The sequence below is a fragment of the Enterovibrio calviensis DSM 14347 genome (assembly GCF_000621165.1).
GTDB lineage: Bacteria > Pseudomonadota > Gammaproteobacteria > Enterobacterales > Vibrionaceae > Enterovibrio > Enterovibrio calviensis.
This window is the reverse complement of the sequence record NZ_JHZA01000007.1, coordinates 115344-230686: the sequence shown is the minus strand read 5'-3', so window position 1 is coordinate 230686 and position 115343 is coordinate 115344. Positions and strand designations below refer to the sequence as shown.

Genomic DNA, 115343 nt, shown 5'->3' with positions numbered 1-115343 from the left:
GCTCAGTGGGCGGGATGAGACCCGTTAACGGCAAGTTTTGTGAAAGCTCAACCAACGAAGGTTCAATGGGAAATTAGCATCTCAGTCTGTGAATAACCTGATTGCTGCTGCCCCGCCAAGGTAGTGATGGATCAGCAAGATCTTTTTCAAACTTGCCGTCCACGAGAACATCGATAAGCGACACAATCTCATGCTGTTCGGCGGTCAGATTGGCTAACTCGTAGCCTGTCCATAACCAAATGTCTTTGCCTTCACATTCGAGGCGAACACGCTTCACCAATGCCAACACAGCTTGAACATTCGCGGGGTGCAATGGATCACCCCCGCTTAATGACAAACCACGGCGCTTGATACGCGTATCATTGAGATCGGCAATCACACGATCTTCCATCTGCTTATCGAAAACCTGACCCGAGGTTAATGACCAGGTGCTTTGGTTGTAGCAGCCACGGCATTGATGCTCACACCCAGCAACAAACAAGGTGCAGCGTGTGCCTTCGCCATTAACAACGTCAACCGGATAATACTGATGGAAATTCATGTTCAAACCTTACATGTGCTTAACGCGGCGCTGCACTTCTTCCTGTTTGCCATCATTGAATGGGCGCGCATCCGGGCTGCCTAAATAACCGCAAACGCGACGAGTGACAGACACCTTGGTTGAATCGTGATTACCGCAACTTGGACATACAAAGCCTTTGCTGGAACAATCAAATTCACCGGTAAAGCCGCATTCATAGCATTCGTCGATCGGCGTATTGGTGCCGTAGTAAGGCACGCGTTCGTAGCTGTAGTCCCAGACATTTTCTAACGCTTCAACGTTATGCTGAATGTTCGGGTATTCGCCGTAACAAATGAATCCGCCATTCGCGACTTCTGGGTATGGCATTTCAAAGTCGATTTTGTCGTACGGATTCACCGCTTTTTCCACATCTAGGTGGAAACTGTTGGTGTAGTAACCTTTGTCAGTCACGCCATCCACAACACCAAACTCTTTCGCGTCAATTTTACAGAAGCGACTGCACAAGTTTTCACTCGGGGTGCTGTAAAGGCTGAAACCGTAACCCGTTTCTTCTTTCCAGCTGTCAGTTTTCGCTTTCAGGTACTTAACCACATCCAAGGCTTTTTCGCGCAATACTTCAGAGTCATAAACATGCTCTTCGGTACCGTACAATGCGTTGATGGTTTCGTGAATGCCGATATAACCCAGTGAAATCGAAGCGCGACCATTTTTGAAGATCTCACTTACATCATCGTCTGGGTTCAAACGCACACCACACGCCCCTTCCATATAAAGGATGGGTGCAACACGGGCTTTCACACCGCGAAGGCGATCGATGCGAGAATCCAACCCTTCGCGTGCAACGTCCAGCACCTCATCAAGCATGGAGTAGAACGTTTCTTCGTTCCCATTGGCACGGAGTGCGATGCGCGGCAGGTTAATACTCACCACACCAATGTTGTTGCGACCTTCGTGGATCAGCTTGCCGTTCTCTTCATAGTCCGACAAGAAGCTACGACAGCCCATTGGCGTTTTGAATGATCCCGTCACTTCAACCACGCGATCATAGTTAAGAATGTCTGGATACATGCGCTTCGACGCGCACTCTAGTGCTAGCTGTTTAATGTCGTAGTTAGGCTCGCCATTCTTGAGGTTTAAGCCAGCTTTGACGCTAAACACCAACTTAGGGAATACCGCGGTTTTACGGTTTTTACCCAAGCCTTCAATACGATTGCGCAGAATGGATTTTTGGATCAAACGTGCTGACCACGAATCACCTAGACCAAATCCAAACGTGACAAACGGGGTTTGTCCATTCGCTGTGTGCAGTGTATTGACTTCGTATTCCAGCGACTGAAATGCGTCATAACATTCTTTTTCTGTACGGGCAGCGGCATAGCTTTCTGCATCTGCGATGTTCCACTCGCGAGCAACCATCAAATGCTTTTCGTAACTGATCTCAACGTAAGGCGCTAGCACTTCATCAATACGGTTTATTGTTGTGCCACCGTAAATGTGTGACGCAACTTGTGCGATGATCTGTGCCGTTACAGCGGTTGCCGTCTGGATAGATTTCGGCGTATCGATTTCCGCATTGCCCATTTTGAAGCCATGGGTGAGCATGTTTTCCAAATCAACCAACATACAGTTGAACATCGGGAAGAATGGCGCATAGTCCAAATCGTGGTAATGAATATCACCGTCATCGTGGGCGCGCACAACGTGCTTCGGCAACATGTACTGCTTGGCGTAGTGTTTGGCGACAATCCCTGCTAGCAAATCTCGCTGAGTCGGGATCACCTTGCTGTCTTTGTTTGCATTCTCGTTGAGAATGTCAGAATTCGTCTGCTCAACTAAGCCGCGAATTTCATGGCTTAAACGGCTTTTCTTTTCGCGCGCACTGTCACGGTCATGACGGTATTCGATATAAGCACGTGCGACTGCCTTGTAAGGGCCTGCCATCAAGTGGTTTTCTACTGCGTCTTGGATTTGATGGATATCCACTTCATCGTTACGCATCACTTGTGCAAGAACACCATCTGCTACTGCTGCTGCATAAGCTTGATCCATGTCTTCTACTGCTTGCGCGGCTCGAATCACTGCATCTTCGATACGTTGGCGCTGAAAAGGTACGCGGGCTCCATCGCGTTTGATGACAACAGGTTTCACAAATAGCTCCTCAAGGAATCACCCTTCAATTCAAGGGGAAATGGTTGCGCCAACTTGATTTCAAGGTGGGCACCACATCGGAAAAACGGCGCTAGGCTGACCATGTTCAAAACACGTCATTCACAGTATTGGTGCTGTATCGAACAAAGCTTAATCGCTAAAACAATCGACTTACACACAATTGTGAAGAACGTCAAGAAATACCAAATATGGGCAGAAAACTAACGAACACTACAATATGTGGTGCATTAGACCGTCGAGCCACGATCGATACATTGATTTAGATCATGGCACGAGGGGATGCGATTTTTATCTATTCGATTAATGGGGCTAAACGTCAAGAAATGAAAAAAGGCTGTAAAAAAGTGCAACAGGTAACGCAAAAATGTCACGTATAAAAAATATCACATACTGTATGCTCTACTATCCAACAGATAGCCAACTTCTTAAGCAGATTCGGTCAGGACGATCGCGAGGTTATCTGAAATATGTTGATTGGAATAACAAGAGAATATTAGCTCTGGATATGTCTTCGCTTCACGCACTGTCGCTTAACCGCATCGTTCAAACAAAACAGAGGTTTCAACAACTGAGTTTGTTGTTCTGCTTTTGTGTGAGTGTTATCTCGCTCCCTGTTCAAGCCAGCCTAACCCTTGCTACCTGGAACATGGAGTGGTTGACGGACAAAGGGGATCGGGTTCAAGGCAAGAGAGAAGCCGGAGATTACCTGATGATGCAAACTGTTGCTTCTGTCATTGATGCTGACCTTATTGCATTTCAAGAAGTGGACGGCCCAGAGTCCTTATCCAAAGTTCTCGACCCGCAGAAGTATGATTTTTATTTTTCCGACAGAGCGAAGCGCTATAAACGAAGCCGAGGCAGTCATCAATTTACCGGATGGGCGGTAAAAAAGGGTGTCGAAGTTATCGACCATAAAGACTATCAACCACTAGGGTTACCGACTTTTCTCTCGGCTGGCAATCTTCGCTATGGCGCCTATATAGAAGTGATCAGAGACAATGAGCCTTCTCTACACTTGCTGTCGATTCATCTCAAATCTGGCTGCTTCGAGAAGGCGGTGCGCCGAAATAATAGCTGTAAAAAACTCGAACGACAGATTGAAGCACTTGCTATCTGGATCAATGCTAAACAGAAACTTGGCCAGGAATTCATTATTGCGGGCGACTTTAACCATTATTTGAATGAACGCAATGAATGGGCGTGGAAGTCACTGCTCGATCAAACAGAACCAAATTCCGTCATTAATCTCTCCGCCTCAACACCCGCAAAGTGCAAAGCGAGAAAGTTCAACTATCGCACCAAGCGATGGGAACACGTCGTATACAATAAGCTAATCGATCACATTGTTGCTAGCCCCGGCGCGATCGATCATGAAAACGTCCCCAAAGCCTCCCAATATAAGTATTCTTACCACGCAGTGGCGACTTACCGGCTTTCTGATCACTGCCCTATCATTGTTGATTTATAACGCTACTGCTCTTAATTCGCCTCAATCAGATAAAAATCAGTTTTTTGCATCAAACTAATGCGCCTTTGACGCTTTACTGACAAAGCTGACAGACCAATGTGCCATCCTGCAAAAAAATAACCAAGATGGATTTTCGATATGCGCTTCCTTGCCCTCCCTTTTCTGGCTTCTGCCCTTTTCTTTTCTAGTCATGCTTTTGCAAAACCAGAGCTAGCACCGGCTTCTCTGCTCGATTTTGGTACTTACGAGAAAGTCGAAGAACTTGTCATTTATGGTGATATCCAGCAAAACATCCTTGTATTAGCAGAAACGAACACTTCTGAGTCAGACGCGGATTTGTTTGTGATTGATGAAATCAGCGAAGATATCGATCTCAACATGGTTATTGTGACAGTGTCACTCTATAACGACCTGAATGACGGATTGGTGATGCGTTAACGTTTATACCCAAGCAACCTGAACTTTCAGGATTGAGCGACTTTAGAGACGGAGTTCTGGTAAACTTCACACACGAAAAGGACAACGTTAAAGAAGCAATGATTACTGGTACTTTGAGCAAAATGAAAAGCTCGCTTGAAAGCGACCTGCAATACTCTCTGCCTGTCGGTGAAAACGATGTTGCGTTAAACGCATTGATCGGTAAATCACTGACCCTGACATACACTGGCAATATTTATTGCGATGCCTGCGGTAACAAAACCAACAAGAGTTTTAGTCAAGGGCACTGTTTTCCCTGCACGCGTAAACTCGCGCGTTGCGATATGTGTATTTTGAAGCCTGAAACCTGTCACTTTGCCGAAGGAACTTGCCGAGAACCCGAGTGGGGCGAGCAGTTCTGTATGACAGACCACGTGGTTTACCTGTCTAACACTTCTGGCCTTAAAGTCGGCATTACACGAGCAAGCCAAATCCCTACCCGATGGATTGATCAAGGTGCGACGCAAGCCTTGCCGATTTTGAAGGTAAAGACGCGCCAACTTTCTGGTTTGGTTGAGATCGCCATTGCTGAATTCCTTGCCGATAAAACCAATTGGCGAGCGATGCTAAAAGGTGACAATGACGACATCGACCTAAAAGAAGAAGCGCGTCGATTGCTGCCAAAAATCGATGCAAAGATTTTTAGCTTGCGTCTGCAGTATGGTTTTGACGCGGTTGAACCCGTTCAGCATGACATCGTCGATATTCGTTACCCTGTCGATGAACACCCAACGAAAATCACCTCACTCAATTTTGACAAAGAGCCGGTGGTTTCTGGTGTGTTGAAAGGGATTAAAGGGCAATACCTGATTTTTGATACTGGCGTGATCAACGTGCGTAAGTTTACGGGTTACGAGATAACTGCGGCTTACTAACGCTTGACGACTTCAGTCTGAATACAAAAGCGCCGCAACAGCAATGTTGCGGCGCTTTTTATTGTTTATCCAACGAAATCTTTTTGAATACCGTCAAATACAAACCTGAACAACGTATTATTCTAGGACGATCTTAAACGTCTTACCGCCCCAGCCATGAACGCTGTCGCGCGCTTCAACAATCACTTCAGTCACGCCTTCAGGTACTGAAACACCGGATAAACTTCTCGTGAAAGGCTGTTCGTTTTCATGAGGGTGAAGAAGTTCTCTAACACCCAACACATCACCATTGGCTGTTACCACGCGCCAAGCATTCGCATAATGGTCCCACCCTTCATCAGCATGCAGTACCGTCGCGGAAATACGATACACATCACCAGATTTGGTTGCGGTAGCGTTCACCACATCTGCTTCGCCTGCGACCGAATACGATGACATGAGCGTCAACGTCAGTGCCAATTTCATTGTCCAGATCGTTGATTTCATCACCGCACTCTCCTATCCATGATTACCATTGTATATTGTGAAAACAACGCCTAGCGCTTCAATGCAATGCCTGTTGCGTGACTCACTGCTTCCATATTTTCTTCACTGCCCAATGAAATGCTCCAATTGATTGAACCACCATTGGCGATCAGCATACACGGCGCAGCCAATAAGCTAATGTCATCCGTCTGAGCCTGCAGTGTTATTCTATTTTGTTCCAGCTTCACCATCACTTCGTGCATTGTGGCGACAACGCGGCCACCTGGAATCGTAATGACCATGATCTATTTTCCTTTGTGCTGTAAAACAGCCATGGTTAAACGGCTGGTGCAAACGAGGCGGCCTCTGTCGTCAACGATTTCAATCTGCCAAACTTGGGTTGTCGCTCCTAAGTGAATAGGCGTTGCCGTCCCTATCACCTGCCCCGAACGCATCGCTCGAATATGGTTGGCATTAATATCAAGACCGACACAGTACTTGTTTTCTTCCACGCACATATTTGCCGCTAACGATCCTAGCGTTTCAGCCAATACCACTGACGCGCCGCCATGCAACATCCCCAGAGGTTGATGTGTGCGAGAATCCACAGGCATGGTGCCCGTTAGGCTGCTATCGTCAAATGCCGTGTATTGAATGCCCAAATGTTCAACCAAGGTATTGGCAGAGGTCTTATTGAGACCTTCAAGGGAAATGCTTTTCTTCCAAATAGACACGGAGGCTCCTTTATGTGCTTAACCGGACTTTGCTTTGCGCTTATCTCACATTATCGTCAGTTAACCCGTCGAGAGCTACGCTTTACTGTATAAATCTGAGAGACCAATTCGTGACTTTTTCCTGTAAAGGTTGAGTCCGATCGGTAAATACGTTTAGCAGATTCATTCAACACCTTGCCTCGGTTGATTGTCATATTACAATATCGCTAAATTGGCCTAACAAGATGAATAATCAAGCGCTGGAATAAGCGTGTTCAACTTGGATTCGCTTAGATTAGGATATGGGCAGTTAGTTTGCTTGGCTTGAAGGAATTGGCTTCGCGATAAGGACATAGCAGTGAAATTGAACACAGTAAAAACCACGATCGCCACCGCACTACTGAGTATTGTGATGGGTTGCAGCACCTCACCGACGGGACGTAGCCAGTTCATATTGGTTTCTGGTGCCGAAATGGCGACTTTGGGCAGCCAATCATTCTCTGAGCTTAAAGGCACAGAGAAGATAAGCACCGACAAACAGACAAACCAGTATGTTCAGTGTGTGACGGACGCTATTTTAGAAGTGACTCCGCCTCAGCCAGACTTTGAGCAGTGGGAAGTCGTGGTTTTCGATAGCGATCAGATTAATGCATTCGCCCTGCCGGGTGGGAAAATTGGTGTTTATACCGGCTTGCTCAAGGTTGCGGAAAACCAAGACCAACTCGCGTCTGTTATTGGGCATGAGATTGGTCACGTGATGGCTAATCACGGCAGCGAACGTGTTTCGAATTCTGTGGCGACGAATGGCGCGCTACAGATTACCAGTATCGCCCTTGGTGCAACGGGTACACCAAATTCCAATCTGATTATGGCTGGCTTAGGGCTTGGGGTGAATGTGGGCGTTTTACTGCCCTTTAGCCGTGTCCATGAATCCGAATCAGATCTTATCGGCGTTCAGCTCATGAACGAAGCAGGTTTTGACCCTCAAGGTAGCGTAGAGCTTTGGAAGAACATGGCAGCAGCGTCAGAAGGTTCACCTCCAGAGCTACTTTCCACTCACCCAGGGCATGACACTCGAATTGATGATTTGAACGCGGCGATACGTCAACTTCCAGCGCAAACTCGCCGCGCGCCAGACTGCGGAAAACCCAACGTCTAAACGTAACAAGATCGCCCGCCAGACGGTGCGTTTTGTGAGGTCTTCGATGAGGCTTTTGGTGAGGCCAAAAATAGCAATAAGCCAGTGCAATAAGACACTGGCTTTTTCTTTTGTATCAGGGTAAATGCGCCTGTCTAGTCCCAAAAACCAGCCTAGAACCTGTTTCAATCAGCGATTAAAGATTGGCTAGCGCTTCACCTGTTACGTCTGCCACTGAAATAAACATGTGTTGCACTTCACCGCGTAGGTTCACCATCGGATTCAGGGTGACATTCTGATACATGAAATTTGCTTGCCCTGTGATTGGGCGAACGTTGCGGCAATGAAAAAGGTACGGACGCTGTTTCCACACCACAAAGCTTCGGCACTTCAGTTCAAAGACTGGGCGACATTTTGCTCGAAACCAGTTTTCAGATATTTCAGGGAATACATCAAACAATGACTTACCCTGTACCTTGTTGGGATGCTTGCCCGTGTGGTGAACCATGAACCCATTCCACATGTGAATGGTGTAGTCACGGTCAACAACAATCAGCCCCATGTCGATATTCTGAACCATATCGACCATCCAGTTGAACTGTTCAAATTCTGGTGAGTCAATCATGGTTAGTCCTCATCATCCATCAGGTAAGCAAGTTTAGCGTCCAACAATGGCAAAGAATCATCAACCAACAGCAACAACAAGTCGCACTTAATATTGGTGCCGTCAATCGCATAACTCACTTCGATCGTCACGGTTCGCTTCCACGTACCATGCATGCCTTCCACCAGCTTATCGACAGCGAGGTGTTGGCCAATAATCGCTGGGTAACTTTGCGCAAACACCAAACCGGCTTGTTCGCCAATGCCAGATAGAAACGCACTGATCAGCACGTTACTCACATCCACCAGCAGCTCTAATTCGTTATCGACGCTTCCATCATCGGGGTAATTCAATGTGGTTAGCAGATCTTTCATCGAAGAATCGGAGATTAGCATCAGTGCTTCACCTGCGATCCCTTCGCCACTGAAGCCTTGGCATATCCCAGATATATTGTCGTTGGCGGCAAGGTGCTTGATCGTCATGACCAGTTCACTGACCTCAAACACATTGACGTGTGGAAGTGGCATGTGAACAAATACATCGAAATAGCGCGCAAGCGAATCAGCAGCCCTACCCATCGCGACATTCACCACTTCCATGTACATTTCGCGGCGACCAATCTTTAGATCTTGCAACGGCTTGGCGGCCGCAGCGGCTTCTGCCGCCGTGTCGGATTTGAACGGCGCGAGAATGTCATTAAGCACAGTAGGGCTGGTCGGTTTTTGAACGAATGCGCGCGCACCTAACGCCATCACTTTTTCTTGTGCTTTCGGTTGTATGTCTCCCGATACAACAAAAACAGGCACAGTGATGTTGGCCTCTCGCATGGCTTCTAACGTCTCATAGCCGTCCAATACTGGCATGGTGAGATCGAGAAACATCACATCAAAAGTGTTTGTATTTAGCTGGTCGATGGCAATTTGCCCATTTTCGGCAAATGTCACCTCAGCATTGATAAACGAGGGCAGTGAACGCGCCAATTGTTTTCGCGCTAACGCGGAGTCATCAGTGATCAATACTCGGGTTGTCAATGTATCTACCCCTACGGTCCGATTATTGGTGATGCTGAACACATCTAAGAAAACAAGGTTGCAGAATATAACGCAATTTTAAAGCCCTTGTCTTAGGTTTGTTACGATACATTGATAAGCATAGTGCCAGTTGAATGTTTTATCGCCTTTGGAAGGCGACTCAGTGACATGGCCGGAAATTTACGGCGTGGTATCTCGTTCTTCTGACGGAAGTTTTATGTCATTTAGCGGAGCCGGATAAGGCAAATTTCCAAACGCTGATAGCTCACGTTTTACTTTATCTAACTCGGCGCTCGTATCATCAAATTCGTTCATCAACTTGTTTGATTGCTGCCTGTATTCGTTAAAGTCACTGCAATCTTTTTCTGACACCCAGTTCCATGAATTGCCTTTTTTGAATTCATCACAGGCCTTTTGGCTCGTTTCGGATTTATGGCTGACTTTCAAGATTTGCTCGTTGAGATCACTCACCGCACGCGCCAAACGATAGCGCTCAGCATACAAGACATCTGTATTCTTGAGTCTGGAGGTTAATTTGGCAATGGCATCTCGCTGCAAATCACCCTGCTCTTCCAGCGCTAGATTGCGCTCGGTCATCTGTGTTGATTGGGCAGTGATCTCAGCGATGGTCGATTGCAATGTCTCAATCTGCTTCTCATTTTTCTGGCGCAGAGCCAAACCCGTAGCAGCCTGACTGTCTTGCTCTGACAGCACGGTTTCTAATGCAACCATTTTTTCCTGAGCGTTCACCCACTGTTCTTGTGATAGCGCTAATTTTTCTTTAATACCACTCAGTTCCTGCTCTGCGATATTACCTGCCGACGACCAATGGTTGTTTGTGACTAGGCCACCCAACACCAAGCCGCCAATAAACAATAGTGCGCCTTTTTTGTTTGCGCTTGTCATATCCATTCCCCATAAAAAAGCTGCCGCCATGATACATCATGGGGCAGCTACTAATGTTAGCTCAAAGAAAAAAAGCGTTACTATTCGGTTGTTTGACTAGAGTTTGCTCAACACAACATCACCCTTAGGCACACAGCAACACGCTAACACTAAGCCTTCTTCTTTTTCTCCTGGGAACAACGCTGGCATATCAGGTTGATTCACTTCGCCTTCCACTAAACGCATTTTACAGCAACCACAAACACCCGCGCGGCAACTGTAGTCAACTTGCACGCCCATTTCTTCAGCTTGCACCAAAATCGGACGCTGATTGTCGCCACGAATGTATTCACCTTCGATGGTAATAGCCACTTCGGCTGCGGGAGCATCGTCACCGAGAGTTGGCGGCGAGAAGAACTCTTGATGACGCTGTGAATCAGGCACACCTAAGGTACTAAGCAGAGACATGGCGGCATCCATGAAACCTTCAGGGCCACAAACAAACACTTCACGTTGCGTCAACCAAGACACCAAGGCCAAATGCTCTTGGCTCAATCTGCCTGATAGCCCACTCCACGTATCTGATGGACGGCTTAACAGTGTCATCACCTGCAAGCCCTTGTGCTTTTCAGCCAGTGCAGTAAGTTCTTCTGCGAAAGGAATATCCGCTTCTGAACGACACTGATGAAAAAAGATCACATCGTCCACTTCGTCTTGGTCAGACAAAGAGCGCAGCATCGACATCATTGGCGTCACGCCACTTCCGCCGGACAACAATAATATCTGACGACGTTTATCAGCATCATCGCTCAAGTGAAATTGGCCATCAGGGTGTTGAGCTTTAATTTCTTTCCCTTCACGCATTTCATCATGAAGCCAATTCGACACTTCCCCACCTTCGACTCGCTTCACTGAAATAGCGAGACGCTCTGGTCGTGTCGGAGATGAAGACAATGTATAGCGGCGTTGAACACGCTTTCCGTTGATATCGAGTTCTAAAGGAAGGTGTTGACCCGCTTTGTAACTTGGTAGGTCACCCTGCGCGTTTTCAAACCAAAACGTTTTGAAATCCTGCGCCACGTGTTCAATCTCTTGGCAGGTTAAATTTAGTTTTGGCGTGGTGTTGTCTTCATAGACTTCAGCGTCGCGGTACTCAAGTACTTCGATTTTATCGCCAGCACGAATTTCACCTTCGTTCATTGCGATCAAGTTCATGCCGAAGTTCACATTGCCATCTTTGGCAGAGCGGAACTGGCTGAGTGTTGTAATGGGTTCGCCATTGACACGAAAACGTCCTGTGTCCAAATCAAGCGTGGTGAACACACAGCGACTGCATGGGCAGTCTGCGCGAAATACCACGGAGCCAATCCGCACTTTCGCCCATGTATCTTCTTCAAACGCTTCACAACCTGTTGCCACCAAGTTGGTACGAAACTGATCCATGGTGTGAACGTCGGGGGTTTTGTCGTTCAGCGCTTTCAAAGACGCTTCAGAGATAATGAGCAATGGGAAACCATCGGCAAAGCTGACTTTGGTCTGTGCTTTTGAAGCATAGCGGGGAGAAGACTCTTCGCCCGTAAACAACAGCTGCTTGTGCCCACCGAGTAAATGGCTAAACCAAGCATTGGCGGTCGATGTCGTGGAATACGCACTGAACTCATCTTTCCAGACATTGGTATGCACATCTTGAAGCGAGAACTGGGAATACTTAAGCACGAGTGGCGACATGGACGGATGGTTTAAGGTGATGCCGTTAGCTTGCAACGTTACGCTCACCTCGGTCATTTTCGGGTCAGTACGACCAGTCACAAATTTACCCGTACTGTCTGCCACCATAAAGCGACGATCAAAACTCAGGCCGATACTTTCTACCCAAGCATTTGAAAGAGAAATTCCGCCGGCTGATTTAACGGGATAAACATTGATCTGACTGATTTTCGTGTCCACGTGAGCTCCTGCTTTTTATCAACGATTTCAAGCCGACATTAAAACACAGCCACGATAAAATCCGAGTGTAAACGGTTCAAAATGTGTCATGTGTTGCTTGTAGAACGCTTAACTAGCAGGCGATAGACTTGCCGTTTGCAGCAATAATCCGCTTCAGTCGTTCAGGGTCGCTCACAATCGTCGGATATTTTAGATAGAGATGATGTAAGCAGGTTAAACACAAAGAAATGCACGCCAAGGTTTTCTCGCGGATTTCTTCGTTATCCCACCACGCTTCACCGCTGAGGATCTGGTTCCAGTCATCGCTCAGATTTTCTGCTAGTTCAATCGCTTCACTCGCATGACCACTGATCAACTCTCCGACCGCGACAGGAACATCATCCGCATTTTTCCCTGCACCAAAAATATTGCGAAGTGCGAGGATAGCGTCCAATAAACCATCAAGGCGATCAGGCTGCCTTGCTGCACTAAACAAGCGAGTAAAGGCCAAACGGATCCCAGTCGAATCTGTGTCTTCGAGCAGCAAGCTCCAGTTTTCCAGTTCGTCCAACACATTATTGGTAATACAGATGGGCTCTTCAGCCTCAGTGACAGTATCGACCGCCGTTTTCGCGCCTTCCAGCGAGAAAGGATCGATATGCCAAGCCCATTCTGGTGCCACGAAAGGCGGAGCATCATTAAGAAAGCACATGGACATACAAAGGGTGATATTCAGCTCCGTCGAGACTTTCTCACTTTCCGCTTCTAGCACTTCACTCGGCCAATCGTCATCGTCCAACAAATCACCACTGTTGATGGCATAGGCGTAACCAGATTCCAGCATGAATCCACTGTCTTTTCGCTTCGCCATTTGGCTAGGCAGTTGCAGCACATATTCAGCAATGGAAGGAGTGTAACGACGAAGCGTTCCCCACTTGGTCTCAAGCTCATCAAAATCGACCAAAGCAGCATTACGAAATCCAACGAAGAGTGGAATTTGTGCCACCTCTCCATCAGCAACACTGCGGGCAATTTCCAGCATTTCCAATACGGTACTAACAAACACATCCGCAGAAATCGGTCCGCGCACGCGCATCAAATCATAACTATTGATCAGCAACGCTGCAGGCAGCGACGACAGGGAAATCACCCCCCGCTTGCCTTTCGAATCCACATAATGGCCATAGGTTTCGCTCGGCTCATTGCCGATCACTTCGAAAACCCGCTCAAAGGAACGATCTTCAATAAAGTGACGATAGAGGGTTTTATTACCCGGCAGATGGGAGATCGCGGCACTCAAATATCCTGAGGCACGATAAAACAAGTGAGGACGCGCCCCCGCTTTCACCAAAAAGAGCGGATAAAGTTCAGCAGCCACGCCAGCCAAACTTCTGGCAAGGGGATCGCTGGCGCTAACCATTGGTGTCTCTCCGCCATTTTGTCGGCGCCACACCGAAAAGATGTGCTGCCCGTTTTGGAGCACATGCGGAAGTCGATGGAAAAACGATTGTTCAATATCACCTTGTGACACGGCGACAGCGCGCATTTGTCGACAAAGCTGCACATAAGACGTGAGTGTTTCGACCTGCTTTGCAGAGAGTTTGCCTTGGTGTTGTAAGACGTGTCTTGCTTCAGCTTCAGAGATATTCAAGATATAGCTGACAACGCGATGCCCCATAGCTTTGACGAAATTCGGGATCGGCTCTTTAAACGACATGACACCCCCAGCGTCAACAAACATTCATGGTCACTTCCTCACCGACGCGATGGGTGGGAAGCATTACTCTTTTTATCGGCAGCGCGTTCAAGAAATATAGCATTCTGGTGCGAAATATACTCTGATTCACTCAGCTTCAATCGATTTCTTGTCTGAGTTTAACGAGTTATCCGCCGCAATTTTTTTCAGGGCAGTCCATATTCTTTCGCCCGAAGGGTGAAGTCGGGATTGATAGCGATACGCATAGTAGGAAACTTGCCTGATCAGCGTGTTGTTTTCCATCACCACTAAATGCCCTTTTGACAACTCTGAACGAATAGCAAAGTCAGGCAACCATGCCACCCCTAATCCATTCACCGCTTGCAGTTTCAACATGTCTACCATGGAAGAAAGAAAGACTGGCTTGAGGCTCACTTCATGGCGCACCGTTTCGGTTTGGCGTCCCATGTAAGAGGTTGGTGTAAATGCGAGCCAAGGTACTTCGGATTGTTCAAAGCTAAACAACGGACAACCGCTTTCATCCGATGCACACACAGGCAGCAAGTCGGCGTTTCCTACTTTGATGTTTTCATAAGGTGCTAATTTAAGGTGTTCATTGTCGAAAGCCAGCAACACGTCACACTCCCCTTCTTGCAACGCATCGACAGCTTCATCCACGTTCATGGCATCGACACTCAACATAGGTCGCGTTTCATCAGAAAACTGAGCTTGAAGCCGTTGTGTCAGATCGAGCGCGAGGGAGTGTGCCGAGGCAATACGCACAACGCTTCCATCGGTATAGTTCAACGCCGAAACATGGCTTATTCCTTCTACCATTTGATTCACGAGCGTCCTGGCAGTCACCCTGAATATCCGCCCACTGGCAGTAAGAGCAACGGGGGTTTGACTGCGATCAACCAACTCCGCGCCCACGGCTTGCTCCAACGATCGGATCCGACGACTGAATGCGGGTTGAGTAATGTTTCTCAACGTCGCTGCTCCCGAAAAGTTCCTGACCTCTGCCAGCGCGAGAAAATCTTCCAGCCATTTACTTTCAATGTTCATACAAGTGACTGCTTCCTTGCCAATGCGCGCTTGTCGATGCGCGCGTGAGAATACCAATAAAAATATCAGCGACATTATCAGCGCACACCAACCTCTTTGAGTTATCAATGCTTTGATCACGTTTTCATTCATTATTGATACCGAATCAGCATGAGCGAATCGTAAATGGCATTTTTCAGCTGATGTATCGCGTTCTATAGTGATCTCAAGGTGAACATCGCCACCAGATAGTCAAAATATGACAAGGAGAGACATGAACATTCCAGCCCCCTACTTACTCATGCTTGGAGAAAGCAAGGATCCGCTCGCCATCAAAACCGCCCGTGGCATTCACTACTGGCGTCCTGAAAAGTGTATGGGCCAACTGCGTTTGAACGATGAAATGCCGTCTCTTAACCTACCCGATATCGACATTCAAACTGCGGCAAAAGAAGGCGCAAAAACGCTGGTTCTTGGCATGGCAAATGCGGGCGGTGTATTGGCACCACAATTCGTGCCTTATATCGTTGAAGCGCTGAACGCGGGTATGAACGTAGCCTCTGGCCTTCACCAAAGGTTAGATGCCATTCCCGCCATCGCAGAAGCCGCCAAAGCCTCTGGCGCGAATTTGTTCGATCTTCGACATGCTCACGGCACTTTGCCAGTTGGCACGGGCGAGAAACGCTCAGGCAAACGCCTTTTAACCGTGGGGACGGACTGCTCGGTGGGTAAAATGTTCACGACCTTGGCATTAGAAAAAGAAATGAAAGCACGGGGGCTCTCTGCTTCCTTCTGTGCAACGGGTCAAACGGGTATTTTGATTGAAGGAACGGGTATTGCTGTAGATGCAGTGGTGTCCGATTTTATCGCTGGCGCAACCGAAACCCTGTCCCCAGCATGTGATGCCAATCAATGGCAATTGGTTGAAGGACAAGGATCGCTATTGAACCCTGCCTTTTCGGGCGTGACCTTAGGTCTATTGCACGGCGCACAGCCGGACGCACTGGTTCTCTGCCATGAAGCCAATCGTGAATTCATTCGCCATATGTCAGATATGCCAATTCCGGACGTCGCCGACATCATGGAACTAGCCGTTAGACTAGCAAAATTGACCAATCCCAACCCACGATTTGTTGGTATGGCGATCAATACTTCCGCGCTCTCGGAAGAAGATGCAAAACGTTACTTGGCGGATCTGTCTAGCCAATATGATTTGCCCGCCACTGACCCTGTGAGATTTGGGGTAGATAATATTGTCGATCATCTCATCCACGTGTTCGAGGAGTAAACAGGATGAAAGTCAGCGCCAAAATAGCCACCTACACCTTGAAGCGTCCGTTTACTATCTCTCGAGGCAGTCGCAACACCGCCGAGGTGATACAAGTCAGCGTAGAAAAAGATGGCAAATTCGGTGTCGGCGAATGCTCGCCTACTGGTCGCTATGGGGAGAGCTTTGACAGTGTGCTCGCTGAAATTGAATCCGTGAACGATACCCAATTTGATCGAACATCGTTGAAATCCATGCTCCCGCCTGGCGCGGCGAGAAACGCTATCGATTGTGCGTTATGGATGCTTGAAGCTGACAATTTCCCTGACAACTTCTCTTTGCCAAACCAAATACAAACCGCCATGACGGTATCTATTGCGTCACCTGAAGCGATGGCGGAAGAGGCCAAACGCTACGTTGAACAGGGCGCAACCTTAATCAAGGTCAAACTCAATGCAGATGAGGTATACGAACGCCTCGCCGCCGTGCGCGCAGTCGCGCCCGATACCACGTTGATTGTGGACGCCAACGAAGCGTGGGGAACGCTTGATATTGCTACCACCCTTCAACAAATCGCGCCGCTTAATATCGCCATGGTAGAACAACCACTGCCAGCCAACGAAGATGACGCCTTAAAAGGCATTTCCAGTGCGATCCCCCTTTGTGCCGACGAAAGCTGTCATACGGCAGATGATGTTGATGTATTAATTGGCAAATACCAAATGGTAAACATCAAGCTCGACAAAACTGGCGGACTCACTGCCGCGTTTGAATTGGAGCAAGCAGCGCGTGCTGCGGGGCTTCAAATCATGGTGGGATGTATGCTTGGTAGTTCTATCGCGATGCGAGCAGCACTGCCCGTCGCGGCAACTGCCGTCATGGTTGACTTGGATGGCGCATTTTTGATCAGCGACGATATCGAAAATGGACTCCACTACGAGCACGGAAATATCGTGCTAGGCTGAATACTTAAAACATAAGTTATGGCAATAATCAGAGTGAAATGTATTCAATACGTTTCACTCTTTTTTTAACTGAAAAGAGATAATGTCGCTTAAACCGTCAAAATTGCGACAAATTGTTAATAGGTATCTTGACCCACTTAAAAGGTCACTCTAATCTAGCGTACATGTGTACGCTGGAATTTTGCGGTATTTAAAATGGAATCTACTCAAGCGGAAAAACCTCCTGTCATCTGGCTGAATGTGATCGTCTTTGCGGTTACCTTCTCCGTAGCGTTAATCGGCACACCCATTTGGGCCTACTATCATGGGTTTGATTGGGCGCAAATCGGCATGTTCGTTGCCATGTTCACCTTTGCTGGTATGTCTATCACAGCGGGCTATCACAGACTTTGGTCTCATAAGACTTATGAAGCTCATCCGCTACTGAAAGGCATTTTTGCCATTGGTGGTGCACTCGCACTGCAAAACAGTATTCTTCACTGGTCGTCTGATCACCGTGTTCACCATCGCCATGTCGATGACAACGACACTGACCCTTACTCAGCCAAACGCGGCTTCTGGTACTCACACATCGGTTGGATGCTTCGTGAATATCAAAAACACCGTTATTCGGATTACAGCAACTGCCGCGATCTTCAGAAAGATAAGGTTGTGATGTGGCAGCACAAGTATTACTTACCGCTAGTACTTGCCACTAACTTCGGTATCCCGATCGCGTTTGGACTACTTCATGGCGATATTTGGGGTGCCATCATCCTGATTGGTTTTGTACGTGTTGTTGCCAGCCACCATACGACGTTTTTCATTAACTCCCTCGCGCACATCTGGGGTTCACAGCCATACACGGCCAAGAACACAGCTCGAGACAACGGTATCTTGGCATTTTTCACCTTTGGTGAGGGTTACCATAACTTCCACCATATCTTTGAAAATGACTACCGTAATGGCATTTACTGGTGGCAGTTCGATCCAACAAAATGGCTCATCAAATCGGGCAGCTGGCTAGGGCTAACCAAGAAGCTTCGAATCACGCCTCAAGATCGCATTGAAAAAGCAAAAGCCACAATGCTTTTGAAGAACATTCAAGCGCGTTTAAGCATGACACCTAACGCTTCGCAACGCCTTCAAGCGATTGAACAAGAATACGATGCATTGGTTGTTCGTATGAGTGAATACTACGAAGCCAAGAAACGCCTTATCGACATGGGTAAGCAGAACTTGTTGAAGAAGTACGAAGAAGCGATATTGGTACAGCAATTGAAGATCCTTAAAGGGGACTTCATTCAGCAAAAACGTAATTGGCAGATGCTAACCGCAAATTACGCATAAGAACGCCTTTATCGGTATTTCAGGGCAGCTTCGGCTGCCCTTTTTGATCAATACTATAATGAACGTATTGCCATATCCCTGTTACTCAGCTTCACTTATACCCAAGAAGTCTGATACCCAAGCAACCTGAAGATGCAGGATTTAGCGAGCATTTTCAGGTTACTAGGGTCGATTCAAAACCAAACGAAGAGTTAGTAAAAAACATGATTACCATTCGTAAAATGCGACCGGGAGAAGAAATGGCTCTTTGGTCACTCTTTTACCAAACCGTGCGAACGGTAAACATACAAGATTACACCCCAGAACAGGTGGCTATTTGGGCACCTGACAACTGCAATGAAATTGCTTGGAAAAACCGCATGCAGCATATCTACCCTTATGTGGCCGTGCGTAAAAACGCCATTGTTGGCTATGCGGATGTTCAAACCAATGGTTACATCGACCACTTTTTCGTCGACGCGAAAACCCAAGGGAAAGGTGTAGGAAAGGCGTTAATGAATGTGCTGTTTCGCGAAGGTGGCAACATGTCTGTTGCTCGTTTTTACTCTAACGTCAGCATTACTGCAAAACCGTTTTTTCAACGTATGGGCTTCCAAGTCGTCAAAGTACAACAAGTCGAAAAGGCGGGCGCCGTCTTCACCAATTACATTATGGAAAAACGAGTAGAGGCTCAATCGGCTTATACCCAAGTAACCTGAAGATGCAGGATTCAGCGAGCTTTACTGACGTTATGATCAAGGCGTCCCTTTGCCGATGTAGTGAGCTCCAACAAAAAAGGTGAGCTCCATCAAAAAGGGACAACACCGAGCATGGCGTCAGTAAACTCGCCCGAAGGGAGGCCCTCAGAGCGTCCACTTCATCGTTAAATTCCTGTGAAATAGAATGCTATTCCTACAAAAATTTGCCTCGAATTGAACACTCTGATGGCCTCTGAAATCGAGCATCTTCAGATTACTTGGGTATAGGTGACGAGATGTCTTAAACCTAATGCTCGACAAGCCAAATACAGAGGAATAGAATCCGCTTCCCACCGTCAATGACTAAGTGAGCGGGTCAAAATGCTTAACAAAAAACCGACTCGCATGGACGCAATGAAAAACATCATCGAACAAGTGAAAACGGAGTTGCCACTGTACGAACCAGAAACCTTTGTCTGCGGCCCAGATAATAGCTGTATTGGTTGTCCAAAGAAGTTACTGGAATTGGTCGACTCTGAACTCTCGTATTGGGAGTCCGAAATGTCTCGCGGTATTTCACCACAGTTTGATGACATTCGACGTTTTGGAAAGCTGTGTACCAATGTAAGACGCGGATTAGTCAGAAACAATATTCTGCCTGCCTAAGTAAAAGCTCCGCTCGAGCTCTGGCTACATGCCCAGCAGCGGCAGCGATTTCCGCTGTTGGTAGGTAAAGGCGACACCAATGCAGGTGCGCAATGCCTCATGCGGAAACGGTTGGTTGATATCAAACTGCAACTGACGGTTTCCGTGGTAATCAAAGGCATCAGGCAGTACTTCACGAAAGGTGTCGACCAATCGCGTTTGGCAATGAACATAAACAGAAATTGAGTTAGGCGATTGCGACGCCCAGCCTAGTCGCACCGCTGTTCCCCCTTTCACAACAAAGCTTAGCTCGCCCCATTTCAAGCTTTCATCAACGCTTTTATCTAAGCCGCTTGCCACATCAAAAATGAGGTCACGCAACGCTAGGAGTTGTGTTCTGATGTGCGGGGGATAACCCTCAAATTTGGCCGTGATCTCTGGTGACATAGTGCTCCGCCTTAAAAAAAGCCCAACTCAAGGTCGGGCATCTCAAACTATTCCATCACGAAAGACAGCAAGATCTCTTCTAGTTCGTCCCACGGTAATGGTGTTTTATCTATGATTTCAACCCGTGATTCAACACCGGTTAGGCTGATTGGGTTAACCGTCACCATTTGATTGACCACGTTGAAAGCAAACATACCATCGTCCGTGTTCATGACAGCTTTCACCCGCTCGGCATTCACGTTGGCAAACAGACCGTACAGCGAATCAAAAGGAAATACCGTGTTCGGCTCAAAAACCCAGCCACAGCTTACGTAGCCCTGCCCTTTGTTTTCCTTACGACGGAAACTCTCTCCGGGCGCAAGTTCAAAGGCTGGCATCTCATCATCGTCATGAGAATGGTGATGAGCAAACTGGGCATCGCGATCAATTCGCGGCAAACTCAGCCATTCTGGGTTGATCTGGCCTTGTTCAACATATCCCGAGGCTTGTTTAGGAATGTCAGAGTTGGCCACATACGCGTCAAACGCGGCAATGTCTTCAGGGCTTGAAAGATCAATTTTGTTTGCAACGACCACGTCGCCTAATGCCAGCTGATCTTGGAAGTTTTGGTTTTCGGTATAACGAACATCCGCGAAGTTTCGCGCATCAACCAAAGTAACAGTGGCGTTCAAATTGATGTAGTTGATGTAATGCTCAGAGAGCAACTTGCCAATAATGTCTTTCGGATGCCCTAATCCGGTTGGCTCAATCAACAAACGGTCAGGATTCTGTGCCAATAGCGCATTGATGCCAATCGCCATAGGAAGCCCCGCCACGCAGCACATGCAACCGCCTGGCACTTCTTTCACCAATGCGCCCTGCTCGCTCAGGAATGCGCCATCGACGCCCACTTCACCAAACTCGTTAACTAACACTGCCCAATTTTCGTTTTCAGGCTTTTGTTTAAGTAACGAAAGGATCGCAGTGGTTTTACCAACGCCAAGGAAGCCAGTAATGATGTTTGTTGGAACGACTTTTGTTAGTTTTTCTGCCATTTTTCAATCCATGCACGCAAAGCATAATCGCGAATGCAGGCAGTGTATCAAGACAACTCATTGAGCAAAGCGATTTTTCTTCGCTTTCTCAATGGAATTCCATTGAGTTAGCATTCATGCTTGTGATTACTGGTTGATATTTATACAAACGTGGACCCATTGGTCATTCCTATATCACTAAAAGGGAAAGATGATTGGTGGCTTTGTGCCTAACTGATACTCTAAAAGTAAGAATGCCAATCGGATTAAGTAGGTAGTCGTCACTTTGCGTTGGAAAATCGTCTAGAGCAAGAATGACGGAAGATTTAATCTGATGGGTATAAGAAGCTCACTCTTTTTTCAGGAGGAAGGGATGCTAAATACAAACACTGCCAAAGCGGTGATTGATCATGCCCTATTTTTAGGCGCTGATTTTGCGGAATTGTTCATTGAGCGACACCATTCTGGAAGCGTAGAAGTCCTTTCGGGTGATGTTGATAAAGTTAACTCCGGTATTGATTTCGGGATAGGCATTCGCCTGTTTTTTGGCCATAAAGTTCTTTACGGCTATACCAACAGCCAAGATGAAGAAAAGCTCAAACAAGTGACGTCTCTTTTGTGTGCCAAAGACAAGCGCGATCAAATCGTGAATGCTGGCGCACTCAATTTCACGGTCAATAATGACCGCCACCCTGTCACCATGCCGTTTTCAACCAACAACCATGTTGAAGAGAAAATCGCATTTCTCAAACGTGTTGATGCTAAAGCACGCTCAGAGAGTGACAAAATCTCTCAAGTGATCAGCCGCATCATGCAGCGTGAACAGCAGATTGAGATTTTCAACTCCACCGGTTTACACATTCAAGATACCCGCCACTACACGCGCATTGCGTCTTCTGTGGTTGCCACGCATGACAATGAGCAGTCTACCGGTTATGAAGCGCCGGGCATGCTTTCTGGTTGGGAATTCAATGGCCAAGTCAACCCAGAAGCGCTTGGTGAAATGGCCGCCAAGCAAGCTCTAATTAAACTCGGTGCTGCAGCATGCCCTTCTGGGGAAATGCCTGTTGTGATCGGTAACGGTTTTGGTGGTGTAATTTTCCACGAAGCCTGTGGTCACTTACTTGAAACCACGTCGGTTGCCAAGAAAGCGTCAGTTTTCCACGACAAAATGGGCGAAATGATTGCTAACCCTGTCGTCAATGCCGTGGATGACGGGTTAATGAAAAATGAGTGGGGCTCCATCAATATCGATGACGAAGGGATGGAGACGCAACATACTCAGCTGATCAAAGATGGCAAATTGACGAGCTTCATGGTCGACCATATGGGCAGCCTAAAAACCGGCTTCGCTCGCACAGGTTCAGGTCGCCGCGAATCTTACAAATATGCGCCAACCTCACGCATGCGTAATACCTACATTGAAGCGGGCGATGCAGAGCTCGACGACATGATTGGTGGTATCGAGCGTGGTATTTATGCCAAGAAGATGGGTGGCGGCTCTGTCCAGCCGGGAACAGGCGAGTTTAACTTCGCCGTTCAAGAAGCCTATTTGATCGAGAATGGCAAAATCACTACCCCATTGAAATCAGCCACCTTGATCAGCACAGGACCTAAAGTGTTGAAAGAAATCAGTATGGTTGGCAAGGACTTTGAGCTGGCAGCGGGTATGTGTGGCTCTGTTAGTGGCTCAGTGCCAACAACAGTCGGTCAACCTGCGTTGAAAGTTGATAATATTCTGGTGGGAGGCGGTAGCTAATGAGTGACAACAAAACGTTAGAACAAGCCGTCGAGCAAGTCCTTGAACTGGCTCAGAAGCAAGGCGCTCAAGCCGACGTGATTGCATCAAGTAGCGAAAGCTTTAGCTTGAAAGCAGACCAAGGTGAATTGTCGGAATACAAAGTGACTGCGAGCCAAGTAATTGGTGTTCGAGTGATCAAAGATGAGCACGTTGCCATCAGTTATTCCGAATCTCTTGAACCTGAAAATCTATCGCAAATGGTGAATCAAGCGCTAACCAACGCAAGTTTCACTAAGAAAGACAGCTTCCAAAAGATTCGTTCTGAAGGGCTTTCACTTCATACTGCTCAACCGGAGATCTTCCAGCAAGATACCGCCACGCCAGAGCAAAAAATTGAACTCGCACTGGCGCTAGAAAGTCGTATCCGTGAAAAGCCGCTGGCGAAATCAGCGCCGTACAATGGCTACAGCGAAAACAGTGCCTTTGTCATGCTCGGCAACACGCTTGGCACTCGCTGTACTCACCAAGAACGTACCCTGAGCTGTTACACCGCCGCACTGATTGATCACAACGACAAGCAAGCTATGCATGTCGCGGCGTCAATCGCACGAACGTTTGACGGACTCACGCCAGAGAAAATCATTAACGATGCCTATGAAATGGCCGAAGCCTTATTGGAAGGCGAGCCTATTGCTACCGGACAGTATTCCGTCATCTTTGAGCAAGATTGTCTGAACGATGTGTTGGGGGCATTTGGTAGTTGCTTCTCTGGTGAATCCGCCAAACGCGGCACTAACCCTTGGCGTGACAAGATTGGCGAGCAAGTGATGAGCCCGCTACTCACTTTCAAAGACATGGCATACATGCCCGGTGGTTTTTCCATCAAAGCATTTGATGGTGAAGGGTTCGCCACTTCTGATACGCCATTGATTGAAGAAGGTAAGCTCGTTGGCTTGCTACACAACTCCGCCACAGCGGCGCATTTTGGCGCTGCACATACCGCCAATGCGGGTCGTTCTGCCAAAGGAACGCTGAGCGTGTCATCACGCCACGATGTGATTTCGGCAGGCACAAGCAGTGAAGCAGAAGTCACGGCAGGCGAATATCTTGAGTTGGTCGAACTACAAGGTGTTCACTCTGGCGCAGATGCCATCAGCGGAGAGTTCTCTTTCGGTGCGAGTGGCTTCTTGTGCAGGGACGGGAAACGCTTGAAGCCCGTTCGAGGCATCACAGTGGCAGGCAACTTCTACACCATGATCAAGGAAGTGGAAGCGGTTGGGAACACTGTCATTCCAAACTATGATGGATGTTTCTTTGCTCCTTTGATCCGCTTTGCGCGATTGAATATCGCCGGAAAGTAGCCGATTTAAACGCCCCGTGATTGGGGCGTTTTTTATCCCCGCAATTTCTCATTACGACAATCAGCTTTATTCTCAAAGTGGTAAACCCTCTCCGCCAAGCATCTTCCCAAACATCAAACCTCACTCAAGACACTGTTTATATTGATTTTTAATTTCGGCATCGTTTTTGCTTTGTCTGAAAAGGATTATCATTGGAGGTTTGGTATGTCGTGGAAGAAAACACTCATTGCGAGTAGCTACATTGTCAGCAGTTGCACCTACGCATTAACAGCGGAGGACTTGAGTTTCGAATCAGGCTCTGACACGTCTAATTATTCAGCACTGGGCAAACCCAACGAAGTTTACTCAATTTCAGGTCAACTTCCGCAAGATACATTAGACAACGTCTATTCCATGCTCCCTGAAGGCAGCGTCGTTAACAGCGATTTTATCGACTCAGGAAAATACTCCAGTATTGATATTGACGATGAATTAGGTGGCGCACCCTTCGCGTCTGCTCGCGTTACCTTCTTAAACGAAGGTGCGGGCTATCGAAACGTATTGGGTTACTTCGTCTACGACACCGATAATCCTCCCGCATCGATAGACGACGTACCAACACACATGATTATCTTTCCAAATGCTTCCAAGCCAGGCCAAGGCGAGCTTGCGGAAGGTGACACCATTGACCTCAGCGTTGAACTTACAGCGGGCCAAACCCTCGGTTTCTTTATTATTTCAAATGGTTGGGGGTGGGGATGGGGTTACAACAGCGTTCCTTATCTCGGGAAATTTGGCACTCCCTTCTATAGCTACCCTTCCTTGAATCCAGAAAGTACCTCTGAGTGGCGCAGACACAACGTGGCATTTATTGATACCCAAAACGACTTTTTGGTTCTTGCATTTGAAGACATCAAACGCCCTCAAGGTGACAACGATTTTAACGACTTGATATTTACCGTTGAGATCACGCCTTTTCAGGCGATTGATGGTGTAAACCCTGACGGTTCAACCGACTCAAAATATGAAGTGCTCACTCAGCAGAATAATCCCGATATCACCGTCACCTCTGTCTACCCAAGTGCGGATGGGTACGCGACGTTAGCCTATGAGGATAATTGGCCGTTCAAAGGTGACTACGACTTCAATGATGTCGTGTGGCGCTATCGAATCACCGAACAGATGAATGGTCAGCGTGAGCTAAAAAGCATTACAGCCGATTACTCATTGCAGGCGATGGGCGCGGGTTATTCGAATGGCTTTGCCTTGCACTTACCAAACGTTGACCCGACCAATATCGCTTCAGTATCGCTGACTCGTAATGGTGTCGACGTGGCGCACACCATTCAGCAAGCTAACTCTGGCGAAACCGTGCTGATCGTGTCTGAAAACCTGCGTGATGATTTAGAAACGCTTGGCGTTCTTACTGAGGGCTGCCCGTTCTATCGAACACAAACAGCCTGTGTCGATTCGCAATTAAGTCGTCTCGACTTCCAACTCAATGTTGAGCTGACAACCCCTGTCGCGCGTGCTCTGGTTGGCTACCCGCCTTACGACCCCTTCATTTTTGCGTCAGACGGCATTTATCACGGTGACTTCGCCGCGTCCCCCCCTGGTATCAGTTGGCAGTTACACCTGAAACAATTCGACGGCACCAGCGACATGAACAATGCGTTCTTCAATGTCCATGATGACAACTCCGGCGGTTCAGAATACTTCCTGACAGAAAACAACATGCCGTGGTCAATCAACATTCGTGATGAATGGAGCCACCCTTTGGAAAACACCGACATCAGCCATGCCTTCACCACGTTTGCTGATTGGGTAACAAGCAGTGGCGAAACCAACACGGCATGGTATGAAGCGGCAACATCCAACAAAGTCATTGCCCCACTGGCAGACGAGGAATAATACAATGAACATGATATTGAAAAGGTTGAATTTGATTGCCCTGCCGCTGATTCTAACTGCATGTGGAGGAGGCGGTGGTGGTGACGCATCAGGTGGAACCACTGGCAGTGCTGCAGATACCGGCAATACCGGTGGAAGCGACGTAACATCTTCGTCGCCATCTGCAGAAGCAACGACACTAACCAATACCGATGATATTGTGGCCGCGCGTGCGTTTAAATTCTGTATAGGGCAAACCATTCAATTGAGCGTCAATTACAGCGGTTCGACGTCCGGTGCGCTGCACATTTTCTCGCAAGCAGATTACATTCACGCCAACGGCGATGTTGATGTTGACCCACTGTCGCGAATCACAACCATTTACCCAGACTTAACCACAGACGTCGATATCGAAGTAAATGGCAATTGGGAGCAGTTATACGCCAGATGGGTGCCAATGAGCAGTAGTGAATCTGAGCAAACCTTGGTCATCAACCTTGATGAATCCAGCCACTCCTATCTTGTTTCGTTTTAAAAGTTGCGAGTAATCAATTACCTTGCCTTTATACCCAAGTAACCTGAAGATGCAGGATTCAGCGAGCTTGACTGACGTTATGATCAAGGCGTCCCTTTGCCGATGTAGTGAGCTCCATCAAAAAAGGGACAACACCGAGCCTGGCGTCAGTAAACTCGCCCGAAGGGAGGCCCTCAGAGCGTCCACTTCATCGTCAAATTCCTGTGAAATAGAATGACTATTCCTACAAGAATTTGCCTCGAATTGAACACTCTGATGGCCTCTGAAATCGAGCATCTTAAGGCTGCTTGGGTATATACAGCTATAATTATAAACGCCCGCATTGATGGGCGTTTTTTCGTCAAGGAAGATCGATGCCTGATACCCGATTAGAGACGCCACGTTTACATCTCAGGTGCTTCAATGAAAATGACACGGCGTTTATCAATCGCTTATATAACACCGAAGGATTTTTGCGCTTTGTCGGCGATAAGAACATCCGAAGTGATATTGATGCTGCGGTTTATCTTCGAGCCACGCTGATCCCTATGTATGCACAGCCTTACATGGGATTATTTGCGGTTGAAGAAAAACAGAGTCAGTTGCCTATCGGTATCTGCGGGTTGATCAAAAGAGACACTCTAGATGACATCGACCTGGGGTTTGGGTTTTTCCCAGAATACGAGGGGAAAGGCTACGCCTATGAGTCTGCAGAAGCAGTAATAGAATTGGCTGAAAATGCACTGGGGCTTCACCAGATTGTTGCGATTACCCTCCCTGAGAATATACGCAGTTTAGCGCTTCTTTTCCGGCTGGGGTTTACGCTTCAATCTGGCGTGGAAACGGAACCAGACCTACTGCTTCTAAAACGCCACTTGGTCGCAAAAAACCTCGATGTAGGTTAAATCTCATGCTCTTAGTGGCGCTTACCAGTGTCTGTTAGAGCAGCATATCGTCTTCAATTGGAATGAAACGATCAACGCTGTTAACCAAAGCATTTGCCGTTAATGAAGGCACACCAAACACAACAGCTTCTTTGCCGTAGCCTTCACGAACGCGATCCATCAACAATGCAAAATCGCCATCACCGGACAACAGCACAACCATATCAACGTTCGGTGCCGTTTCAATCACATCAATCGCGATCCCAACATCCCAGTCGCCTTTACTGCTGCCATCACTGCGTTGAATAAACGGCTTTAATTTCACATCAAATCCGATGTGACGGAGTGCGTCTTGGAATTTAATTTGCTGATCATCATCTCGTCGAATCGCGTAAGCCGTCGCTGATACGACCTCGCCCATATGTGCAAGGTTCTTCCACAACAAGCGATAGTTAAACTGACGACCATAGGCTTGTCGAGTTGTGTAGTACACGTTTTGCACATCAACAAAAACAGCAATTTTTTTCAACGGATAACCTTAGCGAATGAGTCAAATTCATGCCAAATCATAACACATTCATCAACAGTAAAAGGGAATTAAGATTGCCTAATAATTTGCGCAAACGCTTGTTTCAACGGATCACTTTTTAGCACCCGCCCATGCCCTAACCCTTCGGTTGCCACCAAAGAAACATGAGCAAATTCTGTTGCCAGTTCAGACACAGAAAATGGCGCGAACTTGTCTCCTTTATCATGAACAATCGTGACGGGTGATTGACGTTTACCGAGCTTTTCAAACGGATCAATGCTCTCAATGGTCGTGTTATATCGCTTGCCGACGTCTGCCACCACTGCATGAAACAGCTTCATCGAATAACCAGAAGCTTCTACCGTACCAAACAAGTTTTCCCAATATTTTAAAACTGGCGCAACCAAAATGACGGGCTTTCCTTTTAATGCTTGATGTTCACTTTCGAGCAACGTCGCCCCACCCATTGAGTGTGCTATAACCCCTTCCACTTGTTTTTGTTGATTTAAGATTCCATCCAGCGCGCTCAAAAATGCGGGAATGCTCCCTTCTTTTCCTTCGCTTCTTCCATGACCTGGATGGTCATAAGCTAAAGCGGTATAGCCTGCCTCAGCGATATATTCCATCAACGGGAAGAACTGGTTCGCCGACCCTGACCAGCCATGAGTCAGCACCCATGTAGGTCCGCTGCCGAGCTTATACGTCATCATTTTCCCTTCAGCGGTATCCAATGCCTCGATCAGCATGTCATTTGGCGTTGGATTGTTCTCTTTCCCTTTGGCCGGAGTGAGGAAAATACGACGCGCCGTTTTGAGCGCATGGTTTGGCGCAATACGATGGTGAAGTCGAGACCCAACACTCAGCGCGCTGCGTCGAAAGCTGAATCGTTTGTTTTTCCCAAAGTATATTTTGCTACTCATGTTGCTATCCCTTTTTTATTAAACCAAGCCCCAAAAAACTGGGCTCAGTACGATAAAATGACTCATTAAATAGTACGGTCGTGCTTTTTAAAGGCAAAATAACGAACACAACGAATGTTCTAATTGCATCAACAATCAGTAGTGTTTTTTCAAATTGCGTCGTCACAAACAGAGTGATTACTTTTTTGCCCGCACTCTCGTAAACAGCTCGTCAATGCCGGTCCAAAACTTTTGACCGCCATCAGCTTCAAGTCCCAATGTTCTGAACAAATGGCTACTCAAATACAGGCCATACAATTCGTAAACGGTTTGCCAACAATCAAGGCTTTGCTCAAACTCTTCCAGTTCAATGCCTCTTTCGAATTGAATATGGAGGTAGTTCAGCCACTTTTTAATCGTTGCTTCCAGAGCGTGCTGCATCGGGTCGTCTTCAGTATGGCTTTCACGCCATGCATCCAGAAACATACAACTGCCTTGAAAAGAGCCATTCCAAGTCAGCCAGTTATCCAACATATGACGAATTTTGGCCTCGATGGAAGAATGTGATGCATCACGGCACGGTGCAATGACTCGTTCCGCAAATCGTTCGCCTGCATATTCCACCACTGCAGCTTGAAGATTGCTTCTCGCATTAAAATGAGCAAACAACCCACTTTTTGACATACCAACACGCTTTGCAAGCTCACCAATGGTTAAACTCTCAAGCCCTTCCCGACTCGCCATTTCAAATGCGATCGACAATATCTGTTCTCTGGTCTGCTTTCTCTTGCTCATAACTCTCTTCTGTATTGCGCTTATTCATTAATAGCACGAACGTTCGATTTTTCAATGAAAGTTCTTCTGGTCAGAGTAGTCGACCGTTGGCCTGTGGGGATTTGGCTTCTGTAATATGCTGGGATAAATGGCCATCAGGTCTTCTTTTTGGGGCACTCTCGCTATCCCTATCAAAGGATTACTGATCTTGCGATGTCAGAGTGGCAATTGCTTCGCGTAATCTTCAACAAAGTGACGTTGGCTAAGATTTATTCGCGAAATTTTCCACAGAGTACGTTAGCGTTGGCATAAATGAACAGGGAGTAAAATATGGAACTACAAGCCAACCTGAGAATGATGGCGCGATACAATCAGCGTATTAACAGTAACCTTCTCGACATATGTGGACACCTTAGCGAAGATCAGCTGAACCAAAATACACACGCGTTTTTCCCTAGTGCGCTTGATCACTGGAATCACATTATGTTTGGTGATCTGATCATGCTTCAGCGACTTGCCGCGAATAATGTCGGTGGGCTCGATGACACATCCCTCGCAGGGTTTCCGGTTTCACGCAAAGTTGATGACACATTTGCAACCACGCTATCGGGCTTCATCCCGCTCCGACATCAATTGGATGCCATTATCTGCGAGATGGTTGAACACTTGACTGACGAAGTCACCTCTGAGCCGTTTCATTACACCAATACTGAAGGCCAACGACTGACCAAGCTGGTTGGGGAATATTGTCAGCACCTCTTCAACCACCAAACCCATCATCGTGGTCAACTCACCTGCCTGTTGAGCCAATTTGGATTGGACTATGGCTGTATGGATTTACCCATTGTGGTCCCTGAAGGCGGGGCTATCTAACGACCCCCGCATCGAGACATCCAACTCATAATTTCACTCAATCTCTTCGACGTTTATGTTCGGTTTTGCGTAACTTAACCGAGCTAAACGGCGTGTGTCGTGATAACTGTCCAGCCCTGAAATCGCAACCGTCTCTAGCGCTTCAATATCAATGTAGCCATCACCAGCAATTGCCTTTTCATCCACCAGCACCTGAACAATTTCTCCGATGATCAACTCAGTGCCATTGATTGCCAAGGTCTGTACCTCACGCACTTCCAATGCAAATTTAACGCGACTCTCTGCCACATAGGGAGCTGCCACCCCATCTACATATTCCGGTGTCAGCCCTGCCTCAGTAAACTCAGAGACTTCGGCAGGATAACGCGCTGACGTCTGATGCGCTTGCTTCCAGATATCAGCAGAAACTTGATTAATGGTGTACATACCTGTTGCTTGAATATTTTCCAAGGTGTCACGCGTCACCGTGTGCGGGCGGCTAATCATTCCCACTAGCGGTGGGTTTGCGCCGATATGAAAGACCGAACTCACGATGGCAAGGTTATGATTGCCTTTGCCATCCGTTGTACCAACAAGGTTTGCGCTTTTAAAACCAGAAAGACTGTTGATGAATTTGGCACGGTAGCGATCGTCCATTGCGTTGATGTCTGCTTTATTCAATTCCATGGTTCGTTCTTTTTGAGTATGTGTGAAATGTAATACCGCATTCTGTCTTTTTTCGATCAACGCAATCATAGGAAATACACAACAAATAAAGTGAGTTAGGATGAGGCATTGGCTCCATACCCAAGCAATTTGCTCTCACCTCTCAAGCAATAACAAGGACAGTATGAACGGCGTAACGGGATTTCTAACACAGACATTTAAAGACAGCGTCAAAGTCGCTACAACGCTTTATAAAATAATGATCCCCACCATCATCGTAGTGAAGATATTTGAGGAATTTGGAGGTGTTATTTGGTTTTCGAACCTGATTGCCCCACTCATGCAATTTGTCGGCTTACCAAGCGAAATGGGATTGGTTTGGGCGACTGCAATGTTCATTAATATATACTCGGCATTGGTCGTACTCATCAACTTCGATGTACCAATGACGGTGGCGCAAGCTTCCATTCTAAGCAGCATGATCTTACTTGCCCATTCCATGCCAATCGAAGTGGGATTGGCAAAGAAATCCGGCGTATCGATTTGGTGGACAGTGTTTTGTCGCGTAGGCGGCGCATTGCTTTTAGCGTGGATTTTAAAACTCATCTATCAAGCAACGGGGTCATTACAAGATCCTGCACACATGATCTGGCAAGCCGCAAGTTCCGGCAAAGTTTCACTTACCGACTGGGCGATCAATCAGGTGCAAAACCTTGCGATAGTTTTCGTGATTATTTTTGCGCTTATTTTCGTACTCAACCTCCTTAAAGTATTGGGTATTGAGCGCTTAATTGGAAAGGCATTGAGTCCGTTTTTGCGGTTGCTTGGGATTAGTCGAGAAGCCACCAACCTGACATTGATAGGCATCACTCTTGGGCTTTCTTACGGGGGAGGATTGCTGATCAATGAAGCCAAAAAAGGCCATATTCCTCCGCGAGACATTTTCACGTCCATCACTCTGCTTGGTCTTTTACATAGCCTGATTGAAGACACGTTATTGATGCTTGTGATTGGCGCTGATTTCAACACCATTTTCTGGGGAAGGCTCATCTTCGCATTGGTGTTTGTCGCTGTGGTTTCACGCATGGCAAGACTCATTGATGGAAAGCCGTATGAGCGACTGTTTTACCGTTCAGTTTCTAACTAGCCATCGCTAACTAACCGTCGCCAACTAGCCATCGCTAACTAGATATAAATGACACGACGGCAGCATGATTGCGCCTTATAAAAAGGCGCAATACCACGTCACGCATTACGGCCGTCCAATGTTAGGAAGATTGCGCCTATATCTCCAATCCATCACGTCCAATTGTCACCCAACTAGGCACACCGTTTTCCATCAGCCATCGGTCAAGGTCATGGTTAAGGTGAGTAATGATAAATTCTTTGGGTTTTAGCTTTTCATTCAATTGACGCGCCGTTTCTAGATTACTGTGATTTTCATTGTCACTATCCGGAGGAAAGGAACAATCCATTACAATGGCATCAAGACGAGGTCGCTCCATAAGCCAATCTAACGTCTGTGCCGGTAACCCATCGGTATCGGTTAAATAGGCCACACTCATAATCCCGTATTCGAACACAAACCCCATAGTTGGGCGTGAATGCTTCATCGCAAGTGGGGTGATCGTTAGTCGATTAATTTGGAATGACTCGCCATGCTGAAATAGCGGTTTAAAGTCCAAACATCCCGAATGCTTCAGCAAATCGGCACAACCTTGCGGATCATCTGGGCACCAAACGGGGATGGGCGACGTATTGCCCCACCGCAAGTGAAACAAGCCTTGGACATGATCAACATGAAAATGAGTTAGCAGGAAACCATGGTAGGTTCCTGCAGCAAAACGAGAGTGAAGATCCATTATCCCTGCATCAATTAACAGACGCTCTTTTACACCACCTCGCCCCCATTCGAGCATGGCCGAACAAGGTTTTCTTTCGAACGCTGCTTGTTCCCTCGCCCTTTTGCATGCGCTACATTCACATCCGTACAACGGAACGCCTCCTGCAGCTCCCGTTCCCAACAACGTTAATCTGAGCATCTATCTTCCCAAAAATAAATTAAAGAGCGTCCGTTCACCAAATCATGCTCTGGTCTTATATACCCAAGCAACCTGAAAATAGCGAATTCAGGTTACTTGGGTATATCAGTGTCAGCTCAATATAGTTGGGATTGGCATGAAGGGGCTGCGCTTTGAGCGCAAGTCGCCGAGTTCAGCCCAACGCTCTAGCCACGAGCCAAAAAACGCAACAACGCGACAAATTAACTCTCGTACATGTTAACTGAGATCTATACCCAAGTAATCTGAAGATGTTCGATTTCAGAGGCCATCAGAGTGTTCAATTCAAGGCAAATTCTTGTAGGAATAGTCATTCTATTTCACAGGAATTTAACGATGAAGTGGACGCTCTGAGGGCCTCCCTTCGGGCGAGTTTACTGACGCCATGCTCGGTGTTGTCCCTTTTTGTTGGAGCTCACTACATCGGCAAAGTGACGCCTTGATCATAACGTCAGTACAGCTCGCTGAATCCTGCATCTTCAGGTTACTTGGGTATATATCATTTTGTTTTAAACGCGCTTTTAAAACTCTTGACGAGCAAGGAGGAATTCACATCAAGTCCGATATAGGAGAGTCAGTTTTACGGTGTTGGAAGAACCTAAAAACGAAGCGGCATCGATGGCATGGCGTGATTGTGAGGTCTTGAGTGGTGGCGCAGTATACTAACAGCAGCTTGCTGACCCAAAGTCATGTACTTAATAAGTCAAATCATGCACCTTAACCACGCAACCATCTATCACGATGCCGCTAAGGTGCAAGACTGGAGCCCAAAGGCTTTGTGTTAGTAACTCACACGAATTTCAACTTCATAAGGGGTTTTTAGCTGCACAGCTTCACCACTGCTTTCAATCATTTCGGTTGCCAGCACCTCGCCCGAAAACTCTGTTTTTCTGTTCTCAAACATATCCTGCCAGATATGGTCGAGGCTCAAGACTCGTGCATCACTGAAGCCTTCGAGGTTGAGTTTCACACAGTGTTGCCAATCATTGCCCTTGCCTGATTTCTCATACTCAGCACCAACACCAGCAATAGACCGTTTCGAAATCACTGCGACAGCAAATTCAGCAACTTCCTGTTCCTTCCATGTTTTCATCGAGCGCGCCTCTATTATTTGCAAGGTGAATATTATTTTTGGTAAATATTCGCTTTGACGAAATTATAGACACTTATTTGCATATTGTTTTTAGCTGAATGCTATCCATTGACGTGTTAGTCAACTGACGCGGAACGCATCCGAGGCTTTGAAAGGAATCGAAAACAAAAAGGCGGGAAGAGAAACAGCTGACAACGTCTTAGCGACGCCACCAAGTGGCCAAATGCAGCAGAGCAAAAATGCCATGCCCGTAGACATAGACTTCAATCGCGCCCACCGCGGTTTTATGAAACGATAGAAAATCAGGAGCAAGCGCACTGCCTTTAGCAAACAAAACAAACCACCATGCGCCAGTGAAAATCGCCAGAAACAGTGCTAACAATCCAAGACCTTCTACTGTCGCGGCTAACCCTCCGTGTTGCGGTTCGGGCAAATGCCATCTAAGCAAAGCTCTGACATCTTGCTGAATTGCGCCAAATTTTCCAAATGCCCACGGGTAAAGATCGGTCAAACGACGACGATGGATAACCACAATGAAAAATATTAGGCCGACAAACATCAGGCCAAGTCCACCATACATGTGTAATTCATCAACTGAGGTAATCTGAGTGTGGGAGGTGTCGCCTTGAACATGCATGCCAAATGCCGTGACAATTTGATATATCACCCATGTCATGGTTATCACATGCAACCACTTCTCAGACTTTGGCAGTTGAGAAAAGAGGTAAGAAAGCCCTCTGAATGTTTTGTTTCCCACAACGTGATTCATCACTTTATGTATCTCTGGTGACCTAACGCAGAGTATATGAAGGATAAACCGACGCTAACGTCATGGTTACGAGACAAAGCGGTATGTTGAAAAAAGAAAAAGTCGGCAACCTAGGGTTACCGACTTTTGTCATCACTTTACACGGTTACGCGTAAAGTAGGTTGAATGTCATCTGAGTGTTACTGACCTGTATTCATCGCTTTTAGCTTGTCACCAACAGGGCCAGAGAAGTTATAACCATCATGCTGATCCCAGTTAATTGACCATGTCATCACACCACCAAAATTCGGATAGTTAAATGCAGGAACAACCGTGCCACAGCCCGTGCCTTTGGTTAAACAATCTAACGCATCAAGAATGTTACGTGTTGGTGCTTGGCCGGAGTTTGCAGAACTAGGCCCAGACGGTAAACCAATTGCCACTTGGTCATCGCGAAGCGGCATAAACTGCGTACCGTTTGCCAATTCAAACCCTTCTACCAACATCTTAGATTGCGCTACCATCATGTCCACAGACCCTTCTGGTGCAGCACCTGAAAGATACGGGTTAGGCAAACCACCATTGTTGTACAGTTGAACATGCAGCAAATCGAGCGTATCGCGCAGCGCATCAATCAATGGAATGTAAGCGCCCCAAATACCGGTATACGCCACCATACCACCTTGAACATATGGATGTTCAGGAGCCATTGTCAGGTACATATCTCCGCCCATGTTGGCTTCGATTTGTTTCAATGCACGTGGCAGTCTTGCCTGAATTTGAGAGCCATGAACCAGGTTAGATCCACTTTCTAAGTCAATATCCAGCCCATCAAATCCCCACTCTTTAATGATGTCAGTCAAGCTCGAAACAAACGCCGCTTCGTCAGCATCAGTGTTAAGTGTGATGGTGCCTTCTGCACCGCCCAAAGAAAGAACAAACACTTTGCCTTTCGCCTGCAACGCGGCCATTTCTTGCTTAAAGACTTGCGGATCTAACGGTGCACAGGTGCTGCGAATATCACCGTTATAAAGGTTGAAATGCACAGTACCGTTGCTGTTGCGATCGTTCTCTGCAAATGCGATATCAATGATATCCCACGCTTCTGACATCTCGCTGAGTTTCAACGGACAGCCTGCTCCATTCACAAAGTTATGCCAGTAGCCAATCAACTTATGTTTCACTGCTGATTGCTCAAACACTTTCACTGTCGCACCCTGAGTTGCTGCTGTTAAGCCGCTGCTGTCTGTTGCTAACGCAGACACAGTAAAGCTGCCCACACCACCAGGTGTCCAGTTTGCGCTGTATGGCGCACTGGAATCCGTTGCAACAACCAAACCATCAACAAGGAAGTCGACTTTCGTGACGCTGCCGCTAAGTGCACTGGCTTCTGCCGAGAGTGAAACCACTTTACCCAAGCCATAAGAACTGCCTGCTGAAGGAGAAGTTAGGCTCGCTACCAAAGGTTGATCGCTGACATTGATCAACACACCTGCTGTACCAGTGTTACCTTCGTTGTCGGTGGCTACTGCACTTAAGCTAACTTCATCCATACCTTGAGCTGACCAATTCACGCTGTAAGGCGAAGTCGTATCTACACCAATGCTTTGCCCTGCAGCAAAGAACTCAACGCCTTCAACGCTTCCGTCAGCATCAGTTGCATCAGCCGACACTACCAGCGATTCACCGGCAAGCACCGTGGCGTTGTTGGATGGCGCAGTAAATGTGACGGTAGGAACGATGGCGCAAATGCCCAACTCCGTCCATGCATCCGTCCAGTACTGACCATTTTTCGGCTCGTAAGCCCATGCGGCATCAGATGAACACCAACCTGACACATCGCACTGATATTTGTAGTTACCATTTTGTACGATAGCGCCAGCAGCGTAAGAGGTACCCGCTTTGTACGTTGGCACACCAGCACAGCCGCCACCGACTGCCTCACCAGCAACACTCACTGTCACTTCACCCGCCCAAGCAGAAAGACCATCTTGATCTGTCGCTCTGGCGTTAAACGTATGGCTGCCTTCTACCGCAGGCCAGTTCAATTCGTAAGGTTCAGTGTCGTCGGTACCCACTATTTTGTTGTCGACATAAAAATCCACACTCGCGATCGGGCCATCAGCATCTGTTGCAGTCGCTTGCAGCAATACGTTGTCACCGACTTTGAGCTGTGACGAGCTAGTAGGATTGGTCAATTGCGCCGTTGGAGGGAAACCAAAGTCAGCAGGGACAACGCTGACTTGCACGCTCTGCTCACTGCTTGCGCCTTCATTGTCTGTTACGACAGCTTTAATGGTGTACTGCCCTTCTGTGGCTAGCCACTCCAAGGTGTACGGTGCAACATTTGCCACACCAACGCTTGATCCGTTTGCGAAAAATTCAACGTCAGCCACTGCGCCATCAGTATCTGATGCGGTAGCTGATAGAGAAATGGTGTCACCGTCTGTAAATTGGGCATTATTAAGTGGGGAGGTAACAGAAACGACAGGGATAGCGTTACCCGTGGTGGTACATTGACCTAATGCTTCCCACTCTTCCCACGGGCCAGAGTTTTCGGCTGGATTCTTTCCAGTTGTCCACCACTTGGCCTTATACGCATCCCCTTGATGAGTCACCTGCGTGCCACCGTTGTATACGTCATTCGTATCCCACGTTGGGAGAACATTACAATCGACTGCCCACGCAGGCAGTGCGATCGCGACACTCAGAGCTACCGCTGAGTAAACCATGGTTTTTTTCATGATGGTTTTGTGCATGATGAATTTCCTTATTCGATAATAAGATACAGAGGATTTCCACTTTATTCTTGCCGTGAAATATCCCAAACCCATCATGGTTAACTTTCACTCCTCGCTCCAAGCGCTGTGCGCGTTTTTTGTTCACATTTGCTACATCATTTCAAAGGTATGACGCAATTAATCACCTCATAACATTCAAAATTCAGACATCAACACGCTTTTATTCCCTCAATGTCTCATTGACTACACTGATGACAACATGCGTTTTGGGTTATCACATTAAGTAGGGAAGATTTATTCATCGGCATACGCCAACGCGAAGGACACGCAAACATGACGACGAGAAATTGGTATCTGAAAACACTCTCCATGTCGGTACTTTTGGCATCGCTATCAATTTGCTCTGCCTTTGCCGCGGAAAGCTCAACCAAAGTGTGGCGCTTTGGTCTCGAGGAAATAGAAGGCTCCGTTCAGGATATCTACGCACAAGCCTTTAAGCGAAAAGTTGAAGACAAATCTAAAGGCGAAGTTCTAGTCGATATCTATTCGTATGGCATGCTGGGAGAATCAGAAGATTTAACGAACCTCACCGCCAACGGCACGCTTCAACTGACCCATGCATCTGTAGGCATTCTCGGTGCGTATATTCCCGAGATGCAGGTGTTTACCATCCCTTATCTGTATTCCAATAACGACGCGCACACCAAAGACGTGCTGGCCACTAACCCTACGATTTATGAAATCGTGGGAAATGCATTGATTGATAAAGATCTCCGCTTGATGACACTCTACCTTGAAGGTGACATGGTATGGTCCACGAATAAGCCCATTCGCAAGCCGACTGACTTTAACGAGTTTTCGATGCGAGTGATGAACTCATCGCTAGTGATAAAAACCTTTGAGCTATTAGGCGCAACGCCCGTCCCTATGCCCTATTCACAAGTGTATGGCGCTCTACAAGCTCGCATCGTCAGTGGGCAAACTAACCCAGTATTCTCCATTGAAGAGATGAAGTTCTATGAAGTGACTGAATATCTGATATGGGCGGGACAACAGAAGTTCACCACGTCCGTACTGGCGAACCAGGCTTGGTATTTATCATTATCACCCGCTCACAAACGCATGCTGAATGAAACGATTGAAGAGCTCACCCCTTATATCTTTGAACAGCAAACGGCACTCAACAGCGCGCAGTTAGCAGCCATCAAAAAATCCAAGCCCAGTATGGGGATCATTAAACTGACGAAACGTGAGCAGGCCGCATTCAAGGCAGCATCAGCCCCCGTGCGATTGCAATATATTGAAAATACTGGCCCTACCGGACAACGGTTACTCGATGCATTGGAAGTGGCGCTGGCTCCGTCCAAGTAGTTAACTGCATTCCAATAGAGTGAGCGTTATTGCTTCTGTACGACGCGACGATCGTCACTGATACCCAAGTAACCTGAATCGAGGCGTCATTCAGGTATACAATACAAAGAGTTCGTCATGACACCTTTACAACATATTTGCACTAGAGGACGCCTGCATTGAAAGTGATCAGCTATTTCCTTTTTGTCTTCGTTATCGCTTTCGCGCCAAGCACGGCAATAGCCAATAAGAAAAATCTTGGGTTTGTTGATACGATAAAACTGCATGGCTATATTGATGGTTACGGCAACTTACGTCTGAAAAATGCCAAGTTTACGGAGCTTCCCGAGCCACTAGACGTAAAAGGTTTTCTTGATATTCAAGGCAGTGAGATCACCCGCCTACCTAAAGAACTGACCGTTTCTGGCTACTTGAACGCCTCACATTCAAAAATTACCCGCGTACCTAAAGTAGACGTGGGCGGTTATATGAATTTCACCAGTTCAAAAGTCGCAGTACTGCCTGCAGGATTAAAAGTAAAAGGGGATTTGAGTTTGGTGGACACGCCCATCACTGCACTCCCAAGAAGGCTAAATGTGCAAGGGAACCTCTATTTGTCGAACACTGGCATTACTAGCCTGCCACCTGATCTTCGCGTGGATGGAAATCTCTATTTAAGGGGATCAAAGGTCAAAACCATTCCTGAATCTGTGCGTATTGGCGGTAGGATCTATCGATAGGTTTGGCAGCTACGCGGCCTTTCTCGCGTCACGAAACTGCGCAACTTGCACCGAGTGGAGTTTGCGACGCAATGCGATACCGTAACGATACATCTTGCGCCCTTTTACCTTTGCCTCACCTTTATGTTTAATCACCACGAAGAAAATAGGCATTGAATTGACCCGCAATTCACAGGGTCCTTCATCGAGTTTCCACTCGGACACAAAGCCGATGCCTTTCTCCGAAACATCAGTGATCACAATATTCACGCGAGGCAAAAACTTGTGGGCCCAAAGCAGTTGGCCTTTCACTCGCGGATTACAGACAAATCGCCGCCAACGGCGTACTTCTTTCATTACCTAACCAATCATTGCATATCAACTAGTCACATATTACCAAGCTTGCACTCACCCGCCCGAACCATAAGTGAGACAAAGATCACTTAGTATTTTACACTTCATCAACAGTAACTTCGTAGAGCTCTAAAGGCAGCCCATCGGGGTCGTTAAAAAATGTAAAACGACGTGACGTGTACGGGTCGATGCGAATAGGCTCACAAGCGACGCCCTGCTGTTCTAATTGCTTCACCCCTTGTTCAACATCCACACATTGAAACGCCAAATGTCGCAGCCCTTGCGCTTCAGGATAAGAAGGTCGTTTCGGGCTACCCGGAAATGAAAACAGCTCAAGCTGCCTGCCATCAGGCAAAGCGACATCCACCTTCCACGAGTCCCTTTCGGCGCGATAGTGCTCGTCCAGAAGGCTTAATCCCAGCACATTGATGTAAAACCCTTTAGCACGTTCGATATCGCTGACGATCAGCGCGACATGATGAACACCTGAAATCAAACTCATGATTATCTCACTCAAAAATTTTGCCAAATGGTGGTGAATTTTACCAACCACCATTCTGACATGGCGACATTAAAAATGGCCACTCACACTAAATCACTTAATATTCAATTAATTAAATCTAATACATTGTTGGCATCGTATTTGCTGAAAGAACGGTTATACCCACAGGGAGTCTTAGAATGTCAGCGCCTAATCGAAAACACCAGTACATGCTTGGCTTTAGCATCTTTACCATTGGCTTGGTGGTCGGTGTCACCGTGCTAACACAGGCTTTCAACTAGCCCATAAATTGTTTATACCCAAGTAACCTGAAGATGCAGGATTCAGCGAGCATCTTCAGGTTACTTGGGTATATGTCCGGACACTTATGTATACATTCGGCCTTTCCACGGCTAAGGTGATGAAATAACGTTTCTTAGTGTCAGGAAGCCTTGATGTCCGCGATCGATTTCAGCAAGAAAGTCAGTTCCGCTCGACCACATCCATTTGGAAGTCATCTTCAACGAGCCTTAGAAAGTGATCGGGGACGCATCATCAATTCTGCGCCAATACGGCGCTTGCAGCAAAAGACCCAAGTCTTCCCCTTGGAACGAAATTCCGCCGTGCGCAGTCGTCTTACACACTCATTAGAAGTGCAACAAGTCGGTCGTTTTATCGTCCACACTATTTACGATAAGTTAAGTGACGATCAAAAACAGCAATATGGTCTAAACGGCCTCGATCGTGCCATCGAATCATTGGTCGAAATGGCCTGTTTAATGCACGATATGGGCAACCCTCCATTCGGGCACTGTGGTGAAGATGCTATCAACCGCTGGTTTGAACAGCACCTCACTCAGCTCAAGCCAATGGTGAATTTAACCGATTCCCTGCCAACCGAGTCAATTAGGCCTCTCACGCATGAACTTTGTCACTTTGACGGCAACGCACAAGCCATTCGATTGGTTCACTCCCTGCACCGTTTCAACCTCACATACAGCCAAGCCGCTGCCGTACTGAAGTACACGCGCCCAGCGACAGAAAACAAACACGATGTTCCGAGCGACAAAAGCTACCTCACCAAAAAGGTCGGTTACTACGCAACAGAAGCCAGCTATGTTGAGGACATGATGACAACGCTAGATATGGCGAAATACTGTCGTCATCCTCTTAGCTACATCATGGAAGCAGCAGATGATATTTCTTATTGCTTAGCGGATTTAGAAGATGCGGTCGAAAAGCGGATTTTGTCGCTAGAAGCACTGACTGAGCACCTTAAACGCACCTATGAAGGCATCGAACCCGACAATCGCCCGATAAAAAGCAATCAAACATTCAATGACTTATTGAATCGCGTTTACGACGAAGCGCAAGTTGACGAAATCAGTAAAACCCACAAATTTTTCATCAAGTTACGTGTCGTTATGGTGCATCCGCTGGTTAACCATGCCGCAAATCAGTTTATCGACCATATCGAAACCGTATTCACGGGAGAGTTCAACCGTGCGCTGATTGAAGATGACAGCCAATTTCATGCTATCGCCAAAACGTTCAAGCAAGTGGCCATTAACCACGTCTTTAACGACCAAGAAGTCGAAACGTTGGAATTGCAGGGGTATAAGATCATTGGCGGATTGCTCGATCAATATCGTCCCTTGCTTGACCTGCCACTGGAAGATTTTCAAAAAATTGTAGAAGGTGAAGGACGCTATTACCCCGTCGAACGTCGATTGTTTAACAAACTATCGCGTAAGCATGTTGCTGCTTACACATTGGCGCGCAAAGAGGCTGTCGCCCCAATCGATCCCGACCTTTGGGAGTTTTATCTTCGCTGCCGATTACTGCAAGATTATATCAGTGGGATGACCGATCAGTTTGCGTTTGATGAGTACAAATCGTTGATGGTGAGCGGGTAATCCCTCAGGCGCTATTTCTCTGGTGATACATACCCATAGCCACGAAGAAAAACGTCCACGCTTTTACGGACATAAGTACGACGAGTGTCCTCGTCCTCGCCAGCATCGAAGCCAAAAAATCCCCAATAGACAGAGCGACCATGTAACATCAGTAGAAGTTGCATGGCTGCAGCTTCTGTATCTTCACAATGAGGAAGATGCCCATTGGCAACCAATTTACCGAAATAGTCACTCAGCAAAATGATATTTCGCTTCGGCCCTTGCTCTAGAAAGATTTTGGCAATTTCAGGATGTGTATCTGATTGACGAATCGTATTCTGAAACGTGTTACGTGCTTCATCACCCAGCAACATGTTTTGAAAAAGCCATCCATATTCATTCAACACATCACTTGCTGAACGCTCATCGCTCATCAAATCCCAGTTCAAACCTGATTTCATGCATTTCTCGATAATGCAGGTTTCAAAAAGCTGATCTTTGCTAGAAAAATGCGCATATACCGTTTGCTTGCTCACTTGAGCATGCTCAGCGATCGCATCCATAGAAATGCCATACCCTTGCTTAGAAAAGAGCTCAATCGCGGCACTTAGGATCTGCTTTCTCTTTCGCTCTTTTCGCTGAGTCAAATGCGTTGTCATTGATGTTCCTTGAATGAAACTTCTTAAAATTATTGCCTAATCAAACTAGACAGTCCAGTTTGATTGCTCTATTTTTAATCAAAGTGGACTGGACAGTCTAGTCTAATATTAAACGGACATTGAGTATTTCGCCATGCATAGGTTTGCCCCCACGTTTGCTTTGGTCTCTTCGCTCTCGTTATTGTCAGCTTGTGGCAGTGAAAGCAACGCTGAGCCCGAGACAAACGCAACGAATATTCCGATGGTTACAGCGCTTGTTGTCGAAATGTCTCCCGGCTATTCCTTGAATCGCGAATTTGTCGGCACAGTGCAGGCAGGGCAAAACGCCAAACTCGGGTTTGAACTTGGCGGAAAAGTGAATGCACTGATGGTCGATGTGGGTGATGCAGTCAAAAAAGGCGACCCATTAATCGCGTTAGATACCCAATTATTGGATACCGAAACACAGCAGTTATCTGCGCAGTTAGAACAACTCGATGCCCAACTTGACCTCATTCAAAACAACCTTCAGCGCCAACGCCAACTAAAGAAGAAAGGCTTTAGTGCCGACGCAGAAATTGATTCGTTGACCAGCCAACGTGACGCACTTCGGGCGAATGTCCGTCAGCTTGATGCCTCATTGGCTTCGACGGAACTGCGCAAAGAAAAATCCACCATATATGCTCCTTATAATGGAAAAATCAGCCAACGATTCGTTTCTCATGGCGATGTTGTTAATGTTGGTGCTCCAACGCTGACGCTATTGGCTGATTCACAAAAAGAAGCACAAATCGGTGTTCCTGTTACTGCGTTAGCTGACATCAATCGAATGACTAATCCCATCATTCGCGTTCGCGACGACCAATACCCAGCTCAGTTAATGAACCCAGGCGCAGACATCGACATGCGCTCGCGCACCGTCACCCTCAGGTTCCTGCTGCCTGAACAAACGTCCGCATTAAATGGCGAACTGGCTTATCTTCAATACGATCACCACACGCCTAACGAAGGCTTTTGGATGCCCATCACTGGGATAACCGACGGATTACGTGGTATGTGGAACATTTATGCTGCCGAGGTAGATGATAACGGCGAGCACCACATTTCACGCCGTTCGGTGCAAGTGCTTTATGCTGACGACAGCAATGCCTATGTGTCAGGCGCCATTGGTGACGGTGAATTAGTGGTTACCGAAGGCGTCCATCGCATTGTTTCCGGCCAACAGGTTAACGTTGCAGCGGAGCAATGATGATGGAAAAGCTGCTTACAAATACGCGTTTGATCGTTCTAATGACGGTTCTGCTTTTGGTTTCAGGACTCTCTGCGCTATCAACCTTGCCCCGCGCCGAAGATCCAGCACTCATCAATCGATGGGCAACCATCAGCACCCCTTATCTTGGCGCTAGTGCAGAACGAGTCGAAGCACTCGTCACTGAAGAAATTGAAAAATCTCTGCGTGGCCTAGATGAAATCAACCTGATCGAGTCTCAATCTAAACCGGGGATTTCTGTTATCACGGTAGAGCTTAATGACGATATCATTGATACCGAACCTGTTTGGTCAAAGATCCGTGACAAACTCGGCGATGCCTCGCCACAGCTACCTCAAGGTGCGCTGGAACCACAGTTTGACAACGATCATTCCAATGCCTTTACCTATATCGTGTCTCTGCAATGGCAAGGTGACAGCAATCCTGATCCATTAATCCTCGGCCGCTATGCCAGCGAGCTCGCTAAACGATGGCGAAACCTATCCGACACCGACTTTGTTGATGTACATGGCCTGCCTGATGAAGAAATTCTGGTTACGCTTGATGTCGCTGCCTCTAGTGCATTGGGGCAATCAGCACTGAGCCTATCGAACGCTATCTCTGGCGCTGATGCAAAGAACGCCGCCGGTGAGCTCCACAGCAAGGACAATCGTTTTCAACTAGAAGTAGCAGGGGCGCTTGATTCTGTTGACCGAGTTAAGCGAGTGCCCGTTGCGATTGATGACAGTGGCTTTCTTGTGCGGCTTGAAGATATCGCATCGGTCGAAAGAGCTGCCGCTTCTCCGCCGTCTCAAATAGCCGTAATAGATGGTACACCCGCTGTTCTTGTCTCTGCTCGCATGCAGAGCGATATTCGTGTCGATCGCTGGACACAAGCGGCAGACAATATGCTCAATCGCTTTCGATCCGAATTGCCGAATAACATCTCGCTAGAACCTATATTCAAACAAGCTCGATACACCGAAACCCGTCTTTCCGATTTGGTCCAAAGCTTGCTGATAGGCTTTGGATTAGTGCTCATTGTACTGTTCATTACGCTAGGGTTTCGCTCTGCACTGCTCGTTGCATTGTCACTGCCGATTGCGTCAGCCTTTACGCTAGCGATGATGAGTTTTACTGGTCTTCCCATCAACCAAATGTCAGTCACGGGTCTGATTGTGTCACTCGGGATCATGGTAGATAACGCCATTGTGATGGTCGACACCATTCAGCACTACAGACAACAAGGAGTGAAAAGGCTCGAATCAGCACTGCGAGCGATTAGACACCTTTGGCTGCCGCTGCTCGGGTCAACCTTAACCACAATTTTAGCGTTTGCACCGATCTTCTTGATGCCAGGCCCAGCTGGCGAATTTGTTGGCGCGATTGCCATTACGGTGAGTTTCTCACTCGTCGGCTCATACATGGTATCGCAATTGATTGTTTCCGCTTTTGCAGCGCGATGGCTTCCATCCGGAGATACCAGCACACGTTGGTACCACGCGGGCATTTCATTGCCGAGAGTTAGCGCGATGTTTCGTGCGTCAGTACGTGGTGCCGTACGCTTCCCTTTGATTGCCATTCCACTGGTATTCGTTGTACCGGCCTCGGGTTTTTGGGCGGCAGGCCAACTCACAGAACAGTTTTTTCCGCCGTCAGACCGAGATATGTTCGAGATCCAAGTCTATCTTGCGCCCCAAGCCAGCATGACAGCAACGCTTGAAACAACACAAGAAATTGACCGAATCATGGCGAAGAATGAAAACGTTGAAAGCGTCGGTTGGGTGGTCGGCACAAACTTCCCCTCGTTCTATTACAACATGATGGGCAGACAACGTGGTGCGCCAAATTTCGCTCAGGCCATGGTGAAAGCCAAGGATTTTGCAGCCGCCAATGTCATGATTCCTGAGTTACAAGATCAGTTATCTCGCGCTCTGCCTCATGCTCAAATATTAGTCAGGAAGCTTGAACAAGGCCCCCCGTTTAACGCGCCGCTAGAGGTACGCGTATACGGACCCAACCTTGATAAACTCCGTGAGATCAGTGAAGAAATCCGTTTGCTGATGGCACAAACACCTGATGTCATCAACACTCGTGAAACCATGCAGCCGGGTGTACCAAAAGTTTCAATCAATGTGAATGAAGAGGCTAGCCAGCTTACAGGCATGTCATTGAACGATATCGCAAACTTACTCAATGCCTCCATGTCTGGCATTGTTCAAGGCAGTGTAATTGAGGAAACAGAATCTATTCCCGTGAGAGTCAGAGTGGATGATGAGTCGCGAACCAGTTTGTCTGAACTTAGCCAGATTCGATTTCCACTGGCACAAGCAAGCGGCCAAATGGACTTGCCCCTGACCGCCATTGCAGAGCTAAGCGTCGAACCAAGTCGTGGCGCTATTCCACGTCGAGATGGTGAGCGGGTCAATGTCATTGAAGGATACTTGATGGCGGGCGTATTGCCTCAAACTGCACTTAATGCATTTAACTTAAAACTTGAGCAGGCAAATATTCAACTGCCACCGAGCTACCGTATTGAATTTGGTGGCGAATCCGCTGAGCGTAATGAATCGGTCAACCAGCTCATGGCGAACCTAACCATCGTTATCACCTTGTTGGTAGCGGTCGTCGTCGTATCGTTTAACTCATTCAGGCTCAGTGGCATTATTTTTCTGGTAGGAGCACAAGCCGCTGGCTTGGGCCTACTTTCTGTCTGGTTTTTTGGCTACCCGTTCGGCTTCACCGTGATCATTGGTTTACTGGGTCTTGTTGGACTGGCCATCAATGCAGCGATTGTCATATTGGCCGAACTGAAAGCGAGCCCAGCAGCTAAACAAGGTGAGAAAGACGCGATTGTTGATGCAGTGAGTAGCTGTGGTCGCCATATTACCTCAACCACAATCACCACGATTGGGGGCTTTTTACCACTGATATTGGCAGGTGGCGGATTCTGGCCTCCCTTTGCTATTGCCATCGCAGGCGGTACTTTACTGACCACGTTACTTTCATTCTATTTCGTCCCTGCAGCCTTTAAAATTGCGGTATCCGTCTATCCGTTGGACAACGTAAATTCCCTCGAAAGCCAGTCTTAACACAAACGGAAGGCAAAAAAACAGCCACCTAAAAGGTGGCTGTTTTTCTATTTGATGAATCCACAGCAACTACAACGCTGAAATAACAGGACTGGCCATCAAGCCCATTAGCAGCAAAATTGGAAGTAAAAGTTTTATAAAAAACGGAACCCGCATGTTGGCTTTCCTTGTAATCGTCTCTCTGTGAAGTAGTTACGCATCGATATGCAAACTAGCTCACCTCTAACTCAACTGAATATTGCCGAAGCACAATAATTATAGGCACAGATTTATAATCTCACATACGGAATTGCATACGTTTTTGGACATTAATTTTGATCGACCTCTTTTTCCTTTGTAAGAAAGGGAGTTAGCTATGCAAAAAATTTCGTATTTAATCACGTATGGTGTACGTCAAACGTGCAAGACAAGGCTAATCGGGCCAATACCAATTGGGGCCATCAAGCATACCTTGTCCTTGAACTTCGGTTTGACCGAGCACTTTCTCCAATTGAATGGAGTGACAATCAGGATGTTCATTAAGCGCATTGATCAAACGATTAGCGTGGGAAATCACCCAAACTTGAGAGTGCGTTGAGGCATGGCCGATTAGCCGCGCCAGCGCAGGCAATAGATCGGGATGCAAACTGGTTTCAGGCTCGTTAAGCACCATCAAAGAGGGAGGCCTTGGGGTAAGTAACGCGGCAATCCAGAGCACAAAGCGCAGCGTTCCATCAGAAAGTTCAGCGCCCGTTAATGGACGCAACAACCCTCTTTGAAAGAACTCGAGAGAAAATCGCCCATCTTCTTTCGTCACAACACGCAATTTACAGCCAGGAAATGCATCTTCAATAGCGCGATCAAGTGCTTCTTTATCACCGATTTCAATAATGGTTTGAAGTGCAGCCGCAAGATCGCGACCATCATGATGAAGCACTGGTGTTCGCGTGCCTAACTGTGGCTTTCTGGCGGGTGCTTCGCTGTCAGTACGAAAATGATCGTAAAATCTCCAGCTTCTAATCATCTCACGCACATGGAACACTTCTGGCGCGGAGGCAGGGTCTGAATGCGAATCAAACATGCTGTCGTAATTGGGAATATGCTGAGAGATCACTTCCCATTGGCGACCCTGACGGGTTTTCACCACACTACCCTTGCGTTCAACTAAAGAACTTGCAGGTCTAAAATAATCACCGTTAAAAATACACTCATGTTTGATTTCAGGATCAAACATAAATGCTGATTGTTGAGGCGCAGGTAGCCCCAACGAAATGGCATAACCAAACGTCTCGCTCGCAAAGCCCAACTTCAAACGCACGACGTTCTTTCGTTGCGTTCCTTCAACCTCAACATCACCTCGCTTCATTGCCTCAGAAATCTCTTCTGGCCCAGCCCAAAACGTGGAATGCAACCCCCCTTCTTCTGCCAGTGAATTAACAACGCCACCCGACGCCGTTTTCGCCAACAAACGCAGCGCTTTATAGAGATTCGATTTACCACTACCATTCGATCCCGTGATCAAGTTCAACGGCCCAAGCGGAATAGTAAGCGACATAATGGAGCGGTAGTTAGCAATGGATAGCGACGTCAGCATAGGAGGCACCTAGCGATAACTGTTTTTATATACAGTATCAGTAAATCGAGAAATTGGAATAGCCAAAAAAGCAAAACTCGTAGCAGTGACAATCCACATATAAGTACTCGAATCGGTTCTAGGTCGTCCTCGATCCGGTTGTGAGGCGCACGGCACAGGTATTCCGACGAATATACCTATTATCGAAATGCCGACAAGGAACGCCAACAATGAAGCCTCTTATCTCACTGCTGCTGACTCTATTTTCGCTGAATGCCCTCGCCAACAGCGTTGGATTTACGCAATTTGAACTCGGCGATGAACCAAATCGCCCACTCCATGTGACGCTGTGGTATCCAACGACCGACAATGCTCCCGCGACGTTAGTGGCTGACAATATTGCCTTTGAAGGAACACGCGTTGTGAAAGAGGCAAAAGTGATGTCAGCCAAACATCCTCTGGTTTTATTGTCACATGGTTATCGTGGAAGTTGGCGAAACCTCAATTGGCTGGCCCACAAATTAGTCCAAGAAGGTTACATTGTCGCCGCGCCTGATCATCCGGGAACCACAACATTTGATCACTCTCCCTCTCAATCTTCACAGTGGTGGCAACGCCCAAGAGATCTCATTCGTGTGCTGAATTATTTGGAAGGTAATGCGGTATGGAAAGAGAGCATCGCATCGGATGACGTCACTGCGATTGGTCATTCGCTTGGAGGCTGGAGTGTCGCTCAGTTAGGGGGTGCGCAGTTTGATAGAAGTGCCTTCAATACACAATGCAAAATCCACCCAAATCCTCGCACATGTGGCTTGGCAAAAGAGCTAGGGTTAGATGCAGAACAAGACGGTGAACCCGAATCAAATGACCTTGCAGATCACAGAATCAAACGAGTGGTGATCCTAGACCTTGGCCTAGCACGAAGTTTCTCCACCACCAGCTTAAATGAGATCCAACAGCCATCGTTAATCCTCGCGGCGGGCATTGATATTGGAGACTTACCTCAAGCGATGGAATCCGGCTATCTAGCCGAGCACATTCCCCTAGAGAATCGTCGCTATAAGGTGTTTGAAAAGGCGACACATTTTAGCTTCATGCAGTTATGTAAGTCCAATGCGATAGCCATTCTTGAAGAAGAAGTCCCTGGTGATGGGGTGATTTGTAAAGATGGTATTGGCAGTGACAGACGCGCATTACATGAGGCGATATACGAAGATATTGCACGGTTCATCCGCGACTAAGGTAATAATATCTACCACGGTCAAATCTATTGGAGGGATTGGCGATATGCGCTGGGCGTTTGCCCCGTAATACGCAAAAACTCTCGGTTAAAATTGGATTTGGTTTGAAACCCTGACGCCAAGTAGATTTCAGTAATACTGTCTTTTGTTGTTTCTAACAGAGTTTTAGCATGTTCAATACGATACGCATTGATCACCTTGGAGATATTCTCCCCTTTGCACTTATTGACCGCACTAGAGAGTTGTTTAGCCGGGATACCCAATTTGCGTGATAATCGGCTCAACGTAATGTCTGGGTCACGATAAGTCTGCTTGATGTGCATTAATCCGTCGAATTTAGCCATGATATCGGCGGATTCTTCCTCTGACACTTGAGCATGGTTTTCAGGCGAGGGGTTTGTGGCAGTGACATCAACGATCTCTGAACCATCGGCGTCTAAAGACGACGGAAAAGGCATTGGTGTTGAGCGCGGCATTGCGGCGTTATTATCCCTGTCACGCGTCGACGTACTGAAACCGACAATAGCAACTGCGCCGACAACCATGGGGATCAAAATCAAATAGGACAAAGAAATGATGGCGGGTCCATGCTCGCCACGGTAGAAGGCGAAATCAAACGACAACATGCTATCAATCGACGCGGAAAACAACAGCATCGATCCCGCAACACGTTCTGCCACAACAACACGTTGCACGTTCGACAGTCGCACTTCTTCGGGCACTGTCAACGAGGAAGCAATCAACGCGCCACCGTAACCAAGATACAACGCAATTAGAGCCATATCGGTAGCAAAAGGCCATTGCGCGTAATTGAATGAACAAACGGCGATAAGTATTGGCCAACCTATATGCCAAAAAGCAGGCCGCTTATTGTGATGCGCTTTGGCAAAGCAATACCAAGCCGCAATGGGCAACATAGACGCCAAAATAGGCTGAACAAAACGCACCCATTGAAGATCAAGCGTCCAACGCATTCCCACTACGAAGGTACATGTCGCACACAGTATCGTGAACCACACCGATTTTTGACCTGATTTCCCCAACGTCAAAAACAAAAGTGCCGCAGCAATAATCAGTAACAGGGAAACAACGAAAGGAACGGGAATTGATAGCATCGACGAAAGATTCAAATTCGTGAGAGAAAAGAATGAGTGTATAGAAAATCGCCATTGTCTTAAACAGAGCCATGGCCTTAAACAAACATAGGGTCGGTTTTGTTACAGAACGGTGAGTTAGCCATGCAACAAAACCTGATTTCTTCGTGACGTTATTCGATAGAGCCTACAACCAACGACGCACCCTTCTCGTGTATTCAGGATATTCGTCAGGGAACTGTTCGGTTAGATACACTTCTTCAGGCTCTATTTGGAACATATTCATATAGAAAATGAACAACACACAACCAAGTAGCGTGTAAAAATTTGCGAAGTAACATGCAGCAGCAATGAGTAAGCACGCCAACCCTACATACATGGGGTTACGCGTCACACGATACACACCAGACTGAACAAGAGATGTCGAAGCCGTTTTTAATGTTGGATTCACTGTGGTTTGGTGACGACGAAATGCCACAACCCCAGAAACGCCGAACACCACACCAACGACCAAAAACACAACGCTTAATACACTGGAATATGACGCCAATAGCGGGCTGACTGGTGATATGCTCGCAATGCCTCTCATCAGCAGTAATATTAAAATAACCTGCAAAACAGGGGGCACTTTCAATTTCAAACTATCCATCATTCCTCCATGAATGAACGAAAAACTATATAACTTCAACAAAAATAATATCTTAGCGTCAACATGTTACGCAACAGTCTTGTAGAACAACCCTTGTATCCCTCTCTCGCAATTGTGAATTGCCTTCACTATCAGGTGAAGCGCCATTATGAATCCTGCATCATGAGAACTCGCTCGTATTGCAGTTGCGGTGAATACCTTACACGCCCCACACTTTTTCAGTATGGCATAAGGATTATGCAACTCCCCCTCACAGGATGGACTAACGTTTTACCATTCAATCACCAACACACAGGGAAGCTGACATGGATGCCGTCATATTTGAAGCACTTGAGAGCATTGTTGGCAGTGAGTTCATCATTGTCGATAAAGAAACCCTTCACCCTTATGAGTGCGACGGGCTATCGGTCTATTGTTCTCTTCCAACCTGTGTGGTGTTACCTGCGAATACAGAAGAAGTGATGGCAGTCATGGCATTGTGCCATCAGCATAGCGTGACCGTGGTTGCTCGTGGAGCGGGGACAGGGCTCTCCGCTGGTGCGCTGCCCATTGAGGGAGGGATTGTTCTTTCTTTAGCGAGACTTAATCAAATCCTTGATATCAAAAATGAAAGCGGCCTCGCTCTTGTACAACCCGGAGTTCGCAACCTCGCCATTTCAGAATCGGCCTCAAAATATGGTCTGTATTATGCGCCTGATCCTTCTTCACAAATAGCCTGTTCGATTGGCGGTAACGTAGCAGAAAACGCAGGCGGCGTTCACTGCCTAAAATATGGCCTCACGGTTCATAACATCGTCTCATTGATATTCGTGACCGCAGAGGGAGAACGCATAGAAGTGGGCGACAAAAGTGCCGATATCGCGGGTTTTGATTTTCTCGCCTTGTTAACTGGCTCTGAAGGCATGCTAGGCTTAGTGACGGAAATCACTGTTCGGCTGCTTCCCATTCCAGAACTTGCAAGGGTAATACTCGCAGGTTTTGACACGGTAGAAAATGCGGCAAACGCCGTCAATGCAATCATCTCAGACGGTATTATCCCTGCTGGCCTTGAAATGATGGATCGGTACGCCATTCAAGCGGCTGAAGATTTTGCTCACGCAGGTTACCCCAAAGACGCGGAAGCACTCTTGCTTTGCGAACTCGATGGCACTGCAGATGACGTGAATCACCAATTACAACTTGCCAAAACTCTGCTGGAATCCGCAGGCGCTACGTCACTGCGTGTTTCCAACAACGAGGAAGAACGGGCATTGATGTGGAAGGGACGCAAATCCGCATTTCCCGCCGTCGGTCGGTTATCACCAGACTACTACTGCATGGATGGCACCATTCCGCGTCGGCAGTTAGCCCCTGTTTTAGCAGAAATCCATCGGCTTTCCGAACAATATGGTTTGCGCGTTGCGAATGTATTCCATGCTGGTGATGGCAACTTACACCCACTCATCTTGTTCGATGCAAACGTTCCGGGCGAACTTGAACAAACGGAAGCGTTTGGGGCGGATATCCTGCGAGTTTGCGTTGAAGCCGGTGGCTGTATTACCGGTGAACACGGCGTTGGGCTAGAAAAAATCGAGCAGATGCACTATCAATTCAATGATGCAGAGCTAGCGCAGTTTCTTCGAGTCAAAGCCGCCTTCGACCCCGACAACCTACTTAATCCAGGGAAAGGCATCCCAACCCCCAAACACTGCCAAGAACACACAGTCATGAAACATTCATTGTCGCAAAGAGGGTCGACCAATGGCTGATATGTCGGCTTCGCTTTGCGAACAAGTGCGGGACGCCAAAGCTGATAACACGCCACTCAACATTATTGGAGGAAACACCAAAGCCTTTATCGGTCGAGAAGCCATAGGAAGCCCTGTTTCTCTCAGTGGCCACAGCGGTGTGACCGCCTATCACCCCAGTGAGCTAGTGATCACGGCTCGGGCAGGAACTCGCATTACCGAATTACAATCAATATTGGCTGAAAACAACCAAATGCTCGTTGGCGAGCCACCTGCATTCGAGGGAAAAGCGACGTTAGGAGGCACCGTTGCATGCAATGTTAGCGGCGCTTCTCGCCCATTTTATGGCTCACTACGAGACGCCATTCTAGGCGTAACCCTGATAAACGGCTTTGGTGAACACCTAAGGTTTGGCGGGCAGGTCATGAAAAACGTTGCTGGCTATGATTTATCTCGACTGCAAGCCGGTGCGATGGGCGCGTTTGGCATACTCACCGACATCAGCCTGAGAGTGATGCCAAAACCCGAAGCCACAGAAACCTTGATGCTTGAAATGGATACACAGCAAGCCATCACGGTCATGCGCAAATGGGTCATCAGCGGTTATCCCTTGTCTGGCGCGGCGTGGGTCGACGGGAATTTGTACATCCGACTCGCGGGGTCAGCGCCAAACGTGGCTGTTTATTCAAACAACATTGGCGGCGAAAAGCTGAGTCATCAATCCCTGTTCTGGCGATCTATTCGCAATTTCCGCCATCCATTTTTCAGTCACGATGGACATCTATATCGCTTATCTATTGATGCATCAGCCCCTCATATAACGCAATTCGAACACACATTGGTCGATTGGGCGGGAAACGTCCGTTGGGTGTTCACTGACGAACCCCATGAATCGTTAACCCAAATTGCCAAGCAACACGGCGGGCATGTGGCTCGATATCGTTCAAAGGCAGAATTGAGTGGCTCTAGACGCAACGATAACAGCGAGTGTTTTAACGCACTATCACCGCCCATTCAGCATCTGCATCAATCGCTTAAAGCAGCATTTGACCCACAACATCTGTTTAATCCAGGTCGGCTTTATTCTTGGTTAGGTGTCGAACGGTTAGCAGGTGAACGGTTAGGCGTTGATAGGCAAGGAGGCGAATCGCAATGAAGACAAACCTCGACAGTGCGTTTCTCAAATCAAAAGATGGCCAAAAAGCGCAGGATATTTTGCGACGCTGTGTGCACTGCGGGTTTTGTAACGCCACCTGCCCTACCTACCAAGAGCTAAGCGATGAAAGAGACGGCCCGCGAGGTCGTATTTATTTGATAAAACAAATGCTGGAAGGCAATGAAGTCACAGAGAAAACACAGCGACACCTTGATCGCTGCCTCACTTGCCGAAGCTGTGAAACCACCTGCCCTTCGGGTGTGAAATACGCAGAATTGCTCGATATCGGACGAAAACACATTGAATCAAAGGTGCCCCGTTCCGCCAAAGAAAAACTAATACGTTTTACCCTCACTCGCATTTTCCCCCATTCGGGCTGGGTTCGTTTCGGCGTGGTATTGGGGCGAACATTTTCGTTTTTGTTGCCAATAGCGCTTCGCAAGAAATTACCTCAGCAACAAGTCATTCGAGGTGGGCAAAACAATCGTATCAACCTCAAGCCAATCAATGCCAAGAGAATCTCCACCAATTCCCCAACGCCTGAAGTGAAGGCAATCAGGACCATGATTGGTTTTAAGGGTTGTGTTCAGCAAGCCGTCACACCGAACACCTTAATTGCGGCACGCGAAGTCATGTGTCATCTTGGCATTGAACTGATCACCATCAAAAACGAAACCTGCTGCGGCGCAATGAATGCGCATCTATCCGAACATCAGCGCGCTATTGAACAAGCCAAGCAAAATATCAATGCATGGTGGCCGCATATAGAAAATGGGGCTGAAGCCATTGTCATATCTGCATCAGGCTGTGGGTTATCCATCAAAGAATACCCAGAATTATTGAGACACGAACCCGATTACATGGATAAAGCCAATCGCATTGCTGCACTTGCGAAAGATCTTAGTGATGTACTGGCAGAAGAAGACTTGAGTCAATTACGGATTAAACAAAGTGGTGAACGTGCAGCGGTGCACTGCCCTTGCTCACTGCAACACGGTATCGACCGCAAAGGCAATCTATACAAAACACTCAGCCAACTAGGTGTAGTTCAAACCACAACCCACGAAAACCACCTCTGTTGCGGCTCTGCAGGGGCCTATTCCCTGCTACAACCAGAACTGAGTCAAAAGCTATTGAAGCGAAAACTTGAAGCACTGCAAGGTGACAATCCGGATGTGATTGTCACGGCCAACATTGGTTGCCAACTGCACCTAGCCTCGGAAAGTACTGTACCCGTCAAACACTGGATCGAACTACTGGCAGAGCGGCTATCATCGACTGAGGAGTCGTCAGTTTAGTGCGTGACATCGTTGATATAGACGTATAAAGCAATAACGAATGAAATCATCAGTGTCACTTGCCACAAGCCGTTTCCCCAAAAAGTCAGCGGCTCATCAGACCAAACTCGTAAGGCGACGTTAAACAGTTCCCCTTTTATCGTCATCACTATGACGGCCAGACAGTAATAGTTGAAGAACAAAGCGAGATGACGACGAGCCGTCGACAAGCTGCTCTTTAGCACGGTTTTGGTTGAAACAGTCACAACGCAACCTGCTGAAAATAGGTGCTAAACAATAGGAAGATATACATCCGTCACCATTTCATGTTCAGTCACGTCAGGGAATAAAGTCACGCGCTCAAACAGCACTGGTGCGTCACGCAGCGTCTCACTGGATTGCGGTAACCACTGCGAATATAAATACCTCACCGCACATCCAATCACATCGTCACTACCAACAAAGCGTATCTTGGCACAGCGCCCGCCTTGCAGTGTTTTTAGCGAAATGTTCGAGTCGGACGTATCGGTGCCCTTATCTATCTGACAGCAGAGATCAAACCGAAACGAGGTATCGACCACTTCTTCTGGGTCGTCATAAATCAAATTGAAAGTTCGATAGCGGCTCGGCGGAACCTTATTGCTCTTTCGCCATTCAATGAATTTACCCACCGAATACTGCAAATTCTCTGGCGAATCACGGTGTTCAAACACAGCCACATCTAGTGTCGGCAGTTCTGCATATTCCACATTGAAGTTAGAATATTTGAGGAATGCTTCATTTCGAAGCTTAAAAATGCCATCAAAATGCAGTTGCCATGCGGCCCAATTGGGCTCAGTTCGAAATGCAGATGGGCTTTGTTCAAACACTTTGCGAAAGGCACGAGAAAACGCCTCACTGCTTTCGTAGTGACAATCCAATGCAATGGTAGTAATCGAAAGATCATCACGGTAGGCGATTTGATAAGCCGCTTTTTTCAGCCGTAAAAGGCGAACATAAGTAGCCACTGTGATGCCGTATTCAACAGAAAATAGACGATGAAAATGGTGCTTAGAGAGATGAGCAACTTTGCTCAACGTATCGAGATTAATCTGTTCATCCAAATTCAGTTCAATGTATTCGCGAACCTTCTCCAAGCGGGCCTTACAATTCGACATGTACTGCGCTCCCTCCGTTAGTACGTTATCGCCAACAACAACATAACGTACTAACGACCTTGAAACTTGACCAAACTTGCTGATATCAGATGAACTTAACGGATAAAAAAATGGCAGCTCAATGAGCTGCCATTTCTTGAATTAAGATGTTAGTTACGTGACTTTCAAGCCAAGAGGCGTTGCCCAGACACGGCGTTGTCTTCTTGGTAGATGTTCCACAAACGTTTGGTTGAATCACCCACCATCTTTACAGGTACCGTCGCAAAGTAAACCGATGCCAGAATCACCATGATTGGGTCTGCGTAAACCGCGTAGTCTGAGTAACCGCTCGCCATCATCGCTGCAGCGATAATAAAACCGACTAATACAGCGGCACTAATCACGGTATCCATCAACCATTGGCTGGTTTCGGCTTTCAAAATTGTCGAGGCTTGTTTACCCGAGCGTGACTTCACGAAAAAGTAACAGGCAAAACAACCAATCAAGTTAACCACGCCAAAAATTAGGGCAGAACCCGCGTTGACTTCACGTCCGCCGTTAAACATGGCTTCAAATGCTGATGCAAATGACACTACGCATACAACCGATACGGCGAGACCTTTAATCAACACCACCAATGACTCAATAACTTCGGCTTTTTGCGCAGAAACGTGCTTACCTGATTTTCGATTTTTGCCTGTGCCATTGCTAATGTAGACCGTCGCGCCGAGTGCCATCAGAGAGAGAAAAAGGCTAACCAAAGAGTAAGCACCATCAAACACTATCGCCATTGATCCAGCCCAGAGACCGATCCCAACACCTAACGCAGCAAAGCAAAAACAAGCAAAACTAGAAAATTTCAGTAAGTTACGTTCTTTCGCATATTCACACGACATAAATCCCCACAAGTGACAAAAAAATTGACTGCAACATCATTCAATGGCGCAGTAATAACGACAATACAGCCTATTTGGGGATTCAAGGAGTTACTGAGCGACAACTTTTTGGTCGCTGGGGTTTTATTCTATTTATTTAGGGTTAAAATGAATCTGGTCAATACCCGTACAAACATGGACATACAATGCGAAGTAGCCAAATAGAAATGTTCCTCACCGCGGTCGAAACTGGCTCAATTGCTGGTGCGGCGCGTGAACTCGAAAAAAGCCGTACCACAGTCAGTGCCGCGATCAGTGCGCTAGAGGATAGTTTGGGCGTGGAATTGCTAGCCCGCTCAGGAAATAGCGTTAACCTGACCAACGTTGGCCGAATGATTCACGATGACTGCGAACGCTTACTGCAAGCCGCACATGACATTGACGCTAAGTGTCGCCAGTTCGAAAGTGGCGTGGAATCAGCACTTCGTATTGGCCGTGATGACGCTATTCCTGAGTCATTTTGGCGTGCCACCATGCGCGAAATCCACCAGCTGTTTCCCAATTCAAGCGTATCGCTTTACGTTGCGCCACCACCAGAACTCTACGAAATGGTGGATGAGAACATGGTTGACGTCGCCTTTGGTTTGCTGCCAGAAACACGCGCATTCGGCCGTATCAGTTCGAAAAAGCTAGGACAGGTACGAATGATGTCCGTTGTTCACAAGGACCACCCTCTCGCAAGGCTCAAACGCGTTCAGCGCGCCGACCTTGAACGCTATACAGAAGTCACTCTCGCTTATGTGGATGACGAAGGTTTGAAAGCGCTCGATCCGATTTCCCCACACTATATTGCTCTGCCATTTTATGAGCATTTGCGCGATGCCGTGTTAGATGGCTCTGGTTGGTCAAATGTCCCTTCTGTTCTTTTGAGGAAATACCTAAGAAGCGGCACACTGCAGGTATTACGCCATTCCAGTGCCATGCAGCTACAACCGTACGGACAAATTACATCAATGGATGGTCACACAGGCGCACTCACAGTATGGCTGTCTGATCGATTGGAAGCGTACTTGGCCGAAAATAGTTGAGCACACAATCACTAACTCAATTCATGGATTTTCATATTCCTATTCAAGATGTTAGCTTGGATACACAGTAATCATGAAGCACGCTAGATAGTCACAGAAAGGAAACAAGGAAGTAAAATGGACATCGTGGAAGCCACATTGGCAGACTTACCCCAGTTCTTCGAGTACTTAGAAAGACAACTCGAAGAAAATGCAGACGAGAATACGCCGCTGTTCCAGCCTGTTGCCAAAGCGCACAGTCCACTCACTGATCAGCTTAAGGCCAAATTCCGCAACGGTTTTCACGTACCGTTTGGTGAAAGTGGATGGCGTAAGCTTTGGCTAGTAAAAGACTCGAACAACACTATTCGCGGGCATATCGATTTGCGCCACCACAGTGATGACTATACCTTTCACCGCGTTTTGATAGGCATGGGTGTGGATCGTCGTATGAGAAAGCAAGGTATCGGTAAACAGTTGCTCGATTGTGTCGTTCAATTTTGCAACGCACATAGTCACATTGACTGGCTAGATTTGCAGGTGCTCTCTGACAATATCCCAGCAAAATACCTGTATTTAACTCGAGGTTTCAACACTATTGGAGAAATAACTGATTTATATCGTATTGACGGAAAGTCAGTATCAGAAATAACCATGACAGTCAGTACGATAAAAGAGTAATAAAACCCACGCTCTCTGAATTTTATTATCCCTCCCCAGCGAAATCACCAAAAAAGAAATTAACCGGCGACCGTTTTGTTTGTGTCAAAAAATAGACCAAAGCACAGAACCAAGCATATGAAACACTTCACCTCCACACATTTCTCGCTTTAAGTCATCTCGATTATCAAAAAAACCAAAATTTAAATAAAATAAAAACAACAACTTAGAAATATATTCAATATTTTCTCAATTTTCATGAAATCAACTCAGATACCTATAGGTCTATTTATGTGGCTTTTGAATGTACTTAAACCAACCAGTCATCGCACTTTACGTTGAAATATTCACCGCGTGCACGATTGGCAATTTACTTATTAGCAAGATGCTTGTTTTACGTGAAAACATTGGAGAATAGAAAATGAATAAAGTAGAAAAAAGCGCCACCTTTGCTTCCGTTGCTTTGGCTTTGGCCTTAAGCACTTCTGCGTTTGCTGCTGAATCACCAAAAGGTAGCAGCGGCGCTGCTATCGGTGCTGGTGATAAAGTGCACTGTTATGGCATACACTCTTGTAAAGGCAACTCAGATTGTAAAACTGCAGAGCACGCCTGTAAGGGTCAAAACCAATGTGGCGGACACGGCTTCAAAGGCATGAAAGCGAAAGAATGCCTCGATGCTGGCGGCACTATCTCTGATATCTAATCATTTAAGAAAGGGATAAAGAAATGACTTCTAGCTTTGGTCTTGGACTTCGCACTCAGCATTACAACGATTTTCTGAATGCGCCTCAACCTGTCGACTGGTTAGAAGTCATTTCTGATAATTACATGGTCAATGGCGGAAAACCATTGACCATGCTTGACCGTATTCGCGCTGACTATCCCATGGTCATGCACGGCGTGTCTCTTTCCATTGGTTCAATCAACGGACTAGACACCGAATACCTTCGAAAACTTAAAGCACTCGAACAGCGCATTGAACCCATGTGGGTTTCTGATCACTTGTGTTGGAGTGGCGTTCATGGACGCAAACTTCACGATTTAATGCCACTTCCCTTTACGCAAGAAGCGTTAGATGTCGTCGTGAGAAATATTCACCAAGCACAAGAGGCATTGCAACGCCCCTTAGTGTTAGAAAACGTATCCAGCTATGTAGAATTTACCGCGTCTGAAATGACAGAGTGGGAATTCCTCTCCGCGATAAGCCGAACAACCGACTGTAAGTTATTGCTTGATATCAATAATATCTATGTTAGCGCTTTCAATCATGGCTTTTCCTCGACAGACTTCATTCAAGGTATTCCCGTCGACAGCGTTCAGCAGTTTCACCTGGCGGGTCACTTAAATAATGGCGACCATTTGATCGATACCCATGATCACCCTGTTTGTGATGGCGTATGGTCACTCTACGAACAAGCACTCCAACGATTTGGTGAAACGCCGACTATGATAGAGCGTGACGACAACATTCCTCCGCTGTCTGAATTGCTCGCTGAGTTAGATAACGCCCGCTCAATTGCACATAATGTGCTGCAAACCGAGGGAGTGTTATGAAGCTGCAAGATATTCAAGATCAATTCCAGACTATCGTTTTACGCAAAGAGTGTCTTGACGCCAATTGGGTCAATCAATCAGCACAACGCCTCCCTGCCAAAGACCGCTTAGCCATTTATCACAATGCTTATCGCGTTCGCTTGGTTGACGTTTTGCGTGACACCTTTGGGCACACTGTCATATATCTTGGTGACGACTGGTTCAATCAACTGGCGAACGATTACGTGCAATCGCACCATTCTCGTTACAACAACATCGGCTTTTATGGCGACATTTTTCCTGAGTTCTTAGCACAACAGCTTCCCGATGATCTGGAAGTCTCTGAGTTGGCAGCGTTAGATTGGACGCTTCGACGCGCTTTTGACGGCGCTGATAGCTCAGTTATGACATTGGAAGATCTGCAAAACATCGCGAGCACCGAATCGCAAGATGGATCGTTAAAACCCGTTCCTACCTTGTCGGTCGCAACGCACCACTTCAATACACTGGATATTTGGCACGCCATTGATCAAGATACCGTGCCACCAGAAGTCGCCCCACTGCCACAACCCGTCGACGTACTGATTTGGCGTAAAGGCCACTCCCCGCATTTTCGCAGCATTTCACCCATCGAATCTGCCGCTATTGATTATGTGTCCGCAGGAATGAACGTGAACGATTTGGGCGCGAAACTGAGTGCTCAATTCCCTGACTCAGATATGTCCGTCGAATTCGGCCAAATGCTGCTTCGCTGGATCAATGATGAAGTGTTGGCGTTTTAGTCATCCAGCCCCAAAAAGGGTTGGATAATCGTTTCAAAAAAGCGCGTTGTATCAGCCCTCTTTCTCTCCTCTACGTCGCCAACCTCAACGTGTCGTCTTATCGCATTAAGGCCATTGATATTCGATTGAAAGCCGAAAAGAGTGTGCTAATCTCTAGCGACTTAGCATTCTCTCAGTAAGGAATCATCATGACGACGTCCACCCCTTTTCCAATCGGTACACCAGGACAACCTTGGGGAGAGGAAGAAAAAGCGCAATGGTTAACCACTACCAGCCTTAAGCGCAGCTACAACGATGATGTGGTCACCAAAATCAATGCACTAAAAGACCGCTTTGACGTGACGCAATACGGCGCATTGTCTTTTGATGAAGCGCGATACCCTCAGTTTGGTATTCGCAGCCGTGATTTCGATAAAAGCAAACCCACCATATTGATCACTGGCGGTGTCCACGGTTACGAAACCAGCGGCGTGCATGGCGCATTGCAATTCTTAAATACCGACGCACTGTCATTTACAGAACACTTTAACTTTGTGGTTGCGCCGTGTATCAGCCCATGGGGCTATGAAACCATCAACCGTTGGAACCCTTACACCGTCGATCCAAACCGTTCGTTTGTAGAGAACAGCCCATCTCAAGAAGCCGCGAATGTAATGGCATGGGTAAAAAGCTTAGATGTAGAGGTATTTGCTCACATCGACTTACATGAAACGACAGACACAGACGACACTGAATTCCGTCCTGCGCTCGCTGCTCGCGATGGCAAAGACTATGAAGAAGATACCGTTCCAGATGGCTTCTATACGGTTGGTGATACCGAGAATCCAAACGTGGATTTCCAAACCGCTGTTATCGATGAAGTGCGTAAAGTGACTCACATTGCACCGGCTGATGCGACAGGGAAAATCATTGGCACGCCAGTCGAACAAGAAGGTGTGATCAATTACCCCGTCAAGGCCCTTGGACTTTGCACTGGCTTCACCGACTGTGAATACAGCACCACCACAGAAGTGTATCCGGACAGCGAAAAAGTCACCGACCAAGAATGTAATGACGCGCAAGTGGCTGCGGTTCGAGGGGCGCTGAATTACCTACTGTCCGCACGATAAGATCCTTTCTTTTCAGTATCCAAACGCTTCAATGTAAACGTGCTTTGCACACACCCTAACGATATTGAGGGTGTGTGCTCTCGCCAATGAGACCCTTCCCTACACATCTACTCGCTACACTGGCTTTGTGTTCAAGGACTGGCCGTAACAATGCCCAAGAATAGAAAAGCATCACAAATCATACATTTGATGGAAAATTGTGTATTGGTGCTGATTTTCCTCGCCACGATTTATGCCATTGGTGAAGAAATTTATCTGGTGATTATGAATCGAACGGTATCGGTCGGTGATTTGCTGTTGATGTTCATTTATCTCGAAGTATTGGCCATGGTTCACAGCTTTTTCGAATCGGGAAAAGTACCCGTGAGAATGCCGTTATACATAGCCATTGTGGCGCTCGCCCGTTATCTTATTTTGGATATGAAAAACATGGACGACTGGCGAATTCTCGCCATCACAGTCGCAGGGCTGATTTTGGCCATTACCGTCTTTATCATCCGCATTGGACACATCAAATTTCCCTACCCCAAAGTCCCAAATGGCGAAGAGTAGAAACAAAACAGCCACCCTTTCAGTGGCTGTTTTCGAAGGCTGCTTTCATTACCCTTTGAAGGCCAGAGAATCTAATGCGCCCATGCCGCTGTGAACACCGCCTTCCGTTACTTGTGACGATTTACTACGGATCAAATAGCCCGCATAGCCGCCACCTTCTAGTGCTGCCTCGCCATCGATATGCACCGTGAACAATCCAATCTCACTGATCAGATCATCGATGACATAAATCTCGCCTTTTCGCACCACATACGCAGCTTGCGAGCGCGGCAGAGGGTGCAGCCTTCTCATCAAGGACCACGCTTCGTATTCATTCGGATCAAGCGACAACAACTTGGTGTATATGTCTTCTCCAAACACACAATGACCGCCACCTTCACCTTGGTTTTTCAGCACCCATTCATCAAGCGGACGTTGTTTCACCCATTCCGCGCTTTGTGCATCGACGGCAATCATATCACCCAGCAAATACTTCACTTCTTGCGCTTCTGATTCCGTTAAACCAAAACGCGTAAGCGATTCCACCGGAGCAGAAGACAACAGCATTTGCAGACGCTTACTCGTTGCCAACTGTTGGCTAACCGTCGCATTGACCGCCACACGATGTTTTTCAATCATCACGCGTGTTTGTGCGAGCGCTTCACAGCAAGCCTTATCAACAATGTCGTGAGCAACATAGTCACTGAACTGATACCCCGCGCGAAGATACACGCAATCAATCGTGCCAATCCCTTCTAAGATCAGGCGGCGGTTCTCTCCTGTTGATAGGCCATCATAGAGTTCACGAAAGGTTCGACGTACGGTGCGTATCCCTTTGGCTTGCAGCGCGTGCTCAAGCAAATGCTGGTCATACACATTGTCTTCACGATCTTGTACCACCATGATAAACGTCGGCGAGCCAGAGTCGGAAAATTCACGTTTTATCTTCCATGTTGCCGCCGCAATCCCGTCAGCCAAGCCGTTCAAAGCATTATTACTGATTGGTTGCCCTACTTCACTGCCCGACCATTCCGCATACGGCGCAGGCCACTGTGTCGATAAGTAACTATGCAGCTCATGGATACGCTGACCAAACGGCCCCATCCCTGCCGCAATGCCGTTAAATTCAATCAGCTTTGGGCCAAGAGTGGCATCGTCCATAAAGTCGCTTCGCATGATCAACAACGGCAAACATACCTGCCCATCATCGCTGTTATGGATACTGTCTGCCATTCGCAGCAACGCGTTAAAAAACACATTACCTGTCGTGATCGGGGTTATCGCTTCAACCAGAAACCCATGATCCTGCGACACCGCGTGCACAAGTTTACCGAGGAGGTGAACAGAGGATCTCAGCCGTTCAAAACGCGCACTTTCAATAACAGTTGGCGTCAGCGTAAATGCGGGATGTCTCGCTGAATCATCAGTCTGTTTTAACGCCATGCCATGAGTTAATGCCCACTCAACCGCTTCATTTTTGGCTTTTTCTGTATTCTTATAGGCCATCAAGTTTTCCTTTGGGACTCATTCGCATCGTAAAGTTAAGTGCATATTGCCCAATGTTACTGACTCTTTCGCGCGAATCTGTGTGATCGATAGTTCAATCGATGAGCAGTCACCCAGCCACGCATTTATACCCAAACATAGACTCAATAAAATCAAACAAAAAAGCCAGTGCTGAACACTGGCTATTCCTGGCGCAATGGAAAGCAAAATAGCGTCTGAAGTTTTATTTCACTTCGTATCTCAGTAGCACTTCGTTATCAATCACGACGTTTGTTGACCAAATGAAGCTCGCTCCCGCACCACTAAATTTTTCAATGAAGTTCATGTACGCCTTTTTATTGTTCACGCCAATGTCATCTTCGGAATACAAAGTGGCTTGAGGCCACGAACTCGCGTCAAAATCTTCAGCCATCCAATTATCAGGCGTTTGCCAATGAATGGCATACGCATCTTGCCCTTCATCTGTTCCCTCTGTCGTACACGTTTCCGACAGTCGACGTCCATCCTCTTCTTTCAGGCAAGACAGGTCATAAACAGGTGATGTATAGAATGTCTGGGCTTTCCAATCGGCATTGGTCACCGTGCCATCGCTAAAGCTCGCAATGAAACCACCGTCACCAGCGTGATATTTTTTCCCGCGGTTGTTCTCCGAACCCAATCCTAGGTTTTCTTCCCAATCAATTGCCTTGATGGCAATGGTGTATGGTTTGCTAACCTTGAACTTAACGATATTCGAATTGAATGGCGTAAACGGCACGGTATCAACAGCGACAAGCGTACCGTTGATATACAGCTCAAAATAATTGTCTGCAAAAATATAGCCGGTAACCTCTTCTCCATCAGGGTCGATTACAACGACAGGCACTGAGTCTTGATCGACGTCAGCCAGGCTTTTCGGGGTGATATTTGCACACCCCTCATACAAATCGACTGCTTTCGGCCCAGTGGCGTAATTGTTTTTTGCAGGAACAGTCCAGACGTTGCCCTCTGCATCTGTTATCTCACCTATGCCCGCCACTCGGCTTCGCCCATTGGCGCACTCAAAAATGTTCGACTCGATGGTTTTAGCTACGCCCTGTGTAATGCTCCCTGAGCCACTGTATTCGACCACACCATCAGAAGATGCGAGTGCAAGTGGAGAAAAAGCCATCGTGAGCGCAATCGCTGATGGAAGGGGGATGATTCGTTGAGAGTTGAATTTCACTGAGTGCCTATACTTTTTGCTGGTTGATTTATAACAGCTTAGTTGCGAAGAGACGCCAGTACAAAGGGAATAGGAACGGCATTTCTCAATATCAATACAACCGTTTTTGATATGGCGGATTAGCTTCAATCATACGTTACTCAGTCACTTTGATATCGAGGTGAAACATTGATTTCCCTTCAAAAATATACGCCTTGCAAAGGTCTCACTCTAACCGCGCATATCTAAAAGCAAGCGCAAAGAAAAACGCCAATGTTGAGCAAGGCAGTGGTTTGCTCAACACCAGCGTTTAAACGTTGTTCTTAACTCATCACTAGCCAATATTATTTGAGAAGCGCGACCATGGCTTTACCGACACCGTGAGCACTTGCTGGGTTTTGGCCTGTGACCAGGCGATCATCGACAATAACATGCACGCCCCAAGGTTGGATCTTGCTGAACTTCGCCGCTTTGCGTGTAAGAGATTCTTCCAATAGGAATGGAATGTCATTAATAGTGCCGAAATCCACTTCTTCTTCTCGGGTAAAACCCGTCACCGTTTTATCAACGATCAATGGTTGTCCATTGCTCAGCGTAATAGGAAGCAGGCCGGCTGGCCCGTGGCATACTGAACCAATCACGCCGCCTTTTTCGTAAAGCGATGCCGCTAGGCTTGCCGTCAATGCATGGTCGGCCAAATCTGAAAGCAGACCGAATCCGCCCGGATAGAAAATTGCATCGTACTCGTCGATATCAAGCTGATTGACTGGGACAGTGTTGTTCACTCGAGATTGAAACTCAGCGTCATTAAAAATGCGCGTGTTAACCTCATCGCCTTCCACGTCTTCACCATAGAAAGGTACCGCTCCGCCTTTGATCGAGGCAACGTCATAGCTGAAACCCGCCTGCAAAAATGCGTCCAGAGCATGAGTCATCTCAGGGGCGTAAGTCCCATTCGCCTGATCAGTGATACCAAGCGTGGCGTGATTCGTAACGATGATAAGAACCTTTTTCATAACGTAATCCTTTTGATGCGAATCGGCTTGGATATTAGGTAGACCGTATTTGGACAGAGATAAGCCGTTCGATGTCCACCATTCTATGCTTTCGCCAAATGAGTGATAATCCGTTAAAATGAAAAACCGTCTTTGCTATATGGCAATAATAAATGAACCTTCACTCACTCAGTTTTGATGGCATTGTTGAATTCGTCATGGTGGCTGAAACCAAAGGATTCAGCGAAGCTGCGCGGCGTTTGAACTGTTCCGTGAGCCATGTCTCTCGCCAAGTGTCCCGCCTGGAACAACGACTTGGCACTGCCCTATTTGCGCGATCGACACGCTCGGTAAAACTGACAGAAACCGGTCAACAGTATTATCTGCAATGCCAAGAGTTGGTGAGCGGGCTTGATCAAGCCAATGAAATGGTGACGGGCGCACAGTTTGATTTGCAAGGCACGCTGCGCGTTAGCATGGCAGGATCATTTGCCGAGCAATTCGTTGCGCCTGCACTGGTGGCGTTTGCCAAACAGCACCCGAAGCTGACTGTTGAAGTTGATTTCAGCAGCAGACACGTCAACTTCGTGGAAGACGGTATCGACTTCGCCATCCGTTATGGACGGTTGCAAGATTCAGGATTGGTGGCGAGAAAGCTAGCCGATCGCAGTTTGATCGCCGTCGCTTCACCGGAATACATTTTGGAACATGGTCAGCCAAGCCACCCCAGCACCTTAGCAAAGCACTCATGCTTGATCACAAACAACGATACGTGGCTATTTGAGCATAAAGGCAAAGAGATCCCAGTGAAGGTATCTGGGCGTTTTCGCTGTAACAATGCGAATGCGTTGGTAGAAGCATGTAAAGGCGGATTGGGGATTGGTTACATGCCAAAGAGCAGTTTCCAGCAAGCAATCAACGAAGGGCATTTGGTTCCTATTCTCGCGCCCTATTGGACACAGAAAATCACGTCATGGGTGGTATATAAAAACCGTAAGTTCTTGCCACTCAAAGCGCGCCTCGCTATCGATCATTTGCTGACCCACTTTGAGGGGTGGAAGGAGTAACGGATGACTATGTCAGGCTCACTCAATGGCAAACAACCCCACCGAATACGCCAAAAGTGGAAGATAAAAAAATAGCGCCAAATCAGCATGGCGCTTTAACACTAAGTTCAGAATAACCTCACATCATCTGCACGAATTGTGTTGAATAAGGGATCTCTATCTCACAGCGTTTCGTGAGTCAGGTGATTACGCATGTCTAAGCCTTAACCCTTTACCTGAACTCAACCAACAACGCCATTTTATGCGTCCTTTACTGGATGAAACATGGCGCATTGGGTGGATTTAGCATCCTTCTTTCAGATGATGTCCGTTAGGGTTATCTTTGACTTTTCACCGTACTTTTGAGGTTCTGCATGAAGGCTTTGAAGTGAGGCATAAAGTCAACAAGCAAGGGGTGTTTGCGGTGTTCCATCATCGTTGGCCCCATCAAACGTAATGCCACGCCCATTTTGGTCGCAACCGATGCTTCCAGGCCACTTCCTTCTTTCAGTTTTTCAACGACGTTGAACATGTCTTCCCTATCAACGTGTTCAAATTCAAGTCTCCTCGCGGCCTCTTGCTCACAACCTATTTCTTCAATAATGATGCGGTAGCGCTTGTCTTTTCTTGTTGTCGTCATTGTCTATCTCTCTTTGATTCCAAAACGGATTGAATGTGATTGAATACCCGCCTAGCTCTTCATAAAACGCTCTATCTTGGGTTTTACGGTTGTTGAGATAATCAGCATCAGGGTAAGCGCCACAGGCAAAGCCGCTAACACGCCATCTAACCATGCGTCGAAAAACACACCCTTTCCTTCAAACCCAACATTATTCATCGCAGTGGTGAAAGCCATGCCCGACTCCATGATTAGCGCCATGCTCACCCCCACCAGCAAATTGCGTTTAAGCTCGCGGGTATTTGGAAGGAGCGCATGAGAAAGTTTGGTTAGTAACACCATCAACAAAAAACCAACCGGCATGACCGTGATAGCGGCGAGTAGAAAAGAACTGCCCCAGTCGGTAAAAAAGGTCTCGGTAAAACCGAGGTTGATGTATGTCATCACGCTTGTTAACGAGCCGCCCATCACAGTCATCATACAAAGTACAACGAGCACTTTTTGATACAGCGGCGTCTTGGTTTGTTGGTGTTCCATCGCTTGCTGCGAGGGAGACATCACATCTTGTGCGCTCATGGTTTCTCCTAGCTTGAAGTGACTCTCAATTAAGTTGATAATATCAACCATACAGGAATATAGTTGATATTATCAACCTATTTATTTGAGAGTTATGCTTATGACTGATCAACATTCACTCGACAGTTTGTTCCAACTGGCACACGCGCTAAAACGTAAAATGATTGAAAGTATTGAAGAACTGGAACTGGGCATTGCCCCCATGAACGTTCGCGTATTGAAGATTATTCGTGTGAAAAAAAACATTACTGCTATCGACATTGCGCACTTGTTGAACAGAGATAAGGCGCAAGTTACTCGATTATTAAATGCTCTTATCGAGCAAGGCTTGATACAAAAAGAGCCCAACCCTGAGGACAAACGTAGCCAGTGCTTACGGTTGACCAACAGCGGTGAGCAGATCCTCAAGCAGATAGCGGGCATCGACGCTAGTGTATTTAAGCAACTGTCGGAAGGTGTTTCGGAAGAAGAGTGGGAAGCATTTACACGTATTGCAGATAAAATGACGCGGAATCTAACCGAAAAATCAGAAAGCGCTTGAACTCGCTGTCCCTGTTTCTTATTCGAACGACAAGAACGCCTATACTTTATCCCGAGTATAAATGCTGAGGCTGTGATACCGCACCATGCTGACAGATATTGACTACCACTCAACTCAAGGCCATGTCTTGCAAGATCAAGGTTACTTAACCTTGGCCCCTGCTGCGCCTCTTAACCATTGGGTGCAAAGCTTCTGGCAGTTGAATGTCCCGCTAGGGCACTATCGCTATCGAAGCATGCCGGACAATTGTGTTGATGTGATCGTTAACCTACGAAATGCAGAAGAGCTATTCATCGTTCCCCCTTACTCTTCAGCATTGGTTTTTGATTTGGCTGGGCCTGAGGCGTATTTCGGTATTCGATTTCGGTTGCTCGGACACAAGGCAATAGTGTCAACGCCCCTTGAGGAATGGGATAGGCTTTCCAGCGACACGCGAAAAGCAGATGTCATTCCAACGAGCGTGATCGATGCCATTCGAGCGTCTACTTCGCCCAAACTGTCCTTCGAACAACGGTGTCAGCATGTATCGGCATCGTTGTTAAACGTTGCCAAGCAACCCAATATTGATCATCGTCTTCTTCGCTTTGTCAGCTACTGTCATCACAACATTTCGTCCAATATCGTCCTTTCCGATAAGACATGTTCCGAGTTTGGGTTATCTGCGCGACAGCTTCGCCGACTAACCCAGCTTCAGTTTGGTCTTTCTCCACGCGACTTCGCGAGAGTCATGCGTTTCCAGCACACATTGGACGCGATCAAGCACCAGCCGAATATGACGTTATGGGCAGATAACTTCTACGACCAATCCCATTTCATTCGTGAATTTAAACGCATGTCAGGAACCAAGCCGAGCGAACTGTTTAATTTGTCCGTTTTGTACAATATCGACTAGGCCACCTCACCGATACTCATCAAACATTATTCAATAAGGACAATGAAAATGATTGAGTTTCAAGCGATGTTTCCCGTTATCGTCACGCCAGAGCTAGACACGCTGAAAACGTTTTATCTCTCCACATTTGGCTTTGAAGCGGTGTTTTATGACCCTTCGTTTTATTTGCACTTAGTCTCCCCCACAACCGGTGTCCAGCTTGGCTTTCTTGTACCCAACCACGCTTCTCAACCCAATTTTTTGCACGCCAACATGGTGACCGAAGGCTACGTGATTTCATTAGAAGTGCGAGATGCCGCCAAAGCGTTTGCAGAGGCAAAAGCCATGAACCTAAATATTGCGATGGAATTGAAGGAAGAAGTCTGGGGGCAAATACACTTTATGGTTGAGGACCCAGCAGGTTTGCGTATTGATATTGTTGAACACGTTGCTTCTTCAACTGAAGAATGACGAGAAAATGCATGAGATAGGAAGTGCCAGCGTGAAGTCTCTGGGGCAAGTCATCGAACTGGCCCCTTTCAACGTTAACCTTTGAAAGGGGCAACGAACAGACGCTAATTCGCCATTTTACGAATGTTTCTCGCTGCTATTTGCCTCTTAGTCTTGAGGATTTTGTTTATCACTGATCTCTGCATAACCATGAAGAAGTTCCGTCAACGCCTTAACCCAACCAAAAACATCCGTGGGTGCATTGTTAATCAATGCTTCAACGTGTTCACAATGCGTTTCGAGGGAAATCGCTTGCTCCAAACGAAACGAAATAGCGTAGAAATGCCACAGCACTAATCGCGTCATTCTTACACTGTTTTGCGTTGCATTTTCTGAATCATCAAACGCTTGTTGAGTTTCACTCAGTGCGATAGCCGTCATACGCAGCATTGCATCAAGACGAGCCGATAACAGGCGTTCCTCGCTGTCGATCTCTTCCTGCTCAAAAGTGAAAATCTCGCTCATCACGTCTTCTGGCACCATTCTGCTTATGATTCGAGCGCTAAACTCTTCCAGTTCATGGCGGGGCATGGTTACGAGACATTCAAAGGTGTAATCACGAAGCATAAGGTCACTCTAATTCGATATAAGTTTCAATGGTCGCATTCTAAGTCCTTAGGTGTGATTTGCCACTTCTTATTCACCTAATGTCGGGACAAAGTCTTAAACACGCTCCCTTACGCTAACTGACTATCAATCCACTGGAGAAAGGTACGCACCTTTGGGCGGTTTTCAGTGCCTTGTGGACACAAAACGCTGTGACATCTCTGTGTTTCCATCGCGGGATAAGGGGCGACCAAGTCTCCGGATTCTAGCGCGTCTTTCACGAAACGGTATCGCCCCATTGCAACACCCAACCCTTTTCTCGCGCTGTACACGGCCATATCTTGGTGGGTCAGCGTGATGAACTGCTTCGACGTATCTAGCACCACCTTGTGCTGTTTTGCCCACCGCTTCCAAGCCGTCGATTTCTTCGCATAAAGAAAATTGACGCGCTGCAGCGACGCTAACCCATCTTCAAATAGTCGATGGGTTTTGGCATAAGCCGGTGTGCAAACAGGAATATATTTCTCGCCAAACATCTTTTTGCTGAACATGTTTACGCGCTCATGTTCGCCGTAATAAATCGCGATATCGATAGCGTGCACATCAAAATCAAGTTCGACATCATGAGTCAGAATATTGAGGTTGAATTTAGGGTACTTGGCTTTGAAATCTGAAAGTCGCGGAATAAGCCATTCATTGGCGATGCCAGGTGACGTCGCGATGGTTAGCTCACCCGAGAGTTCCGTCGTTCGTATGTTGTCAATTTCGCTAAAGATAGAATTAAGAGACTTTGATAACGTCGCCTGAAATTTCTCACCTTCTTCGGTCAACGCCAGCATGCGTGTGCGTCTTACAAAAAGATTAAACCCCAATTCTTTCTCTAGCACTTTGATTCTGTGGCTTACCGCACCTTGAGTTAAGTGAAGCTCGGTGGCGGTTTCAGTAAAGCTCAGTGTTCGTGCGGCTGAACTAAAGGTGTGTAGATTCCGCAAAAGAGATTGATGATTCATAAGACACCATGCATTAAAAGTTTTAATTCATGGTGTCTTTTAACTGGTTTGTTTGCAACATAAATTAATGCGTAAATATCCCCAATGTCTTTGCTTTCCCGTGTTTTTTCGAAGCAAAACCCACTGTAGAGACGAACAATTTTTATCACATTTTAGAAGACAGTTTTGGGGGCTACATGAATATCCTTGGATACATGCAAAAAGTCGGTAAAGCATTGATGGTGCCTGTTGCCACATTGCCTGCTGCAGCAATATTAATGGGGGTCGGCTACTGGTTAGATCCTGTAGGTTGGGGTTCAGAGAGCATTATCGCGGCATTTCTCATCAAATCCGGTGGTGCCATCATCGACAACATGGCGTTGCTCTTCGCTATTGGTGTTGCCTTTGGACTGAGCAAAGATAAAAGCGGTGCTGCTGCACTGGCCGGATTCATTTGTTTTACCGTCATTACGACGCTGCTCTCTCCTGCTGCGGTCAGCCAATTAATGGGGGTGGCAGCCGACGAAGTGCCTGCGGCTTTCGATAAGATTAATAACCAGTTTATCGGTATTCTCGTTGGTATTGTGTCGGCGGAAATCTACAACCGTTTCCACACCGTTGAACTTCCTAAAGCGCTGGCCTTTTTCAGCGGCAAACGATTAGTGCCCATTCTCACGTCCATCGCGGGCATATTCATGTCGTTTATTTTGCTCTACGTGTGGCCAATGGTTTACGGCGGATTGATCGTATTCGGTAATCAACTGCTGGCGTTAGACGCACTGGGCGCGGGCTTATTCGGTTTCTTCAACCGACTCACACTCACCATTGGCATGCACCATGCGCTCTACCCTGTGTTCTGGTTCGATGTGGTGGGCATAAACGATATCCCTAACTTCCTTGGCGGTGCGCAATCTATCGCGAATGGTACGGCTATCCCTGGCAAAACGGGCATGTATCAAGCAGGTTTCTTCCCCATCATGATGTTTGGTCTACCTGCAGCTGCGTTGGCGATGTATCACTGTGCCGATGCTGAAAACAAAGGCACCACGTTCTCTATCATGATTGCCGCTGCAATGGCTTCATTCTTCACGGGGATTACTGAGCCGCTTGAGTTTAGCTTTATGTTCTTAGCACCTGCGTTGTACTTCATTCACGCGGTACTGACGGGCTTGTCTCTCTATATTGCTGCAAGCATGGAATGGATGGCGGGCTTTGGATTCTCGGCTGGGTTTGTTGATTTCGTCCTATCAAGCCAAAACCCGCTGGCAACAAAATGGTATATGTTGATTGTTCAAGGCCTGTTCTTCTTTGCTCTTTACTACTTCGCTTTCCGATTCGCGATTGTGAAATTCAATTTGAGCACTCCTGGGCGCAACGAGAAAGCAGATGAAAGTGCCAGCGCACAAGACATTGGCCCACTCACACTGGATTACATCGAAGCCATTGGCGGCGCAGACAACATCGTCGAAGTAGATAACTGCGTGACCCGCTTACGACTCACCGTGAAAGATTCAGCAATGGCTGACGCTGCAAAGCTAAAACAACTGGGCGCAGCAGGTGTAATTCCAATTGGTAAAGCAGGTCTACAAGTGGTCGTTGGTTTAGGCAAGGTCGATAAAGTGGCTGAACAAATGAAAAGCGTGCTTGCAAAGTAAGGACTAAACGAACGTAACACGCACTTAGCAATAAAAACTAAATTGGGCAGAAAAATCTGCCCAATCCCTTCCCCCTAGAAGCGCGGTTTCGCCTCAATGTGCGATTCGGCGCTTCACTCCATTAAGCGCTCAGAAATCCTCACTTGTTTTGCTTTTAAATAGTCGATGTCAGCCAAGTAACTCAGGTGGTGGCCATCTTCCAGATTCGCGGCGAATTGCTCATTGCCGTTATCAGCTTCATCGCGCATGAAAGTCACGAGTGCATCTAAACGCGCGACCATTGCATCAACCAGCTCGCGACGTTGTTGCTCAGACGCGCCATAGGCATCGCAGAAATGTTTAGCACGTTCAATCTGATCGGAAAGCGAACCCAATGCATCTATCTTGTCTGTTTTAAAAGGTGCCCAACAATAGATGGCATACGCCAAATCCCAAACCCTTGGCGCGGGATGAGCCGTATCGAAATCAAACACACCGACAACTGTTTCTCCGCTGAGCGCCACGTTATACGGCGAATAGTCGCCATGACACATCACTTCTTGTGGCGATCTTGCGGGTAACATCCATTGCGTTTCTTGATCGCAACCCGCCGCAAGAAACGAAACCGATGCATCATGCAGTTTTCGTAACAAAGACGCAGCTGAAACCAACGCTGATTGACTTGCGATGGCGCCCGTCAGCGGGTAGTTATACGTTTGCCCATCGACGAAACTAAGGATTTCATTTTGACCTTCGATACCAAGAACTCGAGGGCATTCCGTGATGCCCTGCGCTTGAAAATGATAGAGCAGGCGGTGCACATTGCCAGACCAAGCGTTAAGCGGTCTGATCACGGTGTTTTCTTTCTTGTAAATCGCACCTTCTCGACCACCAGTTAAGGCTTCTAGGTTCTGATCTTCTTTCACGTATTTGTTTACCTCAATCCGTGGCTTGCTAGATTTCATGCCTGAACAATCTCACTGACTCACTCAAACGTTGAAGACACTATATATCTTCAATCACAACTCGAAATCATTTCTCGCGGTTTTGATTTTCGAATCAAAACACAAAAAAGCCCACAGACGCTAAATCACCTTTCAATTAGGACGAAATGAAATAGTGACCTATGAACAATTGGTTATCTAACAACTACTGTATGTTCATTGGGCACTTTCCTAATTTGTCTTTATGTTGAGATAAATGCTCGTTGCGAACCTGACGTAGGCTTAATTATGAGGAGGTCAATAGTACGTGATTGCATCGCAACGTTGCTCTTGGCTTGAAGTAGCTCATGCTAGGGAGTCGATGCTATGTGTACAATATTTGCTGGACAAGACCCAAAAAATTACGAGTGTCAAACCCGCTCAATCCGTCTAGGAGGGCATAGCACCAGCGTTCGTTTAGAACGAATGTTTTGGCTGGTTATCGACCGCATTGCCAATAGCCAAGGTATGAATACTGGGAAATTCCTTTCCACCATCTATGATGAAGCCCTTGACATAAATGGAGATGTGAGCAATTTCGCCTCACTACTCCGTTGTAGTTGTTTGCTCTACCTCAACGCGCCAGAACAAACTATGCACATTGCCAACACCGAACTCAAGATCAGAAAATTAACGAATAATTAACATGCGGTAGCATAATACCACCTGTCACAAACTCCCTCACATTACACTACTAAAAACAGTGAGGAGTTAGTGTGTATGGCAAAGCCTATTCATTCGATGATCAGAGTATTTGACCCTGAAAAATCCATTTCCTTCTATCAACTCGCCCTTGGGATGCGTGTTGAAGCACGTTATGACTTCGCCAATTTTTCCCTGTTCTATCTCAGAGGTGAAGACAATGTGTTTGAGTTAGAACTTACCTATAACCATGAACAAGCCACTCCTTATGAACAGGGTAACGCCTATGGGCACCTCGCTGTCACCGTCGACGATCTCGAACAACACCACCAATTCCTTTTAGACAGTGGTCTTTCTCCCACTGACATAAAAACCATGTCTTATGAAGAAACGCCCATGGCGAGTTTCTTTTTTATCACCGATCCAGACGGTTACAAGATTGAAGTGTTAAAGCGATTTGGTCGTTTTCTTTGAGCCAGAAAACAACGCGATCTATCTCGTGGCTTAAGTTTACCCATGGCTGCATAACAGCGTACTGATTAAACGACCAGCACCGATAAAAATAATGATCTGGAGGCAATAAAAGATGGAATCGAAAGCCTTTACGCGGCGCGATGTACTCAAGATGGGTTCACTCACTGCTGCATCCGCCTTTGCCATTACGATAGCAGGCATAACCGTCCCCACCAATAGTTGGGCGATGACGGTATCAACACTCTCGAACACGCAAGCAAAAATGCTACTCAGCGTGTGTCGCAGTATCTACCCTCATCCAAATATTGACGATTTGTTTTACGCGGCCAGCGTCGAAAGCTTTGACAAACAAGCCGCCCAAAGCCCCGATCTTCATTCGTTGCTCGTGACAGGGCTAGACGATATTAATCAGCGTTCAAATGGGCAGTGGAATGCCCTTTCCGAAAATGAAAAAGCCGCCATTCTGACAGCTATTTCTAGCACCCCATTTTTCCAAACTGTCAGAGGTAACATGGTCGTATCACTCTATGACAACCCAAAAATTTGGCCACTGTTTGGCTATGAAGGGCCATCATTCACACAAGGTGGTTACCTGCATCGCGGATTCGATGACATCGACTGGCTGCCTGACGCTAACAAGGAGTAGCAAAATGAAAAAGGAGTTTGCATACGACAACAGAAATGTCGTGGTGGTTATCGGCTCTGGGGCTGGTGGTGGAACATTAAGCAATGAGCTCGCCCAAAAAGGTGTAGATGTCATTTGCTTAGAAGCAGGCACACGGCTCGATTACCGCACTGACTTTGAAAATAACGAATGGGGAATGTTTAGCAAAGAAGCATGGTTAGAACCGCGTACCACATCAGGCACGTGGGAAGTTGCTCGAGATTTCCCCGGCTTACCCGCATGGATTTGTAAAACCGTTGGCGGTTCAACCCTCCATTGGGCAGGCGCGAGTCTTCGTTTTCAACCACACGAGCTCAAAGCCAAAACAACCTATGGTGAAGTGTCTAACGCAAACTTGCTTGATTGGCCTATCACGATTGAAGATTTGGCGCCTTACTACACCAAAGCTGAAGACAAAATGGGCGTAACCCGCACACACGATATCCCTGGTTTACCCGGCAACAACAACTTCAAAGTGATGCAAGCTGGCGCTCAAAAAATCGGCTACAAAAGCGTGCATACGGGTCGAATGGCGATTAATTCACAACCCCGTGATGGACGCGCAGCCTGCCAACAAACAGGCTTTTGTTTTCAAGGCTGTCGATATGGCGCAAAGTGGTCAACGCTTTACTCAGAAATTCCAAAAGCAGAGCAAACTGGGCACTTTGAACTTCGCCCAAGCAGCCATGTTCAAACCATTACACACGACGACATGGGCAATGTGGACGGCGTGCTGTATGTAGATGCCAACGGCAAGCAGCAACATCAAAAAGCACGCATTGTGTGTGTGGCAGGTAATTCCATTGAAAGCCCACGTATATTGCTTAATTCCGCAACCAGTATGTTTCCTGATGGTCTTGCAAACAGTTCAGGTCAAGTAGGGCGCAATTACATGCGCCACGTGACGGGCTCTGTATATGCCGAATTTGAAAACCCCGTTCATATGTACCGAGGCACCACCATGGCTGGCATCATTACTGATGAATCTCGTCATGATCCTTCTCGCGGCTTTGTCGGTGGCTTTGAAATGGAAACCTTGTCTCTAGGCTTGCCATTTATGGCTGCATTCTTGAAACCCGGAGCGTGGGGAAAAGACTTCGCAGAAAATATGGAAGGCTACGAGAAAATGGCTGGAATGTGGATTGTGGGCGAAGACATGCCAAGAGAGAGCAATCGCATTACACTCAATACCGAGGTGAAAGACAGCTTTGGTTTGCCCGTCCCCAATGTACATTTTGATGATCATCCCAACGATGTCGCGATGCGTAATTACGCATATAAAAAAGGGGGCGAAGTTTACGAAGCCGTCGGCGCTGTGAAGGTTCACAATGTGGTGCCCTATCCATCGACTCATAATCTTGGCACCAACCGCATGAGTTCGAAGGCGCAAGATGGTGTAGTGAATCAATGGGGGCAAACACACGATATTAAGAACCTATTTATTTCAGACGGTAGCCAGTTCACCACTGGTGCCTCAGAAAACCCCACTCTCACTATCGTGGCACTCGCAATCCGACAGGCTGACTTCATTGCAGAGTCACTCAATCGGCGTACTTTGTAACGCTATATACCCAAACAACCCGTGAGTTAATACTGCGAAACACAGTCATAATACTTGAACGACTCCTTTGTGGAGTCGTTTCTTGTTTGTAAAAAAACAAGCGCCAAGCATGACCTAGCGCTTGCGACACATAAAACTGACTTACCTCACATCATCTACACGATTCGTGTCTCAATTGGATTAGCACTAAAAAATAGGATTCATTCCACTCAGCAACGGATGCTAGTACGCCACTGAGTACAATGAATTAAAACGTCACAACGGCACCAATCGCGAAGGTATTATTTTCTTCCGTACGTCCTTCATTCACTTCTGTACGATTGTATTCTCCCACTAAATTCAAGTTCATATTCACCGTGTGAAACCAAGCGACAGCGTAATTATCGTATTCAAGGCTAGTCGTTCCTCGGGTTTCAACATCGGTTCGGCCATAGGACAACACAATACGCTCGGAATCAAACGAATATGAACCTTGCAACAAGTAACCTTTTGATTCGGTTTGCTCATTTGAAATTATGGTATCTAATCCCGCCACATCGCCTAGTCCTTCCGTACTAAAACCAGAAGCATTGAACGCAGCGCCTGCAAAACCTAAACGAATACCACCACCTAAGCCGTTAGAGTCGGTTTTACCGGTGCTATCTTTGGAGCTTTGAGTGACGCCATTGATATAGGCTTTAAAATCCACCTCATCAAACGTATTGTTGTACGTGATTTCACTTTCAAAACGCGGATTATCTTCAGAGCTGGTTGCACTTTTCTTGTTCGGATCCATCACACCGACAGCAATCTGAACGCCCGACAGGTCGGGACTACGATAAGTGATTTGTGCCTTCGGAAATGGATAGGTATAACCCGACCCAATATTACCGAACGACACGTTACCGCCATCAATCAAACCATAGAAATCGCTGGTTTGGCCGTGGCCCAATAACAGTTCATCCGTCAGAATATTACTGCGTGAAAACAAACCAAAATCTTTGCCCAGCAAAACCTGTCCCCAATTGGCATCAACCGTTGCATAGAATTGGCGAGCATCGATACCAGAGCGAGTACCCAAGCCTTCTGCGCCACGATTGATGTCAGTATCATTTAATGTAACCCAGAACGAAGAACGAGCGCCTATCTTCAAGCCGTCATCAGTTTCAGTGTTGTAGTTAAACCCAATGTAGTTCGGTAGTAAGCCAACGCGAACACGCGATTGGTCTCGACTTACCCTATCGCTGTTGGCATCGTCAAAATCCGACAATCGATCAATGCTTGAATTGGTATAAAAAACATTCACCAACAAATCTGTGCTGACAGAATGAGTATCGTCTTCGTACAAGGTGACAGCCGCGGTGGCGTTTACACACATCACCGCAAAACTTAGCGGTAGTAAACGAATTGCATGAGTCTTCATCTTTTTAATACTCCCTGTATTCGTATTTATGAATCACTGCTCTTCGCTGTCACCACCCCATCTCAGGGGCAATTTCACAGCGATTTCTCATGCTATCGTTCAGATCAGAGGCCGAATATTATGCATATGTATGAATTACACTCATCCTTATGAATGCGTACGATATTCGGTATAAATGGGTTATTGAGTAGAATGCCAGCCTAAAGTAATGACAGATATACGCGCGCGAACAGCGCGAACAGCGCGAACAAGAGAGTGAAAAACCGGCAAAAGAAGATTGAATTTAAAAAGGCACCACAATGAGTCGGGATACCTGATTGCTACGTTAGGCATGCCATGAAATAATCCCAAAACAGAAATCTTGAAACACAGAAAGAGTGTTGAACACATGAACAACGAAACCGATATCATCGACAACCTACAAGATCTTGAGACTTTCCTGATCGCCATTGAAAATGGTGGTTTGGGGCTAAAAGACGTTTCAGGCGTTGCGCTCGCAACCAATAACTCTGACGGTCGCCCGTTTGTTGCCGTGTTGGATGATAAGCACCAATTACTACTAGCTCGATGGGTCACACAAGAAGTGTTCGAAACAGGTAAAGACTTAGTACGTTACGGTGTTAAAAAGCACTAAGTTGTCACTAAGAGATAGTTACATTGCGCCAAGTGACCTTGGCGCTTCAACGTTTGCGTCGAAGTCATCCTCATCATCGTGCTAATCCAAAAACGCAACATTAAACATCCGCGGCAGAATCAACCGTTCAGTAACCTCTCTGTGCCTCTAATGATTCACCTCTAACGCATTGAGTGACTTTCTTGTAGACTAAGCGCCGATCGTTTTATCGCTACTATGGATTTTCATTTTGCACTCTCTTTCTCAGCTACGTGACGGCAAACTTGTAGGCGTCACGCGCCTTAAATTGTCAGAAGACCTCACCGATTTTCCGTTGGAAGTCCTTTCTCTGGCTGACAGCTTGGAAATATTGGACCTCTCGGACAATCTGCTGTCCTCTTTACCAGAAGAATTGAAACAGCTGAAAAAACTTAAAATCGTGTTTGCGTCAAACAACCGATTTGAAACCCTGCCTGACGTGCTGGGAGAATGCCCAGAGCTCGAAATGATTGGCTTTAAATCCAACCAAATTCGCCATGTGCCAGACAATGCGCTGCCGCCCAAGCTGCGTTGGTTGATCCTCACCGATAACCAAATAGAAAACCTGCCAGACTCTTTAGGTCTGCGCCCTCGCATGCAAAAACTGGCGCTTGCAGGTAATCGCTTAACGGCATTGCCTCAGACCATGAGCGAGCTTCACAACCTTGAGCTATTGCGAATCTCTGCCAACCAATTGCAGGAATGCCCTGACCACGTATTTGGCCTTCCGAAGCTGGCTTGGGTGGCATTCGCTGGGAATCCTTTTTGCCAATCGTCAGACACCAAATCGTCCAACAGCATCGAGTCGGTGCCGCATGTCGCTTCGTCTAGTTTCACGTTGCAACATGTCTTGGGGCAAGGTGCGTCAGGCGTGATATCTAAAGCTGTTTGGAATGACAATCAAGCCGACTACCCTGCTGATATTGCGGTGAAGGTATTCAAAGGCGAGGTCACCAGTGATGGTTATCCGCAAGACGAGCTGAACGCTTGTCTGAACGTGGGGTATCACCCAAGCCTTGTGCAGCCGCTAGCTCAAGTCAGCGAACCCAACTACCTCGCACTGGTGATGAACCTGATCCCATCGCACTTTAAGAACTTAGGTTTACCGCCGAACTTCGACACATGCACACGCGATACCTTCCCTGAAGGGTTTTCCCTTTCCATCGCGCAAATCGAAAAGATCGTGGATCAAATGGAAGATGTGTTCGCACACATGCATGACAACCACGTTTGTCACGGCGATTTATACGCACATAACACCCTTTTTGACGACCAAGCCAACATCATCTTTGGTGATTTTGGTGCCGCCAGCATGTATCACATGCTGTCAACGCAGCAACAGGCGACGTTGCGTCAAGTTGAGGGCCGCTCGTTGAACTTCTTCATTGAAGATCTACTCAGTATCTGCGCCGATGAAGATCGTCAAAGTGATGGCTTTACGCACCTCAATCAGCGTATTTCGGCCTAATTAGCAGGTAAACACGAGGATAAAAGCACCGATACGCGAGATTACATTTATACCCAAGCAACCTGAAGATACAGGATTCAGCTTGTTTGGGTATATTAGGCTCGCATTTTGCTGTATAACCTCACTCCGCATTTAACTAACCCGGAAAAAAAACCATGTCTAAGTTTTTCTATAAAGGCAGAATTGAGAAAAAACCAAAATATCAAAGTTTTGGTTATAACACTAAGCGTGCAGCAAAGCCGGGTTCAGAAGACCTTCCGTTGGTGCTAACAGTGCAAACTGAAGAACGCAAAGCAGAACTTGAAGCCCAGGCGCTTGAAAGCCAGCTGTTTGTTGCTATTACCGTTGACGCTGAACAAGTAGAAGACATTACTGAGTTCGAAACGCTGCTTTGTAAGCCACAAACTACCGTGTTTGATAAAACGCCGAACCGTAACGACCCTTGTTCTTGCGGTAGCGAAAAGAAATACAAGAAGTGCTGCGGTAAATAACCCCAAGCAACCTTGTGCAAACACAAAAACGCCAACATGATGATGTTGGCGTTTTTAGTTTATGGATTCGTTATTTGTTCAGTAAATCTTGAGCTAGCACCAGTGTAGATTCAGAAATATCCGGCGTTTCGAGCATTTTACGCGCAACGGATTTGTTCAACGCCGTCGGCTGCGCATTATTGGCGAGAAACGTAAACAACAGATCCCGTGTGGGCGCGAGAATATCAGGCGCATCTAAGCGGCTTCGAATCTTTGCTTGGTAACTTTCACTGAGCTGAAAATCTTGGCTATGGTTTTCAATGCCCGTCGTAATCGCTTTCACCACACTCGGATTGCTATCATTCAACATTTGGTTGAGCAATGTTGGCTGCATGTCAGGATTTCGACTCAGCAGTTTCACCGCGACCTGCCTTTCGTCAGCATACTGGCTGCCCAAATAAGGCAATACTTTGCTGTCTAGCTCCGAGTTTCCAAGATTACTGATTGCCAGCAGCTCGCTATAACCCGCTCCTTCAATCGATAGACGTTGTGATAGAAACGAAGTGACGTCACTGGTCATTCTCGAGTTTTGTTTTCCAAGAATACCAATGTTCAACATCGCGGTTTGCGCCAGCAAGCCATTGGAATGATCGAGCATATTTTGCAACGTGCTCAACGCGACTTGGCTGTTGATATCGCCCATTTTCGCAATCGACATCATCGCGCGTAAACGATCGGTTTCAGCGAGCGAATCGTCTTCAATCAGTGACGCAAGTAGATACTCACCTTCGGGTTCACCAGATCTCTCTAACGCGAAGATAAGACTCGATCGCATACTGTCAGTGATCTCGTCTGAGCTGAGTAAATCACGGACGAATCCCCACCCTTGATTCACCAAATACACGCCCAGCGCTTGAGCGGTATCTAAGTCTGGCTTAGCATCAAACGTCACCAGCGTTTCCATGAAATTCTCTTCATTCACCTCTAATTTGGGGCCCGAGTCATTGAGCGCCACCTTGTATTTGGCATTAACACCCGAGCCAAAATTAACCTTCGCCAACAGTGAAGGATCGGGTGTGATCGGTGTAATCGTAATTTCCTGTTCAAGCTGAAGCTCTGAACCATCCATTTCAAGGGTTTTGCCTGCACTGGTTGCTAAAACTGAGGGAAACAGGTTCGCATCTAAGGTAAGTGACCACACTTCGTGCTCTGACAACGTTTCATAGCTGGCAGAGGAGCGCAAATCCTCTGCTTTCTGTCTTGTAACTTGTTCACCTTTAACCTGATATACATAAGTATGTATGCCGTCTGCAAGCTCAATGCTCTGAATCCCTTCAAAGTAAGAAAATTGCACCAATAGGGTCGTCACAATGTTGAGTGGATGTTGAGATGGAAGTCCTAACATCGACACGTTGGTGAACTCACCAGAATCGTACTTGAACGTAAAACCAAGTTGCGGCGGAATGTCGGTTTCTGGATCCTCAGATTCAAATTTCACGTCATAAACAACGCCTTTGAAAGGAGACTTCTCTTTCATACTGAGAGCGATATTCAACGTGTTAGTAAAGTCGGCCAGTGTCGCTCCCTCACCTGTAAGCTTTGAACGTATCACTGCCCTGTAAGCCTTTAGCTCGCTGCTGCTCGGTGTCGAGGGGGAGACAACCGAAGAGGAACTCGCATTACCGCTAACGCTCGAAGGAGAACTTTCTACATCAGTGAGTTTTTTTTCAACACTCGTTAGCTGTGTATTCGTTTTAACCGTTGTCTGTGGTGTCGATTCAAACAAAACAAATGACAAGACAACCACTGCGCAGGCAAGCAACGAGGTAATGAGTAAATTTCTTTTCATTGCGAATCCATTTGAAAAAATAGAGGCACATGACATGCCCGAGATAACTCAACGTTCATATTCAGCAAGAAATTGGAGAGACGCAGATCCTAAATGCTGACTGACATATAATGAATCTGAATCTTCCATCGCGAAGTTACTCGGGCATATTCTACAAATTATATATATGTCGTTCTGTCATAAATCGTTGTGTTGAACTCATATATTGGAGACCAACTGATCAATGAAGTTTCCGCATAGAATATTCTCGCGAAGCCAAACAATTTCACATCACAATAAAGCCCGACTTTTCCATCACCACCAAACGCATTCGCATCCCACTTCAGCTTGGTATAATATTGATAGTTTGTGCTTTTTGGCTTGTAAGTAACGCCTGCTTCAGCATAGGCTTTCGTCCCTGCATTGATTAAATTCAGCGAGCCCTTTACGCCTTTTTCAACAGTTTTAAAGAAAAGATTCAATTTGGCATAACCTTTGGCTGTCGCTTCGCCTGAAATATAAGGTCTTACACTGGCGTAGATAAAGTCTGGCCGACGCTGGCCATTGATTGTTATCGGCTTGTTGGGTTTATCAAAACCACCCACTTCGAGACCAGCCGCAAAGTCCGCACCAACCTTTAACGTTGCACCCACTTTAACTCCAAGGCGAAAAATGCCGGCGGGGTCAATGGGAACTTCAGGGAGAGGAACTTCTCCTCCAGCAACGGTATGACTGATACTACGCTTTATGTCTGCACGAAGAAGCGCATCACAATTGGGGCTTAGTGAGAGGGGGACGTCTTCACCAACACTGAGTGAAAGGTGTAGGCCACGAACACAGTCTAACTCTTCTGGATTGAAATTCAGGTCAACGCCGCCCAGCACTGAACCAATTTTGGTGTTATGCGGACCAACAGTCACTGTAAATTCATTGTCAGTGTTACCTATCGCCTTCCCTCCGCTGAAGGCGACATATCCATAACCTTTCCTTGTTTCAACAAAATTCCGAACAATATTATGGGTATTCGCTCGATGTGTTTTATTTAGCACTTGGCCTGGGTACAGGCCTGATGCCTGCGTGACAAATGATGTGGTTGAAAATGCTAAAGCGGTTAGCATTAAACCAAACTTTACAACTTTCATTATGATTTCCTAATGTGATAATTAACATAAATGATTGCCTTTTTTTGGGCACTGAAAATGTAATTCACATCAGAAAATACACACCGCAACCTTCACCAATTAATCATTAATTGGTTCAGCCCCCTAGTCATTCATTCGGGTAAAAGTGCGGATTTAGCATTATTATTAGATGGTTATAAATTAGAAATTTAGAACATCCTTCAATCACGAAAGTTCAAAGTAGACACCATCGTAATGAGCAGGTATCACGACAATTAATACTAGATATAAAATAAAAGCCAGCATAAATGCTGGCTTAAGATGAAGCTTAGAAGTCGGTATTTACGCTGCGTTCGAGAAATGCTTTCCAAGCAGTGCATGGTAGAAATCATTGTCTGATAACACGCCGATGATTTTATCTTCGTCGCTCAGCAACACTGGCTGCCCCGTTTTGTATCGAATTTCCAATGCATGGCGCATGGAGATATCTGCGGAAGCAATCACCACTGAGTCGACAGCAAGCGCATCAATGCTCTCGTCTTTTGCCCAGCGGACAATAGGTAGATGTTGATCTAAGCGCTTGGCGCCGACTATCTGCCCGTCGGAATCGGTTTGCAGCATGGTGTGTTCATGGCGGTTCAATATCAGCGTCTCGCCATCGCGTTCCAAATCGCTAATCGCAGTCATCAGTGAGCGACCTCGCAATACGTTTAGCGGGTTAGTATGAGCGACAAAATCTTCGACATATTGATTTTCAGGTCGCAGTACGATGTCTTCCGGCTTGCCGTGCTGAATGATTTTCCCTGACTCCATGATGGCGATATTGGTGCCGATTTTCAGCGCTTCATCCAAATCATGACTCACGAACAAAATGGTTTTATTGAGTTTACGTTGAAGCTCCAATAACTCGTCTTGTAACTGGTTACGAATAAGTGGATCCAAGGCTGAGAAAGGTTCGTCCATCAGAAGAATATCGCTGTCCATACAGAATGCGCGCGCCAGACCCACACGCTGCTGCATGCCGCCCGACAACTCGTGGGGATGCTTATCGTGCCACTCGCTCAACCCCACCATTTCTAACTTTTCCATTGCTCGTCGGCGACGTTCTTCTTTGGCTACACCCTGCATTTCCAAACCGAACGCCACGTTATCCACCACGGTGAGCCAAGGCATCAGAGCGAACTTTTGAAACACCATGGAAATACGGTGCGAGCGCAAATGGCGCAATGCGGTTTCATCAATGCCCGCGAGGTCGACCATCTCGTCGCCATTACGAACTTTGAGAGAACCACGCGTCACGGGATTTAAGCCATTAACCGCACGAAGCAGGCTGGATTTTCCGGAGCCTGAGAGCCCCATCAACACACAGATCTCGCCTTCTTCGACACTGAGTGTGGCGTTATGTACCCCAACCACGTTGCCGGTTTCTTCTTGGATTTCTTGGCGTGTTTTGCCTTCATCTAACAAGGTGAGACTTTTATCAAGCGAATGGCCAAACACCACGTCTAAATTTTCAATGGTTACCGCTTTCATGCTTATCCCTCTTTCCCTTGTGAAGCTGGCGCTTTGCACAAGCGATCCAAAATGATAGCCACTAATACGATGGCGAGACCGGCCTCAAATCCTTGAGAGATGTTGACGGTATTCAATGCGCGAATGACGGGTTTACCTAAGCCGTCAGCGCCAACAAGCGCGGCAATCACGACCATTGATAGCGACAACATGATGCACTGGGTGATCCCCGCCATGATGTTTGGCATGGCAGCGGGCAATTCGACTTTAAACAATAATTTACTTGGGGTTGCGCCAAACGCCTTCCCCGCTTCAATGAGTTCTTCTGGCACGCTACGAATGCCGAGATAGGTCAAACGTATCGGTGCGGCAATGGCAAAGATAATGGTCGAAATCAAACCCGGCACGACGCCAAGACCAAACAATACCAAGGTCGGGATCAAATACACGAACGTCGGGATCGTTTGCATCAAATCCAACACCGGCCGCATGAAGGTATACAGCCATGGGCGATGCGCGGCAAGAATGCCAAGTGGGACACCCACCATCACAGACAACGACGTTGCCGTAAGCACCAGCACGAAGGTTTCAATCATCTCCGGCCAGTACCCTAAATTCAGAATCAGTAACAATGCAACGCAAACAAACACCACCAGCGACAGGCTTCGGTGAAGAAGCCACGCCATCGCAGCGGTCAACAAAATCGGCACGTAAGGCGGGAACCATTGCATGAGTTCTACAAGGGAAAGGATCAACCATTCCAGCGAAATAGACAGCGCATCGAAGAAACCAGCGGCGTTATACGTGAGCCAATCCACGCCGGTTTCCATGTAATCGCCAAGGGGTATTTTATTTTCAGTAATCCAGTTCATGTGTACTCCAATATCCATCATGGTTTAGGTGAGTAGCGGCGATGACGACCGCTATTCACCTGCTGCTCCCGACACTAACTGCGGACGGGCAGCAGTTAGTGCATTACTGGATATTCAAATGAGCTTTAACCGCAGGCAGTGCGTCTTTGCCGTCAGCCGTTTTCACACCGTCTAACCACGCGGTTAACGCGTCTGGATTTGCTTGCAGCCATGCTTTCGCTGCAACTTCTGGTTTCTCACCATCGTTCAAAATGCCGTTCATGATTTCATTTTCCATGGCGAGCGTGAATTTCTGGTTAGTCAGCAATTTGCCAACGTTCGGGCATTCTGCCGTAAAGTCTTTGCGTACGTTAGTGAACACGTTGGCACCGCCGTAGTTCGGGCCGAAATAGTCATCACCGCCCGACAGGTACTCAAGTTCAAAGTTGCTGTTCATTGGGTGGGGAGCCCAACCTAGGAAAACGATCCACTGGTCACGACGAACAGCACGTTTCACCTGCGATAACATGCCCGCTTCACTGGATTCAACAAGGTCGAATTCTTTCAAGCCAAACGCATCAGAGTCGATCATGTCTTGAATAAGGCGGTTACCGTCGTTGCCTGGCTCAATGCCATAAATTCGGCCTTTGAATTCATCGTCGAATTTGGCGATATCCGCAAAGGTTTTGACGCCGCCTTCAAACGCGTACTTTGGCACAGCAAGTGTGTATTTCGCGCCTTCAAGGTTCATGTTGATGGTATCGACGGTGCCCGCCTCGCGGTATTTTGCAATATCACCTTCCATGGTGGGCATCCAGTTGCCGAGGAACACATCGACATCGCCATTTGCCAGCGAGGTATAGGTAACAGGTACCGACAGTAATTGGATGTCGGTTTCGTATCCCATACCTTGCAGTACAAGTGTCGTTGCAGCGGTAGTCGCTGTAATGTCTGTCCAACCTACATCTGAAAACGTTACTTTCTCGCACTGATTGGCCATTGCTGGCGCGGCAGCCAAGCTCGCTGCTAACGTCAGGCTTAGTGCTGTCAGTTGTTGAGTCTTTTTCATATCCATGGTTGCTTCCCTCTTCCTTTCTTTGTCTGTGGACGATGCAGTAAGCCTCGCCCTTCAGTTTCTTATACGTCTTGCTTTTGTGTCTTATTGCTTTTGTGTCTTATTGCTTTTGGTTTACGGCAATGTGTTGGTGCATTTCGCTTTTATGGTGTTGCTGCTATGTCGCTTTCGGGTTTAGCCTTTGCTGTGTTTGCCAGTTTGGATCGAGCCACACCGCTACCTCTTCAGAAGGCAACGTTGATTGATTCAAGATCATGTCTGCTGCGCGCTCTGCCACCATGATGGTCGGGCCGTTCAGGTTGCCGTTGGTGATGGTTGGGAATACCGACGAATCCACAACTCGGAGGTTGTCGATCCCGCGAACGCGTAGGGATTCATCAAGCACCGCGAGTGGGTCAGAGTCCGCACCCATTTTGCAGGTACAAGATGGGTGGTAAGCGCTCTCTACGTTCGCTTTCACCCACGCATCAATCTCGTCATCCGACACCACTGACTCGCCGGGTTGGATCTCGCCATCACGAAACGGGACAAACGCATCTTGCGCCAAGATTTCGCGAGTCAGGCGAATACAGTCTCGCCAATCTTGCTTGTCTTGTTCAGTGCTGATGTAGTTGAAAACGATCTCGGGTTTGTCGTCAGGATTAGCGCTGGTGATACGCACATAGCCACGGCTTTGCGGTTTGTTTGGACCAACATGTACTTGGAAACCATGCCCTTCCACTGCCGATTTTCCGTCGTAACGAATGGCGGCTGGTAAGAAGTGATATTGAATATTCGGCCACTTAACGCCTTCTCGGCTGCGAATAAATGCGCACGATTCAAAGTGATTGGTGGCGCCTAAACCATCTTTGAACAGCACCCAACGCGTGCCAATCAACCCTTTGCTGATTAAGCCGAGCTTGCCATTCAAGGTGATGGGCTGCTTACAGAAATACTGAAAGTAAACTTCGAGGTGATCTTGAAGATTTTCACCCACGCCAGGCAAGTCGAGTTTCACTTCAACGCCTGCTTTCTCCAGCACGGCTTTAGGGCCAATACCAGAAACTTGTAGCAGTTGCGGCGACCCAATAGAGCCAGCTGCGCTGATCACTTCTTTACGTGCGGTAACTTCATGGTGTTTTCCACTTTTGCTGTATGCCACACCAACGGCTTGCTTGCCTTGAAGCAGTATCTTGTTGACAGTCACGCCTTTGATCAGCGCAAGGTTACTGCGCTTTAAAGCACGTCGAAGGTACGCATTGGAGGTGGATGCTCGCACACCGCCATCCACAGTCATGTGCATTGGGCCGAAGCCTTCTTGCTGATAACCGTTGTAATCATCTGTGACCGGATAACCCGCTTGCTCTCCGGCATCAATGAATGCTTGATAAAGCGGGTTCAAGGTCATGTCATTGCCGTTGCATGTCCCAACAGGGCCGTTACCGCCGCGATATTCGTCTTCACCGCCTACCCATGTTTCTGCCCGTTTGAAGTACGGAAGGCAAGATTGGTAGTTCCAACCTTGTGCGCCATTGGCTTCCCATTGGTCAAAATCACAAGCATGGCCGCGAACATACACCATGCCGTTGATGGAGGAACTGCCGCCAAGTACCTTGCCGCGAGGACAATGTAACTTACGGCCATCCAAGCCCGACTCTTCTTGGGTTTCAAACTGCCACGCGTATTTCTCGGTGTTCATGGGGTAAGACAGCGCTGTCGGCATTTGAATGAAAATGCTTTTGTCTGTGCCACCAGCTTCAAGAATCAATACGTTATGCTCGCCTGACTCCGTCAAACGATCTGCCAACACACAACCTGCCGAACCTGCGCCAACAATGATGTAATCAAACTCTGTTTCGATTGCCATAGTGCTCAAAAAATCCTTTACGCGAACGGGCTGTCTACGTCACCCAACTCAACATAAACACTTTTGGTTTGGGTGTAGTGATTTAACGTTTGAACGCCATTTTCACGTCCAATACCCGATTGCTTGTAGCCGCCAACGGGCATTTCCGCCGGAGATGCGCCCCAGTTATTAATCCAGCAAATTCCGGCTTGCAGCTTGGCTATCACACGGTGTGCGCGGGAGAAATTGGTGGTAAACACACCAGCCGCTAGGCCATATTTGGTATGATTGGCGCGTGTGATCACTTCTTGTTCGTCACTAAAGCGCAGAACAGACATCACAGGACCAAAGATTTCATCTTTGACATGCGGCATATCATCGGTGCAATCAGCAAATATCGTTGGCGCAATGAAGTTGCCTTTTGCTAGCTCTCCATCAGTGACCTGATAACCGCCACAAAGCAGACGTGCATCTGTTTGTTTGCCCTGCTCAATAAAGCCCAAGACCTTTTCCACATGCCCTTTTGAGATTAAAGCGCCGATTTGCGTGTCAGGGTGAGTCGGGTCTCCCACGATCAACTTATTGGTTCGTGCTACCAGCTTTTCGATGAACGCATCGTAAATATCATCATGAACAAACACGCGTGTACCGTTGGTGCAGACTTCGCCTTGTGTATAGAAGTTAGCGAGCATGGCGCCAGAGACTGCGTTATCGAGATCGGCATCGTTAAACACGATCAGCGGAGATTTACCGCCCAATTCCATGGTGACCGACTTTAACGATCCCGCAGCATCAGCCATCACTTTCTTGCCTGTTCCGCACTCGCCCGTGAATGACACTTTGACGATCTCTTCATGGCGAGACAGCATTTGACCCACGCGGTAATCACCTTGCACCACGTTAAACACGCCATCAGGCATGCCCGCTTCGGTAAACACTTCGGCCAATTTCAGTGCTGTTAACGGTGTTTCCTCTGAAGGTTTAAACACCATGGCATTGCCAGCAGCCAACGCGGGACCCGCTTTCCACATCGCGATTTGAATCGGGTAATTCCATGCGCCGATACCCGCACAAACACCCAGCGGTTCTTTGCGTGTATAGAAGAATTGATTTTCACCCAAGCTCTGTTGCTCGCCTTGAATCGACACAGCCAAACCTGCGTAATATTCAATGACGTCAGCGCCAGTCACCACGTCCACATACAAGGCTTCTTGAATCGGCTTTCCTGTGTCTAGCACTTCCAGCGCCGCTAACTCGTCGTTACGCTCACGTAAGATGGCAACGGCGCGGTTAAGAATGCTTCTGCGTTCTGGCGCACTCATCGCCGACCAAACCTGAAACCCTTCCCAAGCCGATTTCACGGCCGCATCCACATCGGCCTGACTTGCTTGTTGCACACTAGCCAAAGCCTCTCCCGTGGCTGGGTTTAGGGTTTTGAACGTTTCACCTGAAGTGGCATCAACATACCCTCCATGAATGTATAACTGTTTAATATCCATTTAATTTTTTTCCTTTTCTATGGATGGGAACCGAGAAGCTGACGTTCAAGGTAATCTTCAATCGTTGAAATAGCGGCATGGGTGTCTATTCCATGTGGGTTTAGCGCCCCACGAAGCCAAATACCATCCACCAGTGCGGCAATACCTTGCGCCACAAAGTTGGCTCGTTCTGGCGGTAATAACTTTTTGAGTTCAACACGAAGGTGTGAGAGCAAACGTCTTTCATTAACATGCTGAAGGCGGAACAGTGTGGGGTCATGCATGGCATGAGACCAGAAGGCGAGCCAGGTTTTGGTCACCTTGCTGCTTACTTGATTGCGGTCGAAGTTGCCATCAACGATGGCAAGAATGCGTGCCTTGGCATGGTTTGGATCGATGCCACTCAGTCGCTGCTGAACCCCTTTGGAGAGTTCACGCATGACAGATCGCATGGTCTCTTCAAGCAGGCCATGTTTGCCGCCAAAGTAGTGATTGATGATCCCTGCTGATACGCCCGCTTTACGGCTTATCAAAGCCACACTCGCCCCCGCCAAACCGACTTCGTCGATGGCAGACATGGTCGCCTCTACTAGCTGTGGGCGTCGAATTGCAGGCATCCCTACTTTTGGCATCGATCTCTCCTTTGTTGATTACAAATGTAGCCAAAATGTTTTTTGATTGAACGTTCAATTAAAAATAGACTTACAAATAACACACACGTTGTCAAAATGAACATTGAGCTATAACTGTGAATGAATGTGAACAACAATAATTAATGTCATTATCATCAATAAGATAGCGGCAATAATTTAAATCACCACTTGTTACTCAACTGGCGAATAATTAGACCACGAAACATTATCTTCTCGATATTTATCACCCAATCTTGCCCCAAAACGAAAAAGGCAAACACATCGAATGCATTTGCCTTTGGGTGAAAACCAGACGGAGAACTGAGTGGTTAGCTGGTCATTTTCTTCAAAATTCGAACGGTTACCAGCGGGTATACAAGAAGAGAAAACAAGATCATGACAAACGCCAAAGACAAAAATAGCGATTGATATTGAAAGTCCGCGGGCAACAACAAAATAAGTGCCACAGAGACCGCCCCCCTCGCGCCCGAAAAATTCAGCAACCAAAATTCGTTCATTGAAAGCCGCATACCTTCTATGCGCATCACTGGTTTCAAGACAGATAGCGCCACGAATCGCCCTGCGAACAATAAACCAATGGCTAAAAGAGAGTAGCTAATAGGTAAATCCATATCCGCCGTCAGTGCAAAGAAGCTGGTGCCGAGCAAGAAAAACAGTAAGGCGTTGGCGGCATAGTCGAGGTACTCCCACACTCTTTCTTCAGCCAGTCTGTTAGTCCTGTCTTTATCCGGCTTGTAGCCGTATGCAAGCGCCGCCGCGAAAACGGCCAAAATGCCAGAAAAATGCAAGGTTTCGGCTAACACGAAGCTGCCATAAGCAAGGGCGAGCGTGATGTTAGTCGTGAGAATGTAATGCGATGTATCCATCAAGCGAAGAATAGAACGCGCCAATCTGCCAAGCACTGCGCCGCTGATTAAAGCGCCTGCAATATGCGTAACAAAGCTCACACCGGTATCAACCACACTGAAGCTGGTCATGCTGAAAATCAGTAACGCGAGAATACCTGCCACCGTCACGACAAAACCGTCATTCAGAATGGACTCGCCTTCAATCAGCAGTTTCTGGTTTTCAGTAATGTTTTCATTGCCCTTGAACAGCGCACTCACCGCAAGCGGATCGGTCGCTGATATGATCACACCAAACAATAGCGCGGGTAGTAGGGTCACACCCAACAGCCAGTGAATCGCCAAGCCAATAGTCAACATGCTCACCACGATACCAAGCGTCCCTGCAATCACGGCGGGCACAATAATGGGCCGAAAATGGAACAGACACATTTTCTTAGTAGATGCAAAAATCAACAGAGGCACGAAGACATAGAGAACAACGTCTGGGTTCATCACCAATTCTGGTAAGCCTGATTCTGGATTGGTCGACACCCAACCATAAGCAATGCCAGCCAACAAGATCCAGATGATGTCGGAAAACACCATCCATTTTTCCGAAATATAGAAGATGACATTAAGCGCCATCCAGCCTAGAACCGCGTATGTCACCAGCGTAGGTACTGATTCAGTCATCATCACTCCATGTGATATCGGGAAGTACAGCGTTCAACACGTTAATGTTAGTGTGTACTAAATCCATACGAACACAATGAACCCACTCCAGCACTGCGTGAATTTGTTTCTTTGAGGCTGGAATTTGCTTCACTGGGTGCGTTCATCATGCTGATAACTAAACAAACTCGCGGGGGATCGTGATAATAAATTGCAAGGACGGGAGATAATTCTGTCGACACTCATCTCTAAAAAGAAAATGAGATGGAACTAATCAACCCCGCAAATGTGAATTAGATCTTTTTGACGTTAAAATCATATGCATAACAACGAAATACGCACTACTGTTTAACAACCTAGACACTTCAAGCCTAATGCCCTGTTAGTTGAGATTAGTGGCCACGCTAAAATAAACAAGATACGGACAACCTCATGCTCTCACTCGACAATCGCACCCTGCTAACCGTAACTGCCCTGATTTCAATCGGCTCGGCGGTTGCCTTGTTCTCCTTATGGCGTTCGCAATCCAAATCCAATGGAGCAGGTTTTTGGGCAATTGGCATGTCGAGCGTTGCGCTCGCGAGTGTGTTGATATCGCTAAGAGACATGCTTCCAGACCTACTCTCTCTGGTTGCCGCTAATTCTCTCTATATTCTCGGCTTTCAACTCATTCTTCGTGGCATACGCATTTTTGTCGGCCGCCCCCCATTGGCCCTATTAGACTATGCGCTGGTTCCCACATCTGCGGTTTTGCTCTATTACTTCAATTTCATTGACCAGAATTTGAATATGCGAGTTGCCGTGGTTTCCATGGCATTCGTTATTATTTGCTCTAACGTTGTCATCACGTTCCTGCAGGAAAAGCACGCGCCTTGGCGCTCTGCAGGGTTCGCCGTTGCTCTCATGTTTGGCCTATTTGGTTTCATTCATGGCGTGCGTGGCGTCATCATGTTGATGTCGCCGTTGGAGCACCATTTCATGGCAGTGAACATCACCGCTTCATTGGTGTTCTTAGGTGGGATATTCATGATTGCGGGTATGGCGATAACACTCATTTTGCTAACTTACGCCGTCTTAGAGTCAGAGTTTCGCATCGTCTCCCTTGCCGTCGAGCAGTCTGCATCTTCCATCATCATCACTGACAAGGCTGGGGTGATTCACTACGTGAACCCCGCCTTCACCGAAACAACAGGGTATCTTGCCGAAGAACTTATCGGCAAAAAACCGAACATTTTAAAACCCAATGAAACAGGTACTGATGAGTTTTCGGCACTTTGGGATTCCATTTCCAGCGGCAAAGTATGGCGGGGAGAATTCTACAACCGAAAGAAAAGCGGCGAACTGTTCTGGGAAATCGCCTCCATTGCCCCAGTCAAACAACGTAACGGTGAAATCAGCCATTTTGTCGCCGTAAAAGAAGACATAACCGCGCTAAAAGAAGCCAGAAAGCAAATCGACCATTTGGCTTACCATGACACGCTAACAGGTCTCCCAAATCGTAAATTGTCTATGGACCGTCTATGTAACGCCGTCACGCAAGCGAAAATGCATAAATGTAAGGTCGCCGTTCTCTTTATCGACCTCGACGGATTTAAGGTCATCAATGATACGCTGGGGCATGATGCGGGCGATATGTTATTAAAAGCAACCGCCCAAAAGCTCTGTGAGTGTGTACGAGATATCGATACTGTTGCTCGCATCGGTGGCGATGAGTTTTTGGTCACGCTATGCAATATCGACAGCACGGAAACTATCCGTAAAATCACAGAGCGTATGATCGAGTCCGTATCAACGCCAACGACCTTTGGAGATACCGAGATCACCATTACCGCCAGCATTGGTATTTCCCTTTATCCCGCCCATGGCACAACACCTGACGAACTGGTGACATTAGCAGACCAAGCGATGTACAAAATTAAGCATCAAGGCAAGAACGCTTATCTCTTTGCCGATCAACCCTGCTCTGTTTAATCTGATTGATTTAACCATCAGCTAAGTACATAAGGGCTCTGAATAGCAATCATTGGTCTGTCGGGTATCTGCGTCCTTACACTGCGCGCTTTCATCATCTATAATCGCCCACCACGCCGAATAGATGACGCCCAATGACCATTTCTGAGTTTCCCTCGACACTGAGTTTGCCCCAGACCAATCCGGGGGTCGCGACGGTATTGGAATACCTGATCATCAAGTTCCCATTTATTGATGCGCAGGTTTGGCAGCAGCGCGTAAGTGACGGAAAAGTTCACTATTACGATGGGACACTCGTCACCGCACAATCACCGTTTAAACCCCAGCAGCGGATCTGTTACTACCGTGAAGTGGAAAGCGAGCCAAGTGTTCCCTTCGAAGAAGAGATCGTCTTTCGAGATGAGCACATCGTGGTGGCCTATAAGCCCCATTTTCTCGCAGTCACACCGGGTGGCATTTACGTCAACGAATGTTTGCAAAACCGCTTGCGTAAAAGCACGGGGTTGAAGGACTTGCAGGCGTTACATCGTTTAGACAGAGTGACTGCGGGCTTGGTGTTGTTTTCGATTAACCCCGAGTCCCGACACCTTTATCACCATTTGTTCGAAACCCGCCAGATTCATAAAACTTATCAAGCGTTAGCCAGCCTTAGTGAAAACGAAAAAATTGTCGGTGAAGAGTGGGAAATCAAAAATCGCATTGTTCAATCAGAACCACGTTTTCGTATGCAGGTGATTGAAGGAGAGGCAAACAGCCATTCGGTGATCCGCTGCCTGGAGCAATCCACATCAAAGGCGTTGTTCGAATTGCACCCCGTAACAGGAAAAACCCACCAATTGCGTGTTCACATGCAATCATTAGGTTGGCCAATATTGAACGACAAATACTACCCAACATTGCAGCCGCTTTCTGACGATAACTATGACTCGCCGCTGCAATTGCTTGCAAAATCAGTGGAATTCGTCGATCCCATCACGCACCAACCAAGGTATTTTCGTTGCAGCCAAGATTTATCATTGAATTAGGATAAATAACGGGAAGTCGCGTTGTAGGTTTGAAGGACAAAAAGGAAGAAACAAAAGGGCAAGATGATTGCCCTTTTTAATGCGACTAGTTTCGTACTCGGTGTGTCGCGCAGATTTTATTGCCAGATGGATCACGCAGATACCCCAAATAGAGTTTTCCGTTTGAAGACTCACGGATACCCGGTGGTTCTTCACACGTTGTGCCGCCATTCTGAAGTCCCGCCTCATGAAAAGCATCCACCAGCTCAGGGCTATCTGCTGCAAAGCCAACAGTGCTGCCGTTTCCGTGACTTGCAGGTTCGCCATTAATCGGTATTGTAATGCCAAAAACACCGTGTGGTGAGAGATAAAAACAACGGCCTTTTGGGTCGAACACACCTTCTTTATATCCCAAGGTACCTAAAATCGCGTCGTAGAAAACCTTAGATTTCTCCATGTCTTCCACACCTAACATCACATGACTAAACATTGGTGTTTCCTCTCTTGTTTTAGGTTTTAGCGAACCAACACGTTATCACCAAGGCCCTCAACATTATACCCAAGCAACCTTAAGATGCAGGATTCAGCGAGCTTTACTGACGTTATGATCAAGGCGCCAGTAAACTCGCCCGAAAGGAGGCTCTCAGTGGCTAGCCATTTTCCAGATCGCACAGCGCCGCGCCGCGCCGCGCCGTACAAAAGGTGGCATGCACAAGATTGATCGTCGTCAATCAAACATCATTCACCCCACATCAATGATGTTCAAATGACATCAGGCTGATATTCTGCCGACGTGTTTTCCGACCTCGGTTTTCCTTATGCCTTCCAACATGGATCATGTACTGCTCAATATCGCGCTGAATCTCAGCTCCAACCTCACCAGCGAAACGCAATATCAACGTCTGATTGAAGGAATGAGCCAAGTATTCCCTTGCGACGCCAGCGCTCTGTTTATCTTTGATAAAGAGGGATTTTTGAAACCCGTCGCCGTTAAAGGCTTGTCCAACGCGGTACTGGGGCGACGTTTTTTCCCAAAATCTCATCCTCGCCTAGCCGCTATTGTTGGAAGCCAACGCCCTGTGCGCTTCGATGCCAATAGCGAATTACCGGATCCCTTTGATGGTGTATTGCTAACAGAAAACGCCTCGATTGACGTTCATGACTGCATGGGGTGCAGCTTGTATGTTGATGGGCAGCTTGTGGGCGTATTAACGATGGATTCCCTCACCATCGGCGCTTTCGACAAAATTGAGCCGGTTGCTATTGAAACCTTCGCGGCACTCGCAGCGGCTACGTTGCGCAATATGGGCTTGGTGGAAGCGTTAAAAACGCAAAACCACAAGCAAAAGTCCGTGACTGAAACCTTGATTCAGCAAGCACGTTCACTCAAAGGCGATATGGTCGGCATTAGCCCGCAGATGCAACAGTTACGCACGAACATCGAGACCGTTGCGAAATCTGATTATGCTGTTCTCATTACCGGCGAAACGGGCACAGGTAAAGAATTGGTGGCACACCGCGTTCATGCACAATCTAGTCGAAGCGATAAGCCGATGATCTACGTGAATTGTGCCGCGCTACCAGAGGGATTAGCAGAAAGTGAATTGTTTGGTCACGTTAAAGGAGCATTTACAGGGGCCATCAGCAACCGAGCAGGCAAATTTGAGTTAGCAGACGGTGGCACTCTGTTTCTGGATGAAGTTGGTGAGCTGTCTCTGGTTCTACAGGCAAAATTACTGCGCGTCATTCAGCAGGGAGAATTACAGCGAGTAGGCAGCGACAAGCACTTACAAGTCAACGTTCGCATCGTGGCGGCAACCAATCGAAAGCTCGAACAAGAGGTTGAATCTGGGCAATTTCGCGCCGATTTATTTCACCGTTTAAACGTGTTTCCGATTGCCGTGCCTGCGATGAGAAATCGTGAGGGTGACATTCCCGTTCTGGCCGGATTTCTTCTCGAAAAAGTTCGCCACCAATTCAATGTACCAAACCTCCATATTCACGCGAAAGCCCTGTCGATGCTGGAAGAACAGCCATGGTTGGGTAATGTTCGAGAATTGGAGCACACCCTGACACGCGCTGCACTTCGTGCCATACAAGATGAGAGTCCAACCATATTCCTGACTCACTTTGACGTTGCTGCCGCTCAGGGTGATGTTAAAAGCACATCGCGCTATTTCCCGACGGAAAGTCAAAACATGCGAGAGCTAGTGGAGGCGTACCAACATGACCTCATTTCCCATGCGCTTCGTAAAACGGGCGGTATTTGGTCAAAAGCGGCTGATTTTTTACACATGGATAGAGGCAATCTCTATCGTATGGGTAAGAAGCTCGGCATCCATCGCTGACACCCAGTTTCATGCCCACCACTCTTTGATGTAAAAAAGACAACAATCACGTTGTCTTTTTTACATCACTTCCATCGTAATATTTAAATATAACCCTATTTATCATATAGATAACTATTGGCACAAACCCTGCAATCCAGTAACTAATTACACGCTATCAATATCACCCCATCACTCACGATGCGCACTGTCATACCGTGCGAGGGGTAGCAAACACTGGAGATACGCTATGTTCTGCATTCAATGTGAGCAGACGATTCAAACTCGTAAAGTTAAAGGCTGCGCATTCGCGCAAGGCATGTGTGGCAAAACCGCCGACGTATCAGACCTACAGGATGTATTGGTTTACGTATTACAAGGCGTCTCTTATTGGGCCAAACTTGCGACCGAATTCGACATCATCAACGATGAAATCAATCATTGGGCGCCTAAGGCATTCTTCTCTACGCTCACCAACGTTAACTTTGACCCAGAACGCATTCTTGAATTCACGCAACAAGCCTCTGTCTACAAAACACGTTTAGAGCAACATGTTCGCGCCGCATATCGGATGGCCGACAAAGCCCTGCCAGACTTACCCGCTGTAGCCAATTTCGAACTGCCTGAGAGCGCTGAAGCGATCTTATCTTTCGCCCCCGAAGTCGCAGTGAACCGCGGAAAAGATACCGTGCATGAGGATGTCATTGGCTTGCGTTTGCTATGCCTATACGGCCTAAAAGGCGCTGCCGCGTACATGGAACATGCATTGGTGTTGGGCCAAACTGACAACACTGTTTATGGTGAATACCACGAGATCATGGCGTGGCTCGGCACAGATCCTGAAGACTTAGGCGCGCTACTCGATTGCTCGATGAAGATCGGCCTGATGAACTACAAAATCATGGAAATGCTGGACACTGGAGAGACCATGACGTTCGGCCACCCTGCGCCAGCACAGGTTAATGTGAAACCTATTAAGGGCAAATGCCTTCTGGTATCAGGCCACGACCTGCATGACTTGGAAAAGATCCTTCAACAAACCGAAGGCAAAGGCATCAACGTTTACACCAATGGCGAAATGCTGCCTGCACACAGCTACCCTGAGCTAAACAAATACCCTCACCTCGCGGGTAACTATGGTGGTGCATGGCAAAACCAGCAAACTGAGTTCGCTAACTTCCCCGGTGCAATTGTCATGACATCGAACTGCTTGTTAAATCCCAACGTGGGTGATTACGCAGACCGTTTGTTTACTCGCAGTATCGTGGGTTGGCCGGGGGTAGCACACATAGAAGGCGATGACTTCAGCCAAGCTATCGATTGTGCGCTGGCATGTGACGGCTTCGCGCACAATGAAATCGAGCACATGATCACCATCGGGTTTGGTCGCAATGCTCTGATGGCAGCGGCACCTGCCGTGATTGATGAAGTGAAGAAAGGCAATATCAGCCACTTCTTCCTTGTGGGTGGTTGTGACGGAGATAAATCAGAGCGTAGCTATTACACCGACTTCACCGCACAGGCTCCTGATAGCTCAGTCATTCTGACATTGGCATGTGGTAAATATCGCTTCAATAAAAACTCATTTGGCGACATCAATGGCATTCCTCGCCTTCTTGATGTGGGCCAATGTAATGATGCTTACTCAGCCATTCAGCTAGCATTGGCACTGGCGAAAGAGTTTGATTGCGACATCAGTGAATTGCCGTTGACTCTGGTTCTGTCATGGTTTGAGCAAAAGGCGATCGTCATCCTGCTAACCTTGTTCGCACTCGGCGTGAAAGGCATTTACACAGGCCCTACCGCCCCTGCGTTCCTCACCGACAATTTGATCGCGATTATCCAAGACAAGTTTGATATGCGCCCTATCACTACTGTGGAAGAGGATCTGAAAACCATACTGGCTGCGTAGTAAGCACCCAGATCTATCACGCGCTTTTATCGCTCCACCAGCCCTTGTGTTTATCACATCTTAATGTTCACAAGGGCTGATCGTTCACTCTGCCAGCCTTCCGATTTCCGCCGATCACGCGAAGTATCATTTCCGAAGAATAGCCCGCCATCTAACTGCTCTATGCTGACTGTGTGCCGAGACAGGTCAGGAAAGAGTAATCATGACAGCGAATTCTGATGATAATGCAACCCCGCCTTCCGAACGAAAACCTCCTTCCGGCGTAATGCGCCGTTTTCTCGCCAGCCACAGCAGTTCGCTGCCAATCCTTATTCTTTCCGTATTGGTTGGTATTGTGGCCGGCCTTCTCTGTACTTTCTTTGATATCACCATTGATTGGGTACTCAACCAACGTGCGCATTGGTTAGATGGGCGTTCAACGCTCGAATGGACAACCATTCTTGTCATCATGTTAAGCAGCGCCCTGCTCTCCGCGTTTGGCTTTTTCTTGGTTGCACGGGTTGCCCCAGAAGCGGCTGGATCTGGGATACCCGAAATCGAAGGCGCATTGGACGGCGTTCGCCCTGTGCGTTGGTGGCGAGTGATACCCGTGAAATTCTTTGGCGGTATTGGCGCGATTGGGGCGGGGCTGGTGCTCGGGCGCGAAGGGCCGTCGGTACAAATGGGAGCCAGTGTCGGGCGAATGCTCACAGACAGTTTCAAAATAGACACCGATGAAAGCCGTCATACTCTTGTTGCGGCAGGCGCGGCGGCTGGGCTTGCTGCTGCCTTCAATGCACCACTCGCCGGCATCATGTTTGTGATTGAGGAAATGCGCCCTCAGTTCAAATACAACCTCATCTCCATCAAAGCGGTGATGATTGCGGCCATCATGGCGACCATTACTTACCGCAGCTTTCTCGGTCAAGGCGCAATGATCCCGCTTCCCGCGCACGATACCGTGCCACTCTCGTCATTGGCTCTTTTTTTGGTGCTAGGGCTAATATTCGGCTTTATTGGCGTTCTGTTTAACCGCCTCGTTATCATGTCGATGGACGGCTTTGAACGTTTTCATCGCCATGAGACTAAACGCTTTGTTTATGTCGGCGCGCTACTCGGTGCAGTCTTTGGATTGTTAGCACTGTTCCTCCCTAAGCTGACTGGGGAAGGTGCAAATCTCATTCCTGACGCGGTGTCGGGTTCTTTTTCCTTGTCGCTGCTGTTGATGCTGTTCTTTGCTCGCGCCATCACGACATTGGCATGTTTTTCATCTGGCGCGCCCGGCGGTGTATTTGCACCAATGCTGGCGCTAGGCACACTCTTTGGCACCTGCTTTGGCGCAATCTGCATGCAGCTTTTTCCTGAACTGGATATTACGATTGGTATGTTTGCAGTTGCAGGAATGGGGGCTCTTTTTGCAGCCACAGTTCGTGCCCCCATCACGGGAATTCTGTTAGTGATTGAACTCACTCACAACTACGAACTGATCTTGCCGCTGCTTATTACATCGCTGGGCGCGACCATGACCGCGCAATTTATTGGTGGAAAACCGCTGTACAGCCAACTTCTTCAACGGGCACTTTCAAAACAAAAGTCAGCGGTTGATTCTTCTTCGTCCGCTAAGCCGTCATAACAAAAGATCAGGAATACCGCGCTTTTGACGCGGTACGTCTGCGTTTTATCAATAATCCCATATAGCCAATCACAACGAGATTGATCGCTAGAGCAAACCAATCCAGCCACTTTCCTTGCGTCACCACCCCCACTATTTCAAAAGGCAAATAGATAGCGCCGCTCGCTAACGCGAACCATTCTGTCCATGCATAGGCATGCCACAATCCATAGGCTTCAATGAATCGAACCGAGGCGTAGAGCACCGAGCCCAAGGCTAGAAGCGTGATGTTCTTGTCGTTGATTTTTGAGATGGCGTGATGAATCACACTGGGTGCTTCGCTGGCAGGGTTTAAGTGAAGATGCTGTACGAGAGATTCAAAGAGAGATTGTATTTCCTCGCCCCCTAATTCGTGCAGCGCCAATCCGACAATAATCGCAATCGCTCCCTTTGCGGCTTCCAAAAGGGCGATTGCTCTTAACGCTTTAGGGCGTTCTTTCGTATTGGGCGGGTTCACCCCGTTTGATTGGTTCACCGTCTCTAACCCTGTCGCTGAATCCTGCATCTTCAGGTTGCTTGGGTATATAGCGTGGGCGACAAAGTGGTGATGTGTTCGTCGCAATCACAAGATTCAGCTAGAAAGCTATACCAAGTAATTTACCCTCGTAATTTGGCCGTTTCGATTTTGACCTCGTGATCGTGCCCACGCGAACTCACCCCCGAGATTGTTGCAAAGGATGAAGATGCTCGTGCACAGGGCGAGTCTCTCGGGTTATCGCAGCAACACGACGCCACGCTAAATACGTTACCAAAGAAAATGCAGCCAGTAAGCCAACACTGAATAGCCCCCAGTTGTCGCCCACTGTGTTCTCTAGCGTTGTGCCAAACAAATATCCGGTGCCCACCAGCGCAAACGTCCATGTGATCGCCGAAGCAAAATTCAGGGAGGTAAACGTCGCCCAACGCATATCGTTCAGTGCCACCGGAAGTGCGCCAATGGTTCGCATGCCTTTGGGATAGCGGTATAAGAAAATATAGGCTTTGCCATAGCGCTCAAGTAACAGTTTGGCGGTGTGCACAGACTGTCGAATACGCGGATTACGATTCAATTTTGCGACGCCGTATTTTCTGCCAAGAAAGAAACGCAGTTCATCCCCTAGGTATCCGCCGGCAAAAACCACGACAGAGACCAATGCAATGTTCATCGCACCAAAATGCGCAGCGATACCCGCAAATAGCGGGAGCGAGCCACTTTTTAATCCGCAATATAGAAAAAGGATGACATAGCTCAACAGTCCATAATCACGGATGATACCCAGAATTGTTTCCATATATTCACTACCATGCTTATTAATGATCTAACCCGTTGATACTTAACTCGTTGGATTTACGATCACCCATGCACACCAACATCGGCAAAACACCCATCCTTATTCGCCACGCGTCGCAATTTTCAGCGAGTACAGGGGATATCACCTTTACTCATGACCTTTGTCCATAAAACACGCAAACGGTCATTTTACTCTCCCTTTTTGATTGAAAACGCAGTAGTATTTACTGGCTCCAGTCATGGAGCATCACAATTAATTATTCTCAGGGCGGGGCGAAATTCCCCACCGGCGGTATGTCAGTGAATACCATTGACGAGCCCGCGAGCGCCCGAACCTAGTTCGGGGTCAGCAGACTTGGTGAGATGCCAAGGCCGACGGTTAGAGTCCGGATGAAAGAGGATGATATGTTTACCCATTAAGCGGCGTTTTCGAGCATCTGCTTATCGGTGAATTGTGCGTATTCGAGACCTCGAATGCCGCTCATCTATGCCCTGATTCTGGTACGTATTATAGGAGTTACCATGAATCAGACACACACTTCGCTACTTGCTCCACTAGGCACCCCATTCCAACGCGTTGAAGCTGCACTTGAAGCACTTCGCCTAGGTAAAGGCGTATTGCTGCTCGACGATGAAGATCGCGAGAATGAAGGTGACATCATCTATTCGGTTGACCACCTCACCAATCAACAAATGGCACTGATGATCCGCGAATGCAGCGGCATCGTTTGTTTATGCCTGCCAGAAGCACAAGCCGACAAACTTGAGCTAAACCCGATGGTGGTAGACAACAACAGCGCAAACCAAACCGCTTTCACTGTTTCTATCGAAGCAAAAGTGGGCGTCACCACAGGTGTTTCCGCCGCTGACCGCGTAACCACAATCAAAACCGCAGCCAACCCAGATGCGCAACCATCCGATTTGGCGCGTCCTGGTCACGTCTTCCCTCTTCGTGCACGTAACGGCGGTGTGTTGACACGTCGTGGCCACACCGAAGGCACCATTGATTTGATGCAAATGGCAGGATTATCGCCAGCCGGTGTATTGTGCGAAGTGCAGAACGAAGATGGCACCATGGCAAAAACGCCAGAAATCATCGCGTTTGGTGAAAAACACGACATGCCCGTTCTGACCATCGAAGACATGGTGCAATATCGCCTGATGCAGGCAGAAAAAATCGCCTAACAAACACTGTTAGCCGGTTAGGAGCGCTGTCGTCACAATGAGCGCGAGTTCTCAAGCTCATTTATTGTGGTTAACGAATGGGCGAACAACACAGTTCCTAAAAAATCATTACATAACTAAACGACTGGGCTCAAAAAATGGCTCGGTCGTTTAGCAATCTGACAATTGGTAAAAAAACCTCATTAATTCACTCACTTTCGTTAACTTCTCCGGTCAAACTCATCACGCCTAATATTCAGCAACCCCCAACAAAACCACCCTCTCATTCACGCGGTAATTATTATGAAAGTTTGTGCTTACAAGAACAAACAGCGCGAATTGATGCTTAGGGCCATAAACATCACAATTCCATTGGTTTACATATTAATGGAGAGATACACCATATGGGACGCCACTTTCAGCTCATTGACAAGCCAACCTTTTTTGGCGCGTTAGGGCTCCTCTTTTCCGTCATCATTCCGCTTCTCATTTGGCCTACCCAAGGCGCAGAGTGGATAGCGATTGCAAAAACCTTCATGACCGACAAACTCGGTTTCCTTTACCTTGGACTTGGCATCGCCGCCTTCTTTTTCATGGTCTACATCGTTTTCAGCGACATTGGCCAAATCAAACTTGGTGATGCTGACGAAAAACCTGAATTTGCTACAGGTTCATGGGCAGCCATGCTGTTCTGCGGTGGTATCGGCGCAAGTATCCTTTACTGGGGTACTATCGAATGGGCTTACTACTACCAAAATCCGCCTTTCCAACTGGAAGCAGGCAGTGAAGAAGCCGTTCGCTGGGCAGCGACTTACGGTATTTTCCACTGGGGTCCAATTGCATGGTCTATCTACCTGATCCCAGCCATTCCAATTGCTTACTTCTTCTATGTGCGTAAGCAGCCAGTATTGAAAGTGTCTGCCGCTTTGATGCCAGTGATTGGCGAAGCACGCAGCCACGGTAAAACCGGCAAGCTAATCGACGTACTGTTCATCTTCGGCCTTCTTGGCGGCGCAGCGACCACGCTGGGTCTTGCTGCTCCGTTGATTAACGAAGGTATTAGCTACCTATTCGGCATTCCTACTTCAACCACCTCACAAATCGGTGTGTTGTTACTGTGTACCGCGCTGTTCGCTTACTCGTCTTACAAAGGCATGGATGAAGGCATCAAGGTACTGAGTAACATCAACTTCTGGGGTGCCCTTGGTCTGCTTGCGTTCGTATTGTTCGCTGGCCCAACCTTGTTCATGCTGGAAACGGGCCTAGATTCCATCGGTCGTATGCTGTCTAACTTCTTCGTAATGGCGACATGGGCAGAACCATTTGGTGGTTACGGCACGTTCGAAGACACCCACTTCCCACAAGATTGGACCATCTTCTACTGGGCGTGGTGGCTAGTATTTGCCCCAAGCATGGGCTTGTTCGTTGCGCGTATTTCACGCGGCCGTACTATCAAGCAAATGGTGTCAGGCTCTATCTTCTTCGGTTCACTAGGTTGTGCACTGTACTTCATGATCTTGGGTAACTATGGTCTGTCGCTGCAACTGTCTGGTCAGCTTGATGTGGTTAGCATTCTGAATAGCGAAGGCCCAACTCGTGCGATTTTCTCTATCCTAGAAACCTTGCCGATGAGCACGGTGGTGATCGCAGTGTTCACCGTACTGTGTATCATTTTCACCGCAACCACGTTTGACTCAATCTCGTTCATTCTGGCGTCTGTCGTGCAGAACAACGTGACCGAAGACCCAATGCGTTGGAACCGTTTGTTCTGGGCCTTCACCCTGTCATTCATGCCATCGGTATTGATGTTCATGGGCGGCCTTGCAACGCTTCAAACTGCCGCTATTGTCGGTGGTTTGCCGTTGCTGGTTATCGCTGTCATGCTGATGATTTCGGGCGTAAAAGCCGCGACACTCGACCTTTCTCACCAAGAAGGCTATGTCGACCCTGTTATCAACATCGAAGAATTCCCAGATGTTGATCCATGGTCAAAAGAAGGCATGGCGATGGCTAAGTTCGAGCGCCTGAAAGACGAAGCGGTGGCTGCAGCGGAAGAAGAGCGTGAAAAACTCAACGCGATTTGGAATCTGAAGAAAGAGATTCGTGCCACTGCCCTGTCACAAGGTGAGTCAGGCATGGAACTTGGTGATGCACCGCAAGAGCAATTGGATGAAATCCAACGCTTGACGGACGAAGCGATGGCTGCGAAGGAGCACAAGCTTCAAGCGTCTGAAGCCGCACAACAAGCGCGTATGACATTCAACGAACTGATGCGTGAGCGCAAGCGTCTGGAAGAAGAAAACCAAGACGAATTGAAGCCTGCATAACGCATAACTTCTGGTAAAACACACAATCAAAAGGCCGAGTAATCGGCCTTTTTTCATGGGAACTCAAAGCGCGATAGCTCTAAAAAACGATAACTCTAAAAGACGGCAGCTCTAAAAAACATGGCGTGTTTAGCACCCGTATCAGCGCTATCTGGTAAGACACCACCTGTAGATTATCGAATTACGTTGCCGCTATTGCGCGCATAGCTCCATGCCATATCCCAAGGAATGTTCGAACGTTGCTATCTGGGTAAACCCGAGTTTTTCGTAGAATGTAATCGCACCCGTATTCACGGTGGATACCTCAAGATGAACACCTGATATTTTGGATGCCATCAAGCGCTCTATAAGCGTCATAATCAACTTTCTTCCGACGCCGAATCCTTGCGTTTCTGGCAAACAATTGATGTGAAAATGAGCTGGATACGCATCAAATTCAGGCCGAGGCGCATTGCCCTCGTGGATCTTGTTTACTACCCAATCACTCGCAGACTTCCCTTTGTATTGCTCTAGAGGGTATCGTTCGCGCAAAGCTGGCAGCCACTCACCTTCGCAGCGCTCTGAAAACTGCTTTGAGTTGTCGGTACCCACGATATAGCCGCAAGGCTCTCCGTCGCATGTGGCAATGAAGCACATGTCAGGATTCATTATCGCATAGGGCGCAGAAAAGAAATGTCCGACTAATTCATCACATTCATACTGCGAACTAGCGTCTCGGCCATTGTCAGCCGTTAACAAACAGATTTTATATAGCGATGGTAAATCGCTTGGATGGAAGGGACGTATTTCAAACGGCATATAGGGAACTAATCTTGACAGAAAATCTAGGCAAAAATGATATATGGGATGTGCTCGACTTTCCAATCACATATCAGAGTCAACTCACAACACTCACCTATCATATTGAATATAAACAATATTTTATTAAAAATTCTTTTGCGGCGGATTTAACACTGACAAGATCGCCGAATGAGGTGGTATGCATGCATAACGGGCGTCAATAACCAACACGTCGATTGCCGAATTCTGTATCCAGAGCTTACGAACACATATTGCTAATTCATGCGGAGGATGGATAATGCCTCGACTCCTTTCCATTGAATAATGTCCCCTGCATGCGCCTTGATAAATTCGTTTGTAAAAGCACTGAGCTAACCCGTAGTGACGCCATCGAGCTCATTCAAAACGGAGCGGTGACGGTAAACGACGCCATCGTGACCGACGAAAAGACACAGGTACATGAAAACAACACGGTTACGTTACAGGGTAAACGATTATCACCACGCCCTTTTCGCTATATCCTCATGCATAAACCTGCGGGAACCATTTGCTCGAATATTGATGAGGTCTACCCATCACTGTTTTCCGCCACAAACATCGAGCATTCAGAAGAGCTTCATATCGCTGGGCGATTGGATGCGGACACAACGGGGCTTGTATTGATCACGGACGATGGGCATTGGTCATTCAATATCACCACCCCAACCCAACACTGCGAAAAAGTGTATCGCGTTGGTCTTTCTCGCCCGATTCGCGGTGATGAAGCGGAGCGATTTAAGCAAGGCATTTTGCTGCAAGGGGAGAGCAAACCCACTCTACCAGCCAAGCTTGATGTGCTAAGCCCGCAAGAGGTTTTGCTGACGATTACCGAAGGCAAATTTCATCAAGTTAAACGCATGTTTTCTGCGGTTGGCAACCGTGTGGTGGCGTTACACCGAGAGCGCATTGGTGAGGTACTGCTTGATGTTGATACGGGAGAATGGCGACATCTCAACGATGAAGAAATCGCCTCGTTCAGATCGTAAGCCAAAAATAACAACGCGGATGCCATGGCCTCCGCGTTTATTGATGGGTTCCAAGCTGAGATTAACGCTCGCCTTGCACTTCGAATTCGTCAAACACTAGGCGAGCTTTTCCATCTTCTTGAATCTTCCAATGCTCACGGTGAACCACACCAAACGCTTTGTTCATGGTCCAATCCGCACTCAAAATGAAGCCATCATCACCCTCTGCGGCTTCCCACTTCACATTGGTGTAATCAACATCGGCAAACCCTTGATCCATGATTTGTTGCCAAAACGCTTGGATCTCTGCTCTCCCAGTAAATTCGCCAAAGGGACGAGCAACCATCAGTGTCCCTTCTGCATATTGTGCTGCACAGCCCGCTGCATCTTGATTATTGAAAGCCTCTTGCCAAGCTGTGATCCCTGCTTTGTACGGAATAAGTGCGTCTTGATTCATCATTGGTTTCGCCATGTCTTAGAGATATTTAGGGACATAGTTTAGAAACAAGATTAGATTAGATAAATAAAGCAAAACAAACACATTGTTCGTGTGAGAGAAACAATATGCAAACACAGATGAATAAGCTTAAACAAATGACCTTGTTTATGCATGTGGTGGAAACGGGTTCAATCACCAATGCCGCAGACAAGTTAGACACTTCGAAATCTGTGGTCAGTCAGGCGCTAAAGCAACTGGAATCAGACCTCGACACAACATTGCTTACACGCACAACGCGCCGCCAATCACTGACCCAATCAGGTGAACACTTCTACCAGTACTGTTGTGAAATGCATCGCGTGGCGGAGCACGCGTGGGAGGAAATGAAGGTTCAGCAGACGATTCCGAAAGGAAAAATTACCTTAACCGCACCGAATGCACTGATGTCATCGCTGGTCGTTCCTGCCTTACTGACCGCCTTTGCAGATTATCCTGATGTCGAACTCAATTTGATCAATGACGACAATCAACTCGATCTAATGGAAAACCATATCGATCTCGCGATCCGTGCTGGAAGCTCTGTACCTAGTAACAATAAGCAACGACGAATTGGCGAGTTTAGAGATGTATTATGTTGCGCCAAAGACAGTGATTTTTCAGTGGATAAAGCACCTTATGTTGCCCATCAATGGCAACCTAAAACGGTTATGCATGAACTCTGTAATCCGCAGACAAAAGAAACCCGCTCAGTGACGTTTACTCCGAAGCACAGAACCAATGCTATGCAGACCACGCTCGCATTGGTTGAGTCAGGGTACGGCATCGGGATATTCCCAAATTTCATTGTCTCGGCAAGCCCGAGATTAAAGCCATTGTTACCGGAATATCAGATGCCAAGAGTCAACGTATATGCCCTTCACCCGTTCCACGGCACTGTGCCGATTGGCGTAAAAATGGCGATTGATGCCATCGAAAGTGCATTGCATGACTATACCCATACAACCTAGAGATACTTTCCCCATCTGGGACGAACACAAAAAAGCCTGCATCATATGCAGGCTTTGCTCGTTATTGAAAATCTTGCTGCTAGACCACGAAACTATTATGCGAACCTTCAGGTTTGTTTGCGAAACCATGCTTCCTAATATTTGGCATCTGAATTTATAGCTTCTAAATTTACGATTTCTTCACTCTCCAAGATAAGAGTTGCTGAAGCTCGGCACGCCACATATCAATGCCCACAGCAAAAAGAATAATGGTACCCAACACAATATTTTGAAGCGATGATGGCGCTGCATTCAGGTTCAATCCATTTTGAACCATCACGATGATCAACGCCCCTATCAATGTGCAAAGAATGTTTCCTCGCCCACCGGACAAACTGGCTCCTCCGACAACGGCTGCGGCAATTGCCTGCAATTCTAAGGTTTGGCCATAATTTGGTGACCCTGAATTTAAACGTGCTGACATCAACACCGCACCCACTGCAGTCATAAAACCCGCAATGATAAAGGTGTAAGTCTTTACACGATTCACTTTTATCCCAGACAAAATTGCCGCTGACGGGTTACCTCCCACCGCATAGATTTCCCTTCCAAGTTTGGTATAACTCATCATGAAAGCGGCGATCCCAAAGAAAAACACCAAATAGAAAAATGGATAAGGAATGCCCCATAAACTGCCATAAAAGATAACGTCTAAATGAGGGTTGATAGAGAAAACAGGCGATCCGTTATTGAATGTAAATGCCACGCCCCGAAACGCGATTAATGCCGCCAAGGTAGTTATGAAAGTCGGTATTCGTCCATATGCCGAAATGATACCCAACGCAGCCCCCAACAATGCGCCAAGGGTCAAAGTTAACGTAATAGCGGGGAACAGCGGCAGTTGCAAAAACTTCAACATTTCCGCCAACATCATTGTAAGCAAAGCGACCATCGAACCCGAGCTGAGGTCTATGCCCGCCGCAATAATAACAATCGTGGTACCAATGGCGATCAACGCAACAATACTGACCTGCAGCGCAAGGTTAGATAAATTGCCGGGGTCTAAAAACCTGTCCGTCGTTATTGCTAGAATCGTTGCTACAACCAATAGTGCAAACATCGGCCCTATCAACTGCTCATCGAAAATCTTCTTCATTCTTGCTTCCCTACTCCACTCATTTAGTCAGACGTTGCTTTCACCAATTCATGATGATCGACATCCTTTGCCTGACGAACACTCACCACTTTTCCATGTCGAACGAGAGCAATCCTGTCACTCATTGCTAAAAGTTCATCGTGATCAGAGCTGATCAAAATGATCGCTTTGCCTTTCTCAGTCAGTTTATTGATGAGGTTGTAAACGGCCAGCTTTGCACCGATATCAATACCTTGGGTGGGTTCATCCAGAATGAGGACATCGGCTTTTGAAAATAGACAACGCGCAATCACGATTTTTTGTTGGTTGCCGCCAGACAAAAGCCCAACACTCTTCTGATCTGCTGTGGGTGAAATTTCTAAATCCTCGATAAAGTCTTTAGTGATTTGTTCTTCTTGCCCAATGTCCAGACACCCAAAACGCGAAATTTCGGAGAGATTTGATGAGGTGATGTTGCCTTTCGCCGTAAAGTTGAAGAAAAGCCCATCAAATTTCCGGTTTTCGGGTACCAAGGCAATACCATGCTGCAATGCATCGATGGGTCCGTTTATCTCAATGGCCTTACCATGTAGTGCAATGCGGCCATCAACAAGCGGATCGATGCCGTATAGGGCATTGGCGATCTCTGTTCTTCCTGAGCCCAGTACACCGCCCAAACCAAGCACTTCTCCGCGGTGTAAAGAAAACGAGGTATTGCTCACTCCGGTCTTCGTTTTAAGGTCAGAAACCTCAAGCAGAACATCTTGCTGACTATTCCGTTGTTTGGGGTACGGCGCATCGACACTTTCTCCCATCATGGAAGAGACGATTCGTTCGACTGTAATGTTTGAATCAGACTGTTCAAAACGCTCAACCACACGGCCACTGCGCAATATCGTCACTTCATCGACAATTTGTTCAACCTCATCAAGACGATGAGAGACGTACAATATTGCGCAGCCTTTATCTCTCATCCGGCGCAACAATCGATGAAGACTGTCGATTTCAGCAATACCCAATGCCGCAGTGGGTTCATCCAAGATGATCATCTTGGCATTTGCCGCCAACGCTTTTGCGATTTCCACAAGCTGCTGCTCACCAACAGACAAATCTGCCGTGATGGTGTTAGGAGAAATGTTGACATCCATTTCCTCCAGCACACGTTCGGTTTGCCTTACTGTTTCATCCCAGTCAATAGCGCCCCAGCGGGTGGTTGGCATTCTTCCAAGGAAGACGTTCTCCGCCACCGACAACGTAGGCACAACGGAAAACTCTTGAAAAACGGTAGCTATACCACATCTAAAGGCGTCAAGCGGTTCTTGGAAGGTCACCGCCTCTCCGCGATATAATAGCTCGCCTTCATCGGGCTTTTGCACACCTGATAACGTCTTGATAAGTGTCGATTTACCGCACCCATTTTCGCCAAGCAACCCATGAATCGATCCCTCTTCAAATCGAATCGACACATGGTCGTTAGCCAAAACGCCGGGGTACCATTTGGTCAGGTTTTTCACTTCCCACAAAGGCACTTGCATGATTAATTCCTTTCTAACACCACCGCCGCTTTGTCAGTGACTACTTAGTACTTTTGAGGAGGCTTAGTATTCTCGTGAAGGCTTAGGGTAAAGTGCGTCTGGGTTACGCAATACATCGACCACATTATCTTCGTGAACAATCGTCGTAGGTGTTTCGATCCAGCCCCCTTCAAACTTTCCGTTCAATGTGTCGAGTACCACTCGCATTGCAATCTGTCCCATTTCATACGGCGATGTGTTTACGGTTGCTGTGATGTTATTCGATGCAATTTCCTCTAACCCTGCCGTGTCTCCATCGTTCCCAAGGATAGTGATGTCACGTCGACCTAACGCTTTTGCCGCATAACCTGCACCAATCGCCATATTGTCGTTCGCAGCAAAGATAAGTTTGATGTCAGGGTGTGATTGC

The 115343-nt window shown here is 47.3% G+C and carries 109 protein-coding genes and 1 riboswitch (1 of these 110 only partly in view); of the genes, 53 read left to right on the top strand and 56 right to left on the bottom strand.

Annotated features, from left to right (window positions below):
* Nucleotides 1-73: 73 nt before the first annotated feature.
* Nucleotides 74-541, bottom strand: coding sequence for an anaerobic ribonucleoside-triphosphate reductase-activating protein (gene nrdG, locus Q365_RS0105830; RefSeq protein ID WP_028022457.1), 468 nt, complete (start codon nucleotides 539-541; stop codon nucleotides 74-76).
* Between the two features lie 9 nt (nucleotides 542-550).
* Nucleotides 551-2671, bottom strand: a complete 2121-nt coding sequence (nrdD, locus tag Q365_RS0105825; RefSeq protein ID WP_028022456.1) for an anaerobic ribonucleoside-triphosphate reductase — start codon at nucleotides 2669-2671, stop codon at nucleotides 551-553.
* A gap of 526 nt (nucleotides 2672-3197) precedes the next feature.
* Here nrdD and Q365_RS0105820 point away from each other — a divergent pair.
* The 3 genes from Q365_RS0105820 (at nucleotide 3198) to Q365_RS0105810 (ending at nucleotide 5512) form a co-directional block, all read left to right on the top strand.
* Nucleotides 3198-4160 carry an endonuclease/exonuclease/phosphatase family protein gene (locus Q365_RS0105820; RefSeq protein WP_245621503.1) on the top strand — a complete coding sequence of 321 codons (963 nt, stop codon included), beginning with the start codon at nucleotides 3198-3200 and terminating at the stop codon, nucleotides 4158-4160.
* 138 nt (nucleotides 4161-4298) lie between these two features.
* Nucleotides 4299-4598, top strand: a complete 300-nt coding sequence (locus tag Q365_RS0105815) for a hypothetical protein (protein ID WP_028022454.1) — start codon at nucleotides 4299-4301, stop codon at nucleotides 4596-4598.
* A 98-nt stretch (nucleotides 4599-4696) separates the two neighbouring features.
* On the top strand, nucleotides 4697-5512 hold the full coding sequence (locus Q365_RS0105810; RefSeq protein WP_028022453.1) for a DUF2797 domain-containing protein: 816 nt from the start codon (nucleotides 4697-4699) through the stop codon (nucleotides 5510-5512).
* A gap of 117 nt (nucleotides 5513-5629) precedes the next feature.
* Here Q365_RS0105810 and Q365_RS0105805 read toward each other — a convergent pair whose 3' ends face one another.
* Genes Q365_RS0105805 through Q365_RS0105795 form a run of 3 tightly spaced genes read right to left on the bottom strand, consistent with a single transcriptional unit; the run spans nucleotide 5630 to nucleotide 6711 of the window.
* Nucleotides 5630-5998 carry a hypothetical protein gene (locus tag Q365_RS0105805; protein WP_245621502.1) on the bottom strand — a complete coding sequence of 123 codons (369 nt, stop codon included), beginning with the start codon at nucleotides 5996-5998 and terminating at the stop codon, nucleotides 5630-5632.
* Nucleotides 5999-6048: 50 nt separating this feature from the next.
* The gene (locus tag Q365_RS0105800) at nucleotides 6049-6279 is read right to left on the bottom strand and encodes a DUF3389 family protein (RefSeq protein WP_028022451.1); all 231 of its coding nucleotides are present in this window, start codon (nucleotides 6277-6279) and stop codon (nucleotides 6049-6051) included.
* A gap of 3 nt (nucleotides 6280-6282) precedes the next feature.
* Nucleotides 6283-6711: a hotdog fold thioesterase gene (locus Q365_RS0105795; protein WP_028022450.1), complete on the bottom strand. Its 429-nt coding sequence runs from the start codon at nucleotides 6709-6711 to the stop codon at nucleotides 6283-6285.
* Nucleotides 6712-7048: 337 nt separating this feature from the next.
* Between Q365_RS0105795 and Q365_RS0105790 the strand changes: the two genes are divergently transcribed.
* Nucleotides 7049-7849 (top strand): M48 family metallopeptidase, encoded by an 801-nt coding sequence (locus Q365_RS0105790; RefSeq protein WP_028022449.1) that lies wholly within the window; start codon nucleotides 7049-7051, stop codon nucleotides 7847-7849.
* 175 nt (nucleotides 7850-8024) lie between these two features.
* Here Q365_RS0105790 and Q365_RS0105785 read toward each other — a convergent pair whose 3' ends face one another.
* The 6 genes from Q365_RS0105785 to Q365_RS0105760 form a co-directional block, all read right to left on the bottom strand.
* Nucleotides 8025-8453 carry a PAS domain-containing protein gene (locus Q365_RS0105785; RefSeq protein ID WP_028022448.1) on the bottom strand — a complete coding sequence of 143 codons (429 nt, stop codon included), beginning with the start codon at nucleotides 8451-8453 and terminating at the stop codon, nucleotides 8025-8027.
* 2 nt (nucleotides 8454-8455) lie between these two features.
* The gene (locus tag Q365_RS0105780; protein WP_028022447.1) at nucleotides 8456-9463 is read right to left on the bottom strand and encodes a response regulator; all 1008 of its coding nucleotides are present in this window, start codon (nucleotides 9461-9463) and stop codon (nucleotides 8456-8458) included.
* A 180-nt stretch (nucleotides 9464-9643) separates the two neighbouring features.
* The gene (locus Q365_RS25505) at nucleotides 9644-10369 is read right to left on the bottom strand and encodes a hypothetical protein (protein WP_051563770.1); all 726 of its coding nucleotides are present in this window, start codon (nucleotides 10367-10369) and stop codon (nucleotides 9644-9646) included.
* A 96-nt stretch (nucleotides 10370-10465) separates the two neighbouring features.
* Complete coding sequence (locus Q365_RS0105770; RefSeq protein WP_028022446.1) at nucleotides 10466-12295, bottom strand: hybrid-cluster NAD(P)-dependent oxidoreductase; 1830 nt, start codon at nucleotides 12293-12295, stop codon at nucleotides 10466-10468.
* A 112-nt stretch (nucleotides 12296-12407) separates the two neighbouring features.
* Complete coding sequence (locus Q365_RS0105765; protein WP_028022445.1) at nucleotides 12408-14015, bottom strand: hypothetical protein; 1608 nt, start codon at nucleotides 14013-14015, stop codon at nucleotides 12408-12410.
* 102 nt (nucleotides 14016-14117) lie between these two features.
* Nucleotides 14118-15035 (bottom strand): LysR substrate-binding domain-containing protein, encoded by a 918-nt coding sequence (locus Q365_RS0105760; RefSeq protein WP_028022444.1) that lies wholly within the window; start codon nucleotides 15033-15035, stop codon nucleotides 14118-14120.
* A gap of 253 nt (nucleotides 15036-15288) precedes the next feature.
* On the opposite strand from Q365_RS0105760, the gene dgcN reads away from it, so the two are divergent.
* From dgcN to Q365_RS0105735, 5 genes are all read left to right on the top strand, one after another.
* Nucleotides 15289-16302, top strand: a complete 1014-nt coding sequence (dgcN, locus tag Q365_RS0105755) for an N-acetyltransferase DgcN (RefSeq protein WP_028022443.1) — start codon at nucleotides 15289-15291, stop codon at nucleotides 16300-16302.
* Nucleotides 16303-16307: 5 nt separating this feature from the next.
* On the top strand, nucleotides 16308-17246 hold the full coding sequence (locus Q365_RS0105750; RefSeq protein WP_028022442.1) for an enolase C-terminal domain-like protein: 939 nt from the start codon (nucleotides 16308-16310) through the stop codon (nucleotides 17244-17246).
* A gap of 195 nt (nucleotides 17247-17441) precedes the next feature.
* Nucleotides 17442-18575 (top strand): acyl-CoA desaturase, encoded by a 1134-nt coding sequence (locus Q365_RS0105745; protein ID WP_028022441.1) that lies wholly within the window; start codon nucleotides 17442-17444, stop codon nucleotides 18573-18575.
* Nucleotides 18576-18778: 203 nt separating this feature from the next.
* The gene (locus Q365_RS0105740) at nucleotides 18779-19273 is read left to right on the top strand and encodes a GNAT family N-acetyltransferase (RefSeq protein ID WP_028022440.1); all 495 of its coding nucleotides are present in this window, start codon (nucleotides 18779-18781) and stop codon (nucleotides 19271-19273) included.
* Between the two features lie 360 nt (nucleotides 19274-19633).
* Complete coding sequence (locus tag Q365_RS0105735; protein WP_028022439.1) at nucleotides 19634-19918, top strand: hypothetical protein; 285 nt, start codon at nucleotides 19634-19636, stop codon at nucleotides 19916-19918.
* Between the two features lie 24 nt (nucleotides 19919-19942).
* Here the strand turns inward: Q365_RS0105735 and Q365_RS0105730 are convergent, their stop codons facing one another.
* Together Q365_RS0105730 and Q365_RS0105725 are read right to left on the bottom strand one after the other, a co-directional pair.
* Nucleotides 19943-20344, bottom strand: coding sequence for a DUF1801 domain-containing protein (locus Q365_RS0105730; protein ID WP_028022438.1), 402 nt, complete (start codon nucleotides 20342-20344; stop codon nucleotides 19943-19945).
* A gap of 47 nt (nucleotides 20345-20391) precedes the next feature.
* On the bottom strand, nucleotides 20392-21378 hold the full coding sequence (locus tag Q365_RS0105725) for a CobW family GTP-binding protein (RefSeq protein WP_028022437.1): 987 nt from the start codon (nucleotides 21376-21378) through the stop codon (nucleotides 20392-20394).
* Between the two features lie 352 nt (nucleotides 21379-21730).
* On the opposite strand from Q365_RS0105725, the gene Q365_RS0105720 reads away from it, so the two are divergent.
* The 5 genes from Q365_RS0105720 to Q365_RS0105700 all read left to right on the top strand — a co-directional run bounded on the left by Q365_RS0105720 (nucleotide 21731) and on the right by Q365_RS0105700 (nucleotide 27747).
* The gene (locus Q365_RS0105720; RefSeq protein ID WP_028022436.1) at nucleotides 21731-23116 is read left to right on the top strand and encodes a TldD/PmbA family protein; all 1386 of its coding nucleotides are present in this window, start codon (nucleotides 21731-21733) and stop codon (nucleotides 23114-23116) included.
* A complete protein-coding gene (locus Q365_RS0105715) occupies nucleotides 23116-24459 on the top strand; it encodes a TldD/PmbA family protein (RefSeq protein WP_028022435.1) in 1344 nt (447 codons plus the stop codon). The genes Q365_RS0105720 and Q365_RS0105715 overlap by 1 nt, the downstream gene beginning before the upstream one ends.
* 204 nt (nucleotides 24460-24663) lie before the next feature.
* Entirely contained in the window at nucleotides 24664-26349 is a 1686-nt protein-coding gene (locus Q365_RS0105710; protein ID WP_028022434.1) for an LruC domain-containing protein, read from the top strand.
* 4 nt (nucleotides 26350-26353) lie between these two features.
* Nucleotides 26354-26863: a hypothetical protein gene (locus Q365_RS0105705; protein ID WP_028022433.1), complete on the top strand. Its 510-nt coding sequence runs from the start codon at nucleotides 26354-26356 to the stop codon at nucleotides 26861-26863.
* Between the two features lie 353 nt (nucleotides 26864-27216).
* Nucleotides 27217-27747: a GNAT family N-acetyltransferase gene (locus Q365_RS0105700; protein WP_028022432.1), complete on the top strand. Its 531-nt coding sequence runs from the start codon at nucleotides 27217-27219 to the stop codon at nucleotides 27745-27747.
* A 34-nt stretch (nucleotides 27748-27781) separates the two neighbouring features.
* Here Q365_RS0105700 and Q365_RS0105695 read toward each other — a convergent pair whose 3' ends face one another.
* The 3 genes from Q365_RS0105695 to Q365_RS0105685 all read right to left on the bottom strand — a co-directional run bounded on the left by Q365_RS0105695 (nucleotide 27782) and on the right by Q365_RS0105685 (nucleotide 29949).
* Entirely contained in the window at nucleotides 27782-28255 is a 474-nt protein-coding gene (locus tag Q365_RS0105695) for an NYN domain-containing protein (protein ID WP_028022431.1), read from the bottom strand.
* Nucleotides 28256-28323: 68 nt separating this feature from the next.
* A complete protein-coding gene (locus Q365_RS0105690) occupies nucleotides 28324-29175 on the bottom strand; it encodes an alpha/beta hydrolase (RefSeq protein ID WP_028022430.1) in 852 nt (283 codons plus the stop codon).
* Between the two features lie 177 nt (nucleotides 29176-29352).
* On the bottom strand, nucleotides 29353-29949 hold the full coding sequence (locus tag Q365_RS0105685; protein WP_028022429.1) for a TetR/AcrR family transcriptional regulator: 597 nt from the start codon (nucleotides 29947-29949) through the stop codon (nucleotides 29353-29355).
* Between the two features lie 309 nt (nucleotides 29950-30258).
* Here Q365_RS0105685 and Q365_RS0105680 point away from each other — a divergent pair, with 309 nt between their 5' ends.
* The gene (locus Q365_RS0105680; RefSeq protein ID WP_028022428.1) at nucleotides 30259-30801 is read left to right on the top strand and encodes a DinB family protein; all 543 of its coding nucleotides are present in this window, start codon (nucleotides 30259-30261) and stop codon (nucleotides 30799-30801) included.
* 33 nt (nucleotides 30802-30834) lie between these two features.
* Here Q365_RS0105680 and Q365_RS0105675 read toward each other — a convergent pair whose 3' ends face one another.
* Nucleotides 30835-31467 carry a flavin reductase family protein gene (locus Q365_RS0105675; protein WP_028022427.1) on the bottom strand — a complete coding sequence of 211 codons (633 nt, stop codon included), beginning with the start codon at nucleotides 31465-31467 and terminating at the stop codon, nucleotides 30835-30837.
* A 163-nt stretch (nucleotides 31468-31630) separates the two neighbouring features.
* Between Q365_RS0105675 and Q365_RS0105670 the strand changes: the two genes are divergently transcribed.
* Nucleotides 31631-32593 carry a hypothetical protein gene (locus Q365_RS0105670; protein WP_028022426.1) on the top strand — a complete coding sequence of 321 codons (963 nt, stop codon included), beginning with the start codon at nucleotides 31631-31633 and terminating at the stop codon, nucleotides 32591-32593.
* Between the two features lie 136 nt (nucleotides 32594-32729).
* Here the strand turns inward: Q365_RS0105670 and phnP are convergent, their stop codons facing one another.
* From phnP to Q365_RS0105650, 4 genes are all read right to left on the bottom strand, one after another.
* Nucleotides 32730-33488, bottom strand: coding sequence for a phosphonate metabolism protein PhnP (gene phnP, locus Q365_RS0105665; protein ID WP_028022425.1), 759 nt, complete (start codon nucleotides 33486-33488; stop codon nucleotides 32730-32732).
* Nucleotides 33489-34287: 799 nt separating this feature from the next.
* A complete protein-coding gene (locus Q365_RS0105660) occupies nucleotides 34288-34599 on the bottom strand; it encodes a hypothetical protein (protein WP_028022424.1) in 312 nt (103 codons plus the stop codon).
* 199 nt (nucleotides 34600-34798) lie between these two features.
* On the bottom strand, nucleotides 34799-35356 hold the full coding sequence (locus tag Q365_RS0105655; protein ID WP_245621501.1) for a hypothetical protein: 558 nt from the start codon (nucleotides 35354-35356) through the stop codon (nucleotides 34799-34801).
* Nucleotides 35357-35547: 191 nt separating this feature from the next.
* Nucleotides 35548-38091 carry an Ig-like domain-containing protein gene (locus Q365_RS0105650; protein ID WP_028022422.1) on the bottom strand — a complete coding sequence of 848 codons (2544 nt, stop codon included), beginning with the start codon at nucleotides 38089-38091 and terminating at the stop codon, nucleotides 35548-35550.
* A 330-nt stretch (nucleotides 38092-38421) separates the two neighbouring features.
* Here Q365_RS0105650 and dctP point away from each other — a divergent pair, with 330 nt between their 5' ends.
* Nucleotides 38422-39459: a TRAP transporter substrate-binding protein DctP gene (dctP, locus tag Q365_RS0105645; RefSeq protein WP_028022421.1), complete on the top strand. Its 1038-nt coding sequence runs from the start codon at nucleotides 38422-38424 to the stop codon at nucleotides 39457-39459.
* Between the two features lie 164 nt (nucleotides 39460-39623).
* Nucleotides 39624-40178: a leucine-rich repeat domain-containing protein gene (locus tag Q365_RS0105640; protein WP_245621513.1), complete on the top strand. Its 555-nt coding sequence runs from the start codon at nucleotides 39624-39626 to the stop codon at nucleotides 40176-40178.
* 9 nt (nucleotides 40179-40187) lie between these two features.
* Here Q365_RS0105640 and Q365_RS0105635 read toward each other — a convergent pair whose 3' ends face one another.
* Both Q365_RS0105635 and gloA2 read right to left on the bottom strand, forming a co-directional pair.
* Nucleotides 40188-40514 (bottom strand): hypothetical protein, encoded by a 327-nt coding sequence (locus Q365_RS0105635; protein ID WP_028022419.1) that lies wholly within the window; start codon nucleotides 40512-40514, stop codon nucleotides 40188-40190.
* A 94-nt stretch (nucleotides 40515-40608) separates the two neighbouring features.
* Nucleotides 40609-41007: an SMU1112c/YaeR family gloxylase I-like metalloprotein gene (gene gloA2, locus Q365_RS0105630; RefSeq protein ID WP_211254242.1), complete on the bottom strand. Its 399-nt coding sequence runs from the start codon at nucleotides 41005-41007 to the stop codon at nucleotides 40609-40611.
* 440 nt (nucleotides 41008-41447) lie between these two features.
* On the opposite strand from gloA2, the gene dgt reads away from it, so the two are divergent.
* Nucleotides 41448-42908 carry a dGTPase gene (gene dgt, locus Q365_RS0105620; protein ID WP_028022417.1) on the top strand — a complete coding sequence of 487 codons (1461 nt, stop codon included), beginning with the start codon at nucleotides 41448-41450 and terminating at the stop codon, nucleotides 42906-42908.
* Nucleotides 42909-42919: 11 nt separating this feature from the next.
* Here the strand turns inward: dgt and Q365_RS0105615 are convergent, their stop codons facing one another.
* Entirely contained in the window at nucleotides 42920-43546 is a 627-nt protein-coding gene (locus tag Q365_RS0105615) for a TetR/AcrR family transcriptional regulator (RefSeq protein ID WP_035024559.1), read from the bottom strand.
* Nucleotides 43547-43679: 133 nt separating this feature from the next.
* Between Q365_RS0105615 and Q365_RS0105610 the strand changes: the two genes are divergently transcribed.
* Entirely contained in the window at nucleotides 43680-44774 is a 1095-nt protein-coding gene (locus Q365_RS0105610) for an efflux RND transporter periplasmic adaptor subunit (RefSeq protein WP_028022415.1), read from the top strand.
* A gap of 2 nt (nucleotides 44775-44776) precedes the next feature.
* Nucleotides 44777-47866: an efflux RND transporter permease subunit gene (locus Q365_RS0105605; RefSeq protein ID WP_028022414.1), complete on the top strand. Its 3090-nt coding sequence runs from the start codon at nucleotides 44777-44779 to the stop codon at nucleotides 47864-47866.
* A gap of 412 nt (nucleotides 47867-48278) precedes the next feature.
* Here Q365_RS0105605 and Q365_RS0105600 read toward each other — a convergent pair whose 3' ends face one another.
* On the bottom strand, nucleotides 48279-49439 hold the full coding sequence (locus Q365_RS0105600) for an AAA family ATPase (protein WP_028022413.1): 1161 nt from the start codon (nucleotides 49437-49439) through the stop codon (nucleotides 48279-48281).
* 209 nt (nucleotides 49440-49648) lie between these two features.
* Here Q365_RS0105600 and Q365_RS0105595 point away from each other — a divergent pair, with 209 nt between their 5' ends.
* Nucleotides 49649-50659, top strand: coding sequence for an alpha/beta hydrolase family protein (locus tag Q365_RS0105595; RefSeq protein WP_028022412.1), 1011 nt, complete (start codon nucleotides 49649-49651; stop codon nucleotides 50657-50659).
* Between the two features lie 26 nt (nucleotides 50660-50685).
* Here the strand turns inward: Q365_RS0105595 and Q365_RS0105590 are convergent, their stop codons facing one another.
* On the bottom strand, nucleotides 50686-51774 hold the full coding sequence (locus Q365_RS0105590) for a helix-turn-helix domain-containing protein (RefSeq protein WP_028022411.1): 1089 nt from the start codon (nucleotides 51772-51774) through the stop codon (nucleotides 50686-50688).
* A gap of 166 nt (nucleotides 51775-51940) precedes the next feature.
* Nucleotides 51941-52402, bottom strand: coding sequence for a methyltransferase family protein (locus tag Q365_RS0105585; RefSeq protein ID WP_028022410.1), 462 nt, complete (start codon nucleotides 52400-52402; stop codon nucleotides 51941-51943).
* Between the two features lie 305 nt (nucleotides 52403-52707).
* On the opposite strand from Q365_RS0105585, the gene Q365_RS0105580 reads away from it, so the two are divergent.
* The 3 genes from Q365_RS0105580 to glcF are packed head-to-tail and all read left to right on the top strand — an operon-like array spanning nucleotide 52708 to nucleotide 56583.
* A complete protein-coding gene (locus tag Q365_RS0105580; protein ID WP_028022409.1) occupies nucleotides 52708-54150 on the top strand; it encodes an FAD-linked oxidase C-terminal domain-containing protein in 1443 nt (480 codons plus the stop codon).
* Nucleotides 54143-55285 carry a glycolate oxidase subunit GlcE gene (gene glcE / locus Q365_RS25500; RefSeq protein WP_051563755.1) on the top strand — a complete coding sequence of 381 codons (1143 nt, stop codon included), beginning with the start codon at nucleotides 54143-54145 and terminating at the stop codon, nucleotides 55283-55285. The genes Q365_RS0105580 and glcE overlap by 8 nt, the downstream gene beginning before the upstream one ends.
* A complete protein-coding gene (glcF, locus tag Q365_RS0105570; protein ID WP_028022408.1) occupies nucleotides 55282-56583 on the top strand; it encodes a glycolate oxidase subunit GlcF in 1302 nt (433 codons plus the stop codon). Before glcE ends, glcF begins: the two co-directional genes overlap by 4 nt.
* On the opposite strand, the gene Q365_RS0105565 is transcribed toward glcF, so the two are convergent.
* The 3 genes from Q365_RS0105565 to Q365_RS0105555 all read right to left on the bottom strand — a co-directional run bounded on the left by Q365_RS0105565 (nucleotide 56580) and on the right by Q365_RS0105555 (nucleotide 58594).
* Nucleotides 56580-56828, bottom strand: coding sequence for a hypothetical protein (locus Q365_RS0105565; RefSeq protein WP_051563754.1), 249 nt, complete (start codon nucleotides 56826-56828; stop codon nucleotides 56580-56582). The genes glcF and Q365_RS0105565 overlap by 4 nt on opposite strands.
* A 24-nt stretch (nucleotides 56829-56852) precedes the next feature.
* A complete protein-coding gene (locus Q365_RS0105560; RefSeq protein ID WP_028022406.1) occupies nucleotides 56853-57719 on the bottom strand; it encodes an AraC family transcriptional regulator in 867 nt (288 codons plus the stop codon).
* Nucleotides 57720-57883: 164 nt separating this feature from the next.
* Entirely contained in the window at nucleotides 57884-58594 is a 711-nt protein-coding gene (locus Q365_RS0105555; RefSeq protein ID WP_028022405.1) for a cation transporter, read from the bottom strand.
* Between the two features lie 185 nt (nucleotides 58595-58779).
* On the opposite strand from Q365_RS0105555, the gene Q365_RS0105550 reads away from it, so the two are divergent.
* From Q365_RS0105550 to Q365_RS0105520, 7 genes are all read left to right on the top strand, one after another.
* Complete coding sequence (locus tag Q365_RS0105550) at nucleotides 58780-59661, top strand: LysR family transcriptional regulator (RefSeq protein WP_028022404.1); 882 nt, start codon at nucleotides 58780-58782, stop codon at nucleotides 59659-59661.
* Between the two features lie 117 nt (nucleotides 59662-59778).
* Complete coding sequence (locus Q365_RS0105545; protein ID WP_028022403.1) at nucleotides 59779-60321, top strand: GNAT family N-acetyltransferase; 543 nt, start codon at nucleotides 59779-59781, stop codon at nucleotides 60319-60321.
* A gap of 400 nt (nucleotides 60322-60721) precedes the next feature.
* On the top strand, nucleotides 60722-61003 hold the full coding sequence (gene bufA2 / locus Q365_RS0105540; protein ID WP_028022402.1) for a BufA2 family periplasmic bufferin-type metallophore: 282 nt from the start codon (nucleotides 60722-60724) through the stop codon (nucleotides 61001-61003).
* Nucleotides 61004-61026: 23 nt separating this feature from the next.
* Nucleotides 61027-61854, top strand: a complete 828-nt coding sequence (bufB, locus tag Q365_RS0105535) for an MNIO family bufferin maturase (protein WP_028022401.1) — start codon at nucleotides 61027-61029, stop codon at nucleotides 61852-61854.
* Complete coding sequence (locus tag Q365_RS0105530) at nucleotides 61851-62615, top strand: HvfC/BufC N-terminal domain-containing protein (protein WP_028022400.1); 765 nt, start codon at nucleotides 61851-61853, stop codon at nucleotides 62613-62615. The genes bufB and Q365_RS0105530 overlap by 4 nt, the downstream gene beginning before the upstream one ends.
* A 188-nt stretch (nucleotides 62616-62803) precedes the next feature.
* Nucleotides 62804-63724: a M14 family metallopeptidase gene (locus Q365_RS0105525; protein WP_028022399.1), complete on the top strand. Its 921-nt coding sequence runs from the start codon at nucleotides 62804-62806 to the stop codon at nucleotides 63722-63724.
* 150 nt (nucleotides 63725-63874) lie between these two features.
* Entirely contained in the window at nucleotides 63875-64276 is a 402-nt protein-coding gene (locus tag Q365_RS0105520) for a phosphate-starvation-inducible protein PsiE (protein WP_028022398.1), read from the top strand.
* 48 nt (nucleotides 64277-64324) lie between these two features.
* Here the strand turns inward: Q365_RS0105520 and Q365_RS0105515 are convergent, their stop codons facing one another.
* From Q365_RS0105515 to Q365_RS0105505, 3 genes are all read right to left on the bottom strand, one after another.
* Nucleotides 64325-65761, bottom strand: coding sequence for a glutathione synthase (locus Q365_RS0105515; protein ID WP_028022397.1), 1437 nt, complete (start codon nucleotides 65759-65761; stop codon nucleotides 64325-64327).
* A gap of 223 nt (nucleotides 65762-65984) precedes the next feature.
* Nucleotides 65985-66911 carry a hypothetical protein gene (locus Q365_RS0105510; RefSeq protein ID WP_051563768.1) on the bottom strand — a complete coding sequence of 309 codons (927 nt, stop codon included), beginning with the start codon at nucleotides 66909-66911 and terminating at the stop codon, nucleotides 65985-65987.
* A gap of 377 nt (nucleotides 66912-67288) precedes the next feature.
* The gene (locus Q365_RS0105505) at nucleotides 67289-67960 is read right to left on the bottom strand and encodes a type 1 glutamine amidotransferase domain-containing protein (RefSeq protein ID WP_028022395.1); all 672 of its coding nucleotides are present in this window, start codon (nucleotides 67958-67960) and stop codon (nucleotides 67289-67291) included.
* 152 nt (nucleotides 67961-68112) lie between these two features.
* Between Q365_RS0105505 and Q365_RS0105500 the strand changes: the two genes are divergently transcribed.
* Nucleotides 68113-69006, top strand: a complete 894-nt coding sequence (locus Q365_RS0105500) for a LysR family transcriptional regulator (protein WP_028022394.1) — start codon at nucleotides 68113-68115, stop codon at nucleotides 69004-69006.
* Between the two features lie 316 nt (nucleotides 69007-69322).
* Here the strand turns inward: Q365_RS0105500 and Q365_RS0105495 are convergent, their stop codons facing one another.
* Both Q365_RS0105495 and Q365_RS0105490 read right to left on the bottom strand, forming a co-directional pair.
* Nucleotides 69323-69625, bottom strand: coding sequence for a DUF3861 domain-containing protein (locus Q365_RS0105495; protein WP_028022393.1), 303 nt, complete (start codon nucleotides 69623-69625; stop codon nucleotides 69323-69325).
* 51 nt (nucleotides 69626-69676) lie between these two features.
* Nucleotides 69677-70180: a DUF2798 domain-containing protein gene (locus Q365_RS0105490; RefSeq protein ID WP_028022392.1), complete on the bottom strand. Its 504-nt coding sequence runs from the start codon at nucleotides 70178-70180 to the stop codon at nucleotides 69677-69679.
* A 100-nt stretch (nucleotides 70181-70280) separates the two neighbouring features.
* Between Q365_RS0105490 and Q365_RS0105485 the strand changes: the two genes are divergently transcribed.
* The 3 genes from Q365_RS0105485 to Q365_RS0105475 all read left to right on the top strand — a co-directional run bounded on the left by Q365_RS0105485 (nucleotide 70281) and on the right by Q365_RS0105475 (nucleotide 72063).
* On the top strand, nucleotides 70281-70721 hold the full coding sequence (locus tag Q365_RS0105485) for a MarR family winged helix-turn-helix transcriptional regulator (protein WP_028022391.1): 441 nt from the start codon (nucleotides 70281-70283) through the stop codon (nucleotides 70719-70721).
* An 85-nt stretch (nucleotides 70722-70806) separates the two neighbouring features.
* Complete coding sequence (locus tag Q365_RS25495; protein ID WP_051563753.1) at nucleotides 70807-71613, top strand: helix-turn-helix domain-containing protein; 807 nt, start codon at nucleotides 70807-70809, stop codon at nucleotides 71611-71613.
* 48 nt (nucleotides 71614-71661) lie between these two features.
* Nucleotides 71662-72063, top strand: a complete 402-nt coding sequence (locus Q365_RS0105475; protein ID WP_028022390.1) for a VOC family protein — start codon at nucleotides 71662-71664, stop codon at nucleotides 72061-72063.
* A gap of 147 nt (nucleotides 72064-72210) precedes the next feature.
* Here the strand turns inward: Q365_RS0105475 and Q365_RS0105470 are convergent, their stop codons facing one another.
* Both Q365_RS0105470 and Q365_RS0105465 read right to left on the bottom strand, forming a co-directional pair.
* On the bottom strand, nucleotides 72211-72669 hold the full coding sequence (locus Q365_RS0105470) for a hypothetical protein (protein WP_028022389.1): 459 nt from the start codon (nucleotides 72667-72669) through the stop codon (nucleotides 72211-72213).
* A gap of 110 nt (nucleotides 72670-72779) precedes the next feature.
* Nucleotides 72780-73658, bottom strand: a complete 879-nt coding sequence (locus Q365_RS0105465) for a LysR substrate-binding domain-containing protein (protein ID WP_035024555.1) — start codon at nucleotides 73656-73658, stop codon at nucleotides 72780-72782.
* 176 nt (nucleotides 73659-73834) lie between these two features.
* On the opposite strand from Q365_RS0105465, the gene nagE reads away from it, so the two are divergent.
* Nucleotides 73835-75292, top strand: coding sequence for an N-acetylglucosamine-specific PTS transporter subunit IIBC (nagE, locus tag Q365_RS0105460; protein WP_028022387.1), 1458 nt, complete (start codon nucleotides 73835-73837; stop codon nucleotides 75290-75292).
* 113 nt (nucleotides 75293-75405) lie between these two features.
* Here nagE and Q365_RS0105455 read toward each other — a convergent pair whose 3' ends face one another.
* Nucleotides 75406-76236, bottom strand: a complete 831-nt coding sequence (locus Q365_RS0105455; protein WP_051563752.1) for a phosphotransferase enzyme family protein — start codon at nucleotides 76234-76236, stop codon at nucleotides 75406-75408.
* Nucleotides 76237-76581: 345 nt separating this feature from the next.
* Here Q365_RS0105455 and Q365_RS0105450 point away from each other — a divergent pair, with 345 nt between their 5' ends.
* From Q365_RS0105450 to Q365_RS0105435, 4 genes are all read left to right on the top strand, one after another.
* Nucleotides 76582-76899, top strand: coding sequence for a ribbon-helix-helix domain-containing protein (locus tag Q365_RS0105450; protein WP_028022385.1), 318 nt, complete (start codon nucleotides 76582-76584; stop codon nucleotides 76897-76899).
* A gap of 75 nt (nucleotides 76900-76974) precedes the next feature.
* Nucleotides 76975-77370: a VOC family protein gene (locus Q365_RS0105445; protein ID WP_028022384.1), complete on the top strand. Its 396-nt coding sequence runs from the start codon at nucleotides 76975-76977 to the stop codon at nucleotides 77368-77370.
* A gap of 112 nt (nucleotides 77371-77482) precedes the next feature.
* Nucleotides 77483-78016 (top strand): hypothetical protein, encoded by a 534-nt coding sequence (locus Q365_RS0105440; protein ID WP_028022383.1) that lies wholly within the window; start codon nucleotides 77483-77485, stop codon nucleotides 78014-78016.
* A 4-nt stretch (nucleotides 78017-78020) separates the two neighbouring features.
* Complete coding sequence (locus Q365_RS0105435; protein WP_028022382.1) at nucleotides 78021-79595, top strand: GMC family oxidoreductase; 1575 nt, start codon at nucleotides 78021-78023, stop codon at nucleotides 79593-79595.
* A gap of 247 nt (nucleotides 79596-79842) precedes the next feature.
* On the opposite strand, the gene Q365_RS0105430 is transcribed toward Q365_RS0105435, so the two are convergent.
* The gene (locus Q365_RS0105430; RefSeq protein WP_028022381.1) at nucleotides 79843-80997 is read right to left on the bottom strand and encodes a porin family protein; all 1155 of its coding nucleotides are present in this window, start codon (nucleotides 80995-80997) and stop codon (nucleotides 79843-79845) included.
* Nucleotides 80998-81385: 388 nt separating this feature from the next.
* Between Q365_RS0105430 and Q365_RS0105425 the strand changes: the two genes are divergently transcribed.
* From Q365_RS0105425 to Q365_RS0105415, 3 genes are all read left to right on the top strand, one after another.
* Nucleotides 81386-81631 carry a hypothetical protein gene (locus Q365_RS0105425; protein WP_028022380.1) on the top strand — a complete coding sequence of 82 codons (246 nt, stop codon included), beginning with the start codon at nucleotides 81386-81388 and terminating at the stop codon, nucleotides 81629-81631.
* A 229-nt stretch (nucleotides 81632-81860) separates the two neighbouring features.
* Complete coding sequence (locus Q365_RS0105420) at nucleotides 81861-83117, top strand: leucine-rich repeat-containing protein kinase family protein (protein WP_028022379.1); 1257 nt, start codon at nucleotides 81861-81863, stop codon at nucleotides 83115-83117.
* 155 nt (nucleotides 83118-83272) lie between these two features.
* The gene (locus tag Q365_RS0105415) at nucleotides 83273-83608 is read left to right on the top strand and encodes a PBPRA1643 family SWIM/SEC-C metal-binding motif protein (RefSeq protein ID WP_028022378.1); all 336 of its coding nucleotides are present in this window, start codon (nucleotides 83273-83275) and stop codon (nucleotides 83606-83608) included.
* A 70-nt stretch (nucleotides 83609-83678) separates the two neighbouring features.
* Here Q365_RS0105415 and Q365_RS0105410 read toward each other — a convergent pair whose 3' ends face one another.
* The 9 genes from Q365_RS0105410 to Q365_RS0105370 all read right to left on the bottom strand — a co-directional run bounded on the left by Q365_RS0105410 (nucleotide 83679) and on the right by Q365_RS0105370 (nucleotide 95450).
* Nucleotides 83679-85436, bottom strand: a complete 1758-nt coding sequence (locus tag Q365_RS0105410) for a HEAT repeat domain-containing protein (RefSeq protein ID WP_028022377.1) — start codon at nucleotides 85434-85436, stop codon at nucleotides 83679-83681.
* Between the two features lie 158 nt (nucleotides 85437-85594).
* Nucleotides 85595-86557, bottom strand: a complete 963-nt coding sequence (locus tag Q365_RS0105405) for a hypothetical protein (RefSeq protein WP_028022376.1) — start codon at nucleotides 86555-86557, stop codon at nucleotides 85595-85597.
* Between the two features lie 321 nt (nucleotides 86558-86878).
* Nucleotides 86879-88069 (bottom strand): choline ABC transporter ATP-binding protein, encoded by a 1191-nt coding sequence (gene choV / locus Q365_RS0105400; RefSeq protein WP_028022375.1) that lies wholly within the window; start codon nucleotides 88067-88069, stop codon nucleotides 86879-86881.
* A gap of 2 nt (nucleotides 88070-88071) precedes the next feature.
* Nucleotides 88072-88920, bottom strand: coding sequence for a choline ABC transporter permease subunit (choW, locus tag Q365_RS0105395; protein WP_028022374.1), 849 nt, complete (start codon nucleotides 88918-88920; stop codon nucleotides 88072-88074).
* A 103-nt stretch (nucleotides 88921-89023) separates the two neighbouring features.
* Nucleotides 89024-89974, bottom strand: coding sequence for a choline ABC transporter substrate-binding protein (locus tag Q365_RS0105390; RefSeq protein WP_028022373.1), 951 nt, complete (start codon nucleotides 89972-89974; stop codon nucleotides 89024-89026).
* Nucleotides 89975-90131: 157 nt separating this feature from the next.
* On the bottom strand, nucleotides 90132-91820 hold the full coding sequence (betA, locus tag Q365_RS0105385; protein ID WP_035024552.1) for a choline dehydrogenase: 1689 nt from the start codon (nucleotides 91818-91820) through the stop codon (nucleotides 90132-90134).
* Nucleotides 91821-91837: 17 nt separating this feature from the next.
* Nucleotides 91838-93298, bottom strand: coding sequence for a betaine-aldehyde dehydrogenase (betB, locus tag Q365_RS0105380; protein ID WP_028022371.1), 1461 nt, complete (start codon nucleotides 93296-93298; stop codon nucleotides 91838-91840).
* Between the two features lie 17 nt (nucleotides 93299-93315).
* Nucleotides 93316-93909 (bottom strand): transcriptional regulator BetI, encoded by a 594-nt coding sequence (gene betI / locus Q365_RS0105375; RefSeq protein WP_028022370.1) that lies wholly within the window; start codon nucleotides 93907-93909, stop codon nucleotides 93316-93318.
* A 329-nt stretch (nucleotides 93910-94238) separates the two neighbouring features.
* Nucleotides 94239-95450, bottom strand: a complete 1212-nt coding sequence (locus tag Q365_RS0105370; protein WP_028022369.1) for a cation:proton antiporter — start codon at nucleotides 95448-95450, stop codon at nucleotides 94239-94241.
* A 411-nt stretch (nucleotides 95451-95861) separates the two neighbouring features.
* Here Q365_RS0105370 and Q365_RS0105365 point away from each other — a divergent pair, with 411 nt between their 5' ends.
* The gene (locus Q365_RS0105365) at nucleotides 95862-97400 is read left to right on the top strand and encodes a GGDEF domain-containing protein (protein ID WP_028022368.1); all 1539 of its coding nucleotides are present in this window, start codon (nucleotides 95862-95864) and stop codon (nucleotides 97398-97400) included.
* Nucleotides 97401-97534: 134 nt separating this feature from the next.
* On the top strand, nucleotides 97535-98425 hold the full coding sequence (locus Q365_RS0105360; RefSeq protein WP_028022367.1) for a pseudouridine synthase: 891 nt from the start codon (nucleotides 97535-97537) through the stop codon (nucleotides 98423-98425).
* Between the two features lie 85 nt (nucleotides 98426-98510).
* Here the strand turns inward: Q365_RS0105360 and Q365_RS0105355 are convergent, their stop codons facing one another.
* Complete coding sequence (locus Q365_RS0105355) at nucleotides 98511-98894, bottom strand: VOC family protein (RefSeq protein ID WP_028022366.1); 384 nt, start codon at nucleotides 98892-98894, stop codon at nucleotides 98511-98513.
* A 328-nt stretch (nucleotides 98895-99222) separates the two neighbouring features.
* Between Q365_RS0105355 and norR the strand changes: the two genes are divergently transcribed.
* The 3 genes from norR (at nucleotide 99223) to clcA (ending at nucleotide 104255) form a co-directional block, all read left to right on the top strand.
* Nucleotides 99223-100752 carry a nitric oxide reductase transcriptional regulator NorR gene (gene norR / locus Q365_RS0105350; RefSeq protein ID WP_028022365.1) on the top strand — a complete coding sequence of 510 codons (1530 nt, stop codon included), beginning with the start codon at nucleotides 99223-99225 and terminating at the stop codon, nucleotides 100750-100752.
* Nucleotides 100753-100981: 229 nt separating this feature from the next.
* A complete protein-coding gene (gene hcp, locus Q365_RS0105345) occupies nucleotides 100982-102643 on the top strand; it encodes a hydroxylamine reductase (protein ID WP_028022364.1) in 1662 nt (553 codons plus the stop codon).
* A 202-nt stretch (nucleotides 102644-102845) separates the two neighbouring features.
* On the top strand, nucleotides 102846-104255 hold the full coding sequence (gene clcA, locus Q365_RS0105340; RefSeq protein WP_028022363.1) for a H(+)/Cl(-) exchange transporter ClcA: 1410 nt from the start codon (nucleotides 102846-102848) through the stop codon (nucleotides 104253-104255).
* Between the two features lie 7 nt (nucleotides 104256-104262).
* On the opposite strand, the gene Q365_RS0105335 is transcribed toward clcA, so the two are convergent.
* Nucleotides 104263-104799, bottom strand: a complete 537-nt coding sequence (locus Q365_RS0105335) for a DUF2127 domain-containing protein (protein ID WP_081796157.1) — start codon at nucleotides 104797-104799, stop codon at nucleotides 104263-104265.
* Between the two features lie 148 nt (nucleotides 104800-104947).
* Nucleotides 104948-105565, bottom strand: coding sequence for a DedA family protein (locus tag Q365_RS25490; protein WP_035024549.1), 618 nt, complete (start codon nucleotides 105563-105565; stop codon nucleotides 104948-104950).
* A 254-nt stretch (nucleotides 105566-105819) separates the two neighbouring features.
* A riboswitch (FMN riboswitch) is annotated at nucleotides 105820-105970 on the top strand.
* 116 nt (nucleotides 105971-106086) lie between these two features.
* Here Q365_RS25490 and ribB point away from each other — a divergent pair.
* Nucleotides 106087-106749 (top strand): 3,4-dihydroxy-2-butanone-4-phosphate synthase, encoded by a 663-nt coding sequence (gene ribB / locus Q365_RS0105325; protein WP_028022361.1) that lies wholly within the window; start codon nucleotides 106087-106089, stop codon nucleotides 106747-106749.
* 383 nt (nucleotides 106750-107132) lie between these two features.
* Complete coding sequence (locus Q365_RS0105320; protein ID WP_028022360.1) at nucleotides 107133-109055, top strand: BCCT family transporter; 1923 nt, start codon at nucleotides 107133-107135, stop codon at nucleotides 109053-109055.
* Between the two features lie 192 nt (nucleotides 109056-109247).
* On the opposite strand, the gene Q365_RS0105315 is transcribed toward Q365_RS0105320, so the two are convergent.
* The gene (locus Q365_RS0105315) at nucleotides 109248-109691 is read right to left on the bottom strand and encodes a GNAT family N-acetyltransferase (protein WP_245621500.1); all 444 of its coding nucleotides are present in this window, start codon (nucleotides 109689-109691) and stop codon (nucleotides 109248-109250) included.
* A gap of 479 nt (nucleotides 109692-110170) precedes the next feature.
* Between Q365_RS0105315 and Q365_RS0105310 the strand changes: the two genes are divergently transcribed.
* A complete protein-coding gene (locus tag Q365_RS0105310) occupies nucleotides 110171-110860 on the top strand; it encodes a pseudouridine synthase (RefSeq protein WP_028022358.1) in 690 nt (229 codons plus the stop codon).
* Between the two features lie 61 nt (nucleotides 110861-110921).
* On the opposite strand, the gene Q365_RS0105305 is transcribed toward Q365_RS0105310, so the two are convergent.
* Nucleotides 110922-111296, bottom strand: coding sequence for a YybH family protein (locus Q365_RS0105305; RefSeq protein WP_028022357.1), 375 nt, complete (start codon nucleotides 111294-111296; stop codon nucleotides 110922-110924).
* Between the two features lie 107 nt (nucleotides 111297-111403).
* On the opposite strand from Q365_RS0105305, the gene Q365_RS0105300 reads away from it, so the two are divergent.
* Nucleotides 111404-112285 (top strand): LysR family transcriptional regulator, encoded by an 882-nt coding sequence (locus tag Q365_RS0105300; protein ID WP_035024545.1) that lies wholly within the window; start codon nucleotides 111404-111406, stop codon nucleotides 112283-112285.
* A gap of 169 nt (nucleotides 112286-112454) precedes the next feature.
* Here the strand turns inward: Q365_RS0105300 and Q365_RS25485 are convergent, their stop codons facing one another.
* The 3 genes from Q365_RS25485 to Q365_RS0105285 form a co-directional block, all read right to left on the bottom strand.
* Nucleotides 112455-113420, bottom strand: a complete 966-nt coding sequence (locus Q365_RS25485) for an ABC transporter permease (protein ID WP_035024543.1) — start codon at nucleotides 113418-113420, stop codon at nucleotides 112455-112457.
* 23 nt (nucleotides 113421-113443) lie between these two features.
* On the bottom strand, nucleotides 113444-114934 hold the full coding sequence (locus Q365_RS0105290) for a sugar ABC transporter ATP-binding protein (RefSeq protein ID WP_035024542.1): 1491 nt from the start codon (nucleotides 114932-114934) through the stop codon (nucleotides 113444-113446).
* A 63-nt stretch (nucleotides 114935-114997) separates the two neighbouring features.
* A protein-coding gene (locus Q365_RS0105285) for a sugar ABC transporter substrate-binding protein (protein ID WP_028022354.1) crosses the window boundary here: on the bottom strand, nucleotides 114998-115343 show its end. 695 nt of this gene lie beyond the right edge of the window; the window shows 346 of its 1041 coding nt (coding positions 696-1041); the start codon falls outside the window, past its right edge; it ends in the stop codon at nucleotides 114998-115000.

Excerpts from the sequence above, each read along its gene's own strand:
- nrdG (WP_028022457.1), bottom strand. The coding sequence starts at position 541 with ATGAATTTCCATCAGTATTATCCGGTTGACGTTGTTAATGGCGAAGGC.
- Q365_RS0105820 (WP_245621503.1), top strand. The coding sequence starts at position 3,198 with ATGTCTTCGCTTCACGCACTGTCGCTTAACCGCATCGTTCAAACAAAA.
- Q365_RS0105815 (WP_028022454.1), top strand. The coding sequence starts at position 4,299 with ATGCGCTTCCTTGCCCTCCCTTTTCTGGCTTCTGCCCTTTTCTTTTCT.
- Q365_RS0105810 (WP_028022453.1), top strand. The coding sequence starts at position 4,697 with ATGATTACTGGTACTTTGAGCAAAATGAAAAGCTCGCTTGAAAGCGAC.
- Q365_RS0105805 (WP_245621502.1), bottom strand. The coding sequence starts at position 5,998 with ATGAAATCAACGATCTGGACAATGAAATTGGCACTGACGTTGACGCTC.
- Q365_RS0105800 (WP_028022451.1), bottom strand. The coding sequence starts at position 6,279 with ATGGTCATTACGATTCCAGGTGGCCGCGTTGTCGCCACAATGCACGAA.
- Q365_RS0105785 (WP_028022448.1), bottom strand. The coding sequence starts at position 8,453 with ATGATTGACTCACCAGAATTTGAACAGTTCAACTGGATGGTCGATATG.
- Q365_RS25505 (WP_051563770.1), bottom strand. The coding sequence starts at position 10,369 with ATGACAAGCGCAAACAAAAAAGGCGCACTATTGTTTATTGGCGGCTTG.
- Q365_RS0105765 (WP_028022445.1), bottom strand. The coding sequence starts at position 14,015 with ATGTTTGTTGACGCTGGGGGTGTCATGTCGTTTAAAGAGCCGATCCCG.
- Q365_RS0105760 (WP_028022444.1), bottom strand. The coding sequence starts at position 15,035 with ATGAACATTGAAAGTAAATGGCTGGAAGATTTTCTCGCGCTGGCAGAG.
- dgcN (WP_028022443.1), top strand. The coding sequence starts at position 15,289 with ATGAACATTCCAGCCCCCTACTTACTCATGCTTGGAGAAAGCAAGGAT.
- Q365_RS0105750 (WP_028022442.1), top strand. The coding sequence starts at position 16,308 with ATGAAAGTCAGCGCCAAAATAGCCACCTACACCTTGAAGCGTCCGTTT.
- Q365_RS0105745 (WP_028022441.1), top strand. The coding sequence starts at position 17,442 with ATGGAATCTACTCAAGCGGAAAAACCTCCTGTCATCTGGCTGAATGTG.
- Q365_RS0105740 (WP_028022440.1), top strand. The coding sequence starts at position 18,779 with ATGATTACCATTCGTAAAATGCGACCGGGAGAAGAAATGGCTCTTTGG.
- Q365_RS0105735 (WP_028022439.1), top strand. The coding sequence starts at position 19,634 with ATGCTTAACAAAAAACCGACTCGCATGGACGCAATGAAAAACATCATC.
- Q365_RS0105730 (WP_028022438.1), bottom strand. The coding sequence starts at position 20,344 with ATGTCACCAGAGATCACGGCCAAATTTGAGGGTTATCCCCCGCACATC.
- Q365_RS0105725 (WP_028022437.1), bottom strand. The coding sequence starts at position 21,378 with ATGGCAGAAAAACTAACAAAAGTCGTTCCAACAAACATCATTACTGGC.
- Q365_RS0105720 (WP_028022436.1), top strand. The coding sequence starts at position 21,731 with ATGCTAAATACAAACACTGCCAAAGCGGTGATTGATCATGCCCTATTT.
- Q365_RS0105715 (WP_028022435.1), top strand. The coding sequence starts at position 23,116 with ATGAGTGACAACAAAACGTTAGAACAAGCCGTCGAGCAAGTCCTTGAA.
- Q365_RS0105710 (WP_028022434.1), top strand. The coding sequence starts at position 24,664 with ATGTCGTGGAAGAAAACACTCATTGCGAGTAGCTACATTGTCAGCAGT.
- Q365_RS0105705 (WP_028022433.1), top strand. The coding sequence starts at position 26,354 with ATGAACATGATATTGAAAAGGTTGAATTTGATTGCCCTGCCGCTGATT.
- Q365_RS0105700 (WP_028022432.1), top strand. The coding sequence starts at position 27,217 with ATGCCTGATACCCGATTAGAGACGCCACGTTTACATCTCAGGTGCTTC.
- Q365_RS0105690 (WP_028022430.1), bottom strand. The coding sequence starts at position 29,175 with ATGAGTAGCAAAATATACTTTGGGAAAAACAAACGATTCAGCTTTCGA.
- Q365_RS0105685 (WP_028022429.1), bottom strand. The coding sequence starts at position 29,949 with ATGAGCAAGAGAAAGCAGACCAGAGAACAGATATTGTCGATCGCATTT.
- Q365_RS0105680 (WP_028022428.1), top strand. The coding sequence starts at position 30,259 with ATGGAACTACAAGCCAACCTGAGAATGATGGCGCGATACAATCAGCGT.
- Q365_RS0105675 (WP_028022427.1), bottom strand. The coding sequence starts at position 31,467 with ATGGAATTGAATAAAGCAGACATCAACGCAATGGACGATCGCTACCGT.
- Q365_RS0105670 (WP_028022426.1), top strand. The coding sequence starts at position 31,631 with ATGAACGGCGTAACGGGATTTCTAACACAGACATTTAAAGACAGCGTC.
- phnP (WP_028022425.1), bottom strand. The coding sequence starts at position 33,488 with ATGCTCAGATTAACGTTGTTGGGAACGGGAGCTGCAGGAGGCGTTCCG.
- Q365_RS0105660 (WP_028022424.1), bottom strand. The coding sequence starts at position 34,599 with ATGAAAACATGGAAGGAACAGGAAGTTGCTGAATTTGCTGTCGCAGTG.
- Q365_RS0105650 (WP_028022422.1), bottom strand. The coding sequence starts at position 38,091 with ATGAAAAAAACCATGGTTTACTCAGCGGTAGCTCTGAGTGTCGCGATC.
- dctP (WP_028022421.1), top strand. The coding sequence starts at position 38,422 with ATGACGACGAGAAATTGGTATCTGAAAACACTCTCCATGTCGGTACTT.
- Q365_RS0105635 (WP_028022419.1), bottom strand. The coding sequence starts at position 40,514 with ATGAAAGAAGTACGCCGTTGGCGGCGATTTGTCTGTAATCCGCGAGTG.
- dgt (WP_028022417.1), top strand. The coding sequence starts at position 41,448 with ATGTCCGCGATCGATTTCAGCAAGAAAGTCAGTTCCGCTCGACCACAT.
- Q365_RS0105615 (WP_035024559.1), bottom strand. The coding sequence starts at position 43,546 with ATGACAACGCATTTGACTCAGCGAAAAGAGCGAAAGAGAAAGCAGATC.
- Q365_RS0105610 (WP_028022415.1), top strand. The coding sequence starts at position 43,680 with ATGCATAGGTTTGCCCCCACGTTTGCTTTGGTCTCTTCGCTCTCGTTA.
- Q365_RS0105605 (WP_028022414.1), top strand. The coding sequence starts at position 44,777 with ATGGAAAAGCTGCTTACAAATACGCGTTTGATCGTTCTAATGACGGTT.
- Q365_RS0105600 (WP_028022413.1), bottom strand. The coding sequence starts at position 49,439 with ATGCTGACGTCGCTATCCATTGCTAACTACCGCTCCATTATGTCGCTT.
- Q365_RS0105595 (WP_028022412.1), top strand. The coding sequence starts at position 49,649 with ATGAAGCCTCTTATCTCACTGCTGCTGACTCTATTTTCGCTGAATGCC.
- Q365_RS0105590 (WP_028022411.1), bottom strand. The coding sequence starts at position 51,774 with ATGCTATCAATTCCCGTTCCTTTCGTTGTTTCCCTGTTACTGATTATT.
- Q365_RS0105585 (WP_028022410.1), bottom strand. The coding sequence starts at position 52,402 with ATGGATAGTTTGAAATTGAAAGTGCCCCCTGTTTTGCAGGTTATTTTA.
- Q365_RS0105580 (WP_028022409.1), top strand. The coding sequence starts at position 52,708 with ATGGATGCCGTCATATTTGAAGCACTTGAGAGCATTGTTGGCAGTGAG.
- glcE (WP_051563755.1), top strand. The coding sequence starts at position 54,143 with ATGGCTGATATGTCGGCTTCGCTTTGCGAACAAGTGCGGGACGCCAAA.
- glcF (WP_028022408.1), top strand. The coding sequence starts at position 55,282 with ATGAAGACAAACCTCGACAGTGCGTTTCTCAAATCAAAAGATGGCCAA.
- Q365_RS0105560 (WP_028022406.1), bottom strand. The coding sequence starts at position 57,719 with ATGTCGAATTGTAAGGCCCGCTTGGAGAAGGTTCGCGAATACATTGAA.
- Q365_RS0105555 (WP_028022405.1), bottom strand. The coding sequence starts at position 58,594 with ATGTCGTGTGAATATGCGAAAGAACGTAACTTACTGAAATTTTCTAGT.
- Q365_RS0105550 (WP_028022404.1), top strand. The coding sequence starts at position 58,780 with ATGCGAAGTAGCCAAATAGAAATGTTCCTCACCGCGGTCGAAACTGGC.
- Q365_RS0105545 (WP_028022403.1), top strand. The coding sequence starts at position 59,779 with ATGGACATCGTGGAAGCCACATTGGCAGACTTACCCCAGTTCTTCGAG.
- bufA2 (WP_028022402.1), top strand. The coding sequence starts at position 60,722 with ATGAATAAAGTAGAAAAAAGCGCCACCTTTGCTTCCGTTGCTTTGGCT.
- bufB (WP_028022401.1), top strand. The coding sequence starts at position 61,027 with ATGACTTCTAGCTTTGGTCTTGGACTTCGCACTCAGCATTACAACGAT.
- Q365_RS0105530 (WP_028022400.1), top strand. The coding sequence starts at position 61,851 with ATGAAGCTGCAAGATATTCAAGATCAATTCCAGACTATCGTTTTACGC.
- Q365_RS0105525 (WP_028022399.1), top strand. The coding sequence starts at position 62,804 with ATGACGACGTCCACCCCTTTTCCAATCGGTACACCAGGACAACCTTGG.
- Q365_RS0105520 (WP_028022398.1), top strand. The coding sequence starts at position 63,875 with ATGCCCAAGAATAGAAAAGCATCACAAATCATACATTTGATGGAAAAT.
- Q365_RS0105515 (WP_028022397.1), bottom strand. The coding sequence starts at position 65,761 with ATGGCCTATAAGAATACAGAAAAAGCCAAAAATGAAGCGGTTGAGTGG.
- Q365_RS0105510 (WP_051563768.1), bottom strand. The coding sequence starts at position 66,911 with ATGGCTTTTTCTCCACTTGCACTCGCATCTTCTGATGGTGTGGTCGAA.
- Q365_RS0105505 (WP_028022395.1), bottom strand. The coding sequence starts at position 67,960 with ATGAAAAAGGTTCTTATCATCGTTACGAATCACGCCACGCTTGGTATC.
- Q365_RS0105500 (WP_028022394.1), top strand. The coding sequence starts at position 68,113 with ATGAACCTTCACTCACTCAGTTTTGATGGCATTGTTGAATTCGTCATG.
- Q365_RS0105495 (WP_028022393.1), bottom strand. The coding sequence starts at position 69,625 with ATGACGACAACAAGAAAAGACAAGCGCTACCGCATCATTATTGAAGAA.
- Q365_RS0105490 (WP_028022392.1), bottom strand. The coding sequence starts at position 70,180 with ATGAGCGCACAAGATGTGATGTCTCCCTCGCAGCAAGCGATGGAACAC.
- Q365_RS0105485 (WP_028022391.1), top strand. The coding sequence starts at position 70,281 with ATGACTGATCAACATTCACTCGACAGTTTGTTCCAACTGGCACACGCG.
- Q365_RS25495 (WP_051563753.1), top strand. The coding sequence starts at position 70,807 with ATGCTGACAGATATTGACTACCACTCAACTCAAGGCCATGTCTTGCAA.
- Q365_RS0105475 (WP_028022390.1), top strand. The coding sequence starts at position 71,662 with ATGATTGAGTTTCAAGCGATGTTTCCCGTTATCGTCACGCCAGAGCTA.
- Q365_RS0105470 (WP_028022389.1), bottom strand. The coding sequence starts at position 72,669 with ATGCTTCGTGATTACACCTTTGAATGTCTCGTAACCATGCCCCGCCAT.
- Q365_RS0105465 (WP_035024555.1), bottom strand. The coding sequence starts at position 73,658 with ATGAATCATCAATCTCTTTTGCGGAATCTACACACCTTTAGTTCAGCC.
- nagE (WP_028022387.1), top strand. The coding sequence starts at position 73,835 with ATGAATATCCTTGGATACATGCAAAAAGTCGGTAAAGCATTGATGGTG.
- Q365_RS0105455 (WP_051563752.1), bottom strand. The coding sequence starts at position 76,236 with ATGAAATCTAGCAAGCCACGGATTGAGGTAAACAAATACGTGAAAGAA.
- Q365_RS0105450 (WP_028022385.1), top strand. The coding sequence starts at position 76,582 with ATGTGTACAATATTTGCTGGACAAGACCCAAAAAATTACGAGTGTCAA.
- Q365_RS0105445 (WP_028022384.1), top strand. The coding sequence starts at position 76,975 with ATGGCAAAGCCTATTCATTCGATGATCAGAGTATTTGACCCTGAAAAA.
- Q365_RS0105440 (WP_028022383.1), top strand. The coding sequence starts at position 77,483 with ATGGAATCGAAAGCCTTTACGCGGCGCGATGTACTCAAGATGGGTTCA.
- Q365_RS0105435 (WP_028022382.1), top strand. The coding sequence starts at position 78,021 with ATGAAAAAGGAGTTTGCATACGACAACAGAAATGTCGTGGTGGTTATC.
- Q365_RS0105430 (WP_028022381.1), bottom strand. The coding sequence starts at position 80,997 with ATGAAGACTCATGCAATTCGTTTACTACCGCTAAGTTTTGCGGTGATG.
- Q365_RS0105425 (WP_028022380.1), top strand. The coding sequence starts at position 81,386 with ATGAACAACGAAACCGATATCATCGACAACCTACAAGATCTTGAGACT.
- Q365_RS0105415 (WP_028022378.1), top strand. The coding sequence starts at position 83,273 with ATGTCTAAGTTTTTCTATAAAGGCAGAATTGAGAAAAAACCAAAATAT.
- Q365_RS0105410 (WP_028022377.1), bottom strand. The coding sequence starts at position 85,436 with ATGAAAAGAAATTTACTCATTACCTCGTTGCTTGCCTGCGCAGTGGTT.
- Q365_RS0105405 (WP_028022376.1), bottom strand. The coding sequence starts at position 86,557 with ATGAAAGTTGTAAAGTTTGGTTTAATGCTAACCGCTTTAGCATTTTCA.
- choV (WP_028022375.1), bottom strand. The coding sequence starts at position 88,069 with ATGAAAGCGGTAACCATTGAAAATTTAGACGTGGTGTTTGGCCATTCG.
- choW (WP_028022374.1), bottom strand. The coding sequence starts at position 88,920 with ATGAACTGGATTACTGAAAATAAAATACCCCTTGGCGATTACATGGAA.
- Q365_RS0105390 (WP_028022373.1), bottom strand. The coding sequence starts at position 89,974 with ATGGATATGAAAAAGACTCAACAACTGACAGCACTAAGCCTGACGTTA.
- betA (WP_035024552.1), bottom strand. The coding sequence starts at position 91,820 with ATGGCAATCGAAACAGAGTTTGATTACATCATTGTTGGCGCAGGTTCG.
- betB (WP_028022371.1), bottom strand. The coding sequence starts at position 93,298 with ATGGATATTAAACAGTTATACATTCATGGAGGGTATGTTGATGCCACT.
- betI (WP_028022370.1), bottom strand. The coding sequence starts at position 93,909 with ATGCCAAAAGTAGGGATGCCTGCAATTCGACGCCCACAGCTAGTAGAG.
- Q365_RS0105370 (WP_028022369.1), bottom strand. The coding sequence starts at position 95,450 with ATGACTGAATCAGTACCTACGCTGGTGACATACGCGGTTCTAGGCTGG.
- Q365_RS0105365 (WP_028022368.1), top strand. The coding sequence starts at position 95,862 with ATGCTCTCACTCGACAATCGCACCCTGCTAACCGTAACTGCCCTGATT.
- Q365_RS0105360 (WP_028022367.1), top strand. The coding sequence starts at position 97,535 with ATGACCATTTCTGAGTTTCCCTCGACACTGAGTTTGCCCCAGACCAAT.
- Q365_RS0105355 (WP_028022366.1), bottom strand. The coding sequence starts at position 98,894 with ATGTTTAGTCATGTGATGTTAGGTGTGGAAGACATGGAGAAATCTAAG.
- norR (WP_028022365.1), top strand. The coding sequence starts at position 99,223 with ATGCCTTCCAACATGGATCATGTACTGCTCAATATCGCGCTGAATCTC.
- hcp (WP_028022364.1), top strand. The coding sequence starts at position 100,982 with ATGTTCTGCATTCAATGTGAGCAGACGATTCAAACTCGTAAAGTTAAA.
- clcA (WP_028022363.1), top strand. The coding sequence starts at position 102,846 with ATGACAGCGAATTCTGATGATAATGCAACCCCGCCTTCCGAACGAAAA.
- Q365_RS0105335 (WP_081796157.1), bottom strand. The coding sequence starts at position 104,799 with ATGCAGGATTCAGCGACAGGGTTAGAGACGGTGAACCAATCAAACGGG.
- Q365_RS25490 (WP_035024549.1), bottom strand. The coding sequence starts at position 105,565 with ATGGAAACAATTCTGGGTATCATCCGTGATTATGGACTGTTGAGCTAT.
- ribB (WP_028022361.1), top strand. The coding sequence starts at position 106,087 with ATGAATCAGACACACACTTCGCTACTTGCTCCACTAGGCACCCCATTC.
- Q365_RS0105320 (WP_028022360.1), top strand. The coding sequence starts at position 107,133 with ATGGGACGCCACTTTCAGCTCATTGACAAGCCAACCTTTTTTGGCGCG.
- Q365_RS0105315 (WP_245621500.1), bottom strand. The coding sequence starts at position 109,691 with ATGTGCTTCATTGCCACATGCGACGGAGAGCCTTGCGGCTATATCGTG.
- Q365_RS0105310 (WP_028022358.1), top strand. The coding sequence starts at position 110,171 with ATGCGCCTTGATAAATTCGTTTGTAAAAGCACTGAGCTAACCCGTAGT.
- Q365_RS0105305 (WP_028022357.1), bottom strand. The coding sequence starts at position 111,296 with ATGAATCAAGACGCACTTATTCCGTACAAAGCAGGGATCACAGCTTGG.
- Q365_RS0105300 (WP_035024545.1), top strand. The coding sequence starts at position 111,404 with ATGCAAACACAGATGAATAAGCTTAAACAAATGACCTTGTTTATGCAT.
- Q365_RS25485 (WP_035024543.1), bottom strand. The coding sequence starts at position 113,420 with ATGAAGAAGATTTTCGATGAGCAGTTGATAGGGCCGATGTTTGCACTA.
- Q365_RS0105290 (WP_035024542.1), bottom strand. The coding sequence starts at position 114,934 with ATGCAAGTGCCTTTGTGGGAAGTGAAAAACCTGACCAAATGGTACCCC.